At 70.7% G+C, this 114219-nt stretch carries 115 protein-coding genes (2 of these 115 only partly in view); 23 read left to right on the top strand and 92 right to left on the bottom strand.

Translation table 11 applies throughout. From position 1 onward, the window contains the following. The 3 genes from AB0N84_RS02730 to sucC form a co-directional block, all read right to left on the bottom strand. Positions 1–613, bottom strand: the beginning of a protein-coding gene (locus tag AB0N84_RS02730; RefSeq protein WP_363543590.1) for a DUF6350 family protein. It extends 1406 nt beyond the left edge of the window; 613 of the gene's 2019 nt are visible here — the first part of the coding sequence; it begins with the start codon at positions 611–613; the stop codon falls past the left edge of the window. A gap of 148 nt (positions 614–761) precedes the next feature. Beyond that, positions 762–1649, bottom strand: coding sequence for a succinate--CoA ligase subunit alpha (gene sucD / locus AB0N84_RS02725; RefSeq protein WP_182045426.1), 888 nt, complete (start codon positions 1647–1649; stop codon positions 762–764). Between the two features lie 11 nt (positions 1650–1660). After that, positions 1661–2830 carry an ADP-forming succinate--CoA ligase subunit beta gene (gene sucC, locus AB0N84_RS02720; RefSeq protein ID WP_363543588.1) on the bottom strand — a complete coding sequence of 390 codons (1170 nt, stop codon included), beginning with the start codon at positions 2828–2830 and terminating at the stop codon, positions 1661–1663. A 225-nt stretch (positions 2831–3055) separates the two neighbouring features. On the opposite strand from sucC, the gene AB0N84_RS02715 reads away from it, so the two are divergent. The 6 genes from AB0N84_RS02715 to AB0N84_RS02690 all read left to right on the top strand — a co-directional run bounded on the left by AB0N84_RS02715 (position 3056) and on the right by AB0N84_RS02690 (position 7894). Continuing rightward, positions 3056–4687 (top strand): RecQ family ATP-dependent DNA helicase, encoded by a 1632-nt coding sequence (locus AB0N84_RS02715; protein ID WP_363543586.1) that lies wholly within the window; start codon positions 3056–3058, stop codon positions 4685–4687. 268 nt (positions 4688–4955) lie between these two features. Then, a complete protein-coding gene (locus tag AB0N84_RS02710; RefSeq protein WP_069712858.1) occupies positions 4956–5249 on the top strand; it encodes a hypothetical protein in 294 nt (97 codons plus the stop codon). 46 nt (positions 5250–5295) lie between these two features. After that, positions 5296–5658, top strand: a complete 363-nt coding sequence (locus AB0N84_RS02705) for a hypothetical protein (protein ID WP_182045423.1) — start codon at positions 5296–5298, stop codon at positions 5656–5658. Between the two features lie 71 nt (positions 5659–5729). Continuing rightward, on the top strand, positions 5730–6575 hold the full coding sequence (locus tag AB0N84_RS02700) for an oxygenase MpaB family protein (protein ID WP_363543584.1): 846 nt from the start codon (positions 5730–5732) through the stop codon (positions 6573–6575). A 33-nt stretch (positions 6576–6608) separates the two neighbouring features. Further along, positions 6609–7244, top strand: coding sequence for a pyridoxal 5'-phosphate synthase (locus AB0N84_RS02695; protein ID WP_289457944.1), 636 nt, complete (start codon positions 6609–6611; stop codon positions 7242–7244). A 233-nt stretch (positions 7245–7477) separates the two neighbouring features. Continuing rightward, complete coding sequence (locus AB0N84_RS02690; protein WP_363543581.1) at positions 7478–7894, top strand: GNAT family N-acetyltransferase; 417 nt, start codon at positions 7478–7480, stop codon at positions 7892–7894. Here the strand turns inward: AB0N84_RS02690 and AB0N84_RS02685 are convergent. After that, a complete protein-coding gene (locus AB0N84_RS02685) occupies positions 7891–10359 on the bottom strand; it encodes a UvrD-helicase domain-containing protein (RefSeq protein WP_363543579.1) in 2469 nt (822 codons plus the stop codon). The genes AB0N84_RS02690 and AB0N84_RS02685 overlap by 4 nt on opposite strands. A gap of 111 nt (positions 10360–10470) precedes the next feature. Between AB0N84_RS02685 and AB0N84_RS02680 the strand changes: the two genes are divergently transcribed. Further along, positions 10471–10992 (top strand): hypothetical protein, encoded by a 522-nt coding sequence (locus tag AB0N84_RS02680; RefSeq protein WP_363543577.1) that lies wholly within the window; start codon positions 10471–10473, stop codon positions 10990–10992. Here AB0N84_RS02680 and AB0N84_RS02675 read toward each other — a convergent pair. Further along, a complete protein-coding gene (locus AB0N84_RS02675; RefSeq protein ID WP_363543575.1) occupies positions 10966–11979 on the bottom strand; it encodes a glycerophosphodiester phosphodiesterase family protein in 1014 nt (337 codons plus the stop codon). The two genes, AB0N84_RS02680 and AB0N84_RS02675, sit on opposite strands and share 27 nt — an antisense overlap. 113 nt (positions 11980–12092) lie before the next feature. Between AB0N84_RS02675 and AB0N84_RS02670 the strand changes: the two genes are divergently transcribed. Then, on the top strand, positions 12093–13145 hold the full coding sequence (locus AB0N84_RS02670; RefSeq protein ID WP_363543573.1) for a DUF817 domain-containing protein: 1053 nt from the start codon (positions 12093–12095) through the stop codon (positions 13143–13145). 36 nt (positions 13146–13181) lie between these two features. Continuing rightward, positions 13182–14057 carry a Bax inhibitor-1/YccA family protein gene (locus AB0N84_RS02665; protein WP_182045415.1) on the top strand — a complete coding sequence of 292 codons (876 nt, stop codon included), beginning with the start codon at positions 13182–13184 and terminating at the stop codon, positions 14055–14057. Between the two features lie 410 nt (positions 14058–14467). Here AB0N84_RS02665 and guaA read toward each other — a convergent pair whose 3' ends face one another. Genes guaA through AB0N84_RS02640 form a run of 5 tightly spaced genes read right to left on the bottom strand, consistent with a single transcriptional unit; the run spans position 14468 to position 19317 of the window. Next, a complete protein-coding gene (gene guaA, locus AB0N84_RS02660) occupies positions 14468–16048 on the bottom strand; it encodes a glutamine-hydrolyzing GMP synthase (RefSeq protein ID WP_182045414.1) in 1581 nt (526 codons plus the stop codon). After that, on the bottom strand, positions 16045–16491 hold the full coding sequence (locus AB0N84_RS02655) for a DUF3817 domain-containing protein (RefSeq protein ID WP_069712890.1): 447 nt from the start codon (positions 16489–16491) through the stop codon (positions 16045–16047). The genes guaA and AB0N84_RS02655 overlap by 4 nt, the downstream gene beginning before the upstream one ends. Before the next feature lie 10 nt (positions 16492–16501). Next, the gene (locus AB0N84_RS02650) at positions 16502–17281 is read right to left on the bottom strand and encodes an SURF1 family cytochrome oxidase biogenesis protein (protein ID WP_363543570.1); all 780 of its coding nucleotides are present in this window, start codon (positions 17279–17281) and stop codon (positions 16502–16504) included. Between the two features lie 5 nt (positions 17282–17286). Further along, the gene (locus AB0N84_RS02645) at positions 17287–18783 is read right to left on the bottom strand and encodes a cation:proton antiporter (RefSeq protein WP_363543568.1); all 1497 of its coding nucleotides are present in this window, start codon (positions 18781–18783) and stop codon (positions 17287–17289) included. 3 nt (positions 18784–18786) lie between these two features. Then, positions 18787–19317 carry a TrkA C-terminal domain-containing protein gene (locus AB0N84_RS02640; protein ID WP_069712847.1) on the bottom strand — a complete coding sequence of 177 codons (531 nt, stop codon included), beginning with the start codon at positions 19315–19317 and terminating at the stop codon, positions 18787–18789. 74 nt (positions 19318–19391) lie between these two features. Between AB0N84_RS02640 and AB0N84_RS02635 the strand changes: the two genes are divergently transcribed. Continuing rightward, complete coding sequence (locus tag AB0N84_RS02635) at positions 19392–19907, top strand: hypothetical protein (RefSeq protein WP_363543566.1); 516 nt, start codon at positions 19392–19394, stop codon at positions 19905–19907. 104 nt (positions 19908–20011) lie between these two features. Here the strand turns inward: AB0N84_RS02635 and AB0N84_RS02630 are convergent, their stop codons facing one another. The 7 genes from AB0N84_RS02630 to AB0N84_RS02600 form a co-directional block, all read right to left on the bottom strand. Further along, on the bottom strand, positions 20012–21943 hold the full coding sequence (locus AB0N84_RS02630; RefSeq protein WP_363543564.1) for a glycerol-3-phosphate dehydrogenase/oxidase: 1932 nt from the start codon (positions 21941–21943) through the stop codon (positions 20012–20014). 92 nt (positions 21944–22035) lie between these two features. Next, positions 22036–23157 (bottom strand): GuaB3 family IMP dehydrogenase-related protein, encoded by a 1122-nt coding sequence (locus AB0N84_RS02625; protein WP_363543562.1) that lies wholly within the window; start codon positions 23155–23157, stop codon positions 22036–22038. Positions 23158–23217: 60 nt separating this feature from the next. Next, the gene (locus AB0N84_RS02620) at positions 23218–23403 is read right to left on the bottom strand and encodes a hypothetical protein (protein WP_182045409.1); all 186 of its coding nucleotides are present in this window, start codon (positions 23401–23403) and stop codon (positions 23218–23220) included. A 273-nt stretch (positions 23404–23676) separates the two neighbouring features. Beyond that, entirely contained in the window at positions 23677–24522 is an 846-nt protein-coding gene (locus tag AB0N84_RS02615; protein WP_363543560.1) for an ABC transporter ATP-binding protein, read from the bottom strand. After that, complete coding sequence (locus AB0N84_RS02610) at positions 24519–25406, bottom strand: ABC transporter ATP-binding protein (RefSeq protein WP_182045407.1); 888 nt, start codon at positions 25404–25406, stop codon at positions 24519–24521. Before AB0N84_RS02610 ends, AB0N84_RS02615 begins: the two co-directional genes overlap by 4 nt. Further along, positions 25399–26385 carry a branched-chain amino acid ABC transporter permease gene (locus AB0N84_RS02605; RefSeq protein WP_069712841.1) on the bottom strand — a complete coding sequence of 329 codons (987 nt, stop codon included), beginning with the start codon at positions 26383–26385 and terminating at the stop codon, positions 25399–25401. Before AB0N84_RS02605 ends, AB0N84_RS02610 begins: the two co-directional genes overlap by 8 nt. A 12-nt stretch (positions 26386–26397) precedes the next feature. After that, positions 26398–27840 carry a branched-chain amino acid ABC transporter permease gene (locus tag AB0N84_RS02600; protein WP_223246603.1) on the bottom strand — a complete coding sequence of 481 codons (1443 nt, stop codon included), beginning with the start codon at positions 27838–27840 and terminating at the stop codon, positions 26398–26400. A 308-nt stretch (positions 27841–28148) separates the two neighbouring features. Between AB0N84_RS02600 and guaB the strand changes: the two genes are divergently transcribed. Next, entirely contained in the window at positions 28149–29651 is a 1503-nt protein-coding gene (guaB, locus tag AB0N84_RS02595) for an IMP dehydrogenase (RefSeq protein WP_069712839.1), read from the top strand. A gap of 190 nt (positions 29652–29841) precedes the next feature. After that, positions 29842–30723, top strand: a complete 882-nt coding sequence (locus tag AB0N84_RS02590; RefSeq protein WP_363543556.1) for a hypothetical protein — start codon at positions 29842–29844, stop codon at positions 30721–30723. Between the two features lie 157 nt (positions 30724–30880). Here the strand turns inward: AB0N84_RS02590 and AB0N84_RS02585 are convergent, their stop codons facing one another. Next, complete coding sequence (locus AB0N84_RS02585) at positions 30881–31699, bottom strand: SDR family oxidoreductase (protein ID WP_069712837.1); 819 nt, start codon at positions 31697–31699, stop codon at positions 30881–30883. Between the two features lie 291 nt (positions 31700–31990). On the opposite strand from AB0N84_RS02585, the gene AB0N84_RS02580 reads away from it, so the two are divergent. Further along, entirely contained in the window at positions 31991–33325 is a 1335-nt protein-coding gene (locus AB0N84_RS02580; protein WP_069712836.1) for an ABC transporter substrate-binding protein, read from the top strand. A 184-nt stretch (positions 33326–33509) separates the two neighbouring features. Here AB0N84_RS02580 and rarD read toward each other — a convergent pair whose 3' ends face one another. Together rarD and groES are read right to left on the bottom strand one after the other, a co-directional pair. After that, the gene (gene rarD / locus AB0N84_RS02575) at positions 33510–34472 is read right to left on the bottom strand and encodes an EamA family transporter RarD (protein ID WP_363543553.1); all 963 of its coding nucleotides are present in this window, start codon (positions 34470–34472) and stop codon (positions 33510–33512) included. 119 nt (positions 34473–34591) lie between these two features. Further along, positions 34592–34888, bottom strand: a complete 297-nt coding sequence (groES, locus tag AB0N84_RS02570) for a co-chaperone GroES (protein WP_056121496.1) — start codon at positions 34886–34888, stop codon at positions 34592–34594. A 158-nt stretch (positions 34889–35046) separates the two neighbouring features. Between groES and AB0N84_RS02565 the strand changes: the two genes are divergently transcribed. After that, positions 35047–36249 (top strand): class I SAM-dependent methyltransferase, encoded by a 1203-nt coding sequence (locus AB0N84_RS02565; RefSeq protein WP_363543550.1) that lies wholly within the window; start codon positions 35047–35049, stop codon positions 36247–36249. Positions 36250–36387: 138 nt separating this feature from the next. On the opposite strand, the gene AB0N84_RS02560 is transcribed toward AB0N84_RS02565, so the two are convergent. The 4 genes from AB0N84_RS02560 to tsaB all read right to left on the bottom strand — a co-directional run bounded on the left by AB0N84_RS02560 (position 36388) and on the right by tsaB (position 39455). Further along, positions 36388–37161, bottom strand: coding sequence for a DUF4190 domain-containing protein (locus tag AB0N84_RS02560; RefSeq protein ID WP_363543548.1), 774 nt, complete (start codon positions 37159–37161; stop codon positions 36388–36390). Between the two features lie 92 nt (positions 37162–37253). Then, positions 37254–38309 (bottom strand): tRNA (adenosine(37)-N6)-threonylcarbamoyltransferase complex transferase subunit TsaD, encoded by a 1056-nt coding sequence (gene tsaD / locus AB0N84_RS02555; RefSeq protein WP_182045403.1) that lies wholly within the window; start codon positions 38307–38309, stop codon positions 37254–37256. Then, positions 38296–38832, bottom strand: coding sequence for a ribosomal protein S18-alanine N-acetyltransferase (gene rimI / locus AB0N84_RS02550; RefSeq protein WP_289457956.1), 537 nt, complete (start codon positions 38830–38832; stop codon positions 38296–38298). Before rimI ends, tsaD begins: the two co-directional genes overlap by 14 nt. Beyond that, positions 38829–39455, bottom strand: coding sequence for a tRNA (adenosine(37)-N6)-threonylcarbamoyltransferase complex dimerization subunit type 1 TsaB (tsaB, locus tag AB0N84_RS02545; protein ID WP_182045402.1), 627 nt, complete (start codon positions 39453–39455; stop codon positions 38829–38831). The genes rimI and tsaB overlap by 4 nt, the downstream gene beginning before the upstream one ends. A gap of 166 nt (positions 39456–39621) precedes the next feature. Between tsaB and AB0N84_RS02540 the strand changes: the two genes are divergently transcribed. Continuing rightward, the gene (locus AB0N84_RS02540; protein ID WP_363543545.1) at positions 39622–39777 is read left to right on the top strand and encodes a hypothetical protein; all 156 of its coding nucleotides are present in this window, start codon (positions 39622–39624) and stop codon (positions 39775–39777) included. Between the two features lie 15 nt (positions 39778–39792). Here AB0N84_RS02540 and tsaE read toward each other — a convergent pair whose 3' ends face one another. Genes tsaE through glmS form a run of 5 tightly spaced genes read right to left on the bottom strand, consistent with a single transcriptional unit; the run spans position 39793 to position 44782 of the window. Next, positions 39793–40299 carry a tRNA (adenosine(37)-N6)-threonylcarbamoyltransferase complex ATPase subunit type 1 TsaE gene (gene tsaE / locus AB0N84_RS02535; RefSeq protein WP_182045401.1) on the bottom strand — a complete coding sequence of 169 codons (507 nt, stop codon included), beginning with the start codon at positions 40297–40299 and terminating at the stop codon, positions 39793–39795. Next, complete coding sequence (gene alr / locus AB0N84_RS02530) at positions 40296–41456, bottom strand: alanine racemase (RefSeq protein WP_363543542.1); 1161 nt, start codon at positions 41454–41456, stop codon at positions 40296–40298. The genes tsaE and alr (AB0N84_RS02530) overlap by 4 nt, the downstream gene beginning before the upstream one ends. Continuing rightward, positions 41453–42556 carry an alanine racemase gene (gene alr / locus AB0N84_RS02525; protein WP_069712828.1) on the bottom strand — a complete coding sequence of 368 codons (1104 nt, stop codon included), beginning with the start codon at positions 42554–42556 and terminating at the stop codon, positions 41453–41455. Before alr (AB0N84_RS02525) ends, alr (AB0N84_RS02530) begins: the two co-directional genes overlap by 4 nt. Continuing rightward, on the bottom strand, positions 42553–42927 hold the full coding sequence (locus AB0N84_RS02520) for a holo-ACP synthase (RefSeq protein WP_363543540.1): 375 nt from the start codon (positions 42925–42927) through the stop codon (positions 42553–42555). The genes alr (AB0N84_RS02525) and AB0N84_RS02520 overlap by 4 nt, the downstream gene beginning before the upstream one ends. 7 nt (positions 42928–42934) lie before the next feature. Further along, positions 42935–44782 (bottom strand): glutamine--fructose-6-phosphate transaminase (isomerizing), encoded by a 1848-nt coding sequence (glmS, locus tag AB0N84_RS02515; RefSeq protein WP_363543538.1) that lies wholly within the window; start codon positions 44780–44782, stop codon positions 42935–42937. 71 nt (positions 44783–44853) lie between these two features. On the opposite strand from glmS, the gene AB0N84_RS02510 reads away from it, so the two are divergent. Then, the gene (locus tag AB0N84_RS02510) at positions 44854–45339 is read left to right on the top strand and encodes a glutathione peroxidase (RefSeq protein ID WP_363543536.1); all 486 of its coding nucleotides are present in this window, start codon (positions 44854–44856) and stop codon (positions 45337–45339) included. Positions 45340–45460: 121 nt separating this feature from the next. After that, complete coding sequence (gene coaA / locus AB0N84_RS02505) at positions 45461–46405, top strand: type I pantothenate kinase (RefSeq protein WP_069712824.1); 945 nt, start codon at positions 45461–45463, stop codon at positions 46403–46405. Between the two features lie 150 nt (positions 46406–46555). Here the strand turns inward: coaA and glmM are convergent, their stop codons facing one another. From glmM to AB0N84_RS02475, 6 genes are all read right to left on the bottom strand, one after another. Continuing rightward, entirely contained in the window at positions 46556–47926 is a 1371-nt protein-coding gene (gene glmM, locus AB0N84_RS02500) for a phosphoglucosamine mutase (protein ID WP_182045397.1), read from the bottom strand. A 22-nt stretch (positions 47927–47948) separates the two neighbouring features. Continuing rightward, positions 47949–48434: a 30S ribosomal protein S9 gene (gene rpsI, locus AB0N84_RS02495; protein ID WP_069712822.1), complete on the bottom strand. Its 486-nt coding sequence runs from the start codon at positions 48432–48434 to the stop codon at positions 47949–47951. Positions 48435–48470: 36 nt separating this feature from the next. Continuing rightward, positions 48471–48917 carry a 50S ribosomal protein L13 gene (gene rplM / locus AB0N84_RS02490; RefSeq protein WP_069712821.1) on the bottom strand — a complete coding sequence of 149 codons (447 nt, stop codon included), beginning with the start codon at positions 48915–48917 and terminating at the stop codon, positions 48471–48473. Positions 48918–49226: 309 nt separating this feature from the next. Further along, a complete protein-coding gene (locus AB0N84_RS02485) occupies positions 49227–52364 on the bottom strand; it encodes an ExeM/NucH family extracellular endonuclease (RefSeq protein WP_363543533.1) in 3138 nt (1045 codons plus the stop codon). A 106-nt stretch (positions 52365–52470) separates the two neighbouring features. Further along, positions 52471–53217 (bottom strand): MBL fold metallo-hydrolase, encoded by a 747-nt coding sequence (locus AB0N84_RS02480; protein WP_363543531.1) that lies wholly within the window; start codon positions 53215–53217, stop codon positions 52471–52473. Beyond that, positions 53214–54104, bottom strand: a complete 891-nt coding sequence (locus AB0N84_RS02475; RefSeq protein WP_182045450.1) for a tRNA pseudouridine synthase A — start codon at positions 54102–54104, stop codon at positions 53214–53216. Before AB0N84_RS02475 ends, AB0N84_RS02480 begins: the two co-directional genes overlap by 4 nt. 217 nt (positions 54105–54321) lie before the next feature. Here AB0N84_RS02475 and AB0N84_RS02470 point away from each other — a divergent pair, with 217 nt between their 5' ends. Together AB0N84_RS02470 and AB0N84_RS02465 are read left to right on the top strand one after the other, a co-directional pair. Next, positions 54322–55323: an ATP-binding cassette domain-containing protein gene (locus tag AB0N84_RS02470; RefSeq protein WP_363543529.1), complete on the top strand. Its 1002-nt coding sequence runs from the start codon at positions 54322–54324 to the stop codon at positions 55321–55323. Next, the gene (locus AB0N84_RS02465; RefSeq protein ID WP_363543527.1) at positions 55320–56156 is read left to right on the top strand and encodes an ABC transporter permease; all 837 of its coding nucleotides are present in this window, start codon (positions 55320–55322) and stop codon (positions 56154–56156) included. The genes AB0N84_RS02470 and AB0N84_RS02465 overlap by 4 nt, the downstream gene beginning before the upstream one ends. A 16-nt stretch (positions 56157–56172) precedes the next feature. On the opposite strand, the gene AB0N84_RS02460 is transcribed toward AB0N84_RS02465, so the two are convergent. The 8 genes from AB0N84_RS02460 to infA all read right to left on the bottom strand — a co-directional run bounded on the left by AB0N84_RS02460 (position 56173) and on the right by infA (position 63836). Continuing rightward, positions 56173–59379, bottom strand: coding sequence for a BTAD domain-containing putative transcriptional regulator (locus tag AB0N84_RS02460; protein ID WP_363543525.1), 3207 nt, complete (start codon positions 59377–59379; stop codon positions 56173–56175). A 9-nt stretch (positions 59380–59388) separates the two neighbouring features. Further along, positions 59389–60516, bottom strand: a complete 1128-nt coding sequence (locus tag AB0N84_RS02455; protein ID WP_363543523.1) for a hypothetical protein — start codon at positions 60514–60516, stop codon at positions 59389–59391. 155 nt (positions 60517–60671) lie between these two features. Continuing rightward, positions 60672–61238 (bottom strand): 50S ribosomal protein L17, encoded by a 567-nt coding sequence (gene rplQ, locus AB0N84_RS02450; protein WP_289457972.1) that lies wholly within the window; start codon positions 61236–61238, stop codon positions 60672–60674. 66 nt (positions 61239–61304) lie between these two features. Continuing rightward, entirely contained in the window at positions 61305–62300 is a 996-nt protein-coding gene (locus AB0N84_RS02445; RefSeq protein WP_069712814.1) for a DNA-directed RNA polymerase subunit alpha, read from the bottom strand. A gap of 205 nt (positions 62301–62505) precedes the next feature. After that, entirely contained in the window at positions 62506–62904 is a 399-nt protein-coding gene (gene rpsK / locus AB0N84_RS02440; protein ID WP_017885507.1) for a 30S ribosomal protein S11, read from the bottom strand. A 9-nt stretch (positions 62905–62913) separates the two neighbouring features. Continuing rightward, on the bottom strand, positions 62914–63288 hold the full coding sequence (gene rpsM, locus AB0N84_RS02435; RefSeq protein WP_058728274.1) for a 30S ribosomal protein S13: 375 nt from the start codon (positions 63286–63288) through the stop codon (positions 62914–62916). A 139-nt stretch (positions 63289–63427) separates the two neighbouring features. Continuing rightward, positions 63428–63544 (bottom strand): 50S ribosomal protein L36, encoded by a 117-nt coding sequence (rpmJ, locus tag AB0N84_RS02430; protein WP_022903266.1) that lies wholly within the window; start codon positions 63542–63544, stop codon positions 63428–63430. A 70-nt stretch (positions 63545–63614) separates the two neighbouring features. Then, entirely contained in the window at positions 63615–63836 is a 222-nt protein-coding gene (infA, locus tag AB0N84_RS02425; RefSeq protein WP_017885509.1) for a translation initiation factor IF-1, read from the bottom strand. A 267-nt stretch (positions 63837–64103) separates the two neighbouring features. Here infA and AB0N84_RS02420 point away from each other — a divergent pair, with 267 nt between their 5' ends. After that, entirely contained in the window at positions 64104–65399 is a 1296-nt protein-coding gene (locus AB0N84_RS02420; RefSeq protein ID WP_363543520.1) for an LCP family protein, read from the top strand. A gap of 72 nt (positions 65400–65471) precedes the next feature. On the opposite strand, the gene map is transcribed toward AB0N84_RS02420, so the two are convergent. The 43 genes from map to AB0N84_RS02205 form a co-directional block, all read right to left on the bottom strand. Then, positions 65472–66302 (bottom strand): type I methionyl aminopeptidase, encoded by an 831-nt coding sequence (map, locus tag AB0N84_RS02415; protein ID WP_363543518.1) that lies wholly within the window; start codon positions 66300–66302, stop codon positions 65472–65474. A gap of 9 nt (positions 66303–66311) precedes the next feature. Then, positions 66312–66902: an adenylate kinase gene (locus AB0N84_RS02410; RefSeq protein ID WP_069712813.1), complete on the bottom strand. Its 591-nt coding sequence runs from the start codon at positions 66900–66902 to the stop codon at positions 66312–66314. Further along, complete coding sequence (secY, locus tag AB0N84_RS02405) at positions 66899–68221, bottom strand: preprotein translocase subunit SecY (RefSeq protein WP_058728271.1); 1323 nt, start codon at positions 68219–68221, stop codon at positions 66899–66901. The genes AB0N84_RS02410 and secY overlap by 4 nt, the downstream gene beginning before the upstream one ends. 144 nt (positions 68222–68365) lie before the next feature. After that, a complete protein-coding gene (gene rplO / locus AB0N84_RS02400; protein ID WP_220456166.1) occupies positions 68366–68830 on the bottom strand; it encodes a 50S ribosomal protein L15 in 465 nt (154 codons plus the stop codon). Beyond that, positions 68827–69012, bottom strand: coding sequence for a 50S ribosomal protein L30 (gene rpmD / locus AB0N84_RS02395; protein ID WP_022906355.1), 186 nt, complete (start codon positions 69010–69012; stop codon positions 68827–68829). Before rpmD ends, rplO begins: the two co-directional genes overlap by 4 nt. Then, entirely contained in the window at positions 69012–69791 is a 780-nt protein-coding gene (gene rpsE / locus AB0N84_RS02390; protein ID WP_259346016.1) for a 30S ribosomal protein S5, read from the bottom strand. The genes rpmD and rpsE overlap by 1 nt, the downstream gene beginning before the upstream one ends. Then, complete coding sequence (rplR, locus tag AB0N84_RS02385) at positions 69788–70159, bottom strand: 50S ribosomal protein L18 (RefSeq protein ID WP_066657014.1); 372 nt, start codon at positions 70157–70159, stop codon at positions 69788–69790. The genes rpsE and rplR overlap by 4 nt, the downstream gene beginning before the upstream one ends. Positions 70160–70161: 2 nt before the next feature. Continuing rightward, a complete protein-coding gene (rplF, locus tag AB0N84_RS02380; RefSeq protein ID WP_069712810.1) occupies positions 70162–70698 on the bottom strand; it encodes a 50S ribosomal protein L6 in 537 nt (178 codons plus the stop codon). Positions 70699–70704: 6 nt separating this feature from the next. Next, the gene (gene rpsH, locus AB0N84_RS02375) at positions 70705–71103 is read right to left on the bottom strand and encodes a 30S ribosomal protein S8 (RefSeq protein ID WP_069712809.1); all 399 of its coding nucleotides are present in this window, start codon (positions 71101–71103) and stop codon (positions 70705–70707) included. Between the two features lie 179 nt (positions 71104–71282). After that, positions 71283–71873, bottom strand: coding sequence for a 50S ribosomal protein L5 (gene rplE / locus AB0N84_RS02370; RefSeq protein ID WP_069712808.1), 591 nt, complete (start codon positions 71871–71873; stop codon positions 71283–71285). Then, complete coding sequence (rplX, locus tag AB0N84_RS02365) at positions 71873–72232, bottom strand: 50S ribosomal protein L24 (protein WP_069712807.1); 360 nt, start codon at positions 72230–72232, stop codon at positions 71873–71875. The genes rplE and rplX overlap by 1 nt, the downstream gene beginning before the upstream one ends. A 3-nt stretch (positions 72233–72235) precedes the next feature. After that, a complete protein-coding gene (gene rplN, locus AB0N84_RS02360) occupies positions 72236–72604 on the bottom strand; it encodes a 50S ribosomal protein L14 (protein WP_017885523.1) in 369 nt (122 codons plus the stop codon). 31 nt (positions 72605–72635) lie between these two features. Then, entirely contained in the window at positions 72636–72920 is a 285-nt protein-coding gene (rpsQ, locus tag AB0N84_RS02355) for a 30S ribosomal protein S17 (protein WP_066657023.1), read from the bottom strand. Continuing rightward, positions 72920–73240 carry a 50S ribosomal protein L29 gene (gene rpmC / locus AB0N84_RS02350; protein ID WP_363543512.1) on the bottom strand — a complete coding sequence of 107 codons (321 nt, stop codon included), beginning with the start codon at positions 73238–73240 and terminating at the stop codon, positions 72920–72922. The genes rpsQ and rpmC overlap by 1 nt, the downstream gene beginning before the upstream one ends. Beyond that, entirely contained in the window at positions 73240–73659 is a 420-nt protein-coding gene (rplP, locus tag AB0N84_RS02345; RefSeq protein WP_065960031.1) for a 50S ribosomal protein L16, read from the bottom strand. The genes rpmC and rplP overlap by 1 nt, the downstream gene beginning before the upstream one ends. Before the next feature lie 2 nt (positions 73660–73661). Then, a complete protein-coding gene (gene rpsC / locus AB0N84_RS02340) occupies positions 73662–74468 on the bottom strand; it encodes a 30S ribosomal protein S3 (RefSeq protein ID WP_069712806.1) in 807 nt (268 codons plus the stop codon). Next, positions 74468–74860: a 50S ribosomal protein L22 gene (rplV, locus tag AB0N84_RS02335; RefSeq protein WP_069712805.1), complete on the bottom strand. Its 393-nt coding sequence runs from the start codon at positions 74858–74860 to the stop codon at positions 74468–74470. The genes rpsC and rplV overlap by 1 nt, the downstream gene beginning before the upstream one ends. A gap of 25 nt (positions 74861–74885) precedes the next feature. Beyond that, positions 74886–75167 carry a 30S ribosomal protein S19 gene (gene rpsS, locus AB0N84_RS02330; RefSeq protein ID WP_017885529.1) on the bottom strand — a complete coding sequence of 94 codons (282 nt, stop codon included), beginning with the start codon at positions 75165–75167 and terminating at the stop codon, positions 74886–74888. Positions 75168–75178: 11 nt separating this feature from the next. Then, on the bottom strand, positions 75179–76018 hold the full coding sequence (gene rplB / locus AB0N84_RS02325; RefSeq protein WP_065960035.1) for a 50S ribosomal protein L2: 840 nt from the start codon (positions 76016–76018) through the stop codon (positions 75179–75181). Positions 76019–76037: 19 nt separating this feature from the next. After that, complete coding sequence (gene rplW, locus AB0N84_RS02320) at positions 76038–76337, bottom strand: 50S ribosomal protein L23 (protein WP_065960036.1); 300 nt, start codon at positions 76335–76337, stop codon at positions 76038–76040. Beyond that, entirely contained in the window at positions 76334–76993 is a 660-nt protein-coding gene (rplD, locus tag AB0N84_RS02315; protein ID WP_182045389.1) for a 50S ribosomal protein L4, read from the bottom strand. The genes rplW and rplD overlap by 4 nt, the downstream gene beginning before the upstream one ends. Before the next feature lie 2 nt (positions 76994–76995). Beyond that, positions 76996–77649: a 50S ribosomal protein L3 gene (gene rplC, locus AB0N84_RS02310; protein ID WP_022906340.1), complete on the bottom strand. Its 654-nt coding sequence runs from the start codon at positions 77647–77649 to the stop codon at positions 76996–76998. Positions 77650–77662: 13 nt separating this feature from the next. Further along, positions 77663–77971, bottom strand: a complete 309-nt coding sequence (gene rpsJ / locus AB0N84_RS02305; protein ID WP_022903286.1) for a 30S ribosomal protein S10 — start codon at positions 77969–77971, stop codon at positions 77663–77665. A 591-nt stretch (positions 77972–78562) separates the two neighbouring features. After that, the gene (locus AB0N84_RS02300) at positions 78563–79375 is read right to left on the bottom strand and encodes a DarT ssDNA thymidine ADP-ribosyltransferase family protein (RefSeq protein ID WP_182045388.1); all 813 of its coding nucleotides are present in this window, start codon (positions 79373–79375) and stop codon (positions 78563–78565) included. A gap of 82 nt (positions 79376–79457) precedes the next feature. Further along, on the bottom strand, positions 79458–80438 hold the full coding sequence (locus tag AB0N84_RS02295) for a DNA topoisomerase IB (protein WP_220456165.1): 981 nt from the start codon (positions 80436–80438) through the stop codon (positions 79458–79460). A gap of 107 nt (positions 80439–80545) precedes the next feature. Continuing rightward, the gene (tuf, locus tag AB0N84_RS02290) at positions 80546–81733 is read right to left on the bottom strand and encodes an elongation factor Tu (protein WP_069712802.1); all 1188 of its coding nucleotides are present in this window, start codon (positions 81731–81733) and stop codon (positions 80546–80548) included. A gap of 135 nt (positions 81734–81868) precedes the next feature. Next, the gene (fusA, locus tag AB0N84_RS02285; protein ID WP_069712801.1) at positions 81869–83983 is read right to left on the bottom strand and encodes an elongation factor G; all 2115 of its coding nucleotides are present in this window, start codon (positions 83981–83983) and stop codon (positions 81869–81871) included. 102 nt (positions 83984–84085) lie between these two features. Continuing rightward, complete coding sequence (gene rpsG / locus AB0N84_RS02280) at positions 84086–84556, bottom strand: 30S ribosomal protein S7 (protein WP_058742332.1); 471 nt, start codon at positions 84554–84556, stop codon at positions 84086–84088. A 5-nt stretch (positions 84557–84561) separates the two neighbouring features. Further along, entirely contained in the window at positions 84562–84930 is a 369-nt protein-coding gene (gene rpsL / locus AB0N84_RS02275) for a 30S ribosomal protein S12 (RefSeq protein ID WP_058728453.1), read from the bottom strand. A 344-nt stretch (positions 84931–85274) separates the two neighbouring features. Further along, positions 85275–86411 (bottom strand): hypothetical protein, encoded by a 1137-nt coding sequence (locus AB0N84_RS02270; protein ID WP_363543505.1) that lies wholly within the window; start codon positions 86409–86411, stop codon positions 85275–85277. 156 nt (positions 86412–86567) lie between these two features. After that, a complete protein-coding gene (locus tag AB0N84_RS02265; RefSeq protein WP_363543503.1) occupies positions 86568–87023 on the bottom strand; it encodes a DUF6121 family protein in 456 nt (151 codons plus the stop codon). Between the two features lie 106 nt (positions 87024–87129). After that, positions 87130–87708, bottom strand: a complete 579-nt coding sequence (locus AB0N84_RS02260; protein WP_363543501.1) for a hypothetical protein — start codon at positions 87706–87708, stop codon at positions 87130–87132. A 175-nt stretch (positions 87709–87883) separates the two neighbouring features. Beyond that, positions 87884–88597: a type 4a pilus biogenesis protein PilO gene (gene pilO, locus AB0N84_RS02255; protein ID WP_363543499.1), complete on the bottom strand. Its 714-nt coding sequence runs from the start codon at positions 88595–88597 to the stop codon at positions 87884–87886. A gap of 22 nt (positions 88598–88619) precedes the next feature. Then, positions 88620–89393: a hypothetical protein gene (locus tag AB0N84_RS02250; protein ID WP_363543497.1), complete on the bottom strand. Its 774-nt coding sequence runs from the start codon at positions 89391–89393 to the stop codon at positions 88620–88622. Continuing rightward, entirely contained in the window at positions 89390–90442 is a 1053-nt protein-coding gene (gene pilM / locus AB0N84_RS02245; protein ID WP_363543495.1) for a type IV pilus assembly protein PilM, read from the bottom strand. The genes AB0N84_RS02250 and pilM overlap by 4 nt, the downstream gene beginning before the upstream one ends. 85 nt (positions 90443–90527) lie before the next feature. Then, the gene (locus tag AB0N84_RS02240) at positions 90528–91370 is read right to left on the bottom strand and encodes a prepilin peptidase (RefSeq protein ID WP_363543493.1); all 843 of its coding nucleotides are present in this window, start codon (positions 91368–91370) and stop codon (positions 90528–90530) included. Further along, positions 91367–93169 carry a hypothetical protein gene (locus AB0N84_RS02235; protein ID WP_363543492.1) on the bottom strand — a complete coding sequence of 601 codons (1803 nt, stop codon included), beginning with the start codon at positions 93167–93169 and terminating at the stop codon, positions 91367–91369. The genes AB0N84_RS02240 and AB0N84_RS02235 overlap by 4 nt, the downstream gene beginning before the upstream one ends. Further along, a complete protein-coding gene (locus AB0N84_RS02230) occupies positions 93166–93858 on the bottom strand; it encodes a prepilin-type N-terminal cleavage/methylation domain-containing protein (protein ID WP_363543490.1) in 693 nt (230 codons plus the stop codon). Before AB0N84_RS02230 ends, AB0N84_RS02235 begins: the two co-directional genes overlap by 4 nt. Next, entirely contained in the window at positions 93855–95258 is a 1404-nt protein-coding gene (locus AB0N84_RS02225) for a type II secretion system protein (RefSeq protein ID WP_363543488.1), read from the bottom strand. The genes AB0N84_RS02230 and AB0N84_RS02225 overlap by 4 nt, the downstream gene beginning before the upstream one ends. 92 nt (positions 95259–95350) lie before the next feature. Beyond that, positions 95351–95815, bottom strand: a complete 465-nt coding sequence (locus AB0N84_RS02220) for a prepilin-type N-terminal cleavage/methylation domain-containing protein (RefSeq protein ID WP_363543486.1) — start codon at positions 95813–95815, stop codon at positions 95351–95353. A 249-nt stretch (positions 95816–96064) separates the two neighbouring features. Beyond that, positions 96065–97288, bottom strand: coding sequence for a type II secretion system F family protein (locus tag AB0N84_RS02215; RefSeq protein ID WP_363543484.1), 1224 nt, complete (start codon positions 97286–97288; stop codon positions 96065–96067). Next, positions 97288–98862, bottom strand: coding sequence for a PilT/PilU family type 4a pilus ATPase (locus AB0N84_RS02210; protein WP_363543482.1), 1575 nt, complete (start codon positions 98860–98862; stop codon positions 97288–97290). The genes AB0N84_RS02215 and AB0N84_RS02210 overlap by 1 nt, the downstream gene beginning before the upstream one ends. Before the next feature lie 16 nt (positions 98863–98878). Beyond that, positions 98879–100546 (bottom strand): ATPase, T2SS/T4P/T4SS family, encoded by a 1668-nt coding sequence (locus AB0N84_RS02205; protein WP_069712791.1) that lies wholly within the window; start codon positions 100544–100546, stop codon positions 98879–98881. A 320-nt stretch (positions 100547–100866) separates the two neighbouring features. Here AB0N84_RS02205 and AB0N84_RS02200 point away from each other — a divergent pair, with 320 nt between their 5' ends. After that, positions 100867–101232 carry a VOC family protein gene (locus tag AB0N84_RS02200; protein ID WP_182045375.1) on the top strand — a complete coding sequence of 122 codons (366 nt, stop codon included), beginning with the start codon at positions 100867–100869 and terminating at the stop codon, positions 101230–101232. 134 nt (positions 101233–101366) lie between these two features. Here AB0N84_RS02200 and AB0N84_RS02195 read toward each other — a convergent pair whose 3' ends face one another. The 6 genes from AB0N84_RS02195 to AB0N84_RS02170 all read right to left on the bottom strand — a co-directional run bounded on the left by AB0N84_RS02195 (position 101367) and on the right by AB0N84_RS02170 (position 112384). Beyond that, on the bottom strand, positions 101367–105248 hold the full coding sequence (locus AB0N84_RS02195; protein WP_069712789.1) for a DNA-directed RNA polymerase subunit beta': 3882 nt from the start codon (positions 105246–105248) through the stop codon (positions 101367–101369). Between the two features lie 47 nt (positions 105249–105295). Continuing rightward, positions 105296–108784, bottom strand: a complete 3489-nt coding sequence (gene rpoB, locus AB0N84_RS02190; protein WP_069712788.1) for a DNA-directed RNA polymerase subunit beta — start codon at positions 108782–108784, stop codon at positions 105296–105298. Between the two features lie 371 nt (positions 108785–109155). Beyond that, positions 109156–109719 carry a hypothetical protein gene (locus AB0N84_RS02185; protein ID WP_289457999.1) on the bottom strand — a complete coding sequence of 188 codons (564 nt, stop codon included), beginning with the start codon at positions 109717–109719 and terminating at the stop codon, positions 109156–109158. A gap of 330 nt (positions 109720–110049) precedes the next feature. Continuing rightward, positions 110050–110709 carry a response regulator transcription factor gene (locus AB0N84_RS02180; protein WP_182045373.1) on the bottom strand — a complete coding sequence of 220 codons (660 nt, stop codon included), beginning with the start codon at positions 110707–110709 and terminating at the stop codon, positions 110050–110052. After that, entirely contained in the window at positions 110706–111887 is a 1182-nt protein-coding gene (locus AB0N84_RS02175; RefSeq protein ID WP_363543478.1) for a histidine kinase, read from the bottom strand. The genes AB0N84_RS02180 and AB0N84_RS02175 overlap by 4 nt, the downstream gene beginning before the upstream one ends. Continuing rightward, positions 111884–112384 (bottom strand): hypothetical protein, encoded by a 501-nt coding sequence (locus AB0N84_RS02170; protein WP_182045371.1) that lies wholly within the window; start codon positions 112382–112384, stop codon positions 111884–111886. Before AB0N84_RS02170 ends, AB0N84_RS02175 begins: the two co-directional genes overlap by 4 nt. A gap of 133 nt (positions 112385–112517) precedes the next feature. Here AB0N84_RS02170 and AB0N84_RS02165 point away from each other — a divergent pair, with 133 nt between their 5' ends. Next, the gene (locus AB0N84_RS02165) at positions 112518–113360 is read left to right on the top strand and encodes a fused MFS/spermidine synthase (protein WP_182045370.1); all 843 of its coding nucleotides are present in this window, start codon (positions 112518–112520) and stop codon (positions 113358–113360) included. Between the two features lie 177 nt (positions 113361–113537). After that, positions 113538–114219, top strand: the 5' portion of a protein-coding gene (locus AB0N84_RS02160; RefSeq protein WP_363543475.1) for a hypothetical protein. Its footprint extends 152 nt past the window's final position; only the first 682 of its 834 coding nucleotides appear in the window; it begins with the start codon at positions 113538–113540; the stop codon falls past the right edge of the window.

Genomic DNA, 114219 nt, shown 5'->3' with positions numbered 1-114219 from the left:
CGGTGCCCGCTCGGAGGGCGAAGCCGGCGGTGGTGCGCCACAGCACGGGAACCCGGCCGACCTGGTCGAGCAACCGGCCGGTCAGCGGGTCCGCCGGCAGCCCGCGGCGCATGCGGCACACCTCGGCGGTCACGAGTGCGGGGACGACGAACCAGAGTGCCGGGAACACGATCGCCTGCCAGACGACCGGCTCGGTCGCCGCGGAGGTGGACGAGAGCGCGATGGCGAGTCCGAGCAGGGCCACGCCCGCGGTCCCGACGAGCAGACCCGTCGTGCGGTGCTCCGTCTCGGCGAACCGTCGACCGGCCCGCCCTCCGAGCCAGGCCGTGACGACCGCGAAGCCGAGGGCCGCGAGGGTCACGTGGATGGGGTCGCCCGCACCCTCGATGCCGGACGCGCCGGCCGTGGCGGCACCGAGGTGGAACGTGACGTCCACGCCGTGTCCGACGAGCCAGACGCTGCCCGCGGCCTTCCAGAAGACGTCCCAGTCGACCTGCAGCCCGTACTCGAAGCCCCAGAGCAGGGTCAGCGGCACGAGCGCGATGCCGATGCCGACACCGACCGTCACGATCGCCTCGACGGCGGCCAGCAGTGCGGTTCCCAGGCGGTTCATCGCAGTCAGGGTACGTGCCGTGCCCTGCTCACCGGGCGAGCCGCGCGGCACCTGTGGAGACTCACGACTCCCCACAGGAAGGACGGGAGGCACGGTGCAGACCCGCACCGTGCCTCCCGTCCGTCTCCTGGTGACGGAACGCCGCGCGCTAGCGCGCGGCGACCACCTCGCGCAGCAGCGCGGCCGTCTCGGACGGCGTCTTGCCGACCTTGACGCCCGCGGCCTCGAGGGCCTGCTTCTTCGCCTCGGCCGTGCCGGCCGACCCGGACACGATGGCGCCCGCGTGGCCCATCGTCTTGCCCTCCGGCGCGGTGAAGCCGGCGACGTAGCCGACGACCGGCTTCGTGACGTGCGCCTTGATGTAGTCGGCCGCGCGCTCCTCGGCGTCGCCGCCGATCTCGCCGATCATGACGATGGCCTCGGTCTCGGGGTCGGCCTCGAACGCGGCGAGCGCGTCGATGTGCGTCGTCCCGATGACCGGGTCGCCGCCGATGCCGATGGCGGTCGAGAAGCCCAGGTCACGCAGCTCGTACATCATCTGGTAGGTCAGGGTGCCGGACTTCGAGACGAGACCGATCGGGCCCTTGCCGGTGATCGTCGCCGGGGTGATGCCGACGAGGGACTCTCCGGGCGTGATGATGCCGGGGCAGTTCGGGCCGATGATGCGGGTCTTCCCGCCGAGGGCCTTGGCGTGCGCCCAGAACGCGGCGGAGTCCTGCACCGGGATACCCTCGGTGATGACGACGACGAGCGGGATCTCGGCGTCGATCGCCTCCATCACGGCGTCCTTCGCGAACGCCGGCGGGACGAAGACGATCGAGACGTCGGCACCGGTGGTGTCGATGGCCTCGCGCACCGAGCCGAACACCGGGAGCTCGACGTCGCCGTGCGTGACGGTCGTGCCGGCCTTGCGGGCGTTGACGCCACCGACGACGTTCGTCCCCGCCTTCAGCATGAGCGCCGTGTGCTTGGTGCCCTCGCCGCCGGTGATGCCCTGGACGATGACCTTGGAGTCCTTGTTGAGGAAGATCGACATGGTCAGTCCCTTCAGGCCGCTGCGGCGGCGAGTTCGGCGGCCTGCTCGGCCGCGTCGTCCATGGTCGCGGCGACGGTGACGAGCGGGTGCGCCGCCTCCGCCAGGATCCGACGACCCTCTTCCACGTTGTTGCCGTCGAGGCGCACGACGAGCGGCTTGGTGGCCGCGTCGCCGAGGATGCCGAGTGCGGCGACGATGCCGTTCGCGACGGCGTCGCAGGCGGTGATGCCGCCGAAGACGTTCACGAAGACGCTCTTGACCTGCGGGTCGCCGAGGATGACGTCGAGGCCGTTCGCCATGACCTCCGCCGATGCGCCGCCGCCGATGTCGAGGAAGTTGGCAGGCTTGACGCCGCCGTGGCGCTCACCGGCGTACGCGACGACGTCGAGCGTCGACATGACGAGCCCCGCGCCGTTGCCGATCACGCCGACCTGGCCGTCGAGCTTCACGTAGTTCAGGCCGTGCTGCTTCGCCTTGGCCTCGAGCGGGTCCTCGCTCGCGGTGTCCTCGAGCTGCGCGTGGCCCTCGTGGCGGAAGTCGGCGTTCTCGTCGAGCGAGACCTTGCCGTCGAGGGCGAGGATCTGGCCGTCGCCGGTGCGGACCAGCGGGTTGACCTCGACGAGCGTGGCGTCCTCGCCCGCGAACACGTCGTAGAGCTTCACGAAGACGTCCGCCACCTGGTCCTGCAGCTCCGCCGGGAAGTTCGCCTGGCGCGCGATGTCGAGCGCGGCCTCCTTGTTGATGCCCGTGAGCGGGTTCACCTCGACGCGTGCGAGCGCCTCGGGCTTCTCGACCGCGAGCTGCTCGATCTCCATGCCGCCCTCGACGCTCACGAGCGACAGGTACGAGCGGTTGGCCCGGTCGAGCAGCACCGAGAAGTAGAACTCCTCGGCGATGTCGGCGCCCTGGGCGACCATCACGCGCTGGACGGTGTGGCCCTTGATGTCGAGGCCGAGGATCGCCTTCGCGTGCTCGTACGCCTCGTCGGGGGTCTTCGCGACCTTGACGCCGCCGGCCTTGCCGCGTCCGCCGACCTTCACCTGCGCCTTGACGACGACCACGCCGCCGATCCGCTCGGCCGCGGCCCTCGCCTCTTCCGGGGTGTCGGCGGTGATGCCCTGCAGCACAGGGACGCCGTAGGACTCGAAGAGGTCCCTGGCCTGGTACTCGAAAAGATCCACGCTGTTCTTCTTCCCGCACGGTTCGTGCGATCGGCATCGGTCATCGGGTCGCACTCACCATCGAGGGTCGCTCGATGTCGAGACAACGGCCGCGCCCACCATACTGCCGCAGCGTGGACGCGGGGTGCGCGGCGGGGAGGCACCGCTCGGGGCCCGGTCCCCGCGGTTGGCCGGGGGACGCAGCGGCCGGGTGATCGGACAGGGAGCACGGGGCACGGTCGACGGGTGCACAAGGAACTCCGTACCCGCGCCGCCGACGTCTTCGGCTGGGACCTCCACCCCGAGCAGGAGCGGGTCGTCGACGCCGTCCTCGACGGCCGCGACGCGCTGGCGCTCATGCCCACCGGGTCCGGGAAGTCCGCCATCTACCAGGTCGCCGCGCTCGCGCTCGACGGGCCGGTCGTCGTCGTCTCCCCGCTCGTCGCGCTGCAGGAGGACCAGGTCGTCGGCATCGAGGACCACCCCGACGCCCCGCGCGCCGTGACCATCAACGCCACCCGGGGCAGCCGGCAGCTCGAGGACGCGTGGGACGCCGTGGCGTCCGGCGAGGCCCGCTACGTGTTCCTGGCCCCCGAGCAGCTGGCGAAGGACGAGGTCGTCGAGAAGCTGCGGGACGCCGGCGTCGCGCTCGTCACCGTCGACGAGGCGCACTGCGTGTCGAGCTGGGGGCACGACTTCCGCCCGGACTACCTCGTGCTCGGCGAGGTCGTCGAGCGGCTCGGGCGCCCGCCGGTGCTCGCGATGACCGCGACCGGGTCGACGCCGGTCCGCACCGAGATCGTCGAGCGGCTCGGCATGCGCGACCCGCTCGTCGTCGCGACCGGCTTCGACCGGCCGAACCTGCGCTTCGAGGTCGTCCGGCACAGCGACGACGAGTCGAAGCACGAGGCCGTCGTCGAGCAGGTCGCCGGGCTCGAGGGCGTCGGCATCGTCTACGTCGCGACCCGCGCCGAGACCCTGGTCTACGCGGACGAGCTCGTCGAGAGCGGCCGCCGGGCCAAGCCGTACCACGCCGGTCTGCGGGTGCGGGACCGCGAGCAGGTCCACCACGAGTTCCTCGACGGCGAGCTCGACGTCGTCGTCGCCACGAGCGCGTTCGGCATGGGGATCGACAAGCCCGACGTCCGCTTCGTCGTGCACGCCGACGTCCCCGAGTCGGTCGACGCCTACTACCAGGAGGTGGGCCGCGCCGGCCGCGACGGCGACGTCGGCCTCGCCACGATGCACTACCGCGCCGAGGACCTCGGCCTCCGACGCTTCTTCGCGTCCGGATCGCCGCGTCCGGCCACCCTCCGCGCCGTGTTCGACGCCGTCCCCACCGAGGGCTCGGTCGCCCGCTCCGAGCTCGCCGAGCGCTCCGGCCTCGCCGCACGCACCGCGGGCCGCGCGGCCAACGCGCTCGTCGACGCGGGTGCGCTCGACGACGGCGAGGACGGTCTCACCCGGCGACCGGACGGTCCCCGCGACGCCGAGGCGGCGGCGGGCCTCGCGAAGGCGCAGGCGAAGGAGCGCGAGGAGATCGAGGAGTCGCGGATCGCGATGATGCGCCGCTTCGCCGAGACCTCGGGCTGCCGTCGGCAGTTCCTGCTCGGGTACTTCGGCGACGAGCTCGCCGAGCCGTGCGGCAACTGCGACACCTGCACGGCCGGGACCGCCCGGGACGTGGACGCCCACGGTGCCGACGGTGCGAACGACGACGCCTGGCCCCCGGAGGCGCCGGTCGAGCACGCCCAGTGGGGTCGCGGCACGGTGATGAGCACGGAGGACGACCGGTTGACGGTGTTCTTCGAGTCGGCCGGCTACAAGACGCTCGGCCTGGCCGACGTCGAGGAGCGGCACCTGCTCGAGCGCGTCTGACGCGCGGCTCCGGCCGCTCCGGCGTCTCGGTCGGGGGAAGGCGCGGTCGCTCGACCACCCGTCGGCGACCGCGCTCCACTCCCCCGAGCACGGCGAGTGTGACCCGCGATCGTGACCCGCAGGTGACGCCGAGGTGAACACGACGCGAAGCCGCCCCGGGAGTGCGCGACCCGGACGATCCGTCAGGCGGACGGCGTACACAGGGAGACCCGACGGCCCGGCGGCCGGACACGACGCCGGAGCCCGACACCCACGGAAGGACTGCACCATGAGCGACCCCGGCATCAGCCCCGTCGACGACTTCGACGCCCAGGAGCGCCGCAACGACGACGTGGACCGCGAACACGTCGGCCCGTACGAGGTCGACGAGTCCGAGGAGTCCCTCGAGACCGTCACGAACGACGCCGTCGCCGGCGAGACCGTGGAGCCCCAGCCGGGCGACGGCTCGGACGACGGCCCCACCGGTGGCGCACCCCGCGAGGGATCCCCCGACCTCTGGGAGCACGACGACGACACCGACCGCCCGGACCTCGGCGGCGACCTCGGCACGAAGCCGCTCTGAGCGTCCCCCGCACCACCTCCGGAGCACGGCCCAGTACGATCGGGCCGTGCTCCGTGGCGTCCGTGACCGTGTCCGGGCCACGCCCGCGCTGACCCGGCTGCTCTCCCTGGCGTCGCTGCTGCTCGTGGCGGCCGCCGCCCACTCGGGTTCGCGCACCGGGACCCTCGCGTGGCTGCCGCTCCTGGTGGCCGGCGTCGCGCTGGCCGTGCTCACGGGGGCGACGAAGCACCTCTGGCCGCTCCCAGCGATCTGGCTCGTCGTGACCCTGCTCGCGGCCGCGAGCGGCACCGTCGCGAGCCCCGGCTGGCTCGTCGCCGCCCTGGTGGGCGGTGTGGTCGCCCTCGCGGCGGCCCTGGTCGCCGACACCGCCTCGGTCCGCCGCACGCGACGGTCGGGACCGCGTCCGTGACGCACCGGCCGGGAGGCGCGCCCCACCCCCGCCCCGTCGGCGGAGGCGTGGAGACGGCCGGTCGGGCATCCGTGGCGGGCCGGACCCGTGCCTCCCGGCCGTCCCGTGGTGACCGTGCCCTGTTCCGTGGTGACCGCGCCCCGTCCCGTGGCGACCGCGCCCTGCGCCGCTGGCTGGCGGACAGCACGCCCGTCGCGGCGGGCGGCCGCGCCATCCTGCTGCAGATCGCCGACCCGGTGGTCGGGGCGGGCGTCCGGCGGCACTCCGACTTCGCGCGCCGACCGCAGCAGCGGCTGGCCCACACCCTGATGTTCGTCTACGCCGTGGTCATCGGGACGGAGCGCGACACCGCCGTCGCCGCCGCGTTCGTGGACCGGGCGCACCGGACGGTCGCCGGGGCCGACGAGGTCGACCGCCAGCGCTGGGTCGCCGCGACGCTCTTCGACTCCGCGCGGGACGCGCACGCGCTCTTCGGCGACCCCCTGTCGGCCGACGACGCCGAGCGGGTGCTCGCGGCCTACGCCCCGATCGCGACGGCGCTGCGCGTACCCCCAGACGGCTGGTTCGCCTCGGTCGCGGCCTTCGACGCGTACTGGGAGCGCACGCTGCCGACCCTGCGCGTGACCGACGACGCCCGCGGGATCGTCCGCGACCTGCTGCACCCGCGGTTCGCGCCGCTGTGGGTGCGTGCGGCGATGCCGCTCGTCCGGGTCGTCACGGTCGGCATGCTGCCGGAGGCCCTGCGTCGGCAGTACGGGTTCCCGTGGGGCCCGCGCGAGCGACGGCGCTTCCGGCGGGTGGTCCGGCTCGTCCGCGGGCTGCGGGCGCTCGTGCCGGGGTGGGTGCTCCGCCTGCCCGGGCCGCTGCTCCTGCGGGCGATGCACCGGACCGCCGCGCGGTACGCGCACCGAACCTGAGCGACGACGCGGACGGGGCGGTTGGGTGGGACCATGTCCAGTTCGCTCTCCGGTGACGACTCCCTGCACCTGCCCGAGTTCGACGCGCCTCCCGCGTCGCCGTTCGACGTCGCGCACGCGTGGCTCGACGGTGCCGCCGACCGTGACGTGTCCGAGCCCATGTCGATGACGCTGGCGACCGCCGGCTCGGACGGCCGGGTCAGCGCCCGGACCGTCGACGTCAAGCGGCTCGACGACCGCGGCCTCGTGTTCGGCACCTCGACGCTCAGCCCGAAGGGGCGCCAGCTCGCCGACAACCCGCACGCGGCGCTCCAGGTCTACTGGCGCGAGAGCATGCAGCAGCTCCGGTTCGAGGGCCGGGCGGTGCAGCTGTCCGACGAGGAGTCCGACGCGCTGTTCGCCGACCGTTCGCCGAAGTCGCGCGCCGCGACCGCGATCGCCGACCAGTCGGACGTGCTCGAACCCCGGACGCTGCAGGACCTGATCGACGACGCGAACGTGCTGCTGTCCGACACGGACGACGACGTGCCGCGACCCGAGGGCTGGGTGGCGTGGCGGCTCGAGCCGGACGTGGTGGAGTTCTGGCAGGGCAGCCGCGACCGGATGCACCGGCGGTTGCAGTACGTCCGCGCGGGCGACGGGTGGGACGTGGCGCGGTTGCAGCCGTAGGTGCTGGCGCTCGGCAGGGTCGCGTGCGCAGCGCTCCCGCACAACGGGAAGCACGTCGAACCAGGGGTTCTCGTGGCGCGACGCGCTCGGAGTTGTGCGAGGCGCCGTCGAACCAGCCGCGGACCGACGTCCGCGGTAGCGTCGACGGATGGGGACCCCGCACGCGCTCACCGTCCGGACCGCCGACGTGCAGGACGCCGACGCGATCGCCGCGGTGCACGTGCAGGCCTGGCGTGAGGCGTACGCGCACCTGCTGCCGGCCGAGTTCCTCGCGGCGCTCGACGTCGGGGGCCCGAGCGGCACGCTGGCGCGGCATCATCGCCGAGCCCGCCGTCGACGTCCTCGTCGCCGTCGTCGAGGGCAGCGTCGTCGGCTGGGCCAGCGCGGGACCAGGACGCAGTGGTCGCGGTGACACCCCGCGTGACCGCGAGCTCGAGGGCATCTACGTCCTTGCCGCACAGCACGGCACCGGCGCTGGGCAGCGTCTGCTCGACGCCGCCGTCGGGTCGGCACCCGCGTACCTGTGGGTCGCCGAGGGCAATCCACGAGCCGAGGCCTTCTACCGCCGGAACGGATTCCGGCGGGACGGCGCCGTGCAGCACGAGCAGATCGGGCCGACCGGCCTCGACGCGGTGCGGATGGTGCGCTAGAGCTTCTCGATCGGGGCGATCTTGATGAGGAGCTTCTTGCGACCCGCGGCGTCGAACGCGATCTCGGCGATGCGCTTCGCGCCCTGACCGGTCACCGCGGACACGGTGCCCTCGCCGAAGTCGACGTGCTTGATCCGATCGCCGGCGACGAGTTCCATGTCGCCGTTGTCGCGGACCTGCCCGGACACCCGGTTCGCCCACTCGGTCTTCGGGCGGGTCTTCGCCGCAGCGGCCGCACGGTCGTACGACCCGCCGCCGAAGCCGCCACCGCCGCGGTACCCGCCACCACCGCCGGAGCCCGCACCGCCGAAGCCGCCAGGGCCCCCGCCGCGACGGGCGTTCAGCGCGCGGGGCTCGGTGCCGCCGCGGCTGTTCGCCATGCCCGGCGACTGCTTCCAGTCGATGAGGCCCTCGGGGATCTCCTGCAGGAAGCGGGAGGGCATCGCGACGTTGACGTCGCCGAACTGCGCGCGGGTCATCGCCAGCGACAGGAAGAGCGACTTCTTCGCACGGGTGATGCCGACGTAGAACAACCGGCGTTCCTCCGCGGGGCCCCCGGGCTCGTTCGCCGACATCCGGTGCGGGAGCAGGTCCTCCTCGACACCGGTGAGGAAGACCGCGTCGTACTCCAGGCCCTTCGCCGTGTGCAGGGTCATGAGCGAGACCGTTCCGGACGAGTCGTCGAGCTCGTCGGCCGCTGCGACCAGGGACACCTCGGTCAGGAAGTCGGACAGCGTGCCCTCGGGGTTGTTCTTCTGGAACTCGCGCGTCACCGCGACGAGCTCGTCGATGTTGTCCGCGCGTGCGGCGTCCTGCGCGTCCGGCGACTTCCGCAGGTTCTCGAGCAGGCCGGAGCCGTCGAGCAGCTGCGTGAGGGTGTCGACGACCGGCTGCGTCGGGGCCTTCTCGGAGACCGAGTCGAGCAACTCGGCGAACGCCGTGATCGCGTTCCGCACCTTCGGGCCGAAGCCGAGCTCGTCGGCGTGCCGCAGGGCGTCGCGCACCGAGGTCTCGTGCTCGTCGGCGTAGCGCTGCAGTGCCGTCTCGGTGACGGCACCGATGCCGCGCTTCGGCACGTTGAGGATGCGGCGGAGCGACAGCGGGTCCGCCGGGTTGGCGACGGTGATCAGGTACGCCATGGCGTCCTTGATCTCGGCGCGCTCGTAGAACTTCGTGCCGCCGAGCACCCGGTACGGGATGGCCGAGCGGATGAAGATCTCCTCGAGCGCACGCGTCTGCGAGTTGGTCCGGTAGAACACGGCGACGTCGCGGTAGGACGTGCCCTCCTCGTGCAGCCGCTGGATCTCGTCCGCCACGAACTGGGCCTCGTCGTGGCCGGTGTACCCGGTGAAGCCGACGATCTTGTCGCCGGCGCCGACGTCGGTGAACAGGTTCTTCGCCTGACGGTCGAAGTTGTTCGCGATGACGGCGTTCGCGGCGTCGAGGATGGTCTGCGTCGACCGGTAGTTCTGCTCGAGCAGGATCACCTTCGAGTTCGGGAAGTCCCGCTCGAACTCGACGATGTTGCGGATGTCGGCACCGCGGAAGGCGTAGATCGACTGGTCCGAGTCACCGACGACGGTGAGCGACGCCGGGGCGATGGACCCGTCGGCCTCGCGCATCCGCTCGACGTGCTGGCCGGCGTCCTCGAGCTTGTCGACCTGCTCGACGGGCACCGGACGGGTGAGCTCCCGGATCAGGGCGTACTGGGCGTGGTTGGTGTCCTGGTACTCGTCGACCAGCACGAACCGGAAGCGGCGCTGGTAGAGCGCGGCGATCTCGGGGAAGGCGCGGAACAGGAAGACCGTCTGCCCGATCAGGTCGTCGAAGTCGAACGCGTTCGCGCGACGCAGCTCGTTCGTGTACCGCCGGAACACCTCGGTGAACATGACCTCCTGCGGGTCGTTCACGTTGATGTTCCGGGCGTAGGTGTCGATGTCCTGCAGCTCGTTCTTGAGCTTCGAGATCTTCGACGCCGCGGCACCCACGGTCAGCCCGAGCGAGTCCGCCTCGAGCTCCTTGATGATCCGCTTGAGCAGCGCCCGCGAGTCCGCCGAGTCGTAGATCGTGAACGACTGCGGGAAGCCGAAGCGCTCGGCCTCGCGCCGGAGGATCCGGACACACGCCGAGTGGAACGTCGAGATCCACATGCCCTCGGCGGCCTGGCCGACCAGGGCCTGCACGCGCTCGCGCATCTCGGCGGCGGCCTTGTTCGTGAAGGTGATCGCCAGGATCTGCGACGGCCAGGCCTCACGGTTGGCGAGCAGCAGGGCGATGCGTCGGGTGAGGACGCTCGTCTTGCCGGAACCCGCACCGGCCACGATGAGCAGCGACTCGCCGCGGTACTCGACGGCCTCCTTCTGCTGGGGGTTGAGACCCGCGGTGAAGGGGTCGTCGTACCCGCCGGCGCGGTTGCCCGCGCCCGGCTCGGGGGACTGGTCGAAGGGGTCGAGCACGATCGTCATGACCGGGTCAGTCTAGGCGCGGCCCCCGACAGCTGCCGAGGTCGTGGGTCCGGGGACACAGCGCCGGGCGCGAGGGCAGGGGCCTGGCACCCACCCGTGCAGGCTGTCGGCATGAGGACGTGGACCGCAGGCGATGCCGTCGAGCTCGTCGAGCGGAGCTGGCGCTGGATGTCGTTCGTCACGACGCCCGTGACCATCACGGTCGGGGCCGGCTGGTCCTTCCTCGCCGACGGGGGCATCGGGGCACCCGACGGCCCGCCCGCGCTCGCCCTCACGATCCTCCTCCTCGCCGTCGTCGCCGGGCTCGTGACCATCGGCGGCGCGATCGTGGCGCTCCCGTGCACGTACGCACTCGGGTGGGCGCTGACTCGTTTCGCAGCTCGCCTCGGCGTGCACGTCGTCGCGCACGCCCTGCTCGCCGGCGCCCTGGCGGCGCTCTGCGTCTGGCTGCTCGAGACGTACTGGTCCCACGCCTGGGCACCCCTCCCGGGCCTCCGCCTGCTCATCGCGCTCTCGGCGGCCGCTGCTGCCGCGATCGCCACGTGGCGGACCGCGGCGGTGCCGCGACGGCGACCCCGCCGCGTGCCGACGTGCGGAGCTGACGGATCAGCCGGTCGCACCCTCGACGAGTGACCGCGCCCGCACCGCCAGGTCCGGGTGGTCCGCGAACACCCCGTCGACGCCGGTGCGCACCACCGACGTGAACCACCGCTCCCAGTCGCCGTGCGCCGCGACGTCGCCCCCGCGCCGCAGCGGAGCCGGCAGGAACCGGTTCTCCGGCCGCAGCGTCCAGGTGTAGACGGCGAGCCCGACCGCGTGCGCCCGGTCGACGACCACGCTCCGCACCGGCCGCGCATCGTCGACGGAGACGGTGTCCGCCCCCGCCATCAGGGTCCGCAGGTCGACGCTGATGCCGTGGAACTCCCCGGCGAACGCGGCGAGCGCCTCGTCGGTCCGTTCCGAGGCCCACGACGGAGCCGCCGACCCGTGGGCGGCGACCTCGTCCGCGGCGCTGCCACGGGCCTCCTGGAGGTACACGAGCCGACCACCCGTGCCGCGCGAGCCGAGCCGCCGGAGCACGGTCTTCTCGAACGACTCGACGGTCAGGCGCTCGTCACCGCGCCAGCCGGCGTCCCCGAGCGCGTCGTCGAGCAGCTGCGCCATCGGGAACCCGGCCCGGTCGAAGAAGGTGGCGTGCTTGACCTCGGCCACCAGCCCGACCGCGCGCGGGGCGGCGTCGAGGATCCCGAGGAGGTCCTCGAGGCGCAGCACCGTCCCCTCACCGTCGTGGGCCGCGGAGGCGGGTCGCAGCTCGGGCAGGCGCTCCCGGACCCGGAGCGTCCGGACCTCGTCCCACGTCATGTCCTCGGTGAACCACCCGGTGACGCTCTGCCCGTCGACGGTCTTCGTCGTCCGCAGGTGCGCGAACTCCGGACGCTCTGCGACGTCGGTCGTCCCGGACACCTCGTTCTCGTGCCGGAGGACCAGGACGCCGTCCTTCGTGGGCACCAGGTCGGGTTCGATCGCGTCGGCACCGAGCTCCACGGCCAGTTCGTAGGCGCCCCGGGAGTGCTCGGGCCGGTGTCCGGAGGCGCCCCGGTGGGCGATCACGCGCGTCATGGGCCGACCGTAGCCGCTCGCTCCTGCCGCCCGGTGACCCGCAGGTGTACCTGTGGACACATCCGCTCAGCCGGACGGCGCCGTTCCCAGCGGGGACACGGATCGTCGGCGGCGTGACCGTCCGACACCTCTCCACCGCCGTCGAGGCCCGCATCGACCGCACCGCACGCCGGCTGCTCGACGCCGGGCACCAGCCGCACCGCCCCGTCCGGCTCGCCGTCACCGAGTTCCTGGTGTTCGGGGCCAAGCAGGCCTGGGCGTGCGCGTTCGGGGCGCTGCTGCTCGCCACGATGGCCGTCGTGCACCTCACCTGGCCGGCCGGGGCGCCGGTCGCCCGCAACGACGTGCTCACGCTGGCCGCGGTCGCACTGCAGGTCGGCATGCTCGTGTTCGGCCTCGAGACCGTCCGGGAGCTCCGCGTCGTCCTCGTCTTCCACGTGGTCGGCACCGTCATGGAGGTCTTCAAGACCCACGTCGGCTCGTGGGAGTACGGCACCGGCGGGTGGCTGGTCGTGGCGGGCGTCCCGCTCTTCTCCGGCTTCATGTACGGCGCGGTCGGCTCGTACATGGTGCGGGTCGTGCGGCTGTTCGACCTGCGGTTCGACCGGTACCCGCGACAGTGGCTGCTCGTGGTGGTCGCGGTGGGCATCTACGCGAACTTCTTCGGTCACCACTTCGTGTGGGACCTCCGCTGGCCGCTGCTCGCGCTCGTCGTGGCGCTGTTCGCCCGGACGACGATGCACGTGCGCGTCCACCGTGCGACGCTGCGGATGCCGGTCCTGCTGGCGATGTCGCTGGTCGCACTGTTCATCTGGCTCGCGGAGGACGTCGCCACCTGGGCGGGTGCGTGGTCCTACCCTGCGCAGGCCGCGGGGTGGCAGCCGGTCGCACCGACGAAGATCGTCGCCTGGCTGCTCCTCATGGTGATCTCGGTCGCCCTGGTCTCGTGGCTGTACCCGCAGGTGCGCTGCGGTCCCGACGGACCCCGAGCCGGCCTGGAGGCACGGCCCGACCCCGCCGCCTCGGCTGCGGCAGACGGTCGGCTGGTTCCCCACCGGCTCGGGGCGCGCACGCAGACCACGCCCGTAGGCTCCGCGGGTCGGGACCGTCAGGACCCGCTTCCGCTCGCCGCGAATCCTCAGCCTTCCGCGGTGCAGCGCCCCTAGGCTGAGAGGACTCGAATCTCCAAGGAAGAGGACACCATGGCCTTCAAGCCCGGTTTCGACCAGTCCCCCGCCTTCAACGACCAGGGCCGTGGCGCCTGGGGCGCCGGCGCTGGTCAGCAGCAGGCGGGCTGGGGACGCACCCCACAGCAGGGGCAGTACCCGCAGCAGGGCGGCATGACGCCCGAGCAGCTGCAGTACATGTACGACCGCCCGACGGCGAACCCGGTCGACACCGACCGGATGTCGTACGAGGACACCATCGTCAAGACGCTCCTGGCGTTCGGCGTGCTCCTCGTCGGCGCCGTCGCCGGCTGGAACCTGCCGCCCATCGTCTGGATCGTCGGCGCGATCGTCGGCTTCGTGCTGGCGCTCGTCAACACGTTCAAGAAGAAGCCGTCGCCGGGCCTGGTCCTGGCGTACGCGTTCTTCGAGGGCCTGTTCGTCGGTGGCATCTCGGCAGCGTTCAACGCGCAGTCGGACGGCATCGTCGCGCAGGCGGTCTTCGGAACGCTCGGCGTCTTCGCCGTGACCCTGCTGCTGTTCTCGTCCGGCAAGGTCCGGGCCACGCCGAAGCTCACCCGCTTCTTCCTCATCGCGATGGTCGGGTACCTGGCGTTCTCGCTCGTCAACCTGGTCCTGATGCTCACGGGCGTGACCACCGGGGCGCAGGGGCTCCGCAGTGAGCCGAGCTTCCTGTTCGGCATCCCGTGGGGTGTCCTGATCGGCGTCTTCGTGGTCCTGATGGCGGCGTACTCGCTGATCCTCGACTTCGACCAGATCAAGACCGGTGTCCAGCGCGGCGCCCCGCGCATCTACGCGTGGACGGCGGCGTTCGGTCTCATCGTCACCCTGGTGTGGCTCTACATCGAGATCCTGCGCATCCTCGCCCTGCTCGCGAGCAACCGCGACTGACCCGCACCCGCTCGTCCGAAGGGCCCCGGCACACGCCGGGGCCCTTCGTCGTTCCCGGGAGACTGCCGCCCCGCTCCCCGTCGCCGAGCGGGCCCGATCCGTCACCCTCGGCGCCGCCGAGCGACGGACTCCGCCCGCTCGGCGGCGACCGCGCGGCGTGTCCTGCCCGCTCGCTGCCGTGCGCACCGCTCGGCGTCCGGCACGTCCTGCCCGCTCACCGGCACGCCCGGGACCGCTCCCCCGGGTTCCAGGACTCGCCGCGCAGGCGTCGTAGCGGTTCCAGGAGTGGGCGGGCGGAGCGCCGAGATGCCGCAGTTGTGGAACCTCGAGCGAGGGGTTCCGGAGCGCCCCCGCACGCACGAGGGCCCGGCACGCCGTGCGTACCGGGCCCTCGGGGCGTCAGGGAGTGATCACTCCCACTCGATCGTCCCCGGCGGCTTGCTCGTGACGTCGAGCACGACGCGGTTCACGTCGGGGACCTCGTTCGTGATGCGGTTCGAGATCTTCGCCAGGGTGTCGTACGGCAGGCGCGTCCAGTCGGCGGTCATGGCGTCCTCCGACGAGACCGGACGGAGCACGATCGGGTGCCCGTACGTGCGGCCGTCGCCCTGGACGCCCACGGAGCGGACGTCGGCGAGCAGGACGACCGGGCACTGCCAGATCTCCTCGTCGAGGCCGGCCGCGGTGAGTTCCTCGCGCGCGATCTTGTCGGCCGCGCGGAGCAGCTCGAGACGGTCCTTGGTGACCTCGCCGACGATGCGGATGCCGAGCCCCGGTCCGGGGAACGGCTGGCGGCCGACGATGACCTCGGGCAGCCCGAGCTCGCGACCGACCGCACGGACCTCGTCCTTGAACAGGGTGCGCAGCGGCTCGACCAGCTCGAAGGTCATGTCCTCGGGCAGGCCGCCGACGTTGTGGTGCGACTTGATGTTCGCAGTGCCCGAACCACCGCCGGACTCGACGACGTCGGGGTAGAGCGTGCCCTGCACGAGGAACTTGACCTCGCCGGCGTCGTCGTCACCGCGTGCCTCGAGCACCAGGGCCTCGGCCGCCGCCTCGAACGTGCGGATGAACTCGCGCCCGATGATCTTGCGCTTCTGCTCGGGGTCACTCACGCCGGCCAGGGCGTCGAGGAACTGCTGCTCCGCGTCGACCGTGACCAAGCGGACACCGGTGGAGGCGACGTAGTCCTCCTCGACCTGCTTGCGCTCGTCGGCGCGGAGGAGCCCGTGGTCGACGAACACGCAGGTGAGCTGGTCACCGACGGCCTTGTGCACGATCGCCGCGGCCACGGCGGAGTCGACGCCGCCGGAGAGTCCGGCGATGACGCGTGCCGAACCGACCTGCGCGCGGATCCGTTCGACCTGCTCCTCGATGACGTTCGCGGAGTTCCAGTCGCCGGGGAGCCCGGCGGCGCGGTGCAGGAAGTTCTCGAGCACGGCCTGGCCGTACGCGGAGTGCTTGACCTCCGGGTGCCACTGCACGCCGTAGAGCTTGCGCTCGTCCGAGGCGAAGGCGGCGACGGGGGTCGAGGCGCTCGACGCGAGGACGTCGAAGCCCTCCGGCGCCTTGGCCACCGAGTCGCCGTGCGACATCCAGGTGACCTGGGAGGCCGGCTGGTCGCCGAGCAGCACGCTGTCGGTGCCCGAGACGGTCACGTCGGTCGCGCCGTACTCGCGCTGACCGGTGTGCGCGACCTCGCCACCGAGCGACTTCGCCATCGCCTGGAAGCCGTAGCAGATGCCGAGCACGGGGACGCCGAGGTCGAGGATCTCGCCGTCGAGCGACGGGGCGCCGTCCTCGTAGACCGACGAGGGACCACCGGACAGCACGATGGCCGCCGGGTCCTTCTCGCGGATCTCCTCCGCCGTGATCGAGTGCGGGACGATCTCGCTGTAGACGTTCGCCTCACGCACACGACGTGCGATCAGCTGCGCGTACTGGGCGCCGAAGTCGACGACGAGGACGGGTCGCTGTTCGGTCTCGCTCACCGAGCGGCCTCCTTCTCACGCTGCTGCGCAGCGGTCAGCTCGTGGTAGGTGTCCATGGCCCGCTTCTGCATGCGGTGCTCGACCACGAAGGACATGAACGGGATGATGCCGCCGAGGGCGATGAGCAGGAAGCGGGTCGGCCTCCAGCGCATGATGCTCCACAGGCGGAAGTCGGTGAAGAGGTAGAGCACGTAGAGCCACCCGTGGGCGATGAGGATCGCGATCGACAGGTTGAACGTGCCGGGGGCCTCGCCCGCCGTGCCGTTGGGCACGAAGAACGGTCCGTTGCCGAGCTGCATCTCGAGCTGCAGCGGCGTGTACTTGATGATGACCTCGATGACGAGGGCGAGCAGCAGCACACCGGTGATGTACGCCGAGACCCGGTACCACTTGACGGCTCCCGGGATCTTGGGGATGTCACGGGTGCGGACGGTCAAGGCCATGCGGTCCATCCTACCGTCGGTCGACCAGGGCCCCGTCGACGCTGAGTGCGGCCTCACGACGCTCTTCTTCCTCGCGCTCGAAGGCGTCCTTCACGAAGCGGTACCAGAGGAACACGGCGAAGCCGGCGAAGACGACCCACTCGATCGCGTAGAAGAGGTTGAGCCAGTCGAACTGGATCTCGCGCGTCGGGGCACGGTCGGCGATGGTGCCGAGGTCGGCCGCCTGCGCCGTGGTGCCGTCGGCGACGACGTACCCGATGTACATCCGGTCGTCGAATGCCTTCCAGGTGTTCACGAAGCGCGCGGGCGCGACCGCCGAGAACTCGCCCTTCGTGTAGGCGTCCTGGTCGGGTGACTCCGCCGGGTAGTACCGTCCCTCGACCGTCACCTCGTCGCCGTCGGCCAGGCGGTCGCCGCCCGCGACGGCCGCGTCACGTCGATCGGACCAGCCGATCACGACGGGCAGGCTCGCGCCGCTCTGCGCGTCGACCAGGTGACCGATGGTCTGGTAGGTCCCGCCACCGGAGCGACCGGTCAGGATCGTGGTGTCCCCCGCGACGAAGGTCCCGGTGACGGTGACCTTCTGGCCCGCGATGGTCTCGGGTGCGCCCGCCCCGGGCTGCGTCACGGCGTCGAGGTCGCGGCGCGTCTCGGTCGTCTCCGGCAGCGGCTTGCCGTTCGCGATGCTCCGCTCGAGCTGCCACTTGCCGAGCCCCGCGAACACCCCCGCGAGCACGAGCGCCAGCAGGAGCAGCGCGATCCACCTCGGTCGTCGGGCTACGGCCCACATCTGTATCAGTACTCCGGATCGCGCTGGCGGGCCGGGCGCTTCGGACGCTCGGCGGGGATCTCGACCGGCGACGTCACGGGTTCGCCCGTCGTCGGCCCCGGTGACCCATTGTCGCGCTCTTCCCTGCCCGCTGCCTCCACGAGGGCGAACTCCTCCGCGAACTGCCGGTCACGCTCGGCCTTGCGCGCAGCAGCGGCGGCGTCCTGGTCGGCGACGCCGGCCACGGCGGCGGTCTCGATCGCCTCGTCGAGCGCCGGCCCGGCGGGGACGGCACCGGGCCGGCTCGCGCCACCACGGCCGAGCCGTGCGCGCAGGCGCGTGCGCAGCCGCGCCACGCGTGCCGGACGCACCACGAGGCGGCCGATCCGGTCCGAGTTCACGGCGAGCAGCGGACCGAGCACGGCCATCACGAGGACGTAGAGGCCCGCGAAGGCGGTGATCCGCGCCTCCAGGCCGGCGGCAGCCGACAGCGTCGCGAGGATGAGCGCGAACTCGCCGCGGTTCACCAGGATCACCGCGGTGTTGATGCCCTGCTGGACGTCGAAGCCGTTCATTCGTGCGACGAGCTGCCCGGCGACCGCGTTGAGCACGACGGTCATGCCGATCGCGCCGAGGACGGGCCAGAGCACCTCGCCGAACGTCGACAGGTCGAGCCCGAGGCCGAAGTTCACGAAGAAGAAGGCCGCGAACACGTCGCGCATCGGCAGGGCGAGCTGCTCGATGCGGTCCCGGTAGCGGGTCGCGCCGCAGAGCAGGCCGATCACGAACGCACCGATGGCGTCCGTGACCCCGAGCAGGTCGCCGATGCCGCCGAACATGACCGCGAGGCCGAAGAACAGCACCGTGAAGAGCTCGTCGTCGCGGGTCGCGAAGATCTTCGACACCCACTTGCCGGCGAACCGGGCGAGCGTGAACATCACGATGAGGAAGCCGAACGCCAGCCCGAGCTTGCCGACGACCGCCCAGAGGTTCGTGTCACCGGAGAGCACCACGGACACGATCGCCAGGTAGACGGCGATGAACACGTCCTCGATGACGGTGACCCCGAGGATCATCGGCGTCTCGTCGTTCGCGAGCCGTCGCAGCTCGATGAGGAGCTTCGTCACGATCGCGCTCGACGACGTCGCGGTCATGCCCGCGATGATCAGGGCCTCGCGCGTGCCCCAGCCGAGCGAGAACCCGAAGGCGAAGCCGACGCCCATGTTGATCGCGACGTACGTGCCACCGGAGACCAGGAGCTTGCCGGCGTTGCCGTAGAACTCCTCCTGGTCGAACTCCAACCCCAGGTTGAAGAGCAGGAGGATGAGTCCGAACGTCGCGATGAGCTCGATCGTGTGGGACTCGACGTTGAGGCCGATCCAGGGGGTGTGCGGGCTCGCGATGAGCCCGACCACCATGTAGATCGGGATGGCGGGCAGACCGATGGTCTTGCCCAGGCGTCCGAGGACGTAGGCGATGATGAACAGGCCGCCGATGGTCAGCAGCTCACCACCCAGGTGCACCGGCTAGCTCCCGGGCGGCGCCTCGGCGGCCGCGGCCGCCAGCTGTCCGCTGCGGTAGAAGGAGAACGCCTTGGCGACCTTCTCGGGCGAACCGGCGACGACGATGGTGTCACCGGGGAACACGACGAAGTCCGGCGAGGGGGCGGGGTTGGCGCTGTCGCCGCGCACGACGGCGACGACGGTCAGACCGATGAAGCCCGAGTGGTGCAGGTCACCGAGGGGCTTGCCCGCGATGGCGTCCTCGTAGTCGACGCTGAACCAGTCGATCGACAGGCCGGGGATCTCGTCGAGCTTGTCGAGGCCCTCGGTGATCCGGGTGCCGCCGAGCAGTTCGGCGAGGGTGTGCGCCTCGTCCTCGCTCAGGCGCAGCGAGACCTTCTCGGACTTGTCCGCGCCGTCGGAGACGTCGGCGAACGAGATGAGGTCGGAGTGCCCCGACCGGTGCGTGATGACACCGCACTTGCCACCGTCGTCGGTGTAGAAGCTGTGCAGCACGCCGACTCCGGGGAGTTTGACGCGATGGACGTCGACCATGATGGCTCCCTTGGTGAGTACCCCGATGATAACCACGGGGTGGTCCGGCGCATTCCGCGCGCTACGGTCGTCCCATGGGGAACACTCGGGGGTCCGTCCGCATCGTCGTCGCCGTCGTCGGGGTGGTGGTCGTCGCGGCGTACGCGGCGCTGCTGGCCGTGAACGCGCTCGTGCTCGATCCGCTCGCGGCGGTACCCGGGCGGTCGCTGGCGCAGATCTACGCCCGGGTCGACGTCAGCAACGACGTGACGCAGGACGTCGTCGGGGTGATCGTGGTGGCGGGCATCGGGATCGGGTTGGCCGTGACCGCGGCGGCCGTCGGGCTCGCATCGCGGTTGCCGGCGACGGTCATCGCGGTGCTCCACCTCGGCGTCCTCGCCGCCGGAGGGCTCGCGACGTTCCAGTCGGGCTTCTTCCTCGGCATGGACGTGGCCGACTCGTGGCCGACCGACGGCGCCGCCCACACGATCTGGGCCGGCGTGCTGTACCTGACCAGCCTCGCCGCGCTCGTCGCGATCCCGGGTGTGCTGTTCGCGACGATGATCCGGACCCGCAACACGCAACGTCGGCAGCAGCTCGCCGCGGGGTAGCGCTGCGAGGAACCGCCGAGGTCGCGCCCCGCGAACGGAGCGGGACCGAGTGACGGACGGGAGGCGCGTGGCGGGGTCGCCACGCGCCTCCCGTCCGTCCGTCCCTACTTCGGTTCGCTCGTCTTCTCGCCGACGACCTGCTCGTCGGACGCCTTCGCGCCCTCCGCGCCGCTGGAGCGGCCGCCGCCGACCACGACGTCGTCCTCGTCGAAGCCGAACGCGATGTCCGGCGCCTCCAGCCGCACCCGGTCGGCGGACTGGTCGTCGGGCTGCAGCTGCGACTCGCGCTCCGCGGCGACGCGCTTCAGGTAGTTCGCGACCTCGTTCTCGGTGGTCTCCTGGTCCCAGCCGAGCACACCGGCCATGAGCTTCGCCGCGACCGGGGCTGCCTCCTCACCGCGGTCCCACGCCTCGATCGAGATGCGGGTGCGGCGGGCGAGGACGTCCTCCAGGTGCAGGGCACCCTCGTGCGAGGCCGCGTACACGACCTCGGCGCCGATGTAGTCGTCCGCCTGGGGCAGCGGCTCGGCGAGCGACGGGTCGTCCTTGACGAGCTGCAGGACCTCGGTCGCGAGCGTGCCGTACCGGTTCAGCAGGTGCTCGATCCGGACCTTGTGCACGCCGAACGTCCGCGCGGTGCGGCTGCGGCGGTTCCACGCGGCCGGGTACCCCTCGGCGCCGAGCAGCGGGATGTCCTCGGTCGTCGACCCGGGGATCTTGCCGTCCATCGCGGCCACCGCCTCGTCGATGGCGTCCTTGCCCATCACGCGGTAGGTCGTCCACTTGCCGCCGGCGACGACCACCAGGCCGGGCACGGTGTGCGCGACGACGTGCTCGCGGCTCAGCTGCGAGGTCTGGTCGGACTCCCCGGCGAGGAGCGGTCGGAGGCCCGCGTAGACGCCCTCGACGTCCTCCCGGGTCAGCGGGACCGCGAGGACCTTGTTGACGTGCTCGAGGATGTAGTCGATGTCCGCCGCGGTCGCCGCCGGGTGCGCCTTGTCGAGGTTCCAGTCGGTGTCCGTCGTGCCGACCAGCCAGTGGCGGCCCCACGGGATCACGAAGAGCACGCTCTTCTCGGTGCGGAGGATCATGCCCGTGTTCGACTGGAAGCGGTCGCGCGGGATGACGAGGTGCACGCCCTTCGACGCCCGCACCTTGAACTGACCGCGGGTGCCGACCATCGCCTGGGTGTCGTCCGTCCAGACGCCGGTCGCGTTGACGACCTGCTTCGCCCGGATGTCGAACTTCTCGCCGGTCTGGATGTCGTGCGCGTGCGCGCCGACGACCCGCTCCCCGACCTTGATGAAGCCCTCGATGCGGACCCGGCTCGCGGCGAGCGCACCGTACGACGCCGCGGTCCGGACGAGCGACGCGACGTAGCGGGCGTCGTCGACCTGGGCGTCGTAGTAGGTCATGCCACCGACGAAGGCGTCCTTCTTCAGACCCGGCATGTTCCGGAGGACCTGCTTGCGGCTGAGGTGCCGGTGGTGCGGGACGCCGGGCGGACGGCCGCCGGACCAGCTGAACACGTCGTACATCGCCATGCCGATGCCGATGTAGAAGCGCTCCCACACGCGGTGGTTGAGCGGGTAGAGGAAGCGCACGGGCTTCACGAGGTGGGGGGCGATCCGCTGCAGGAGCAGACCGCGTTCGATCAGGGCCTCGCGGACGAGGGCGAAGTTGAGCTGCTCGAGGTAGCGGATGCCGCCGTGCACGAGCTTCGACGAACGGCTCGACGTGCCCGAGCCCCAGTCGCGGGCCTCGACGATGCCGACGCTCAGGCCGCGGGTGACCGCGTCGAGCGCACTGCCGCCGCCGACGATCCCGCCGCCGACCACCAGGACGTCGAGCTCGCGGGTCTTCAGCGCCTCGATCGTCGCGGCGCGCTCGTCCGGGCCGAGCTTGGCGGACGGGTCGAAGCCGACCCCGCTGCCCTGGGCCGCGTGGTCCTCCTGCGGGTCCTGGACGGTGCTCGCGGCACCCGCGGTCGTCGCGTCCGTACTGGTCTGCGTGCTGCTGCTGGCTGGCTTGGCCATCGTCGCCTCCGTGCGGGTTGCGCGCACGGAGCCGGCCTCCGCGCACGGTCGGCACCGAAGGCGTCACCCGCGCGGGAGCACGGGTGCCACCGTCACTGCTGGTGGTACGGCGCCACGACCACTTCTACTCGCTGGAACTCCTTGACGTCGGAGTATCCGGTGGTGGCCATCGAGCGACGCAGGGCACCGACGATGTTCGCCCGGCCGTCCCAGGTCGGGGTCGGGCCGTTCAGCACGTTCTCGAGCGGGGCGATCGTGCCCACCTCGACCCGGCGGCCGCGGGGCAGCTCCGGGTGGTGCGCCTCGGCACCCCAGTGGAAGCCACCGCCGGGCGCCTCGGTGGCGCGGGCCAGGGCGGTGCCGAGCATGACGGCGTCCGCGCCCATCGCGATCGCCTTGACGACGTCGCCGGCGGTGTCGAGGCCGCCGTCCGCGATGACGTGCACGTACCGGCCGCCGGACTCGTCCATGTAGTCGCGGCGGGCGCCGGCGATGTCCGCCACCGCGGTCGCCATCGGCGCGTGGATGCCGAGGGCGGCACGGGTCGTGGACGCCGCACCACCGCCGAAGCCGACGAGCACGCCGGCGGCACCGGTGCGCATGAGGTGCAGGGCCGCGGTGTAGGTCGAGGCACCACCGACGATCACGGGGACGTCGAGCTCGTAGATGAACTTCTTGAGGTTGAGGGGCTCGGTCTCCTGCGACACGTGCTCCGCCGACACCGTGGTGCCGCGGATGACGAACAGGTCGACACCGGCGTCGACGACGGTCTGCGAGAACTCCTGCGTGCGCTGGGGGCTGAGCGACCCGGCGACAGGGACCCCGGCGACGCGGATCTCGGCCAGGCGCGCGGTGATCAGCTCCGCCTTGACCGGCTCGGCGTAGATCTCCTGCATGCGCTTCGTGACGTTGCCGTCGGTCAGCGTCCTGATCTCGTCGTAGAAGGGCGTCGGGTCCTCGTACCGGGTCCACAGCCCCTCGAGGTCGAGCACGCCGAGGATGCCGAGCCGGCCCATCTGGATGACCGTGGCGGGCGAGGAAACCGAGTCCATCGGTGCCGCGAGGATCGGGGCCTCGAACGTGAAGGCGTCGATCGACCACTGGACGCTGACGTCCTGCGGGTCGCGGGTGCGCCGCGAGGGGACCACCGCGATGTCGTCGAACGCGTACGCCCGACGTCCGCGCTTGCCTGCACCGATCTCGACTTCAGTCACCGGGCAAGCCTAGCGGGCGGCCCCCAGGAGTGGGACGGGTGGACGGTGCAGCAGCGCCGGTCACCGAGGGGGTCGGACGCGCCGCTTCCGGATCGCCCGCAGGACCAGGCCGAGCAGGAGCGCGAGCACGACGAGCGCGGCGAGCAGGGCGGCCGCGACCTTCACCAGGAGTGCGGCGCCGACGAAGAGCACGGCGAAGACGACCCAGACGAGGGCGTCGAGCACGAGGGGGCCGGGGGTGCGCACGGCGTCACGCTAGCCGACGGGCGGAGGCGGGCCGTGCCTCCAGGCCGGGGCGCGCGCAGGTGGCGGCAGTGGGACGCCGGCGTCGACGCGAGACGCACCGGACGGCGCGAGACGCACCCAGATCCGGCGACGTCTCGGCCCGATCGAGGCGTCTCGCGGACACTCCGGCGTCGCCGTCACGTGAGGACGGAGCCGCGCGGCGCATCAGCAGCCAGCGCGGCTCCGTCGGGTGCGGGTACCACCCCCACAGCAGTACCCGCGGGCCGACCCCGCTCAGCGAGCGGAGTCGACGTCCTTGGCGAGCGTCCCCAGGTAGAGCTCGATGACCTTGGGGTCGTCGGCGAGCTCACGCCCGGTGCCCGAGTACGCGTTCCTCCCCTGGTCGAGCACGTACCCACGATCGCAGATCTGCAGACAGCGTCGCGCGTTCTGCTCGACCATGATGATCGACACCCCGGCCTTGTTGATCCGACGCGTCCGGATGAAGGTCTCGTCCTGCCGCACCGGCGACAGCCCCGCGGAGGGTTCGTCGAGCAGCAGCACCTTCGGGTCCATCATGAGCGCGCGCGCCATCGCGACCGACTGCCGCTCACCACCGGACAGGGAGCCCGCCCGCTGGGTGCGCCGCTGCCCGAGCACCGGGAACAGGTCGTAGATGACCTCGAGCCGCTCGGCGAACTTCTTCGGGCGGAGGTACAGGCCCATCTGCAGGTTCTCCTCGATCGAGAGCGAGGGGAACACGTTGTTCGTCTGCGGCACGAAGCCGACACCGGCCTGCACGAGCTTGTTCGCCTTGAGGTTGGTGATGTCCTCGCCCTGCAGGCTCACGGAGCCCTCGCGGATGGAGACCAGGCCGAACAGGGCCTTGAGCAGCGTCGACTTGCCGGCGCCGTTCGGGCCGATGATGCCGATGAGCTCGCCCGGGTAGCAGTCGAGGTCGCAGCCGTTCAGGATGTTGACGCCGGGCAGGTAGCCGGCGACGAGGTTCTTCGCGGTGAGGACGGGTTCGACGGTTGCGGTGGCGGTGGCGGTCGCGCCCGTCGCGCCCGTCGCGTCCGTCGCGTCCGTCGTCGGACGGGAGGCGCGGCTCGCGTCCGCTGCGTTCGTTGCGTCGGTCATCGGGTCGCCTCCTGCTCGTCTTCTTCCTTGACCTCTTCGGCCAGCTCCTCGTAGGTCTCCTCGTTGAGGAGCGAGTCGTCGCCCAGGTCGGTGTCGTGGTGCGCGCCGAGGTACGCGTCGATGACGGCACGGTCGTCCATCACCGTGTCGGCCGGCCCCTCGGCGACGACCTTGCCCTCGGCCATCACGACGACCCAGTCCGAGATGTGCCGGACCATGTGCATGTCGTGCTCGACGAACAGCACGGTCATGCCGTCGTCGCGCAGGGACTGGATGTGCCCGAGGAGCGACTGGGTCAGCGCGGGGTTCACGCCCGCCATCGGCTCGTCGAGCATGATCATCGTCGGGTCGGACATGAGCGCCCGCGCCATCTCGAGGAGCTTCCGCTGGCCGCCCGAGAGCGATCCGGCGTAGTCGTCCTGCTTCTCGAGGAGCTTGAAGCGGGCGAGCAGGTCCTCGGCCTTCGCGGTGATCTCCCGCTCGCGCTTCCGCCACAGTCCGGGGACCAGGCCGACGAAGAAGTTCTCCCCCGGCTGGTCGCGGGCGCCGAGCAGCATGTTCTGCATCACCGTCAGGCGGCTCAGCGCCTTCGTGAGCTGGAACGTGCGGACCATGCCCTTGTTCGCGATGTGGGTCGCGCTCGTCTTCTGGAGCGTGTCGCCGTTGAAGCGGGTCGTCGCGCCGGGGCTCGGCTTGTCGAAGCCGGTCAGCAGGTTGAAGAACGTCGTCTTGCCGGCGCCGTTCGGACCGATGAGGGCGGTGATGGTGCCGCGCTGCACCTCGAGGTGGTCGACGTCGACGGCGGTCATGCCGCCGAAGTGCCGGGTGACGCCGTCGACCGTGAGGATCGGGTCGGACTTCGTGTGGGTGTACGTCTCAGACACTGAACGACAGCTCCTTCTTGTTGCCCAGGAGTCCCTGTGGCCGGAACACGATGAGGAGCATGAGCGCGATGCCGACGAGCACGTAGGAGAACTGCTCCGCCTGCTGCGCGTTCATGATCGAGTCGGGGATGAAGTCCCCGGCCAGGGTGCGGACGAAGAGCCGCACGACGAAGAACAGGATCGCCCCGAGCACCGGACCGAAGACGGTCGCGGCACCACCGAGGATGAGTGCCGTCCAGATGAAGAAGGTCATCGAGCGGCCCATGGCATCCGGTTGCACGGAGCTCGGCAGGACGTAGATGACCCCGGCGAGCGCACCGAGCGCACCACCGAACACGAGCGCCTGCATCTTGTACGAGTAGACGTTCTTGCCGAGGGACCGCACGGCGTCCTCGTCCTCGCGGATGGCCTTCACGACACGACCCCACGGGCTGCGCATGAGCAGGAAGAGCACGAGGGTGAAGAGCGCGACGAGGCCCCAGGCGGCGATGCGGATCCACCAACCGTTGACGCCGTTGTTCGAGTAGGTGAACCACAGGATGCTCGTGGTGCCGTCCGGCAGCGGGCTGAGGGCGTTGAACGGGTCGCGGTAGGCCGAACCAGCGATGCCGTTCGAACCGCCGGTGGTGTCCGTCAAGAGGCTGGAGCGACCGACCATGCGGATGATCTCGGCGCCGGAGATCGTCACGATCGCCAGGTAGTCGCCGCGCAGCCGCAGGGTCGGGATGCCGAGGATGACCGCGAAGACGATCGCCACCGCCAGCGCGACGAGCACCGCCATGACGAAGGGCAGGCCGTTCGTGATCGAGATCGCGAAGCCGTAGGCGCCGAGCAGCAGGAACGCCGCCTGGCCCATGTTGATCAGGCCGGTGAGGCCGAAGTGCACGTTGAGGCCGATGGCGGCCAGGGCGAACGCCGCCGTGGTGGGGGCGAGGGCCTCCTGCGTCAGTGACGACAGCAGGCTGAGGATGTAGTCCATGTCGGTGCTCCCTTAGCCGATGCGCTCGGCGCGACCGAAGATGCCCTGCGGCCGGAACAGCAGGATGAGGATGAGGATCACGAGGGCCGTGGCGTACTTGAAGTCACCCGGCAGCACGAGGTTCGTGAGCTCGACGACGATGCCGATGATCATCGAACCGACGAGGGCGCCGTAGGCCGTGCCGAGACCGCCGAGGGTGACGGACGCGAACATGAGCAGCAGCAGCTGGAGGCCGGTCTGCCAGTTCACGCCGTTGAGGACCAGGCCGAGCATCACGCCCGAGAGCCCCGCGAGGCCGGCCGCGAGCGTCCACACGAACCGGATGACCCGGTCGACGTCGATGCCGGACGCCGCGGCGAGCGCCGGGTTGTCCGAGACGGCGCGGGTGGCCCGGCCGAAGCGGGTCTTCGCGAGGAAGAGCCCGGTGCCGACGAGCACGACGAGCGCGATCGCCATGGCGACGTAGGACTGCACGGTCAGCGTCAGCCCCGCGAAGGTCACCGTCTCCGGGTTGCCCTGCTGGATGCGGACGGTCGAGGCGCCGAAGAAGTACTGGAACGCGTACTGCGCGGCGATCGAGAGCCCGATCGTCACGATCATGAGCTGCGTCAGGCTGATCCGCCGACGCCGCAGCGGTCGCCAGATCGCGGCGTCCTGCAGGTACCCGGTGGCCGCGCAGAGCAGCGTGACCACGATCCCGGTCACCCAGATGTTCCACCCGAGCTGGTTCGCGAACACGTAGGCGAGGAGACCGCCGAGCGTGACCTGCTCGCCGTGCGAGAAGCTCGACAGGCCGGTCGTGCCGTAGATGAGCGACAGGCCGACCGAGGCCAGGGCGATGAGGAGCCCGAGTCGGATGCCCGACGCGAGCTGCTGCCAGGCGCGGGCGGCGCTGACGCTGCTCGTGTCCGCGGTGGTGGTCGCGCCCTGCTGGTCGGAGAGCTGGAAGATCTGCCCGACGTTGGCGTTGAGCGTCGCGTTCACCTTGCGCTCGGCATCGGCTGCGTTCGTCAGGTACTGCCCCCGCGGCAGCGACGACTGGTCGACGCTGACCGTGTACTGCCCGGCGGTCGTGACCGAGACGGACCAGCGGCCGGAGTCGTCGGTGGTCGCGGTCTGGGCGAAGCCGCCCGCACCCGCCACGTCGACGTCGATGCCGGCGGCCGGCTTCCGGTCGGAGTCGAGGATGGTGCCCCGGATGCAGCCGTTCGTCGGACTGACCGTGCAGGGCCCGGTCGCGGCCCCGCTGCCCGCGGGGCTGCTGCTCGCGGGGGTGCTGCTGGCGGACGGGGCGCTCGTCGCCGCCTCGGCCGAGGGCGACACTGCCCAGTCGACCGCGAAGGTTGCGAGGAAGGCGAGGAAGAGTACTGCGGCGAGGACCAGGCGGTTGCGACCTGGTGCCCCACGGCGGAGTCGGCGCATGAGCGCTGACCCCGGCGGAGTGATGGAACCCACGGATGAGCCTCTCGTTCGGATAGTCGAGGACCCTAGGGATTTTTTGTGTCCCCCGTGTTTCCAGCACGTCTCCTGCACAAATCGTGCTGCTTTCGTGACCGACCCCGCGCAGATCCGCACGAAACCGCCCGTCCAGCCGGTACACGGACTCTCAGGGACCGGATCTCGCCCCGACCGCGGCTCCGCGTGCCGCGACGGCTCGGGGGACAGCGGAATGGCCGGCGGGTCGCGCGCGTTACCATGGCCCATCGGGAACCCGACGTTGCGCCCCGGTGCCGACCACTTCACCTCGCCCACGAAGGGGACCCATGGACCAGCCGGATCCGTTCGGATTCATCGGACTCACCTACGACGACGTCATGCTCCTGCCGGGGCACACCGACGTCATCCCGAGCGAGGCGTCCACGACGTCCCGGCTCACCAAGCGCATCGACGTGCACGTCCCGCTGCTCTCCGCGGCGATGGACACCGTCACCGAGGCCCGGATGGCGATCGCCATGGCGCGCCAGGGCGGCATCGGCATCCTGCACCGCAACATGTCCATCGAGGACCAGGCCGCCTACGTCGACAAGGTCAAGCGCTCCGAGTCCGGCATGATCACGAACCCGGTCACGACCACCCCCGACGCCACCGTCGCCGACGTCGACGCCGTGTGCGGTCAGTTCCGCGTCTCCGGCCTGCCGGTCGTCGAGTCGGACGGCACGCTCGTCGGCATCATCACGAACCGGGACATGCGCTTCGTCGCCCCGTTCGAGATGGCGACCACGCTCGTCCGCGACGTCATGACCAAGGCGCCGCTCATCACCGCGGCCGAGGGCATCGACCCCGAGGAAGCGGTCGCGATCTTCGCGCAGCACAAGATCGAGAAGCTGCCGCTCGTCGACGCCGACGGCAAGCTCCGCGGGCTCATCACCGTGAAGGACTTCGACAAGAGCGAGAAGTACCCGGACGCCACGAAGGACGACGAGGGCCGGCTGCGCGTCGGCGCCGCGATCGGGTTCTTCGGCGACGCCTGGCAGCGTGCCGAGGCCCTGCGTGACGCGGGCGTCGACGTGCTCGTCGTCGACACCGCCAACGGCGAGAGCGAGGGCGTGCTCGACATGGTCCGTCGCCTGAAGGCCGACCCGTCGTTCGCCGGCATCGACGTCATCGGCGGCAACGTCGCGACCCGTCAGGGCGCCCAGGCGCTCATCGACGCGGGCGTCGACGCGGTCAAGGTCGGCGTCGGCCCGGGCTCCATCTGCACCACCCGCGTCGTCGCCGGCGTCGGCGTGCCGCAGGTCACCGCCGTGTACGAGGCGTCGCTCGCCGCGCGCGAGGCCGGCGTGCCGGTCATCGCCGACGGCGGCTTGCAGTACTCCGGCGACATCGCCAAGGCCCTGGTCGCGGGTGCGGACACCGTCATGCTCGGGTCGCTCCTCGCGGGCACCGACGAGTCCCCGGGCGAGCTCGTGTTCGTCGGCGGCAAGCAGTACAAGGCCTACCGCGGGATGGGCTCCCTCGGCGCCCTGCAGACCCGCGGCGAGAAGACCTCGTACTCGAAGGACCGCTACTTCCAGGCCGACGTCCCCTCGGACGAGAAGCTCATCCCCGAGGGCATCGAGGGGCAGGTGCCCTACCGCGGCTCGGTGGCGAACGCCGTCTACCAGCTCGTCGGCGGGCTGCGGCAGTCGATGTTCTACGTCGGCGGCCGGACCGTCCCGGAGCTCAAGGCCCGCGGCAAGTTCGTCCGCATCACCGCGGCCGGACTGAAGGAGTCGCACCCGCACGACATCAAGATGGTCGTCGAGGCCCCGAACTACCGAGGCTGACCCGCTCGCTGAGACGCCCCCGACGCGTCGAGACGCCACCGAATCCGGCACCGTCTCGACGCGGCGGGGGCGTCTGGCGTTCACAGGTGCGTCTCGCGGCGTCCTGCACACGAAGCGCTGGCCGGGAGGCACTCCACAGCTGCGAACATCGGCCTCCGTCCGGCGCAGCGGTGTCGCCAAGCTGCTCACCATGACCTCCTCGCTCCCGCCGGTGATCGCTCGGCGGCCCGCCGACCTCGATGATCCGGTCCGTCTCTTCCCCGGGAGCGCCGTCGAGCGCAGCGAGTGGGTCGCCCTCGACGCGCCCGACCGACGTCGCCTGGTCGTGCGGGCGCGCGCCACCGCGCTCCGGCGCCCGGCCGTCGTCTCGCACCGGTCCGCCGGCGCCCTCTGGGGCCTCCCCGAACTCGGGACCTGGGACTGGCGGTTGCACGTCGTCGACCCCGGACTCACGAAGACCCACGTCGGTCGCGGAGTCGTGCGGCACGCCGGGATGCTCGCGACGACGGACGTGGCGGACACGGGCGGGATCGCGGCGACGTCCCTCCTGCGGACGGTCGCCGACATCGTCCACGGGGTGTCCCTGACCCACGCTGTCCTCGTGCTCGACCACGTGCTCCGCCGGGGCGAGGTCGGAGCCGACGAACTCGAGCGCGCGTTCACTGTCCGTGCCGGCAGCCGGGGGTCCCGCGTCGCCAGGACGGCACTCGACCTCGCCGATGCGGCGTCCGAATCCGCAGGCGAATCGATCAGCCGCGTGACGATGCGCGACCTCGGCGTCGCCGCCCCGGTGCTGCAACACGGGTTCGTCACCGATGCGGGCCGCTTCCGCGTCGACTTCTGGTGGCCCGGTGCCGGGGTGGTCGGCGAGTTCGACGGTCGAGTGAAGTACGACGATCCCGGAGCCCTCTGGGCGGAGAAGCGCCGCGAGGACGCGATCCGACGCCTCCCGCAGGTCGTCGGCTTCGCCCGGTGGGGGATGCGGGAGGCCGTCTCACCGCGGCTCCTCGCACCGGTCCTGCTCGCGGCCGGGCTGCCGCTCGGGCGCGGCTGGGCCGAACGCGTCCGTTGAGCACGTGCACGCGCGGTCCGTGTACCGAGACGCCGGCGTCACCGCCGGACGCCGCCCGAGAGGCGAGACGCCGCCGGAACCGACGGCGTCTCGCCGAACAGACGGCGTCTCGCTGAACGGACGGCGTCCCGGCCGCCCTCCCGCCCGCCGCCGGCCCCTACGCGCTCCGCCAGTCGTCGCTCGTGATGTGGCTGCCGCCGTGCGGGCCCATCTGCAGCATGCCACCGTCGACCGGCAGGGACACCCCGGTGATGTACGACGACGCCGGCGAGGCCAGGAACGCCACCGCGGCCGCGATCTCCCACGCGTTGCCCGGACGACCGAGCGGCACCCCCGGGCGGTCGATGGTGTGCGGGTCCTCGTCCTCGGCACCGGTCATCCGGGTCGCGATCTCCCCCGGTGCGACCGCGTTGGCGGTGATCCCGTGCTGCGCGAGCTCGATCGCGATCGTCTTGAGCAGCCCGCCCAGCCCGTGCTTCGCGGCGTCGTACGCGCTCGACCCGTACCGCGGCTGGTGCTCGTGCACGCTCGTGATGCCGATGATCCGCCCGCCGGTGCCCTGGTCGACCATGCGTCGTGCAGCCGCCTGGATCGTGACGAACGCGCCGTCGAGGTCCGTCGCGACCGTGTGCCGCCACTGCTCGAGGGTGATGTCGAGGAAGGGGGCGTTGTCGCCGGTCCCGGCGTCCGCCACGATGACGTCGACGCCGCCGAGCTGCGCCGCGAGGTCGTCGATGACCGCACCGGCCCGGTCCAGCTGGGTCACGTCGATCTGCGCGACGAACGCCCTTCGTCCGGCCTGCCGGATCTCCGCGGCGGTCTCCTCGGCGCGCTCGGGTTCGGACAGGTAGGTGATGCCGACGTCCATGCCGGCGGCGGCGAGGGCCACGGCGGTGGCCTTGCCGATGCCGGACTCGGCGCCGGTGACGATGGCTCGGGTCGGACGGAACGTGGTCTCGGAAGCTGCGTCGCTCATGCCCGGGACCGTACGCGCGGCCGGCGGGGTGCCCGCACGGGTCCGTCGGACGTCGGATCCGGCGCCGTCCAGGGAGCGCTCCAGACCTCGGAGACCGTCCGGACGGACTCCTCATCAGGCCTTCCCGTGCGCCTGCTCAGTTTCGTCACGGGTGTGTAACGAAACGTCCAGGTGTCGATCCTGGACACACACGCGAAACACTTCGGCCCTAGTTTTCTCGGCAACCCACGCGGAGGTGACCGCGCTCGACCCGATGCGGTTGGGCCTCCGCGCAGAGAAAGGGCTCCACGGATGACCAGAACCACCCGTGCCACCACGGCACTGGCAGTGGCGGGAGCGGCAGCGCTCCTCCTCGCCGCGTGTTCCACCGGCGGCAGCGCCGAGTCGACCTCCTCCGCGTCGGCAGGCGGTGCGAAGAAGGACCCGGCAGCCAGCTGCAAGGCACCCGACACCCCCGGTACCGACGCGCTGAAGATCGGCACGATCCTGCCGCTCACCGGCACGCTGTCGTACCTCAACCCGCCGGCCGAGTCCGGTGTCGGCCTCGCGGTCGAGGACATCAACGCCGCGGGCGGCGTGCTGGACAAGGACGTCAGCATCGACCCCGCCACCGACTCCGGTGACAGCAACGACATGACCGTGTCGAGCTCCGCGGCGACGAAGCTCGTCAACGCCAAGGTCCCCGTCGTCATCGGCGCCGAGTCGTCCAGCGTCACGCTGAACGTCATCGACCAGCTGACGAGCAACTGCATGGTGCAGATCTCGCCGGCGAACACCGCGACCGACCTGTCGGGCTACTCGTCGCACTACTACCGCACCGCTCCGCCGGACTCGGTCCAGGGCTCGGCGCTCGGTCAGCTCATCACCGGTGACGGCAACGCCACGGTCGCGTTCCTGGTCTTCAACGACACCTACGGCACGGGTCTCCGCGACACCGTCCAGAAGGCGGTCGAGGACTCGGGCGGTCAGGTCGTCTACGGCGGCAAGGGCAAGGGTCAGGAGTTCCCGCCCGGACAGACGACGTTCTCGTCCGAGGTGACGGCGGCCCTCGCGGCCAAGCCGGACGCCATCGTGGTGCTCGCCTTCGACGAGACGAAGTCGATCATCCCCGAGCTGAAGTCGCAGAACGCCGACATGGCGAAGATCTACATGTCCGACGGCAACACGGCGGACTACTCGAAGGACTTCGACCCGGGCACCCTCGAGGGCGCCCAGGGCACCATCCCCGGTGCGAGCCCGAAGGACGAGCTGAAGCAGCGCCTGGCGGACTTCTACAAGAAGTCGTCCGGCAAGGAGCTCGCCGACTACTCGTACGCGGCCGAGTCCTACGACGCCACCACCCTGGCCGCGCTGGCCGCGGTCAAGGGCAAGGGCACCGACTCCGGGACGATCCAGGCCAACATGGCCGCGGTCTCCGGTGCGGACGGCGGCACCGAGTGCTCGACCTTCGCCGACTGCAAGAAGCTGCTCGACTCCGGTGAGGACATCCACTACACCGGCCCGTCCGGCATCGGTCCGTTCGACAGCAAGAACGACCCGTCGAGCGCCTACATCGGCATCTACAAGTTCGACGGCGACAACAAGCCCGTCTACCAGACCGCGATCCAGGGTTCGGTCTCGAAGTAACACCGCTCGACGTCGGCCCCGGACCTCTCGCAGGTCCGGGGCCGACGTCGTTCCCGCGAGACTCGCGTCCGCGGACAGTTTCGCGGGCGCGGTACCGCGAAACTGCCCGCATGGCCGAGTCTCGGCACAGCGCTCCGGACCGCGCGCGGGCACCGAGGCGGACGGGAGGCGCGCCCCGCCTCCGTCAGGCCGGCTCGACCGCCGCAGGTGCGGACGTCCGGCGCCGCGCTGCCCGGGCGGCCGCGAAGCTGTCGACCGTGAGCACCACGAGCGCCACCCAGACGATGCCGAAGCCGATCCACCGGGCGGGCGGCATCGCCTCGTGCTGCACGACGACGCCGACGAGCAGCTGCAGGACCGGCGCGAGGTACTGCGTCAGCCCGAGCGTCGACAGGCTGACCCGCCGCGCGGACGACGCGAACAGCAGGAGCGGCACCGCCGTCGCCGGGCCGGTCAGCACCGTGACGACGGCGTGCGGCCACCCCTCGCTCGTGAACGTCAGGCCTCCCCCGAGTCCCGTGACCCCGAGCACGACGAGCGCACCGACCGCGATCGGCAGCAGCCACGCGGTCTCGAGCGTCAGCCCGCTCAACGCGTCGACCGTCCCGCCGACGCGCTTCTTGACGAGGCCGTACAGCCCGAACGAGAACGCCAGCACGAGCGAGATCCACGGCACCTGCCCGTAGCCGATCGCGATCACGACGACGGCCGCGACGCTGATGCCGACCGCCGCCCACTGTGCCGGCCGCAAGCGCTCGCGGAGGACCACCACACCGAGCGCGATCGTCACGAGCGGGTTGATGAAGTAGCCGAGCGCCGCCTCGACCGTGTGGCCCGTCGTCGTCGCGGCGACGTACACGGTCCAGTTCACCAGGATGAGCACCGCGGCGAGGCCCATGACGAGCACCACCCGACGCTGGGCGAGCAGGGAGCGCGTTCGGAGCCAGGAGCGGGTGACGGCGATCGCGACCGCGCAGAACACCAGTCCGAAGACGATGCGCCAGGCGACGATCTCGAACGCGCCGGCGGGGCTCATCGCCGCGAAGAGCAGGGGCATGAGGCCCCAGAGGCCGTACGCCACGATCGCCTGGACCACGCCGACGGACGCCTCGCTGCGGACCGGTCGGGCCGGCGTCGGTTCACTCACGGAACCATCCTAGGAAGGCGGTCGGACGCTGCGGAGCGGCACCGCGCCTCCCGGCCGTCACCGGACGCAGGAACGCCCCGCCGGCTGGGAGCCGGACGGGGCGTTCGTGGGGCGTGAGCTCAGTGCTCGATGACCGCGAGGACGTCGCGCGCCGAGAGGACGAGCAGGTCCTCGCCGGAGTACTTGACCTCGGTGCCGCCGTACTTCGAGTAGATGACCTTGTCGCCGACGGCGACGTCGAGCGGGACGCGGTTGCCGTTGTCGTCGATGCGACCCGGACCCACGGCGACGACCTCGCCCTCCTGGGGCTTCTCCTTCGCGGTGTCCGGGATGACGAGACCGGAAGCGGTGGTCTGCTCCGCCTCGACCTGGCGGATGACGATGCGATCCTCGAGCGGCTTGATGGTGACGGCCACGGTGACCTCTTCTTTCTCGGTACTGACTCGGTACAGATGGGAACCGGTTGGCACTACGCACAGGAGAGTGCCAACGCGAGTCTAGGGACAGTCTGGCACTCGGTCAATCCGAGTGCCAGCACTCGGCCGGGCTCCCGGCGACCTGCGAGGATCGTAGGGTGGAAGCCGCCGATCTCGCCCAGTTGCTGACCCCCGAGGGGATGGCCCTGCTCGACCGTACCCCCGGTGTCTCGGACGGGGGCGAGATCGTCCGCGTGGTCTCGCGGCTGCGCGCCGAAGGGCACGACCCCGGTCTCGTGGCCGCCGTCCTCACGCAGGCGAAGCTGCGACAGAAGGCCCGCGGGAAGTTCGGCGACTTCGCCGGGCGCATGCTCTTCACCGAGGCCGGACTCGAGCAGGCGACGCGGCTGCAGGTCGCCGCACAGCACGCCGGACGCTTCGCCGCCGCCGGCCTGACGCGGGTGGCCGACCTCGGCTGCGGCATCGGCGGAGACGCGATGGCGATGGCCGCGCTCGACCTCGACGTCACGGCGGTCGACCGCGACGAGGTGACCGCGGCCGTGGCGACGCACAACCTGGCGCTCTGGCCGAACGCGCGCGTCGAGCTCGGTGACGCCGCCGAGTTCGACCTGTCCCGCGTCGACGGCGTGTGGATGGACCCCGCGCGTCGGACGGCCGGGCACGCGAACACGAAGCGCCTCGCCGACCCGGACGACTGGTCGCCCTCGCTCGACACCGTCTTCGCTGCGGCCACGACGACCCCGACGGGCGTGAAGCTCGGCCCGGGCATCGACCGCGACCTGATCCCCGACACCCTCGAGGCGCAGTGGGTCTCCGTCGACCGCGAGGTCGTCGAGCTCGTCCTCTGGTCGGGCCCGCTCGCCCGCGCCGGCGTCCGGCGCGCGGCGACCGTCATCGGTGCCCACGGGATCGCCGAGCTCACCGGTCCCGCCGACGCGGAGGACGTCGAGGTCGGCCCGGTCGGCACCTACCTGTACGAGCCCGACGGCGCCGTCATCCGCGCCCGGCTCATCGGCGACCTCGCCCGGTCCCTGGACGGCCGGATGCTCTCGGACGGGATCGCCTACGTCACCTCGGACCGGGCCGTCACGACACCCTTCGCACAGGGGTTCCGGGTGCTCGACACGATGCCGCTCGACGTGAAGCAGCTCGCCGCCCGCCTGGCCGCCGAGGACGTCGGCACCGTGGAGATCAAGAAGCGCGGGGTCGACGTCGATCCCGCGCAGTTCCGGAAGCGGTTGCGGCTGCGGGGGCGCCGGTCGGTCACGCTGGTGCTCACCCGCCTGGAGGGACGGCACACCGCGGTCCTGTGCGAGCGGCTCGCCGGGGTGGCCGGGTAGGGCGCGGGAGCGAGACAGCGCGGGTTTCGAGACGGTGCGGGTCCGGCGTCGGTTGCCGGGTCGGTCGCCGTGTCTCCTCCGCAGGAACGACAGGACCCCGCGAACCGTTCGCGGGGTCCTGTCGTTCTCGCGGAGTGGTCAGCCGATGAAGGCGCCCGAGTCGTAGTCGTACGAGTCGGAGTAGCCGTGCGACGAGGCGATCGCGATGATGAAGACGACCGCGAACAGCACGTACAGCCCGGTCAGGACCCACCCGCCGATGATCCCGGCGAGCGCCAGGCCGCGGCCGGCCTCACCGGACTGCTTGATCTTGCCGAGGGCGATGTGGCCCATGATCGCGCCGGCCGGGCTCGACAGGATGACGAGCGGCCAGATGATGATGCCCGCGTAGGCGAACACGATGGACAGGATCGCCAGCGTGTTCGTCCGCGGACGCTGCGCGTAGGGCTGGTACCCGCCGGTGGCGTAGGGGTTGCCGCCCTGCTGCTGCGCGTACGGGTTGCCCTGGGGCTGCGCGTACGGGTTGCCCTGGGACTGCTGCGCGTACGGGTTCGCGCCCGCCTGACCGTAGGGCGCGCCCGTCGGCTGCTGCCCGTACGGCGTCTGCTGGCCCTGCGGCGCCTGCCCGTACGGGGCCTGCTGCCCCGGCTGGGGCTGCTGCCCGTACGACGACGGGCCCTGCTGCCCCTGGGGCGCGGTGGAGCCGCCGGTGACGCCCTGGGCCGCGGTGCCCTGACCGGACCGCGACCACGGGTCCTGCGCGCTGCTCGACGGCGCCGACATCGGGGGCTGGTACGCACCCGACTGCTGCCCGTCCTGGTGCCGGGCGTCGGGCTGCTGGCCGTCGCGCTGTTGGCCGTCGGGCGACCCGTTCGACTCGCCCGGCTTCGGCCACTGGTTCTGATCGGACACCGTCCACCCCTCCTCGGCGCCCGGTCGGCGCCCGAGAGGATCCTCCCACAAGCGCCTCCGCCCGGTCTCGGCAGCCCGGCCGGGCCCGCCGGTCAGACCTGGACGGTCGTCACCGGCAGGGTCGAGTCGGCGGCGATCCCGAGGTCGCTCGGCGCGTGCCCCTCGGCCACCAGACGCGCACCGATCGCGGCGATCATCGCGCCGTTGTCCGTGCAGAGGTCGAACGGCGGGATCCGCAGCGCGACGCCGGCGGCAGCGCACCGCTCCTCGGCGACGGCGCGGAGCCGGGCGTTCGCGACGACCCCGCCGCCGAGCAGCAGCCGGTCGACGCCGGTGTCCCGGCACGCGGCGAGCGCCTTCGTGAGGAGGACGTCCACGACGGCCTCGCGGAACGACGCCGCGACGTCCGCGACCGGCACCTCGCGGCCCTCGTCGCGGCACTTCTCGACCCAGCGCGCGACGGCCGTCTTGAGTCCCGAGAACGAGAAGTCGTACCGGTGCGCCGCCATGTCCTTCGGCAGCGTGAGGCCGCGGGGGAAGCGGATCGCGGTCGGGTCGCCGTCGGCAGCCGCCCGGTCGATCTGCGGGCCGCCGGGGTAGGGCAGGCCGAGCAGCCGCGCGACCTTGTCGAACGCCTCGCCCGCGGCGTCGTCGATGGTCTCGCCGAGCAGTTCGACGTCGCCGACCAGGTCGCGCACGAGCAGCAGCGAGGTGTGCCCGCCGGAGACCAGCAGCGCCACGGTCGGCAGCTCGATCGCGGTGTCGTCCGCGCGCAGCACGTCCGCGCCGACGTGCCCGACGAGGTGGTTCACCCCGTACAGCGGCTTGCCGGTCGCGACCGCGAGCGCCTTGGCCGCGCCGACCCCGACCATGAGCGCACCGGCGAGCCCCGGTCCCGCGGTCACCGCGACCGCGTCGAGCTCGTCGAGCGTCACGCCCGCGCGCTCGAGGGCCTCGTGCAGGGTCGGGGTCATCGCCTCCAGGTGGGCCCGCGCCGCGACCTCGGGCACGACCCCGCCGTAGCGCGCGTGCTCCTCCATGCTCGACGCGATCACGTTGGCCAGCAGGGTGGTGCCGCGGACGATGCCGATCCCGGTCTCGTCACAGCTCGTCTCGATGCCGAGCACCAGGGGTTCAGTCGCGCTCACCGAGGGTCTCCTGTCCGATGGGTCCGGGGCCGGTCGGCGCGGGTGCGAGCGTCGCCCGCATCACCCACGCGTCGACACCGTCCGGCTGGTAGTAGCGGGGGCGGACGGCGATCTGCTCGAAGCCGGCCGCCGTGTACATCGCCTGCGCGACGGGGTTGTCGGCACGCACCTCGAGGAACACCTCGTGCACCCCGCGCCGACGGGCCTCGTCGAGCAGTTCCGTGAAGAGCGCCCTGCCGATCCCCCGCCCCCGCTGCTCGGCAGCGACGGCGATGGTCTGCACGTCGGCGACGGGGTTGCCGGCGAGCGAGGACAGCCCGGCGTAGCCGACGACCGTCGGGGCGCCGTCCTCCGTGGTCTCGACCACGACGTAGTACCCGTGCGGCGACCACAACTCGCCCGCCATCTGCGACGCCGACCAGGCGTCCGTAGGGAACGAGGCGTGCTCGAGCCACATGATGTCGTCGAGGTCCTGCGGGACCGCCCGGCGCATCCGCAGTCCGTCCGCCGACGGTCCGGTCACCGGACGACCCGCTTCGGGGCTCCCGGCACCGTCACGTCGGGGTCGCGCAGGTACAGCGGGGTGTCGTCCGCGAAGGGCGCGCCGGAGGCGAGCCGGTCTGCGGCGATCGCCCCGAGCCTCCCGGCCGGCACCGTCGCGACCGTCACCCGGTCCCAGCCCACCGCGTCCGGACGGGAGGCACGGATCGCCTCGTCCAGGTCCGCCGGCCTGGCGAGTCCCGGACCCGCCACCCGTGTGCCGGTCCGGTCGTACGCGCTCCAGTAGACCTCGCGCCGACGCGCGTCCGTCAGGACGACGAACGGGCCGTCCTGGGCCTGGTCGGCCGCGATCGCGTCGTGGCTGACGAGGGGCAGGACGGGGACGCCGAGGGCGGCGGCGAAGGTCCGCGCGGCGGCGATGCCGACGCGCAGCCCGGTGAAGGGACCGGGGCCCGTGCCGGCGACGACGCCGGTGACGTCGGCACCGGTGATCCCGGCCTCGGCGAGGACCTCGGCGAGGAACGGCCCGACGACCTCGGCGTGACGGCGGGAGTCGTCGGTGCTGCGCTCGGCGACGGTCCGGCCGGTCGTCGGGTCGACGACCGCGACGGAGGTACCGGCGGACGTGTCGATGGCGAGGAGCACCCGTCCATCGTAGGTGGGACCGCGCCGCCAGGTTTGTGAGCAAGCGTTTGCAGAATCACCGTCGGTCGAGTAGGAATACTCTCCGGTGATGTTCTGCCGGACACATGCAGAGCACACGCGACACGAACAGGAAGGACACCCGATGCCCTGGACCCCTCGTACCGCCGTGCACCGAGACCCCGACCAGTGGCGCCGTCGCGGGCTGACCCCGCCCGCCGAACTCGAGGCGCTCGTGCACGCCCGGGTGGGGTGGCTCCCCGTCGCCGAGCCGAGCTACGCCGACTTCTTCATCGATCCGACCGCTCGCCTTCCCGGCGAGTGACCACCGCGGGACCCGTCAGAGTGCGGTGTCGGCCCACCGCGCGCCGGTGGCGGTGACGACGACCCGCCGGGGCTCGTCCGGCACGTCGTCCGGGTCGAGGTCGTCCGTCGACGCGTCCGCCCCGGTCGCGCGGACGATCTCCACGTCGAGCACGGCGTCGGAGATGCCGTCGACGAACCCGCGGCCCCACTCGACGACCACGATCGCGGCGTCCCAGTCGAGGTCGAGGTCGTCGAGCTCGACCGGGTCGCTCAGGCGGTAGGCGTCGACGTGCACCAGGTCCGGCCCCGCCGAGGTGGGGTGGGTCCGGGCGAGCACGAAGGTCGGGCTGGAGACCTGTCCGCGTGCGCCGAGCGCCGCGCCGAGGCCGCGGGTCAGCGTCGTCTTGCCGGCTCCGAGCGGCCCGGTGAGGACGACGAGGTCCCCGGCACGCAGGACCGCGGCGAGCCGGGCGCCGAGCGCGCCCATCTCGTCGGTCGTCGACACCGTGGTGTCGAGCAGCACGCGGGGGGCGTCCGTCACGGCTGCTCCCGCAGGTAGTCGCCGACGCGCCCGCCGACCTCGTGTCCGACGACCTCGCGCGGGACGCGGGCGCCGATGCGGCACGTCACCTCCTCGCCGATCGTGCCGAGCGCCTCGCCCCACTCGAGGACGGTCATCTCGCCGTGCTCCCCCGTGCCGAAGAGCACGACGGGGTCACCGACCCGGACCTCGTCGTCGCCGACGTCGACCAGGAACTGGTCCATGGCGACCCGACCGGCGATCGGGTACCGCTTGCCGGCGATCGTGACCTCGATCCGCCCCTGCGCCAGGCGCGGGACACCGTCCGCGTAGCCGACCGGCACGAGGGCGAGCGTCGTCTCCGCGCTGGTGCGGTACGTGTAGTCGTACGAGACGCCGGTGTCGACGGGCACGCGCTTCGTCTTCGCGACCGAGGCCGTCAGCGTCATCACCGGCTCGAGCCCGAGGTCCGCGGCGGAGACACCGTCGGCACCGGGGATGCCGAACAGGTTGGCGCCCATCCGGACCATGTCCTTCCGGAACTCCTTGCGCTCGAGCCCGGCGAGCGACGCCGCGACGTGCTCCATCGGCAGGTCGAGCCCGAGGTCCTCCGCCGCCTCGACGGCCCGGTCGAACACCGCCACCGCGGCGCTGTCGTCGTCGTCGGAGGACTCGGCGAGGTGCGTGTACGCGGCGACGACCTCGATCCGACCGGCACGCTGCGCCTGCACGGCCAGGGACACCAGGTCGGGCCAGACGTCGGCCGTCGCGCCGTCGCGGTGCAGACCGGAGTCGACGCCGAGGTGCACGCGCGCGGGACGCTGGTCGACGGCGTCGACGACCCGCTGCAGCTCGGCGACGTTCGAGACGCCGAGGTCGATCGCCGAGTCGATCGCGTCCCGGAAGTCGAGCCCGGGGTCGTGCTGCCAGGTGAAGAGATGGACGTCCTCGCCGATGCCGATCGACCGCAGTCGCAGCGCCGCGGGCACCGTCAGCACCCCGATCCACCGGACCCCGGCATCGACGGCGGCGAGGGCGATCGGCTCGAGGCCGTGCCCGTAGGCGTCGGCCTTCATGATCGCCATGACCTCGACCGGTGCCATCCACCCGCGGACCAGGTCGAGGTTCGACCGGTACGCGTCGAGGTCGATCCGGGCCCGGCGCAGCGGCGCGTTCACGTCGTCCTCCGTTCCACGCTGCGGCCGACCCTCGCGACCACCTCGTAGTTGATCGTGCCGATCGCGGCCGCCCACTCCTCGACGGCCGGGTCGCCGTCGGCGGGGTCACCCCAGAGCACGGCCTCGTCGCCGACCCGGACGTCCGCGTCACCGATGTCGATGTGCATGGCGTTCATCGCGACGCGTCCGACGACGGGGAAGCGACGGTCGCCGATGCGGACGGACACCCGGTTGCCGAGGTCACGGTCGAAGCCGTCGGCGTAGCCGAGCCCGATCACCGCCAGGCGCGTGTCCGTCTCCGCCCGCCAGGTGTAGCCGTAGCTCACGCCCTCGCCCGCGGCGACCGGGACGGTCCGGAGCACGGCGGCGGTCACGCGCATCGCCGGGCGCAGCCCGAGGTCGGCGGACGAGCGGTCGGCGAACGGGCTCAGGCCGTACAGCGCGAGCCCGACCCGGGCGGCGTCGTGCCGCGTCTCGGGCACCGCGATGCTCGCCGCGCTCGCGGCGAGGTGCACCACGTCCGGCACGATGCCGTTCGCCGCGAGCCCGTCGAGGGCCCGCTGCAGCGCGGCGTCCTGGTCGAGGTCGTCCGCGCGCGAGGCGTTCGACAGGTGCGACATGAGCCCCTCGACGCGCGTACGCCCACCGGACCGGGCGATGCGTCCGGCGGTCGCGAACAGCTCGGCCCACTCGGACTCCACGGCGCCGTTGCGGCTCAGGCCGGTGTCGACGCAGACGTGCACGGCCGGCACCTCCGAGTCGGCTGCCGCAGCGAGCTGGGACACGCTCGAGACCGCCGGGGTGACGTCGTACTGCGCAGCCCGGCGGAAGTCCTCGTCCGGGGCGTGCAGCCACGAGAGGATCCGCACGCCCTCGTCGATCCCGGCGCGGCGGAGCGCGATGCCCTCGTCGACGTCCGCGACCCCGAGCCACTCGGCGCCCGCGTCGACGAAGGCCCGTGCGGCGTGGAGCGCACCATGGCCGTACGCGTTCGCCTTCACGACCGCGATCACCCCGGCGGGCGCAACGCGCTCGGACACGGTCACGTAGTTGGCGATCAACGCTTCGCGGTCGACCGTGATGCCGGTGAACGCGGTCATGCGCTCCCCCCTTCGATGACGACGAACGCCGTCGCGATGCCGCCGTCGTGCGACAGCGACAGGTGGACGTCCGTGACGCCGCGGCCCGCCGCCACCCGACGGGCCCCCTCGTGCAGGGTGAGCGACGGGTTCCGCTGGTCGTCGGCGACGACCTCGAGCTCCTGCCAGCTCAGTCCCGCGCTCGACCCGAAGGCCTTGATGAGCGCCTCCTTCGCCGCGAACCGCGCGGCGAGCGACGACACCGGACGCGGTTCGCCGTCACGCAGCAGCTCGGCGGGGGTGAACAGCCGGGTGCGCAGTGCCGGGGTGCGTTCGAGCACACCCCGGAACCGCTCCGTGTCGACGACGTCGACCCCGATGCCGATGATCACGTCCGACCTACTCGACGGTGACCGACTTCGCCAGGTTGCGTGGCTGGTCGACGTCGAGGCCCTTGGCGGCGGCGAGCTCCATGCCGAACATGTGCAGCGGCGCGACGGCGAGCAGCGGCTCGAACAGCGGCGTGGCGAGCGGGATGCGCAGGACCTCGTCGGCGAAGGGCAGCACGGCGGCGTCTCCTTCTTCGGCGATGGCGATCACCCGGGCGCCGCGGGCGCGGATCTCCTGGATGTTCGAGACGACCTTCGGGTGCAGCGAGCGCGGGTCGCGCGGCGACGGCACGATGACGAAGACGATCTGCCCGGGCTCGATCAGGGCGATCGGACCGTGCTTGAGCTCACCGGCGGCGAAGCCCTCGGCGTGGATGTAGGCGAGCTCCTTGAGCTTGAGCGCACCCTCGAGCGCGATCGGGTAGCCCACGTGGCGACCGAGGAACAGCACGCTCCGGGTGTCCGCCATCCACTTCGCCAGCTCGGCGATGCCGGATGCGTCGTCGATGGTCTGCTGCAGCTTCGGCGCGAGTCCCTCGAGCTCGGCGACCTGCTCGGCGACCTGCTCGGCCGTCAGCGTCCCGCGCAGCGTGGCGAGGTGCAGCCCGAGCAGGTACAGCGCCACGCCCTGGGCGATGAACGCCTTCGTGGACGCGACGGCGACCTCCGGCCCGGCGTGCGTGTAGATCACGGCGTCGGACTCGCGCGGGATCGTCGCGCCCTGCGTGTTGCAGATCGAGAGCACCTGCGCGCCCTGCTCGCGGGCGTACTTCACGGCCATGAGCGTGTCCATGGTCTCGCCCGACTGGCTGATCGAGACCACGAGGGTGCGCTCGTCGAGCACCGGGTCGCGGTAGCGGAACTCGTGCGCGAGCTCGACCTCGACCGGCACGCGGGCCCACTGCTCGATGGCGTACTTGCCCAGGGTCCCGGCGTAGGCCGCGGTGCCGCAGGCGATCACGATCACGCGGTCCACCTGCTGCAGGCGCTCGGCGATCGGGTCGAGGTCGGTCAGCGTGACGGCACCGTCGTGCACACGGCCGAGGATCGTCTTCGCGACGGCCTCGGGCTCCTCGCTGATCTCCTTCGCCATGAAGGAGCTCCAGCCGCCCTTGTCGGCGGCCGACGCGTCCCAGCTGACCTCGAACTCGTCCGGGGTCGCGGGGCTGCCGTCGAAGTGCACGACCTCGACCCCCTCGGGACGGATCGTGGCGATCTCGTCCTGCCCGATCGCGAGCGCGCGCTGCGTGTAGGCGACGAACGCGGCGACGTCCGAGCCCATGAAGTTCTCGCCGTCGCCGAGGCCGACCACGAGCGGGGAGTTGCGGCGGGCACCGACGACGACGCCCGGCTGGTCGGCGTGCACGACGAGGAGCGTGAAGGCACCCTCGAGCCGCTGCACGGCCTGCTGCATGGCGGCCGTCAGGTCGCCGGTCTCGCGGAAGGACCGCGCGACGAGGTGCGCCGCGACCTCGGAGTCCGTCTCGCTGGCGAACGTCACACCCTCGGCGAGGAGCTCCTCCTTCAGCGGGGCGAAGTTCTCGATGATGCCGTTGTGGATGAGGGCGAGCTTGCCGCCGTCCGCCAGGTGCGGGTGCGCGTTGCCGTCGGTCGGACCGCCGTGCGTCGCCCAGCGGGTGTGCCCGATGCCCGTGGCACCGTCGGCGACGGGGTGCGCCTCGAGCTCGTCGACGAGGGCCTGGAGCTTGCCCGCCTTCTTCGCCGAGACCAGGTCGCCGGTTCGGTCGACGACGGCGATGCCGGCAGAGTCGTAACCGCGGTACTCGAGCCGACGGAGGCCCCCGAGGAGGACCTCCTGGCTGCTCCCGGTGCCGACGTAGCCCACGATTCCACACATGCGGACGATCCTACGGTCTGGCTGACCGCCGACCCTGCGAAGCCGCGGGTGGCGGGGATAACGTTCCGATCATGGGACGCTTCGACGACATCGCGATCACGACGCTGCACGGCGAGCAGACGACGTTCGGGCAGTACGCCGACAAGGCGGTGCTCGTCGTGAACGTCGCCTCGCGGTGCGGGCTCGCACCCCAGTACGAGCAGCTCGAGGCCCTGCAGAAGGCCTACGCCGAGCGCGGCTTCACCGTCCTCGGCTTCCCGAGCAACCAGTTCCTGCAGGAGCTCGGTTCGTCCGAGGCGATCGACGAGTACTGCTCGACCACGTGGGGCGTGACGTTCCCGATGTCCGAGAAGGTCAAGGTGAACGGCAAGGGGGCCCACCCGCTCTACCAGGCGCTCAAGGAGACCCCCGACGCCTCCGGCAAGGCCGGCCGGGTGAGCTGGAACTTCGAGAAGTTCCTCGTCGCCCCCGACGGCTCCGTCACGCGCTTCCGTCCCACCACGAAGCCGGACGCCCCCGAGGTCGTCGCCGCCATCGAGGCGGCCCTGCCCGCCTGACCTCCGGTCCACGTGCCGGGTCGCGTCCTGCGGACAGGCACCGTGCCCCGGACGGGAGGCGCGCACCACCGCGGCCCGTCCGCTCACCTGCTCCGCGCCTCCCGTCGGTACGCTCGTGCCCATGCCGATCACGGAGACCGCCGTCGCGCACCCGACCCCGTTCGTGGAGATCCCGCGCGACGAGTGGTCCCAGCTGGCGCCGAGGGAGCACCTGTCGCTCACGGAGACCGAGGTCGTGCAGCTGCGCGGCCTGGGCGACCGGCTCGACATGCAGGAGGTCCAGGAGGTCTACCTGCCCCTCTCGCGGCTGCTGACGCTGTACGCGGCGGGGGCGCGGGACCTGCACGCGGAGACGAGCCGCTTCCTCGGCGAGCGGGCCGGTCGGACACCGTTCGTCATCGGTGTCGCCGGATCGGTGGCCGTCGGCAAGTCGACCGTCGCCCGACTGCTCCGCGAGCTGACGAAGCGCTGGCCCGACACCCCGCGCGTGGAGCTCGTCACGACCGACGGCTTCCTGTACCCGAACGCCGAGCTCGAGCGCCGCGGGATCATGGACCGCAAGGGCTTCCCGGAGTCGTACGACCGCCGGGCCCTGCTGCGGTTCGTCAGCCAGGTGAAGAGCGGCGCGACCGAGGTCCGTGCGCCGTTCTACTCGCACCTGGTCTACGACATCGTGCCCGACGCGGAGATCGTCGTGCGGCAGCCGGACGTCCTCATCGTCGAGGGGCTCAACGTGCTCGCGCCGCCGGTGCACGGGCGGCTCGCGCTCTCCGACCTCTTCGACTTCACCATCTACGTCGACGCGAAGACGAAGGACATCGAGTCCTGGTACGTCGACCGGTTCCTGGCCCTGCAGGAGGAGGCGTTCTCGAGCCCCGACTCGTTCTTCCACCGGTTCGCCTCGTTGTCGCGCGAGGACGCGGTGCGGACGGCGACCGAGGTGTGGCGGGCGATCAACGAGCCGAACCTGCTCGAGAACGTGCTGCCGACGCGCTCCCGGGCGACCCTCGTGCTCAAGAAGGGCGCGAACCACAAGGTGTCGTCGGTGCTGCTCCGCAAGATCTGACGCGGGGGCGTCGGCGCGACGCCGTGGTCCTCCGCGCAACCGAAAGCACCCCGCGCCACGCGATCACGTGGTTCGGGGTGCGTTCGGTTGTGCGGAAGCAGCCCGCGCCGCCATCCGTCGATGCCGCGGCAGCGCGCCGGAGCGCGGCGCTCATGCCGCGATCGCCAGCCGGTCACGCACGACGTCCGCGAGCTCCTCGGCGACGCGCTCGGCGTCCTCCTGCGAGGCGGCTTCGACCATCACGCGGACGACCGGCTCGGTGCCGGACGGACGCAGCAGCACCCGCCCGGAGTCCCCGAGCGCCGCCGTGGCCGCGGCGACCGCGTCCTGCACGCCCTGGTCCTCGAGCCCGTGGCGGTCGACGCCCCGGACGTTCAGGAGCACCTGCGGGAAGACGGTCATGCACGACGCGAGCTCCTGCAGGCTCTTGCCCGTGCGCGCCATCTCGGCAACCAGGTGCAGCCCGGTCAGGACCCCGTCGCCGGTGGTCGCGTAGTCGTTGAAGATGATGTGGCCGGACTGCTCGCCGCCGAGCGAGAACCCGCCCTCGTTCATCTTCTCGAGCACGTAGCGGTCACCGACGCCGGTCTCGAGCACCGTGATGCCCGCGTCCGCCATGGCGCGCTTGAGGCCCAGGTTCGACATCACCGTCGCGACCAGCGTGTCGTCCTTCAGGTGGCCGCGCTCCTGCAGCGACAGCGCGAGGATCGCCATGATCTGGTCGCCGTCGACCGCGTTGCCCGCGGCGTCCACCGCGAGGCACCGGTCGGCGTCGCCGTCGTGCGCGATGCCCACGTCGGCGCCGTGCTCGAGCACCGCCCGGGCGAGGTTGTCGATGTGCGTCGACCCCACGCCGTCGTTGATGTTCATGCCGTCCGGCTCGGCGCCGATCAGGGTCACGCGGGCACCCGCGTTCACGAACACCTCGGGCGAGACGCCGGCGGCCGCACCGTTCGCGCAGTCGAGCACGACGTGGAGACCGTCGAGCCGGTGCGGCAGCGTGCCGAGCAGGTGCACGACGTAGCGGTCCTCGGCGTCGGCGAACCGGGTGATCCGGCCGACCTCGCCGCCCGTGGGGGTGGGCGCGGACTGGTCGTGCATGGCCGCCTCGATGCGGTCCTCGACCTCGTCGGGCAGCTTGCGGCCGCCCGTCGCGAAGAACTTGATGCCGTTGTCGGGCGCCGGGTTGTGCGACGCGGAGATCATGACGCCGAAGTCGGCGTCGATGTCCGCCACCAGGTACGCGGCGGCGGGCGTGGGGATGACCCCGGCGTCGAGCACGTCGACGCCGGCGGAGGCGAGCCCGGCCGCGACCGCGGCACCGAGGAACTCGCCGGAGACGCGCGGGTCGCGCGCCAGGACCGCACGGGGGCGCGGTCGACCGGACGCCCGGCGGGCGTCCGCATGGTGTCCGTGCGTGAGCACGGCCGCGCTGGCCTGGGCGAGACCCAGAGCCAGCGCGGCCGTCAGCTCGCCGTTGGCGAGTCCACGAACACCGTCGGTACCGAACAGACGCGGCATTGCGATCGGGTTCGTCGCGCGACTAGCGCTTCGAGAACTGCGACGCCTTGCGGGCCTTCTTGAGACCGGCCTTCTTGCGCTCGATGACGCGGGCGTCACGGGTGAGGAAGCCGGCCTTCTTGAGGGTGGCGCGGTTGTTCTCGCGGTCGATCTCGTTCAGCGCACGCGCGATCGCGAGGCGGAGCGCACCGGCCTGACCCGAGGGGCCACCACCGGTGATGCGGGCGACGACGTCGTAGGCGCCGAGGAGCTCGAGCACCTTGAACGGGTCGTTGATGAGCTGCTGGTGCAGCTTGTTCGGGAAGTAGTCCTCGAGCGTGCGGCCGTTCACCGTGAAGGAGCCGCCACCGGGGACGAGGCGGACGCGCGCGATGGCCTCCTTGCGGCGCCCGACGGCACCGCCCGAGACGTTGAGGATCTGGCGGGGAGCGGCCTCGGACGCGACGGGCGCGCTCTCGGTGGTGAAGCTCTCCGGGGTCTGGTCGAGGGAGTCAGCGATCTGAGCCATGAGTTTTATCAGTCCTTGAAGTCGTCGTGGCCGGAACTACTGTGCGACCTGGTCGAAGGTGTACGCCTTGGGCTGCTGCGCGGCGTGCGGGTGCTCCGGGCCGGCGTAGACCTTGAGCTTGCCGAGCTGCTCACGGCCGAGCGTGTTCTTCGGCAGCATGCCGCGGATCGCCTTCTCGACGGCGCGGGTCGGGTGCTTCTCGAGCATCTCCGGGTAGGAGGTCGCCGTGAGGCCGCCCGGGTAGCCCGAGTGACGGTAGTAGACCTTCTTCGCGAGCTTGGAGCCGGTGAGGGCGACCTTGTCCGCGTTGATGATGATGACGTAGTCACCCATGTCCATGTGCTGGGCGAAGGTGGCCTTGTGCTTGCCGCGCAGGAGCGCCGCGGCGTGGGTGGCGAGACGGCCGAGGACGACGTCGGTCGCGTCGATGACGATCCAGTCGTGCTGGACGTCTGCCGGCTTCGGGGAGAACGTACGAGTCACAGGAGTGCTGCTTTCGTGTCGAGGTGAGGAGTCCGTGAATCCCGCTCCGGTGGGTGTTCCGCGGGCGATGCTCGTGGAACTGCCCGGTGGAGGGCTCATCTGACTGTCCGGCGCACGGGGCGCACAGACCAAGGTGAGAGCCTACCCGACGCGGCTCGCCTTGTCGAACGCCCCTGACCGACGGACGGGAGGCACGGTGCGGGGCCGCCACGCGCCTCCCGTCCGTCCGGTGGTCACCACCCCGGGGAACGCGACACCGCACCCGTCGATCGACGGGTGCGGTGTCGCGTTCGACGTGCGTTCAGCGCGTCAGGCGGCGCGGGCCGCCCGACGACGACGGGTCACGATCAGCCCGGTGCCGGCAGCGAGCAGGAGCAGCGCGGTGGCGAGGCCACCGGTGAGCTCCGCGCCGGTGAACGCCAGCTCGCCCGTCGCCGGGTCGATCCGGATGTCGGTCCAGCCGACGAGCGACCCGTCGGCGGCGGTGACGGCGAGGCGGTGCGACCCGGTCGTCGTGCCGACCGGGATCGTCACGCGGACGGTGCCGTCGGCGGCGACCACCTCGGTGCCGAGGAGCACCGCGTCGGAGTACAGCCACACCGAGATCCGCTGCCCGGCGAGCGCCGAGCCGACACCGACCGTGATGGTCTCGCCGGCACGGGCCGAGGCCGGCGCGGTGATGCTGCCACGGTTCGCCTCGGTCAGCGACGACCCGGCGGGAGCGACGGGCGTCTGGCCGGCGCCGGGGGTGGTGCCGGTGCCGTTGCCGTTGCCGTTGCCCGGAGCGGGCGTCTCGCCGTCACCCGGAGCGGGCGTCTCGCCGTCACCCGGAGCGGGCGTCTCGCCGTCACCCGGAGTCGGGGTCTCGCCGTCACCCGGGGTCGGGGTCTCGCCGTCACCCGGGGTCGGGGTCTCGTCCGCTGCCAGGTCGAAGCCGACCAGGATCGGGTCGTGGTCGCTCGCGCGGTACACGTCGTCGCGGTACAGGTCCGTGACGTTGTAGTCGTAGCGGCTGTACTCGAGGCCCACCGACTCGGTCGAGTTGATGTTCCAGATGTCCACGCCCGTGACGGCTGCGAGTGCGGCCGGGGAGGCGAGCACGTGGTCGAGCGAACCGCTCAGGCCGCTGAAGACGTACGAGTACTCGGTCGAGTCCTTCGCCGGACCGAGGTCCGTGTAGCCGGCGTCACGCAGGACGACCATCGGGTCCTCCTCGCTGTACGCGTTGAAGTCGCCGAGCATGAACACGCGGTCCGTGCCGTACTTCTCCTGCTCGGTGGTCGAGAAGGCGGCGAGCGCCTGGGCCTGCCGGACGCGGTCGGCGTTCGAGGCGCCCTGGCCGTCGCCCTGGTCGGCGTTCTCGCCCGTGCCCGACCCCTTCGACTTGAAGTGGTTCGCGATCACGAGGAAGTCGTCGGCGGCCGTCCCGCCGAGCGGGCGGAAGGCGTCGGCGACGGGCTGCCGGGCGTTCACGAACGCCGGGTCGTCGAGGATGGTCGACTCGCCGACCGGTGCGACCCGGTCCTTCTTGTAGATGAGCGCGAGACGGATGACGTCCTCGCTCGCCGGGACCTTCGCCGGGGAGGGGACGTACGCCCAGGTGTCCTGGCCGGTCGCGGCGTTCAGCGCGGCCACCAGGGTCGCCACAGCGGCGTCGCGGTCCTGACCGAAGCGCTTCGAGTTCTCGATCTCCTCGAGCGAGACGACGTCGGCGCCCAGGGCGTTGATCGCCTTCACGATCTTCACCTGCTGGCGCGCGAGGTCGTCGGCGTTCGCCGCACCGCGGGCGTCGCAGCCGCCGCGGACGGTCACGGGGTCGCCGTCACGGTCGGTGTAGTACGTGCAGCCGGTGAGCTGGTCGCCCGTGGTCGGGAAGTAGTTCAGCACGTTGAACCCGGCGAGCTTGAGGTCCCCGCCGACGTTCTCCGGCGCCGCGGTGCGGACGTTCGAGAACGCTGCGGGCAGGTCCGCCGCCGGGGTCGCGCCGGTGATCGGCGTCGTCGGCTGGAACTTCCACGCGTCGTTGCGGTAGTCGAGGACGACCGGCTCCGAGAACGTGGCGGCGGCACCGACGGTGACCGGGCCCTGGGTGAGCCAGGACACCGGCACCGACTGGTTCGCGGCGCTGAGGAAGTTCGTGCTCGCGCCGTCGTCGAGGACGACCTTGCGCGCGGCGTTGTCGGCGACGACCGCGGCGTACTCGGCGCTGCCCGGGCGGGCGACCTCGGTCGGCTGGATCAGGCGCTTCGCCCCCGCGGCGAGCGCGATCTCGCCGTACTGGTTCGTCGTGTAGTTGTCGGCGACCGTGTAGTCACCCTGCGGTGCGACGAGCATGCTCTCGAGCGACTCGCGCTGGGCGTCCGTGCGCGGCAGGGTCAGCGTCGCCGGGACCGGCTGCACGACGCCCGCGGCGGGGAGCTCCTCGACGTCGGCGGTCGAGGCGACCTCGAGCTCGGTGAGGCCGTTGTACTCGGCGACCGTGCCCGTGAGGCGCACGGCGTCACCGATGGCCACGCTGCCCGCGGTCGCGGCGGAGAACACGAACACGGCGTCCGACGCGGTGTGCGTGGCGAGGTCGACCGCACCGCCGGTGCCGGCGGTCTGGATCGTGTAGCCGTTCAGGCCGCCCGTGGCGTAGACCGCGGTCACGACACCGTCGGTGACGACCCGCTTGCCGACGTACGGCGAGGCGGTGCCGGTGCCCTGCAGCTGCGCGATGGTGACGGCCTCGGCGGGGCCGGCCGGCGTGCCGGGGTCGGTCGGCTCGGGGTCGGTCGGCGTGGTGCTGCCCGTCTCGCCCGCGGCGTTCGTCGGGGTCAACGACTCGGTGACCGTGAAGTCGGTGCCGTTGACGTCGGTGTCCGTCGCCCCGGCCCGGGTCAGGCCGTTCGGCACGTTGTTGGCACCGGTCACGGACCGGACTGCACCCTCGTACGTGTTCGACGCACCGTAGCCGAGCAGGTCCACGACACCGGGCGTACCCGTCGCGACGGGGCCGGCGGGGAGCGCGAGCGCAGCCGTGGTGTTCGACAGCGCGAGGGTCCCGGTGGTGCCCGAGGGGTTGATCGAGGCGGTGTCGTCCGCGGTCGGCAGGTCGGCGCCCACCGCGGTCGCGCCACCGTTGCCGGTCATCGACACCAGGAACGTGCCGTTCGCGGGCACGGTGCCCTCGAGCGCGCTCGTCGAGAAGTTCCCGGTGCTGGTCGCCGCGCGGTACTGGAGCGACCAGCCGGCGAGCGACACCGGCGACGCGGTGGGGTTCGTGATCTCGACGAACTTCTCCTTGTAGAAGGCGTTCGCGCTGCCGCCCTTGAGGTACGCCTCGCTGATGACGAGGCCGGTACCGGCGGGGTCCGCGAGGGCGGTGGAGACGGAGACGAGTGGGGCGGCGACGAGCGTCGCAGCGACCGTGGCGCACAGCACGGTGCGCCGCAGGAGATTGGGCATGCTGACCTTCGGCAGGAGGAGGGGGACTGCACCACGCTAGACACCTGATCGGTCGCTCAGGTTTCCGGCAGGTGAACGATCCGGTCCACCCCCGTCGTGGGCACGGTCAGCCGCCGACCGGCACCCACTCGCGCCCGACCCGGTGCACCGCGGGACCGTGCCCCGGCAGCACGACCTCCGGGTACGGCAACGCCCGCGCCGACGCGAGCGCCGCGTCCTGGTCCGCCGTGAAGAACGGCGTGATCATCCGCGGCCGGGGCTGCCAGGACCGCGGGAGCGTGTCGTGGTGCGTGACGACCGCGTCGCCCGTCACGATCGCCCCCGCGGCGGGGAGCAGGTACGCCGTGGAGCCGGCGGTGTGCCCGACGGCGGGGAACGGGGTCACGGCACGCTCGGCGAAGTCGGCGCCCGTGAACGCCCGCGCGGTCGGCACGGTGACCGGTCGCAGCGCGTCCGAGCCGATCGCCCGCGCGAGCCACCGGAGCGTCCGGGGTGCCGCCAGCCGCCCGCCGATCTCCGCGGGCGTGACCTGCTGCCGCCCGGGCCCGCGGACGTTGTCGAGCTCGTCCGCGTGGGCGAGGACCTCGACGTGCGGGAACCGCTCGAGGATCCCGGGGAGGCCGCCGACGTGGTCGACGTGCCCGTGCGTGACGTAGACGCGTCGCAGGTCCCCGAGGTCGTGTCCCGCCCACCGCACGGTGTCGAGCACGAGGTCGGTGTCGGCCGGGTAGCCGGCGTCGATCAGCGCGACGCCGTCCTCCTCGGCGAGGACGACCCAGTTCGACACCGGTCCCTCGACGAAGACGACCCCGGGGCCGACGGAGACGACGGAACGCGGCCTGCGGGAACTCATCCCCCGACGGTACCGGCGCCCGGCTCGTCGTCCGACCGGCGCGCACGGGTCTGCGTCGCACGTGCCGCGAGCTCGTCGTCCGCCGGGTAGCCGACCTCGGTGAGCGTGAGCCCGAGGGCCGGCGCGACCGCGAACGCGCTGGTGCGCTGTTCGGCGACCCGGAGTTCCTCGAGCCGGTCCGGGCCGAAGCGGCCCTCCCCCACGGCGATGGTCGCGCCGACCATCGCACGCACCATGGAGTGGCAGAAGGCGTCGGCCTGGAGGCGCGCCACCAGTACGCCGTCCGGCTCGCGGTCCCAGCGGAACTCCTGCAGCGTCCGGATGGTCGTGGCACCCTCGCGCGGCTTGCAGAAGGTCGCGAAGTCGTGCAGCCCGAGCAGCCGGAGCGCACCGCGCTCCATCGCCGCCGGGTCCAGACGCGTCGGGTGCCAGAGCGTGTGCCCACGACGACGGGGATCGCGCGGGGCGTCGGCGTCCGCGACCCGGTACTCGTAGCGCCGCCAGAGCGGGGAGAACCGCGCGTCGAACCCGTCCGGCGCGACCGAGGCCCGCCGCACGACGACGTCGCCCGTCGGCGCCGCGATGCCGTTGATCCTCCGGACCAGACCGTCGAGCGACGTGCGCGGCGGCCCGTCGGGCGAGGACCGCCGCGGGCGGGTCAGGGCGCCCCACTGCTCGGCGGTCAGGTCGAGGTGGGCGACCTGCCCGGTGGCGTGCACGCCCGCGTCCGTGCGTCCCGCGACCGTGAGCAGCGGCGGCGCACCCCAGCGGGTGAACACGGTCGCGAGGGCCGACTCCAGCGCACCCTGCACGGTCCGCAGCCCGGGCTGCCGGGCCCAGCCCGAGAACGCCGCACCGTCGTACGCGACGTCGAGGCGCAGCCGCACCCCGTCCGTGCCCGTGCCCGTGCCCGCAGCACCCGATCCGTCCGTCGCGTCCGTCCCGTCCACGGGAGCGAGCGTACCGGGGGCGACCAGGGCCTCCCGGCCGCCCCGCGCCCCGACCGGGGCCGACCGCCGGTGTCAGCGCGTGTCAGTGCCGCGTCAGTGGCGCGTGAGCGCCCGGCGGCACCATCGACACCGACATCGACGAAAGGACCTCCCGATGACCACCACACCCCTCGCGGTCGAGGCCACCGGCCTCGTGAAGACCTTCGGGTCGAACCGTGCCGTGGACGGCGTCGACCTCCGGGTCGAGGCCGGGACCGTCTACGGCGTGCTCGGCCCGAACGGCGCCGGCAAGACCACCACCATCTCGATGCTCGCCACGCTGCTCGTGCCGGACGGCGGCGAGGCCCGCGTCTTCGGCCACGACGTCCGGCGCGACCCGCAGACCGTCCGCTCCCTGATCGGCGTGACCGGCCAGTACGCCAGCGTCGACGAGACGCTGAGCGCCACCGAGAACCTCGTCATCTTCGCGCGACTGCTCGGGCTCTCCCGCACCGACGCGAAGCGCAAGGCGGTCGAGCTGCTCGAGCGCTTCGGGCTGTCCGAGGCGGCGTCGCGTCCGCTCAAGAAGTTCTCCGGGGGCATGCGCCGCCGGCTCGACCTGGCCGCGAGCCTCATCGCGCAGCCGCCGCTCATCTTCCTCGACGAGCCGACGACCGGCCTCGACCCGCGGACCCGCGCGCAGATGTGGGACACGATCCGCGAGCTCGTCGCGACGGGGTCCACCGTCGTGCTCACCACGCAGTACCTCGACGAGGCCGACCAGCTCGCCGACCGCATCGCGGTGATCGACCACGGCCGCGTGGTCGCCGAGGGCACCGCCGACGAACTGAAGTCGTCGGTCGGCACGGCCTCGTTGCAGCTGCGGCTCGCGGATGCCGACCCGATCGCGATGGCGACCGCCGCCGCGCTCGTCGAGCGGGTGCTCGGCACCCCCGCGGTCGTCAGCCCCGAGGGCGCGCGTCTCACGGCCCCGATGACCGCACCCGACCGCGTCACCGACCTGCTCGTGTCGTTCCGCGACGCGGGCGTCTCCCTCGCCGAGATCAGCGTCCAGAAGCCGACGCTCGACGAGGTCTTCCTCACCATCACCGGCTCGCCGGCGTCCGCGGACGCCGAGACCGAGTCCGAGCGCGCGCTCGAAGGGAGCCTCGCATGACCACCCTCGCCCCGACACCCACCACCACGTCGTCGCCCCGCGTGACCCCCCGTCCCGGCATCGGCGGCACCGGCCTCGCCGCGACCGTCCGGCAGTCGTTCACGATGGCCTACCGCGGGCTCGTGAAGATCCGGCGCACGCCCGAGCAGCTGTTCGACGTCACGCTCATGCCGATCGTCTTCACCGTGATGTTCACGTACATCTTCGGTGGCGCGATCTCCGGTGACGTCGGCAGCTACCTGCCCGTCATCATCCCCGGCATCCTCGTCCAGACGGCGATCACGTCGTCGATCGTCACGGGCGTCCAGCTCCGCGAGGACATGGACAAGGGCGTGTTCGACCGCTTCCGGTCGCTGCCCATCGCCCGCATCGCTCCGCTCGCCGGTGCCCTGCTCGCCGACACCGTGCGGTACGCCATCGCGACGACGATCACCTTCGTGGTCGGGATCGTGATGGGGCTGCGTCCCGCCGGCGGTCTCGGTGCGGTCCTGCTCGCGGCGCTGCTCGTCATCGTGGTCGCCTGGGCGATCAGCTGGGTCTTCGCCTACTTCGGTGTCATCGCCCGCACCGCCTCGAGCGTCTCGGGCATCGCCAACCTCGTGCTCTTCCCGCTGACCTTCCTGTCGAACGCGTTCGTCCCGACGGACACGCTGCCGGCCTGGCTGCGCTGGTTCACCGAGGTCAACCCGGTCTCGCACCTCATCACCGCGGTGCGCGACCTCGTCAACCACGGCACGATCGGCGGGGACCTGTGGCTCAGCCTGCTGGGCGCCGCGGTGATCGTCGCGGTGTTCGCGCCGCTGACCGTCCGGGCCTACATGCGGAAGGCCTGACGGACCGCTCGGGTGGTCATGGGGCGCAGGCGGGCAACCGCGCGTCCTCGAGCAGCGTCCGTACCCGCGAGGCGGCCTCGGTACGGTCCCAGCCGGCCGCGGCCGCCTCGGCGTCGGTCATCGCGGCCTCGCCGACGACCTCGACGAGCAGCCGCCGCAACCGGTCGTGGGAGAGGACCGCGAAGTCCTGCCGCGACCCGATCCTCCTGATCGCGCCCCAGCACGCCGCCGCCGTCGCCGGGCGACCCGTCCGCGCGTATGCGACGGCCAGCCCGGCGAGCGCCGTCCCGATCACCGGCATGTCCCGGCGGGCGTCCCGCAGGCGCAGCTGGACGAGGGCCCCGACCCGGATGCGGCGGGCGACCGCTGCCTCGGCAGCCGGGAGGCCCGTGGCGGCACCGCCGGACCGGGCCGCCGCCTCGTCCACCGCCGCGATCCGCGCGGCCCCCGCCATGAGCGCCCAGTGCGCGGCGCTCCCCCGGCCGGGCTGCACGACGTCCCACGCCTCGGTGTACCCGGCGGCGGCCGTCGCGAAGTCCCCCTCGTGGCGGGCGCACTCGGCGGTGATCGCGACCGCCAGGACCGCGATGAGGCCCCGGTCGTCGAAGCCACCCCGACCGCCGGTCGGTCGGTGCCGCAGGTCCGCGGCGATCGACCGGGCACGCTCGACGTCGCCGACCGCGGCCGATGCGAGCCCGACGCTCCAGCCGATCTCGTACAGGTCGTCCTCGGCCCCGAACAGCTCGAGGTGCTCACGTGCGGTGACGGCCGCGGCGAGCGACTCACGGTAGCGGCCGGACTGTGCGAGCAGCTGCGTCAGGGTGGTCGAACCGGTCCCGGTGGTCCAGACGTCGCCGGTGCCCAGCGACAGCTCCTGGGCCCGGCGGGCGAAGCGGAGCGCCTCGGCGGGCTCGCCGGCGTTCTCGGCGAGTGGCGCGCTGAGCAGGTTCCCGAGGCAGGCGAGCGCCGGGGCCGGGTCGTCTCGGAGCCGGGCGAGCAACGCGGTGGCCGGCCCGGGGCGTCCGACGGTGAGCAGGAGCTCGGCGAGCGCGTCGACCACGGGGTGGTCGGCACGGCCGACCCGGTGCAGGCGCCGGAGCCCGGAGACGGCCCGTGCGGTCGTCCGCAGGTCGGAGAACGCCGAGGTGGCGCCGCACAGCACGAGTCCGGTGACGGCGGCCGTGCGGTCTGCCGGGTCCGGCTCGCGGGACCGCAGCGCCGCGACGACGTCGGGTGCGACGGCGACGACCTCGCGGTGCAGCCCGCGCAGGGTCCAGTAGCCGCCGAGTGCGGCGAACACCTGCGTGACCGTCGGGACGTCGTCCGCCCGGAGGGCCCAGCGCAGCAGCGTCACGAGGTTGTCGGCCTCGCGCCGGACCTCGGTGAAGGCGACGAGCTGCTGCGGACCACCCAGGGCGAACACGTTCCGCGTCGACGAGAGCGCACGGCCCCAGGCGGTCATCGCCGTCCGGACCGTCCCGGTCGTGCCGCGATCGGCCAGGCGCGCGGCCCCGAACTCGCGGACGGTCTCGAGCAGCCGGTAGCGCACGGGCTCCCCCTCGACCTCGACGAGCTGCACGAGCGACTGCTCCACGAGCTCGGCGAGGTCGTCGAGCGCGTCCGGCCGCCGGTCGGGAGCCGCCACGGCCTCGACCGCGTCGACCGCCACGCCGTCGGGGAAGAGCGCGAGCCGCGTGAGCAGGTCCTGCGCCCCCGGGTCGAGGAGCCGCCAGCTCCACTCGATCACCGCGAGCAGGGTGCGGTGCCGCTCCGGCGCGCTGCGGTCGCCACCGCGGAGCAGCGCGAAGCGGTCGTCGAGCCGGCGTTCGACCTCGTCGACGGACATGCCGCGGATCCGGGCCGCGGCGAGCTCGATCGCGAGCGGGCTGCCGTCGAGCCGGGTGCAGATCCGGCGCACCGCGTCGACGGGCAGCACGGCACCGGGGCGGGCGGCACGGGCGCGCTCGGTGAAGAGCCGGACGGCCGCACCGTCGGCCTCGACCGGCAGCGGTCCGAGCGGCGCGACGACCTCGCCCGCGATCGCGAGCGGTGCCCGCGAGGTCGTGAGGACCCGGAGGCCCGGCACGGCGGCGAGCAGGTCGGCGGTGCAGCGGGCCACGTCGTGCAGCAGGTGCTCGCAGTTGTCGAGGACGAGCGCCGTCGGCCCGTCGTCGAGGGCCCGGACCACGCGGCCCCACAGGTCGGTGACGACGGCGTCCTGGAGCATCCGCGCCGACCGGACCTCCGCGATCCCGAGCAGCGCACCGAGCGCGGGCAGCAGGTCCTGCCCGTCGCCGATCGGCGCGAGCTCGCACACGACCACACCCGTGGTGGCCGGCAGCGCTCCGGCGACGGCCTGCGCCAGCCGGGTCTTCCCGAGTCCGCCCGGGCCGAGCACGGTGACCAGGCGGTGCTCGTCGAGGAGCCCCGAGACCGCGGCGAGGTCGTCCTGCCGGCCGACCAGCTCGTTCGGCGCGACGCGGAGGCCGACCCGTCGGACCGGGTCGTCGGCGGCCACGGACCGCCGGAGCAGTTCGGCGTTGAGCCGCACCAGTTCGCCGGACGGGTCTGCGCCGAGCCCGTCCGCCAGGCGTTCCCGGTGCGCGGCGAACACCGCGAGCGCCTCGGCCGTGCGGCCGTCCGCGTCGAGCGCCCGCATCGCCCCCGCCGCCGCGGTGTCGTCGTAGGGCGACGCCTCGGCCTCGGCGACCCAGATCGTGGCCGCCGCACCGGTGTCCCCGTCCGCGAGCAGCAGCGCGCCGAGCCGCCGACGCAGGGCGTGCTCGGTCGTCGCGGCCCGGTCGGTCAGCGCGGTGCCGAGGTCGCCGTCGACGTCGGCGCCCGGGCTGCCGCGCCAGCGGTCCAGGGCGTCGCGCACGGTCGTCGGGTCGGCGTCGTGCACGGCCTGTTCCGCGGCCACGAGGTCGATGCCGTCCGGGTCGCCGCCGAGTGCGTACCCCGTGCTCGTCGAGACGACCAGGCCGTCCGCGGTCGTGCGGCGCAGGCGCGAGACGAGGGTCTGCAGCGCGGCCCGGGCGCCCTTCGGCCGGTCCTCGCCCCAGAGCTCGTCGATGAGCGCATCGGTGCCGAGGGCGTGCCCGGGGGCGAGCACGAGCGCCGTCAGGAACGACCGGGCGAGCGCTCCCGGTACCGGGAGCGCGGTGCCGTCCGGACCCGCGACCGTGACCGGTCCGAGGACGGCGACACGGGAGGCGACGGGCACGGCCCGATCCTAGTGAGCGTGGCCGCCGGTCGAGCGGCCGAACGGCCCGGTCTTCGTGTCGACGTCCTCCGTCGCCCGCTTCTCCGACTCGAGGATCCCGCGCAGCGCCACGATCGCACTCGCCGTCACGGTGACGTGCGACGGGTTCGAGCGGCTGGCGTCGAGCGCCTCCTCGAGCCGTGCGATCGCCTCGTCGCCCTCGTCCTCCGGGCAGTCCCCGCGCACCACGCAGGCGACCTGACGCAGCGCCCCGGCCATCGGCTCCGCGAACGCCGGGTCCGGCCGGCCGATGTTGTCGGCCACCGGACCGGACCGTGCCACGAGCTCGGTGAGGTCCGTCGTGTACCAGGCCGCCCGTTCGAGCGCGCGGAAGCGTGCCCCGTCCGTCGCCAGCCGGGCGCGGGAACCACGGAGGGCGCTGCGCGGGTTCATCCGACGACTCTCCTGCGCCACCGAGACCCGGTCCCGGACGTCGGCGATCGCCTTGTCGAGGCGCCCCTGCTGCCGGTCCCAGGCCGCGGTGTCCGGCTCCCCCTTGTCGAGCACGTCCGCGAGGTCGTCGAGGTGCTGCGCGAGCACCGCGTTCACCTGGTCGATGCGACGTTCGGCGTCCCAGAAGTGCAGCGGCGGCACGATCGCGAAGTTCACCGCGAGGCCGATGGCGATCCCGATGGCCATCTGCACGACGTACGCGAACGAGTAGCCCTCGGCGTTGCCGCCTCCGATGAGGAGCACGAACAGCGCCGCCATCGGCACCCAGGAGTACCCCTCGCCGAGGATCCGGAAGCCGCTGACGAGGACACCGAGGCCCACGACCAGCGCCACGGCGACGACCCCGGGGGCGTCCACGAGCATCGTGAAGCCGGCGATCAGGATGCCGAGCGTGATGCCGACCAGCGTCTGCACGCCCGCGCGGATGCCGGCGAACACCGTCGTCCGCATGGCGACGATGGCCCCGAGCGGTGCGTAGTACGGGTACTCGGCGGCGACGCCGGGCGCGTACTTCGCGAGGGTCCACGCGATCACGGCGGCGACCGCGGCCTTGGCCGCGAGGAGCAGGCGCGGTTGCGTCCCCGAGTCGCGGCTCCACTGCCACAGTCGGCGCCCCGCGCCGGTGATCCGTTCTGCTCGTGCCATGACGGGATCACCGTAGGCGCGGTCGGCTGTGAGGGCGGACGGGAGGCGCTGCGCACGACCGGCGCGCGCCTCCCGTCCGCCCGTGGTCGCCTCCGGACGCGACGGAACCCCCGCGACGTGCGTCGCGGGGGTTCCGTCGTGTGGTGGTGCTGGACCTACTTGGCTGCGTCGTCCGACTTGGCAGCGGCGTCGGCCTCGACCTCGGCGGCAGCCGGGGTCTCGGTCTCGGCCTCGACGGGAGCGGACTCCTCGGTCGTCTCGGTCTCGTCGACCGGGGTCTCCTCGGCGGGCGTCTCGTCCGCGACCGGCGCAGCGGCAGCGGCCGGGGCGGCGTCGCGCTTGACCGGGGCGGGCCCGCCCGAGACCGGCTCGAGCACGAGCTCGATCGAGGCGAGCGGCGCGTTGTCACCCTTGCGGAAGCCGAGCTTCGTGATGCGGGTGTAACCGCCCTGGCGGTCCTCGACCTGCGGCGCGATCTCCGTGAACAGCGTGTGCACGACGGACTTGTCACGCAGCTGTGCGATGACGCGACGGCGCGCGTGCAGGTCGCCACGCTTCGCGAACGTGATGAGACGCTCGGCGACGGGACGGAGGCGCTTGGCCTTCGTCTCGGTGGTGGTGATGCGGCCGTGCGTGAACAGGGCGTTGGCGAGGTTGCTCAGGAGCAGGCGCTCGTGGGCGGGGCCGCCACCGAGGCGGGGGCCCTTGGTGGGCTTCGGCATGTCAGTTCTCCAGTGGTGATGGTGGTGCGCACCGACTCATCGGTGCGCGTGCGCGTGAGCGCGAGGTCAGTTGTTGGACTCGTCCTCGTCGTACCCGCTGTAGAAGTGGGCGCCGTCGAATCCGGGGACGGTGTCCTTGAGGGACAGGCCGAGCTCGGTGAGCTTGTCCTTGACCTCGTCCACCGACTTCTGACCGAAGTTGCGGATGTTCATGAGCTGCGTCTCCGACAGGGCGACGAGCTCGGACACCGTGTTGATGCCCTCCCGCTTGAGGCAGTTGTAGCTGCGGACCGACAGGTCGAGGTCCTCGATCGGGGTCTGCAGCTCGTTCGAGAGCACCGCGTCGACCGGCGCGGGGCCGATCTCGATGCCCTCGGCCGCCGTGTTCAGCTCGCGGGCGAGACCGAACAGCTCGACCAGCGTGCGGCCTGCCGACGCGATGGCGTCGCGCGGCGTGATCGCCGGCTTCGACTCGACGTCGACGACCAGGCGGTCGAAGTCCGTGCGCTCACCGGCACGCGTCGCCTCGACGCGGTAGGTGACCTTGAGGACCGGCGAGTAGATCGAGTCGATCGGGATCTGACCGGCTTCGCTGAACTCGGAACGGTTCTGCGTCGCCGACACGTAGCCGCGGCCACGCTCGATCGTCAGCTCGAGCTCGAACCGCGCGGTGTCGTTCAGGGTCGCGATGACGAGGTCCGGGTTGTGGATCTCGACGCCGGCCGGGGCGGAGATGTCCGCCGCGGTGACCTGACCGGCACCCTGCTTGCGCAGGTACGCGGTGATCGGCTCGTCGTGCTCGCTGGAGACGACGAGGCTCTTGATGTTGAGGATGATCTCGGTGACGTCTTCCTTGACACCGGGGACGGTGCTGAACTCGTGGAGGACGCCGTCGATGCGGATGCTGGTGACAGCCGCGCCGGGGATCGAGGAGAGGAGCGTGCGGCGCAGCGAGTTGCCGAGGGTGTAACCGAAGCCCGGCTCGAGCGGCTCGATGACGAAGCGCGAGCGGTACTCGGAGATCGACTCCTCGGTCAGGGTGGGGCGCTGTGCAATGAGCACTGTGGGATTCCTTTCGGCGGAGTGTCCGCTATATGACACTCGGCGGTACGACGGGGCCGACCGGGCCCCGACGGGTCTGTTGAGTTGTGATCACGCGGACGGGCGGACCGGAACGGCCCACCGCCCGCGATCGAACGACCAGGAATGGCCGGCCCCGCTCGCCCCGGTCAGGGGACGAGCGGGGAACGGCCGGTTGCTCCTCGCGTCAGACGCGGCGACGCTTCGGCGGGCGGCAGCCGTTGTGCGCCTGCGGGGTGACGTCGTTGATCGAACCGACCTCGAGGCCGGCGGCCTGCAGGGAACGGATCGCGGTCTCGCGACCCGAGCCCGGGCCCTTGACGAAGACGTCGACCTTCTTGACGCCGTGCTCCTGCGCCTGACGCGCAGCGGACTCGGCGGCGAGCTGCGCCGCGAACGGCGTCGACTTGCGCGAACCCTTGAAGCCCACGGCACCCGAGGACGCCCAGCTGAGGACGGCACCCGACGGGTCGGTGATGCTGACGATGGTGTTGTTGAACGTGCTCTTGATGTGGGCCTGGCCCACGGCGACGTTCTTCTTCTCCTTGCGACGCGGCTTGCGCGCGGCAGTCTTGGGGGTAGCCATGATGATCTCCTATCGGGCCTTCTTCTTGCCTGCCACGGTGCGCTTCGGTCCCTTGCGGGTACGCGCGTTGGTCTTGGTGCGCTGACCACGCACCGGGAGACCACGACGGTGGCGGAGACCCTCGTAGCTACCGATCTCGACCTTGCGGCGGATGTCGGCGGCGACCTCGCGGCGGAGGTCACCCTCCACCTTGAAGTTGCCCTCGATGAAGTCACGGAGGGCGACGAGCTGGTCGTCGGTCAGGTCCTTGACGCGGATGTCACCGGAGATACCGGTCTCGGCGAGTGCCTGGACCGCGCGGGTACGGCCGACGCCGTAGATGTACGTGAGTGCGATCTCCACGCGCTTCTCGCGCGGGATGTCGACGCCTGCTAGACGTGCCATGTGCTGGCTGCTCCTGTTGTCGATGGAGGTCTGGCGCAGTACCGGTGCCCGGGCCTCCGCCCCGAGGTGTCCCCCGCGGCCGGAGCCACGGGATCTGGTACTGCGTGTTCAGTGTTGAGTTGTGGGTCCTGCTGGGAGCTCAGCCCTGGCGCTGCTTGTGGCGCGGGTTGCTCTTGCAGATCACCATGACGCGGCCCTTCCGGCGGATCACTCGGCAGTGCTCGCAGATGGGCTTGACGCTGGGGTTGACCTTCATGGTTGTTTCCTCGTGCTCGCTGGCTTCGTGCCCGGCGGGTTCGCCGAGCCGTTCCTTTCCAGCTCGCGGATCACTTGTAGCGGTAGACGATCCGGCCGCGGGTCAGGTCGTACGGGCTCAGCTCCACGATCACGCGGTCCTCGGGGAGGATGCGGATGTAGTGCTGGCGCATCTTCCCGGAGATGTGCGCGAGGACCTTGTGTCCGTTGGTCAGCTCAACGCGGAACATCGCGTTGGGCAGAGCTTCGAGCACCGAGCCCTCGATCTCGATGACGCCGTCTTTCTTGGCCATAGCCTCACTGTCGCTTGGTTGGATTACCGGTGTGATCCCCGAGCCGGTCTGCGGGTCGGGCGCCACGCCGAAGGGCATGGCACACCAAAGGTCGATCCTATGTGATGGCGGCGGTATTGCCAAGTGCCGGCTCCCTCCGGCCGCGCGCCACGAGGCTGAGTGTTCCCCAGTGGACCGTCGGCGACTTCCCGGTTCCCCGCTCCGGGTCCGCCCGTAGCCTGGCGATCGACGTCCGTCCCCCGCGCCGGACCACCGATCGGAGTCCCCGTGCCCCACGCACCACGCCGTCCCCTCGCCCGTCACGGCCGCCTGCGCCGCCACCGCGGCTGGGGCACCGCACTGGGCCTCGTGGCATCGGCCCTGGCGGTCGTCCTGGTCAGCGGGACGAGCGTCGCGGCGATCGCCGGCGCGCAGCTCGCCGCGGCACCGCACACGGTCGAGCTGAGCTCGGACGACCAGGACACGGCGAAGACCGCCGACATCACCGCGATCAAGGGCGGCGCGAACATCCTGATCGTCGGGAGCGACACCCGGATCGGGCAGTTCGACTCCGACGAGAAGGTCGAGGGTGCCCGGAACGACGTCACGATCCTCGTCCACATCTCCCAGGACCACCAGCAGCTCACGGCCGTGAGCTTCCCGCGCGACCTCGAGGTGCCGATCCCGGCCTGCACGAACCCCGAGACCGGGACGACCTACCCGGCCTCCGACGGCGAACTGCTCAACGAGTCCCTCGGCCACGGCGGGCTCTCCTGCGTCGTCGACACCGTCGAGAACCTGACCGGCCTCACGATCCCCTACGCCGGGCTGATCACCTTCGACGGCGTCGTCTCGATGTCGAACGCCGTCGGCGGCGTGGACGTCTGCGTGGCCAAGCCCATCGACGACACGTACACCGGCCTCCAGCTCTCGGCCGGGCAGCACACCCTCGCCGGGCAGGACGCCCTCGCCTTCCTGCGCAGCCGTCACGGTGTGGGCGACTCGAGCGACCTCGCCCGCATCAGCTCGCAGCAGGTGTTCCTCTCCGCCCTGCTGCGCAAGGTGACCTCGGACGGCACCCTGTCGAACCCGGTCACGCTCTACAAGCTCGCCGGCGCCGCCCTCGGCAACATGACGCTCTCCGACGGGCTCGCGCAGACCCGGACCCTCGTCGGCCTCGCCTCCACCCTCCGCGGGATGAGCACGGCGAACATGCTGTTCGTGCAGTACCCGGTGGTCGACGACCCGCAGGACAGCGCGCACGTGCTCGTCTCCACGGACCCCGCGCACGCGCTCAACGTGGCGCTGCAGGAGGACCGGAGGACGTCGTTGTCCGACTCGACGACCGGGCGGGCCTCGGAGGAGTCCCCGACGGCCGGCAGCACGCCGACGCCGAGCACCGGCACCGCTCCGTCCACCGGCACGGCACCGTCGAGCCAGTCGCCGGCGACCGGCACCGCGCCGTCGAGCAGCACGGGGTCGGGCGGCAGCGGGACGACGACGACCGCTCCGAGCGCGACGCCGCTGCCGTCGAGCATCTCCGGACAGGCCGCGTCCGAGCAGACCTGCACGGTCGGGAACTGACACCTTGCGGAGGGTCCCCGCCGTTCCACGGCGGGGCGCGCCTCCAGGCCGGTGCGACCGGGGGGACTCGCGCTACGTGATCGGGACGGGCGTGACGCCGAGCGGCACGAGGCCGGAGGCCCCGCCGTCGGTGGCGGTCAGGACCCAGATGCCGTCCGCGTGCACGGCGACCGAGTGCTCCCAGTGCGCCGCGTCCGAACCGTCGAGCGTGCGGATCGTCCAGTCGTCGTCGTCCGTCGAGCTGTCGATCGTGCCGGCGGTGATCATCGGTTCGATCGCCACCACCAGACCGGGCTTCACCGCCGGACCCGCACCGCGGACCCGGTAGTTGAAGACCGGCGGCTCCTCGTGCATCGAACGGCCGATACCGTGCCCCGTGAAGTCCTCGACGATGCCCCACGCACCGGTCTCGTCGACGGCGTCCTCGACGACCGCGCCGACCTCGTTCAGGGAGCGCGCGTGGGCGAGGGCCGCGATGCCGTGCCACAGCGCTCGCTCGGTCGTGTCGGAGAGCGTCTGGCGCGCCGCGGCCAGCGGGGCGTCACCACCGGGCAGCACCGTCGTGAACGCGCTGTCGCCGTTCCACCCGTCGACCTCGGCACCGGCGTCGACCGACACGATGTCTCCCGGCTGGAGCACGCGGTCGCCGGGGATCCCGTGCACGATCTCGTCGTTCACCGAGACGCACAGCGTGTGCCGGTAGCCCGGCACGAGCTGGAAGTTCGGGATGCCGCCGCCGTCGCGGATCGTCCGCTCGGCGATCGCGTCGAGCTCACCCGTGGTGACCCCCGGCCGGAGCGCCTCCCGGACCGCGGTGAGGGCGGCCTCGGTCAGCAGCCCTGGACGGACCATCGCCCGGAGTTCCTCGGGGGACTTGTAGATCGACGGCTTCCGACGGCGCACGACGAGGACTCAGACGCCCGCGGTGAGCCCGCGGGACGTCAGGGCCGCCTGGATGCGGTCGCCGACCTCGTCGATGCCGCCGAGGCCGTCGACGTCCACGACGAGCCCGCGCTCCGCGTAGGCCGCGACGATCGGCGCCGTCTGCTCCGTGTACACCTGCTGACGACGACGGATGGTGTCCTCGTTGTCGTCGGTGCGACCCTGGTCCTGGGCGCGCTTGAGCAGGCGCTCGACCAGGGCGTCCTGGTCGGCGACGAGCTGCACGACGGCGTCGATCCCGGTGCCCTGCTCGGCGAGGAGCGCGTCGAGGTACGCCACTTGGCCGACGGTGCGGGGGTAGCCGTCGAGCAGGAAGCCCTGCTCGGCGTCCGCCTCCGCCAGACGGGACTTGACGAGCTCGTTGGTCAGCTCGTCCGGCACGTAGTCGCCGGCGTCCATGATCGCCTTCGCCTGCACCCCGAGCGGCGTGCCCTCGGAGACGTTCTTGCGGAAGATGTCACCCGTGGAGATCGCGGGGACGCCGAAGCCCTCCGCGATGCGACCGGCCTGGGTGCCCTTCCCGGCTCCGGGAGGTCCGACGATGATGAGACGTGCGCTCAACGGAGAAGCCCTTCGTAGTGACGTTGCTGCAGCTGCGAGTCGATCTGCTTCACGGTCTCGAGACCGACACCCACGATGATGAGGATGCTCGCGCCACCGAACGGGAAGTTCTGGTTCGCGCCGAACAGCGCCAGTGCTGCCAGCGGGATGAGCGCGATGAGACCGAGGTAGAGCGAGCCGGGCAACGTCACCCGGGTCAGGACGTAGTCGAGGTACTCGGCCGTCGGACGACCGGCCCGGATGCCCGGGATGAAGCCGCCGTACTTCTTCATGTTGTCGGCGACCTCTTCGGGGTTGAAGGTGATCGCGACGTAGAAGTACGTGAACCCGACGATGAGCAGGAAGTACAGGACCATGTAGAACCAGTTGTCACCCGAGGTCAGGTTGTTCTGGATCCAGGTCACCCACGCGGCCGGCTCGGTGCCGTCGGAGGGCTGGTTGAACTGCGCGACCAGGGCCGGCAGGTAGAGCAGCGACGAGGCGAAGATGACGGGCACGACGCCGGCCATGTTCACCTTGATCGGGATGTACGTGTTGTTGCCGCCGTAGGTGCGACGACCGACCATGCGCTTGGCGTACTGCACGGGGATGCGCCGCTGCGACTGCTCGACGAACACGACGGCCATCATGATCACCAGGCCGACGAGGATCACGAACAGGAAGAGCTCGAAGGACTGCGACTGCTCGATGGCCCAGAGCGCCGACGGGAACTGCGCCGCGATCGACGTGAAGATGAGGAGCGACATGCCGTTGCCGATACCGCGCTCGGTGACGAGCTCGCCCATCCACATGATGAGGCCGGTGCCGGCGGTCAGCGTGACGACCATGAGCATGATCGCGTACCAGCTGTCGTTCGAGATGATCGACGAGCAGGACGCCGAGGCGTTCGTGCCGAACAGGGCGCCGGAGCGGGCGACCGTGATGAGCGTGGTCGACTGCAGCACACCGAGCGCGATCGTGAGGTAGCGCGTGTACTGCGTCAGCTTCGCCTGGCCCGACTGCCCCTCCTTGTAGAGGGCGTCGAAGTGCGGGATCACGACGCGCAGGAGCTGCACGATGATCGACGACGTGATGTACGGCATGATGCCGAGCGCGAAGACCGAGAGCTTCAGCAGCGCGCCGCCGGAGAACAGGTTGATCAGGTCGTAGAGGCCGCCGGAGGACGACGCGCTGGCGAGGCAGCTCTGCACGGCGGCGTAGTCGACGAACGGTGCGGGGATGTACGACCCCAGGCGGAACAGCGCGATGATCGCGAGGGTGAAGCCGATCTTCTTCCGAAGATCTGGGGTGCGCATGATGCGCGCGACCGCTCTGAACACGAGGACTCCGAACTTCTGGGACCGCGCGACCCGACCGGGCGTCACGGTTCGGTCAGCAGCGCCGACCAGGCCGTCGGACGACGGCCACTGTCAAGGAAACCGTAACGGCGGCCCGTGCGCAAACGCACGGGCCGCCGACGGGGGTTACTGGGAGACGGTGCCGCCAGCAGCCGCGATCTTCTCGGCGGCGGACGCCGAGACCTTGTCGACCGAGACCGTGAGCTTCACGCTGATGTCACCCTGACCGAGAACCTTGACCTTCTCGTTCTTGCGGACGGCGCCCTTGGCGACCAGGTCCGCGACGGTGACGTCGCCACCGTTGGGGTAGAGCTCCGCGATCTTGTCCAGGTTCACGACCTGGTACTCGACACGGAACGGGTTCTTGAACCCGCGGAGCTTCGGGGTGCGCATGTGCAGCGGCATCTGCCCACCCTCGAAGCCGACCTTGACCTGGTAACGAGCCTTCTGGCCCTTGGTACCACGGCCGGCGGTCTTGCCCTTGGAGCCCTCACCACGGCCGACACGGGTGCGGTCCTTCTTGGAACCGGCAGCCGGGCGGAGGTGGTGCAGCTTCAGCACCTGGACCCGCTCGTTCTTCTCGTCGCTCATGCGTCGACCTCCTCGACCTTCACGAGGTGCGCGACCGTCGCGACGTACCCGCGGTTCTGGGCGTTGTCCTCACGCAGGACCGTACGGCCGATGCGCTTGAGGCCCAGGCTGCGCAGGGTGTCGCGCTGGTACTGCTTCTCGCTGATAACGGACTTCGTCTGCGTGATCTTCAGCATCGCCATCACGCACCTGCCTTCTCGGTCGCGGCACGCAGTGCTGCGGCCTCGGCCTGGAGCAGACGCGCCGGGACGACCCGGTCGACGTCGAGGCCACGACGGCTGGCGACGGCGCGGGGCTCCTCGAGCTGCTGCAGCGCCGTGACCGTCGCGTGCACGATGTTGATGGTGTTCGACGAGCCGAGCGACTTGCTCAGGACGTCGTGGATGCCCGCGCACTCGAGCACGGCGCGGACCGGACCACCGGCGATGACACCGGTACCGGCAGCGGCCGGACGCAGGAGCACGACACCGGCAGCGGCCTCACCCTGGGTGGGGTGCGGGATCGTGTTGCCGACGCGGGGGACGCGGAAGAAGTTCTTCTTCGCCTCCTCGACGCCCTTCGAGATCGCGGTGGGGACTTCCTTCGCCTTGCCGTAGCCGACACCGACGAGGCCGTTGCCGTCACCGACGACGACGAGCGCCGTGAAGCTGAAGCGACGACCACCCTTGACGACCTTCGAGACGCGGTTGATGGTCACCACGCGCTCGAGGAACTGGCTGTCGCCACCGCGGTTGTTGCGGTCGCGGCCCTGCTGACGGTCACGCCCGCCGCCACGACGGCCGCGCTGGTCGGCGTTGTCGCGGTTGTTCGACGCGGAACCCGCGGCGGTCTCGACCGGACGCTCGGCGACGGCGGCGGTGTCCGCCTCCTTGCCGGTCGTGGCCTTGGCCTCGGTCGTCGCCTCGGCCGCAGGAGCGGTCTCGGTCTCGGCCGCTTCGTTGTTGTTCGCGATGTCGCTCACAGGTTCAGCCCTCCTTCACGGGCACCATCGGCGATCGCGGCGACGCGACCGGCGTACTTGCTCCCACCGCGGTCGAAGACCACGGCCTCGACGCCGGCAGCCTTCGCACGCTCGGCGACGAGCTCGCCGATGCGACGGGCCTTGGCCGTCTTGTCGCCGTCGAACGAACGGAGGTCGGCCTCCATCGTCGACGCACTGGCCAGGGTGTGGCCCTTCGCGTCGTCGATGACCTGGACGAACACGTGACGCGACGACCGGGTGACGGCGAGACGCGGACGCGCCTCGGTGCCGGTGATCTTCTTGCGGAGACGGTTGTGACGGCGCGCCTTGGCGGCCGACTTGCTCTTTCCTCGGATACCGAGAGCCATGATCACTTACCTGACTTTCCGGCCTTGCGGCGCACGATCTCGCCCGCGTAGCGGACACCCTTGCCCTTGTAGGGCTCGGGCTTGCGCAGCTTGCGGATGTTGGCAGCCACCTCGCCGACGGCCTGCTTGTCGATGCCCGACACGGTGAGCTTGTTGTTGCCCTCGACGGCGAAGCTGATGCCCGCCGGCGGCTCGACCGTGATGGGGTGGGAGTAGCCGAGCGCGAACTCGACGTTCGAGCCCTTCGCCGCCACGCGGTAACCGGTGCCGACGACCTCGAGGCCCTTGGAGTAGCCCTGGGTGACGCCGACGATGTTGTTCGCGATGAGGGTGCGGGTCAGGCCGTGCAGGGCACGGGACTCGCGCTCGTCGTCCGGGCGCGTGACGAGGACCTGGTTCTCCTCGACCTTGGCCTGGATGGGCTCAGCGATGACGAGCGAGAGCTCGCCCTTCGGGCCCTTGACCGCAACGGTCGAACCGTCGACGGAGACGGTCACGCCGGCGGGGATGTCGATGGGAAGACGTCCGATACGAGACATTGTCGGTCACCACACGTAGGCGAGGACTTCCCCACCCACGCCCTTCTGCTCGGCTTCACGGTCGGTGAGCAGTCCCGACGAGGTCGAGAGGATCGCCACGCCGAGGCCACCGAGGACCTGGGGGATCTCCGTCGACTTCGCGTACACCCGGAGACCGGGCTTCGAGACGCGCTTGATGCCGGCGATCGAACGCTCGCGCTCGGGGCCGTACTTCAGGTCGATCGTGAGGGTCTGCCCGACGCGGGCGTCCTCGATCTTCCACTCGCTGATGTAACCCTCGCGCTTGAGGATGTCGGCGATGTTCTTCTTCAGCTTGGAGCTGGGCAGCGAGACGGCGTCGTGGTGCGCCGAGTTCGCGTTCCGCAATCTGGTCAGCATGTCTGCGACCGGATCGGTCATCGTCATGATGGTCGTCCATTCTTCGCCTGGTTTCGACACCCGTTCCACGAATGCCGACCTGAGCGATCGGGTGGTCTCCGAGCGGTTCCCGGAGACCTGGAGGCCGGCGGCTCACGCCGACGGCCGGTGTTCGTGCGTGCGGGCCGGAGGACGTGAATCCTCCGGCCCGCAACGCCCGGACTATCTTAGACCGTCTGGTCGGCCGAACGGAACGGGAAGCCGAGCTGGCGGAGCAGCGCGCGGCCCTCGTCGTCCGTCTTCGCGGTGGTCACGACGGTGATGTCGAAGCCACGCACGCGGTCGATGCGGTCCTGGTCGATCTCGTGGAACATCGACTGCTCCGTGAGACCGAACGTGTAGTTGCCGTTGCCGTCGAACTGCTTGTCGCTCAGGCCGCGGAAGTCGCGGATGCGGGGCAGTGCGAGGGTGACGAGGCGGTCGATGAACTCCCACGCACGGTCACCACGGAGGGTGACGTGCGCGCCGATGGCCTGGCCCTCACGCAGCTTGAACTGCGCGATGGACTTGCGGGCCTTCGTCACGACCGGCTTCTGACCCGTGATCGCCGTGAGGTCCTTGACGGCCCCCTCGATGATCTTCGAGTCACGAGCCGCCTCGCCGACGCCGGTGTTCACGACGACCTTGACCAGGCCGGGGACCTGGTTGACGTTCGCGTACCCGAACTGCTCGGTGAGAGCGGTCTTGATCTCGTTCTTGTACTTCTGCTTGAGGCGCGGCTCGACCTTGGTCGCCGGCGCGGCAGTCGTGTCGGTCATCAGAGCTTCTCACCCGACTTCTTGGCGTAGCGGACGCGGACGGTCTTCTTGACGCCGTCCTTCTCCACCTCTTCGATGCGGAAACCGACGCGCGTCGGCTTCTTGGTCTTCGGGTCGACGATCGCGACGTTCGAGACGTGGATCGGAGCCTCGTGCTGCTCGATGCCGCCCGTCTTCGAACCACGCTGCGTCTGGCCGACGCGGACGTGCTTCGTGACGAAGTTCACGCCCTCGACGACGACCCGGTTCTTGTCCTTGAGGACCTCGATGACCTTGCCCTGCTTGCCACGGTCGCCGCCGCGCTCCTGCTTGGCGCCCGTGATCACCTGGACGAGGTCGCCCTTCTTGATGTTCGCCATGGCTTACAGCACCTCCGGCGCGAGCGAGATGATCTTCATGAACTTCTTGTCACGGAGCTCGCGACCGACCGGACCGAAGATGCGCGTACCGCGCGGGTCGCCGTCGGCCTTGAGGATCACTGCCGCGTTCTCGTCGAACTTGATGTAGGAGCCGTCCTGACGACGGGTCTCCTTCTTGGTGCGAACGATGACCGCCTTGACGACGTCACCCTTCTTCACGTTGCCGCCGGGGATGGCGTCCTTCACCGTGGCGACGATGACGTCACCGAGACCGGCGTAGCGACGACCCGAGCCACCGAGCACGCGGATGGTCAAGATCTCCTTGGCACCCGTGTTGTCGGCGACCTTCAGGCGGGATTCCTGCTGAATCACTGCTGTCTCCTATTCCGAAGCAGGCCGGGGCCTACTTGGCCTTCTCGAGGATCTCGACCAGGCGCCAGCGCTTGGAGGCGCTGAGGGGACGGGTCTCGCTGATGACGACGAGGTCGCCGACACCGGCGGTGCCGAGCTCGTCGTGCGCCTTCACCTTGGACGTGCGACGGATGATCTTGCCGTAGAGCGCGTGCTTCACGCGGTCCTCGACCTCGACCACGATGGTCTTGTCCATCTTGTCGCTGGTCACGTAGCCGCGACGCGTCTTGCGGTAGCCGCGGGTCGAGGCGGCGGAGTTGTTCTCTTCGTTCGCCATCAGTTCTCCTCGGCGGTGACGGCCTCGGTCGACTCGGCGGGCTTGTCAGCCTTCTTCGTCGTCTTCTTGGCCTTGGTGGCGGTCTCGACGGGCGCGGGGGTGGCACGGATGCCGAGCTCGCGCTCGCGGAGGACGGTGTAGATGCGTGCGATGTCGCGCTTGACGGCACGGAGACGGCCGTGGCTCTCCAGCTGGCCGGTGGCCGACTGGAAGCGGAGGTTGAAGAGTTCCTCCTTGGCCTTCTTCAGCTCGTCAGCGAGACGCTCGTTCTCGAAGGTGTCGAGCTCCGTCGGACGGAGCTCCTTGGAACCGATCGCCATTATGCGTCGCCCTCCTCGCGCTTGATGATGCGTGCCTTGAGGGGCAGCTTGTGGATTGCACGGGTCAGCGCCTCGCGAGCGATGTCCTCGCTGACGCCGGAGAGCTCGAAGAGCACACGACCCGGCTTGACGTTGGCGACCCACCACTCGGGCGAGCCCTTACCGGAACCCATGCGGGTCTCAGCCGGCTTCTTGGTGAGCGGGCGGTCCGGGTAGATGTTGATCCAGACCTTGCCGCCACGCTTGATGTGACGCGTCATGGCGATACGAGCGGACTCGATCTGACGGTTGGTCACGTAAGCGGGGGTCAGCGCCTGGATGCCGTAGTCACCGAACGACACCTTGGTGCCACCGGTCGCCTGGCCCGAGCGCTTCGGGTGGTGCTGCTTGCGGTGCTTGACTCGACGGGGAATAAGCATGGTTACGCCTCAACTCCTGCGCCGGCCGGCGCGTCCTGCGGGGCCTGCTGCTGACGGCCGCCGCGGTCGCCGCCACGGCGGTCCCCACGGTCGCCGCGCTCGCCACGCGGGCCGCCACGACGCTCGGGGCGCGACGAACGCTGGTTCGCCTGCTCGCGAGCGAGCTCCTTGTTCGTGATGTCGCCCTTGTAGATCCAGACCTTCACGCCGATGCGGCCGAAGGTGGTCCGAGCCTCGTAGAAGCCGTAGTCGATGTTCGCGCGGAGCGTGTGCAGGGGCACGCGGCCCTCGCGGTAGAACTCCGAGCGCGACATCTCGGCGCCGCCGAGACGACCCGACACCTGGATGCGGACACCCTTGGCGCCGGCGCGCTGTGCACCCTGCAGGCCCTTGCGCATGGCGCGACGGAACGCGACACGAGCGGAGAGCTGCTCGGCGATGCCCTGCGCGACGAGCTGGGCCTCGGTCTCGGGGTTCTTGACCTCGAGGATGTTGAGCTGGATCTGCTTCTTGGTGAGCTTCTCCAGCTCGCTGCGGACGCGCTCCGCCTCGGCGCCGCGGCGACCGATGACGATGCCCGGACGCGCCGTGTGGATGTCCACGCGGACGCGGTCGCGGGTGCGCTCGAGCTCGATGCGGGCGACACCGGCGCGGTCGAGGGTCTTCTTCAGGTACTCGCGCACCTTGATGTCCTCGGCCACGTAGTCGGCGTAGCGCTGACCGGCCTTCGTGCTGTCGGTGAACCAGTGCGAGACGTGGTCCGTCGTGATCCCGAGACGGAAGCCGTACGGGTTGACCTTCTGGCCCATTACTTGCTCGCCTTCTTGCTCGTCGCGGCGACCTCGGCCTCTTCCGGCGTCGCGAGGACGACCGTGATGTGGCTGGTGCGCTTGTTGATGCGGAAGGCGCGGCCCTGTGCACGCGGCTGGAACCGCTTCAGGGTCGTGCCCTCGTCGACGAAGACGCGGCTCACGTAGAGGTCGCGCTCGTCGAGGAAGCTGTTCGTGCCGTCCGCCTTGACGCGTGCGTTCGCGATCGCCGAGGCGACCAGCTTGTACACGGGCTCCGAAGCGGCCTGGGGGGCGAACTTCAGGATGGCGAGGGCCTCGTGGGCCTGCTTGCCGCGGATCAGCTCGATGACGCGACGGGCCTTCTGAGGCGTGACGCGGATGTGTCGCACGCGTGCGATCGACTCCACCATTTCGTTCCTCCTCTTCGTCCCCGCGTTAGCGGCGACGGCCCTTCTTGTCGTCCTTCACGTGACCACGGAAGGTGCGGGTCGGCGCGAACTCGCCGAGCTTGTGACCGACCATCGACTCGGTGACGAACACCGGGATGTGCTTGCGGCCGTCGTGCACGGCGATCGTGTGTCCGAGCATGTTCGGGACGATCATCGAGCGACGCGACCAGGTGCGGATCACGTTCTTGGTGTTGGCCTCGTTCTGCGTGACGACCTTGCGGAGCAGGTGCTCGTCGACGAAGGGGCCCTTCTTCAGACTGCGTGGCATCTTCTGAACTCCTACTTGCGCTTCTTGCCGGCGTTACGGCGACGGACGATGAGCTTGTCGCTCGGCTTGTTCGACTTGCGCGTGCGACCCTCGGCCTGGCCCCAGGGGCTGACCGGGTGACGACCACCGGACGTCTTGCCCTCACCACCACCGTGCGGGTGGTCGACCGGGTTCATCGCGACACCACGCACGGTCGGGCGGACGCCCTTCCAGCGCATGCGGCCGGCCTTGCCCCAGTTGATGTTGGACTGCTCGGCGTTGCCGACCTCGCCGATGGTGGCGCGGCAGCGGGCGTCGACGTTGCGGACCTCGCCCGACGGCAGGCGGAGCTGCGCGTAGGGGCCGTCCTTCGCGACGAGACGCACCGAGGCGCCGGCCGAACGCGCCATCTTCGCGCCGCCACCGGGACGGAGCTCGATGGCGTGGATGACCGTACCCACGGGGATGTTGCGCAGCGGCAGGTTGTTGCCGGGCTTGATGTCGGCGCCGGGGCCCTGCTCGATGACGTCGCCCTGCTTGAGCTTGTTCGGCGCGATGATGTAACGCTTCGTGCCGTCCACGTAGTGCAGGAGGGCGATGCGCGCGGTGCGGTTCGGGTCGTACTCGATGTGTGCGACCTTGGCGTCCACGCCGTCCTTGTCGTGACGACGGAAGTCGATCACGCGGTACTGGCGCTTGTGGCCACCACCGATGTGACGCGTGGTGATGCGGCCCGAGCTGTTGCGGCCACCGGTCTTCGGCAGCGGACGAAGCAGCGACTTCTCCGGCGTCGAACGGGTGATCTCAGCGAAGTCGGCGACCGACGAGCCGCGACGACCAGGGGTCGTCGGCTTGTAGTTACGAATAGCCATGATTAATCCCTTAAGGTCCTCAGCCGACAGCCGTGAAGATGTCGATCGAACCGGACTTGAGCGTCACGATGGCACGCTTGGTGTCCTTGCGCTTGCCCATGCCGAACTTGGTGCGGCGGGTCTTGCCCGGGCGGTTCAGCGTGTTGATGCTCGCGACCTTGACGTCGAAGATCTTCTCGATGGCGAGCTTGATCTCGGTCTTGTTCGAGCGGGGGTCCACGATGAACGTGTACTTGCCCTGGTCGATCAGGCCGTAGCTCTTCTCCGAGACGACCGGCGAGATGATGATGTCGCGCGGGTCCTTGTTGAAGCCGCTCATGCGGAGATCTCCTTCGCGGTCTTCGACGCGATGAAGGCGTCGAGTGCGCTCTTGCTGAAGACGAGGGCGTCGGCCTTGAGCACGTCGTAGGCGTTGAGCTGGCCGTACGACAGCGCGTGGACGTTCGCCAGGTTGCGGACCGACTTGAGCGTCAGCTCGTCGTCCGACTCGAGCACGACGAGCACGTGCTTGACGGGCGCGACCTTCTCGATGAGCGTCCGGGCGGTCTTGGTCGACGGCACCTCGGCCGCGACGAAGGACTCCACCGCGGAGATGCGGCCACCGCGGGCGCGGTCCGAGAGCGAGCCGAGCAGGGCTGCGGCGATCATCTTCTTCGGGGTGCGCTGCGAGTAGTCGCGCGGGGTCGGTCCGTGGACGACGCCACCGCCGGTGTGCTCCGGAGCGCGGACCGAACCCTGACGGGAGCGGCCGGTGCCCTTCTGCTTGAACGGCTTGCGACCGGCACCGCGGACCTCGCCGCGGTTCTTGGTCTTGTGCGTGCCCTGACGCGCGGCGGCGAGCTGCGCGGTGACGACCTGGTGGATCAGCGGGACGTTCGTCTCGACGTCGAAGAGCTCGGCGGGCAGCTCGATGCTGCCGGCGACGGCTCCGGTCGCGTCGAGGACGTCGATCGTGGTTGCGGTCTCGGTGGCCATGATCACTTACCCTTCACGGCGGTGCGGACGAAGACGGAGCGGCCACGAGCACCGGGGACGGCGCCCTTGACGAGCAGCAGACCCTTCTCGGCGTCGACGGCGTGCACCGTGAGGTTGAGGACGGTCACACGCTCGCCACCCATGCGACCGGCCATGCGCATGCCCTTGAAGACACGCGACGGGGTCGACGAAGCACCGATCGAACCGGGCTTGCGGTGGTTGCGGTGGGCACCGTGCGAAGCGGACACACCGGCGAAGCCGTGGCGCTTCATGACACCGGCGAAGCCCTTGCCCTTCGACGTCCCGACGACGTCGACCTTCTGGCCGGCCTCGAAGGTGTCGACGGTGAGCTCCTGGCCGAGGCTGTACTCGGCGGAGTCGTTGGTGCGGATCTCGGTGAGGGTGCGACGCGGGGTCACACCGGCAGCCTCGAAGTGGCCGGCGGCCGGCTTGTTCACCTTGCGCGGGTCGATGGCGCCGGCGGCGATCTGGATCGCCTCGTAGCCGTCGCGCTCGACGTTGCGGATCTGGGTGACCACGTTCGGGCCGACCTCGATCACGGTGACGGGGATGAACTTGTTGTTCTCGTCCCACACCTGGGTCATCCCGAGCTTCTTGCCGAGGAGGCCCTTGACGGTCTTGGTTGAGTTCGCCATTGGTCGGTCCCCCTTACAGCTTGATCTCGATGTTGACGTCGGCCGGGAGGTCGAGTCGCATGAGCGAGTCGACGGCCTTCGGCGTCGGGTCGACGATGTCGATGACCCGCTTGTGCGTGCGCTTCTCGAAGTGCTCGCGCGAGTCCTTGTACTTGTGAGGGGAACGGATCACGGTGACCACGTTCTTCTCGGTGGGGAGCGGCACCGGGCCGACCACGGTCGCACCGGCACGGGTCACCGTGTCGACGATCTTCCGGGCCGACGTGTCGATGACCTCGTGGTCGTACGACTTGAGCCGGATGCGGATCTTCTGTCCCGCCATGTGTCTCTCTGTCCTCTCTGCGCCGCGCACCCTCGGGCCGCCTGACGCCGCCGTCACCGTGCATTCCTGCAGGGCTTGGCTGTTTTCCTGAACCAACCGGCCGCATCCTCGGGGGATGACCGCTGTTCTCCTGTCAACCGCGCAGGGCGACCGTGGCCGTCCAGCGTGGGCATGTCGCTTCCCCCGCACCCGGACACAGCAGTGGCCAGGCGCTCACGAGGGACTCGATCGTGTTCTGCTGCCTGCGGCCCAACCCAGCTCCGCTGGACGGAGGGGTTGTGCACTGCCAGAGCAGTGATCCTGCGCGCGCGAACGCCCGCGGAATTCGGAACCGGACAAGTCTCGCACAGGCACGGCCATCCGTGCAACCCGGGCGTGTCGCGGTCCGGTGGGACCCCGGACCGCCCCGCTTCCCCGGAACCACGCGGTTCCGCCGGCCTGGAGGCCCGGGCCACCCCGGGCGCGTCGGCTGCGGTCGCCGAGGCGGTCGGCTGGGGCGGATCCAGCCCGCTCGGCGGAGCACCGTGGGACGGAACGTGCCCGCTCGGCGAGGCCGGGCGGGCACGGTGTCGGTTCCGGAACGGTCCGGGGTCAGAACTCCTCGGAGAGCGGCGGCACGAACCACGGCGGGAACACGGCGACGCGCGGCGCGTGCCCACGGTGCTCGGCCAGGAGTGCCTTGACCTGCTGCCGGACGCGGTCGTTCGGCACACCGACCACGGCGACCGAGGAGAACGGCACGCTCGGGCCCGCGAGGAGCTCGAGGTCGTGCATCTCCGGGTCGGTGAAGTCGGTCCGGCGGATCAGGTTCGTCGCCGCATCCGGGCCGACGGCGAAGCGCACGTCCTCGGCCTCGGCGTCCTGGTCGGCGACGATGACGGACGCCCCGAACGCCGTCACCGGCACGACGAGCACGACGTACTCGGTCGCGCGGGTGCGGCGGGCGGCGTCCGACCACCGCTCCCCCTCCGCACCGTGGCGGAGCTCGTCCCACCGGGTCGCGTCGGGCGACAGGGTGAACGGGACGTGCCCGGAGACGGGGCCACCGTCGGGAGCGGACGCCTCGGCACGGGCGGTCCGCGTGGCGGTGGAGCTGACGTCGACGACCGGGGTGGCCGTGTCGGCCGCCAGGATCACGCCGTCGGTGACGATGGACGCCAGGTTGTCGACGTGCGTGGCGTGGTGCGCGCGGAGCGACGCCCACACGCGGGGCTCGGGCAGCTCGGGCGCGGCCGGTGACCGCAGGGACGAGGAGCCCCGGGGCGGCGCGGGGGTCGAGCGCAGGTCGGTGGTGATCCGGGTCCGGCGCGGAGCCGGGGTGGAGGTCGCAGGCACCTCGGCCTGACGGGGGGAACAGATGTCGCAGAGCTCGGTGGGGAAACCGTGGATGCACTCGTCGGTCACGACTGGGAGGGGTCCTTCCGTGCCCGTGTGGGGGTGGTCGGGCACGGTGACCAACCGTACGTCATCTCCCGCCTCCCCGCGGTCACTGTCGGTAGAGCAGGGCACGGACCTCGGACTCGGCCGCGTGCAGCCGCTCCGGGTCGATGGTCTCGCCGTGCTCGTAGGCATCGAGCAGGCGCGGGTCGATGTAGCTCTGGCGGCACACCGTCGGCGTGTTCCCGAGCTCCTCGCTCGCGGCCTTGACGGCGTGGGACACCGCCTTCTTGCGCTTGGCCTGGGTCGGCTGCGGCCCGGTCTTCGCCAGGTCGACCGCCGCGGAGACGGTCCCGTGCAGCGTCCGGAAGTCCTTCGCGGTGAACTCGTCACCGGCGCGCTCCTTCACGTACTCGTTGATGTCCTCGGCCGCCAGCGGCTCCCACTCCGCGCCACGCTCGGCCCGGAACGACAGCAGCCGGGCGTTGGGCCCGCGCCGCTTCATGCCGGCGATCACGCGGGCCAGGTCGTGGTCGTGGATCGTCGAGGACCACTCCTGCCCGCTCTTGCCGGGGAAGTCGAGCTCGATGTCGTCGCCGGACACGTGCGCGTGCGCACAGAGCAGCGTGGAGAGTCCGCGGCTGCCGTGCTCGGTGGCGTACCGCTCCGAGCCGACCCGCAGCGACCCCTGGTCGAGCATGCGGAAGGCGGCCGCGAGTGCACGGCGGCGGTCGGGCTCCGGCCGGCGGAGGTCCTGCGTCACCATGCGGCGCGCCGACGGCAGCGACTCCGCGAGGGCGAGCGCTCGGTCGTACTTGATCCGGTCCATGCGCTCGCGCCAGCCCGGGTGGTACATGTACTGCCGCCGACCGGCACCGTCGATGCCCGTCGCCAGGATGTGCCCGTTGTCGTACGGCGAGATCCACACGTCGTCCCACGCGGGAGGGATGACCAGCTCGTCGAGTTTGTGCCGGACCTCCTTGTCGGCGACGGTGGCGCCGTCCGGGTCGCGGTACGAGAACCCCTTGCCGCTGCGGACACGGTGGTACCCACGGCCGTTGGTCGCGGAGCGGCGGAGACGAGTCACCATGACGATGGTGCCCGGTCGCACCTGTGACCGACCCCCGGGAACGACGAAGCGGGGCCGAGCCCGAAGGCCCGACCCCGCTGACGCAGTGTCTTCCGGAGAACCGGGAGTTACTTGACGATCTCCTCGACCGTACCGGCGCCGACCGTACGACCACCCTCACGGATGGCGAAGCGGAGGCCGGCCTCCATGGCGATCGGCTGGATCAGCTCGACCGACATGGCGACGGTGTCGCCGGGCATGACCATCTCGGTGCCCTCGGGCAGCGTGATGACGCCGGTGACGTCCGTGGTGCGGAAGTAGAACTGCGGACGGTAGTTCGCGTAGAACGGGTTGTGACGACCGCCCTCTTCCTTGGTCAGGATGTACGCGTTCGCCTTGAACTCGGTGTGCGGCGTGACCGAACCGGGCTTGACGACGACCTGGCCGCGCTCCACGTCCTCGCGCTTGAGGCCACGGATGAGCAGACCGGTGTTGTCGCCGGCCTCGGCCTTGTCGAGCAGCTTGCGGAACATCTCGATGCCCGTGACCGTGGTCTTCTGCGTCGGGCGGATGCCGACGATCTCGACCTCGGAGTTCAGGTCGAGCGTGCCACGCTCGACACGACCGGTGACGACCGTGCCACGACCGGTGATCGTGAAGACGTCCTCGATCGGCATGAGGAAGGGCTGGTCGGTGGCGCGCACCGGGTCCGGCACGTTCTCGTCGACGGCGGACATCAGGTCCTGGACGGACTTGACCCACTTGTCGTCGCCCTCGAGCGCCTTGAGCGCCGAGACCTGCACGACGGGGGCGTCCTCGTCGAACTCCTGCGAGCCGAGGAGCTCACGGACCTCGAGCTCGACGAGCTCCAGGATCTCCTCGTCGTCCACCATGTCGGACTTGTTCAGCGCGACGACGATGTAGGGGACACCGACCTGGCGGGCGAGCAGGACGTGCTCACGCGTCTGGGGCATCGGGCCGTCGGTGGCGGCGACCACGAGGATCGCGCCGTCCATCTGGGCCGCACCGGTGATCATGTTCTTCACGTAGTCGGCGTGACCAGGAGCGTCGACGTGCGCGTAGTGGCGCTTCTCCGTCTGGTACTCGACGTGCGAGATGTTGATCGTGATGCCGCGGTCGCGCTCCTCGGGAGCGCTGTCGATCTGAGCGAAGTCACGGGCCTCGTTGAGGTCCGGGTACTGGTCGTGCAGAACCTTGGTGATCGCCGCCGTGAGCGTGGTCTTGCCGTGGTCGACGTGACCGATGGTTCCGATGTTGACGTGCGGCTTGGTCCGCTCGAACTTGGCCTTGGCCACTGTGGGTCCTCCTCAGGACTCGGAGAGCATGCCCCCGGTACTCGACCGTTGGCGTGCAGGGTGTGTGTCTAACTGTACTTGGTGGCGAGGGGCCCGTCGCCGGGCACCCTCGCCTGTGGAGAGAACGCCGGAGCGTTACTCTCCGCTGTTCTTCGCGATGATCTCCTCGGCGACCTTGGCCGGGACCTGGCTGTAGGTCTCGAAGGTCATCGAGTAGACCGCACGACCAGAGGTCTTGGACCGGAGGTCCCCGACGTAGCCGAACATCTCGGACAGCGGAACGCTCGCGCGGACCACCTTGACGCCCGAGGCGTCCTCCATCGAGGCGATCTGGCCACGACGGGAGTTGAGGTCACCGATGACGTCGCCCATGTACTCCTCGGGAGTACGCACCTCGACGGCCATGATCGGCTCGAGGATGGCGGGACCGGCCTTGCGGGCGGCCTCCTTGTAGGCGATCGAACCGGCGATCTTGAACGCCATCTCGGACGAGTCGACGTCGTGCGCCGCGCCGTCCTTGAGGATGGCCTTCACGCCGACGGTCGGGTAGCCCGCGAGGATGCCGACCTGCATGGCGTCCTGGATACCGGCGTCGACCGACGGGATGTACTCACGCGGGACGCGACCACCGGTGACGGCGTTCTCGAACTCGTAGACCTTCTCGGCCGTGACTTCCATCGGCTCGAGGGCGATCTGCACCTTCGCGAACTGGCCGGAACCACCGGTCTGCTTCTTGTGCGTGTAGTCGTAGCGCTCGACGACCTTGGTCAGCGTCTCGCGGTAGGCCACCTGCGGCTTGCCGACGCTGGCCTCGACCTTGAACTCGCGCTTCATGCGGTCGACGAGGATGTCGAGGTGGAGCTCGCCCATGCCCTTGATCGTCGTCTGACCGGTCTCGGCGTTGAGCTCGACGCGGAACGTCGGGTCCTCTTCGGCGAGCTTCTGGATGGCCGTGGAGAGCTTCTCCTGGTCGGCCTTCGTGTTCGGCTCGATGGCGACCTCGATGACCGGCTCCGGGAACGTCATCGACTCGAGGACGACCTGGTCCGACGGGTCGCACAGGGTGTCACCGGTGGTGGTGTCCTTGAGACCGATGACCGCGTAGATGTGGCCGGCGGTCACGTTGTCGACCGGGTTCTCCTTGTTGGAGTGCATCTGGAAGATCTTGCCGATGCGCTCCTTCTTGCCCTTGGTCGAGTTGATGACCTGGGCACCGGACTCGATCGAGCCGGAGTACACGCGGACGTAGGTCAGACGACCGAAGAAGGGGTGCACCGCGACCTTGAACGCCAGGGCCGAGAACGGCTCGGTGGCGTCGGGCTTGCGGATGATCTCCTTCTCCTCGTCCTTGACGTCGTGGCCGATCATCGGCGGCACGTCGAGCGGGGACGGGAGGTAGTCGATGACCGCGTCGAGCATCGGCTGGACGCCGCGGTTCTTGAAGGCCGACCCACAGAGGACGGGGTAGACCTCGGAGGCGATCGTGAGCTTGCGGATCGCGCCCTTGATCTCGTCCTTCGAGAGCTCCTCGCCACCGAAGAACTTCTCGAGCAGGGCGTCGTCGGTCTCGGCGACGCGCTCGATCAGCTTCGCGCGGTACTCCTCGGCGCGGTCCTTGAGGTCCGCGGGGATCTCCTGGACCTCGTACTGGGCGCCCATGGTGACGTCACCCTTGGCATCGCCCGGCCAGACCTTGGCGTGCATCTCGATGAGGTCGACGATCCCGACGAAGTCGTTCTCGGCACCGATCGGGAGCTGGAGCACGAGCGGCTCCGCACCCAGGCGGTTCACGATCGTGTCGACGGTGAAGTAGAAGTCGGCACCGAGCTTGTCCATCTTGTTGACGAAGCAGATGCGCGGGACGTCGTACTTGTCCGCCTGACGCCACACGGTCTCGGACTGGGGCTCGACGCCCTCCTTGCCGTCGAACACGGCGACCGCACCGTCGAGGACGCGGAGCGAGCGCTCCACCTCGACCGTGAAGTCCACGTGACCGGGGGTGTCGATGATGTTGATCTGGTTGTTGTCCCAGAAGCAGGTCGTCGCGGCCGACGTGATCGTGATGCCGCGCTCCTGCTCCTGCGCCATCCAGTCCATCGTCGCGGCGCCGTCGTGCACCTCACCGATCTTGTGCGTGATGCCCGTGTAGAACAGGATGCGCTCGGTGGTCGTGGTCTTGCCGGCATCGATGTGCGCCATGATGCCGATGTTGCGGACCTTGTTCAGGTCGGTGAGCACGTCCTGTGCCACAGGTTCCTCCGGAAGAGTTGTAGGAGAGGTTGGCGGCCGGGCGGGCGCCGACGGTTCATGACCGCCGACGCCCGACCGGTGCCGGGACGACCAGCGCCGGACTTACCAGCGGTAGTGCGCGAAGGCCTTGTTCGACTCGGCCATCTTGTGCGTGTCCTCGCGGCGCTTGACCGCGGCACCGAGACCGTTCGACGCGTCGAGGATCTCGTTCATGAGACGCTCGGTCATCGTCTTCTCGCGACGGGCCTTGGCGTAGGAGGTCAGCCAGCGGAGCGCGAGGGTGTTCGCGCGGTGCGGCTTGACCTCGACCGGGACCTGGTAGGTCGAGCCACCGACGCGGCGGCTGCGGACCTCGAGGGTCGGACGGACGTTGTCGAGCGCCTTCTTCAGCGTCGCGACGGCGTCCTGCTGGTTCTTGGCGGTGACACCCTCGAGTGCATCGTAGACGATGCGCTCGGCGAGGCCCTTCTTGCCGTCCAGGAGGATCTTGTTGACGAGCTGCGAGACGATCGGCGCGCCGTACACCGGGTCGGCGACGACGGGACGCTTCGGGGCGGGACCCTTACGAGGCATCTACCTCAACCCTTCTTCGCGCCGTAGCGGCTGCGAGCCTGCTTACGGTTCTTGACGGCCTGGGTGTCCAGGGCACCACGGATGATCTTGTAACGCACACCGGGGAGGTCCTTCACACGACCGCCGCGGACGAGCACCATCGAGTGCTCCTGCAGGTTGTGGCCCTCACCGGGGATGTAGGCCGTGACCTCGGTGCCGTTCGAGAGCTTGACACGAGCGACCTTGCGCAGGGCCGAGTTCGGCTTCTTGGGGGTGGTGGTGTAGACGCGGGTGCAGACACCACGCTGCTGGGGGTTCGCCTTCAGTGCCGGCGCCTTGGTCTTGACGACCTTGGGCGTGCGACCCTTGCGAACGAGCTGCTGGATGGTAGGCAACTGTTCTCCTGGTTCTTCGCTCGTGCTCTGGCCGACGCGGTCCGTCGGCTTCCTCATCCCACGCTGATCACCGCCTGACGGCGGAGGAGAGACGGTGGGATGGATGGACCCCGGTACGGTCTCGTCGAGGTCGACGAGCGTGGGCCGGGATTCCGGGCGCGCCCGAGGGCGCACACCCGGTAGAGACTACCCGCGTCACAGGGCGAAATCAATCCGGGCGCGTCGCCCGTGGAGGCCCGTGGTGACGCCACGGGCGGACACCCACCCGGTGCGGGCGGGCCGACCCCCGACGGGCGACCGGCGACCCCCGACCGGTGAGCGACGTGCGGCGACCACCGACCGGCTCAGGACCCCGAGTCGGACGCGCCGTTGCCGATCGCCGACTGGAACGTGGCGCCGGAGTCGGAGAAGCCCGAGATGTACCCGCTGGCGTTGACGTTCATCGGTCCGGCCGAGGCGGTGCCCACGCCACCCGGTCCCGAGATGTCCGCGGTGTAGGTCGCCCGGCCCGCCTTCGTGGTCGAGACCGCCCAGCCACGTGCCAGCCAGCCGCCGACCGTCACCTCCGGTCGCTGCTCGAGGGACCACTTCTGGTTCGAGTAGGTGTACGCGGGGTCCTCGCCGTAGGCGTAGAAGCTGCACCCCGCGGGCGCCGCATCCGTCGACGCGACGCACCCGTCCACCCAGCGATCGACGGCCTGCTGCGCGGCCTGCTGCCCCGCGTCGGTGAGCGACGTGGTCATCGCCACCGGCGCGGACCCCGCCGCACCGAAGCCGGCCACCCGCGCCGAGCCGTCCTCGGCCGTGAACCACTTCCCGCCGTCGACCGTGACCGGGTAGGTCCCGGGCAGTGCCGCGAGCCGGGCGGTTCCGTCGCGGGAGGTCTCCACGCGCTCCCCCGCGACCTCGACCGCGGTGCTCGCCGGCCCCTCGACCGACACCTCGACCCGACCGAGCTCCGGCGCCTCGAGCTGCCACACCGGGAAGACGCCCCAGTCGGTGTCCGTCCGGTCGAGCGTGAAGGTCGTCGGCACGTCACGCCCGTCCTGCCGCAGCACCGCCTGGACCGTCGCGGTGTCGCCGTCCGTCCGCGTTCCCGCGATGCGGTACCCGGTCACGTGGTCCGAGGCCTTCGCGTACGCCGCGTCGGTGAGCAGGACGTCCTGGTCGTCGTGGTCGATCCCCGCCGCGTCGAGGGCGTCGGTCACCCGACCCGCCGTCAGGTCGTCGAGGAAGGCCCGGACCGGCCGGTCCGCGGCGTGCGACGACGACTGCACGGTCCACCCGACGACACCGGTCACGGCGAGCAGGAGCACGACCGCGCCACCCGCGACGATGCCGACGAGCGTGCGCCGACGCAGTCGCCGGCGGGGCCGACCGGTCGCCGCGGGGGTCGGGACGGGGGCCGCGGGCTCGCGGGTGCCGCGGATGCCGTCGACGTGCGGGACCGCGGCCCACCCGTCCGGATGCTGGTCGGTCATGGGTCCCCCGTCGTGCTGCGTGCCTGCTCCGGGATCCTACCGCCGGCGGGGGTTCCGGTCCGGTGGCGAGGGGTCGCCGGTCGGCGCGGGATCGCCGGTCGGCGCCGGATCGCCGCTCGGGCGCGGAGTTCGCCGGTCAGGCGCGGAGTTCGCCGGTCAGGCGCGGTCGTGGTCCGGAGCCGTCCCCGCGGTCGACGTGTCCCGGGCCTGGTGCCGCGCGGCCGCGATCCCGCCGACGACGCACAGGAGCGCGACCACCACGGAGCCGACCACGAACGGGCTGAGGGCGGAGCCCGCGGGGAAGACGAGCAGCTCCGTGCCGTCGCCCCGGACGATCGCGTACCCGATGGACCCGACGCCGAGCATGACGAGGTACGTGCCGGCGGCGGCGACGAGGCCCGTCACGCCGGGGTTCCCCTCGCGGATGCCGGCGGCCGTGGCCAGGAACACGACCACCCCGGCGCCGACCACCATCGCGGGGCCGAGGTAGGGGCTCGCGTCGGGCTGCGGGATGGCCTCGACGTCGGCGAGCAGGGCCTCGAAGCCCGTCACGGCGATGACGAGCGCGATGAAGAGCACGGACGTCATCGTCGCCACCAGCCATCGGGACATGGCACGAGCGTACTGCCGGCGGGGGCGTGCGGGCCGGACGCCGCGGTCGGTCGCCCGTTCGCTGGCGCTGCTGCCCCGCCAGCGCGCTGGCTTGCTGGCTTGCTGGTCAGCGCTGCGCGGCGTCCTCGCGCTCGGGTGTCGGTTCCGGGTGCTCTTGCGTCCCGTGCTCCGCGTGCTGCTGCGCGGCGGCCACGAGCGCGAGCGCGATCGTCGCCGTGATCACGGGGACGGACTCGGTCATCGGTGCGGCCGGGGCGGCAACGGCGTCGGTGTCGGTGACGGCCTGGAGGCGCGGCGCGGACCCGGCGATGTCGGTCACCTCCGCCTCGTGGTCGCGGAGTGCGGGGCCCACCACCGGCAGGACCGCGGTCGTCGCCGGCGGCTCGGTGTGCAGGACGACGTGCTCGGCAGCCGCGGGCACCTGCGTCGCACCCTCCCTGGTCAAGCGACGGGCTCGCGCCATCTTCACCAGGACGACGACCGCGATCACGGCCCAGACGCCGTTGACGATCGTCGACGGGATCGCGTGGTGCGCCGCGACGTTGATCGCCACGGACAGCCCGCCCACGAGGTTGAGCACCTGGTACAGCGGCCCGTTCGGGATCTTGCCCAGCGAGAAGAGCAGGTAACCTGCGAGAACGGTTACGGCACCGAACCAGCCGAGGAACTCCACGATTCCGACCAACACGCGCGACTCCGGGCACGACGAGGAACGGCCGTCCTGAGGCGACCGTCCGAGAGGGAGGTGAGCAGCCGCGAGTGCGGCGTCGGCAGCATCGTAGGCACACCGACGGGTGTCGCGGAAGTGGGTGCGGCGTGGCGCGGCGCACCCACTTCGCGGGGTGGTGTCCGGGGCGGTGTCAGCCCGCGGTGGGGGCGGCCGTGGCGGTGGCCGACGAGCTGTCCGAGAGCACGTAGACGTAGCCGCCGAAGTTCCAGGTCGTGGACGACGTCTCCGTCGATTCCGTACTCGGCTCCGAGGCCGAGGACGTGATGGAGTTGACGAGGAACAGCCGCTTCATGTCCTGCACCTCCGAGGCGAAGGCGAGCGCCTCGGCGAAGGAACCGTCGACCGAGATCGCCACCGGGATGACCGTGAAGTTCGCGGCGGTGATCTTCGGGTCGGTGGTCACGCCGGGTGCCGCGGGAGTCGCCGAGGCGCTCGGGGACGGGGTGCTGGTCGGCGAGGCCGAGGCTTCCGACGTGGCGGTCGTCGTCGCCGGCACCGCCGCATCGGCCGGGGTCGGTGGCGTGTACGCGACTGCGTCCGAGGTCGTGATCGCCGACACCATGACCCCAGCGGCCGCAGCAGCTGCGTCGACCTGGTCGTAGAACGCAGGCATGCGGCTCGATGCCGGTACCGACTCCTCGAGTTCCCGGAGCTCGGACCGCATCTGCGGCAGGGCCTTCGCCTGCTCGCGCAGCCGCGCCAGCTCGGCCGCTGTCGTGTCGTTGGTGGTCTCGACCGACGCCTGCCGGTCCTTGTCGTCTGCTGCTCGCGCGAGCTGCGGCTGGACGCCGACGAAGAAGCCGACGGCCGCGACGACGACCATCGCCAGGACTGCCAACACCATGTGGAGACGGTTCCGGGTCACGTCACTCACCCTTCTTCTGGACGTACTTGCCGTCGAACGCGTCCTCGTCGACGTGGATGGTCATGTTGACCGTGTACTTCGTGCCGGAGTCGTCGAGGGTGACGGAGTTCACGGTCGCGTCCACGTACCCCGTGAGGGACTTGACGGAGTCGAGCCACGCCGGGACCGACGGGAGCGTCGTGCTGACGGCGTCCAGTGTCAGCGTCCCGACACGCTCGCCCTGCAGCGGCGAGGCCGGCTGTGCGTAGGGCGCGATGGCCGATGCGGAGTCGACCGAGACCCCGTTGATCACGACCCCCTCGGGGAGCGACGTGCGCACAGCCGTGAGGTACGGTCCCCAGGCGATCTCCGTGGCGCCGCCGACCTTCTGCCCGGCCTCGAGCAGGGAGGTGGACGATTCGGCCTTCCGGACGTCCGTGTACTGCGTCTGCTGCTGGAGGAGCGCCGCGGTCTGGCCCTCCGCGTTGGCCAGTTCGGTCGCCGCGCTCGAAGCGGCGATGGATGCACCACCGACCCCGATCGCAACGACCGCAGCGACCGCGCCGACGCCCGCCCACAGGCGCTTGACGATGCGGCGCTCACGACGGTCGACCAGCACCTCGGAGGGCAGCAGGTCCGCGCGCGGCGCGGCGCCGAGGAGCGGGCCCGACGACGCGGCACGACCGGCCTGCCGCCTCGACTGCTCGACAGCTCCCTCCGTGATCTGCTTCCCACGCCCGCTCAGCACGCGGAGGCCCTCGCCGAAGCGCGGCTGTCGGATCTTTGCTTCGCTCATGCTGCTCGTCCTCCAGCGGCGAGACCCCACGCGACCGCGATGGCAGGGCCGTGGACCTCGATGTCCTCGGCACGGACCGACTTGGCGAACGCCGCCCCGGCGAAGGGGTTGCCCATCCGCACGGGGAGCCGCGTCGCATCGGACAGTGCTTCGGCGAACCCGGGGAGGACGGCCGCCCCGCCGAGGAGCACGACCTCGGAGACGGGTTCCGAGGGGTGGGTGTTGACGAAGTAGTTCACGGTGTTGCGGAGACTGGCGAGGAGCTCGCTCACGGTCTCCCGCACGGCGGTCACGGCGAGCGCATCGTCCGGCGTCTTCGCACGCAGTGGGAGCATGCCGAGGTGCCGCTTGACCGACTCCGCCGCGAGTTCCGACACCTCGAGACGAGCAGCCAGCGAGCGCGTGAGATCGCTCCCGCCGGTCGGGACGATCCGGACGAACTTGGGTACACCGTCCGTGACGATGACGACCGTCGTGGTGTTCCCGCCGCACTCCACGATCGCGGTGGTCCCGCTCGAGGTCCCCTTCGCGAGCGTCCGAGCGATCGCGAACGGGATGAGGTCGACCCCCACCGGGTTGAGCCCGGCCATCTGGACGGCCCGGACGTTGGCCAGCACGGCGTCCTTGACGGCTGCGACGAGCAGGCCGCTGACCGTCGGACCGTTGTCGCCCGTCTCCTCCGAGGTGGGGTAGAAGTCGAGGATCGCGTCGCCGACGGGGACGGGGAGCATCTCCTGCACCTGGAAGGGCAGCGACTCGCGGATCTGCGCGATGGGCGCCTTGGGGACCGTCAGGTCCCTCGAGAGGACACGCTGGTTCCCCATGCCGAGCACGACGTCGCGCGATCGGAACTTGCCGATCGACCACAGCTGCTTCAGGGCACCGGCCACGGTGTTGGGTTCGACGACCTCGCCCTGCCGAGTGGCCCCTTCCGGGACCGGGACCTCGGCGAAACGGACGATGACCGGCATCGGTCGGTCGGGGTCCTGGACCTCGACCGCGCGGATCGTCGTCGCACCGATGTCGACGCCGACGGTGCTCTTCGCCATTGGAGGTTCCTTCCGTGTCCGCTGCGAGGGTCGCTTCGGAGTTCGAGTGTTCGCCCGGCGGGGCAGGGACAGGGGCAGACGCGGATCAGGGGAAGCCGAGCAACCCGACGTACCCGTCCCAGAGGGGCGCCCCGAGCGTGATGCCGATCCAGGCACCACCGAGCATCCACGGGCCGAAGGGGATCCCGGTCCGTCGTCCGGTCCGCCGGACGACCATCAGGACGATGGCGAACGTACCGCCCAGCAGGAACGCGGCGAAAGAACCCACTGCGAGGGGTCCCCATCCGAGGTACGCCGTCGCGAGGCCGAGGACGCCCGCGAGCTTGACGTCGCCGAACCCCATGCCACCCGGAACGAGGAGGGCGAGCGTCAGGTACACCGCAGCGAGCAGGACTGCGCCGACGAGACCGCGGAGCAGCGCTCCCCAGTCACCGCTCAGCGCGGACGCGGCGCTGAACAGCACCGCGAGCACGAGGAACGCCGGGAGGACGAGCACGTTCGGGAGACGGTGCGTGTCGATGTCGATGAGCGCGAGGGCCACGCTGGTCGCCATGAAGTAGGAGTAGGCGACGATCAGCACGATCACGGCCCCGGTCGGGCCGGTGACGCCGCTGACCGGAGAGAAGCGGGAATCGCTGAGGAACAGCGCCACCGCGGCGAAGAGAACTGCCGTGCCGGCCTCCACGAGCGGGTACCGTGCGGCGATCGCGGTCCCGCAGTCCCGACAGCGGCCGCCCAGCAGCAGCCACGAGACCACCGGGACGTTGTCGCGGCGTCGGATGGCGTGACCGCACCCCGGACACGCGCTCGCCGGTCGTACGACCGACAGGCCGGCCGGCACGCGGTGGACGACCACGTTGAGGAACGATCCGATCGCCAGGCCGAAGACTCCGGCCGCCGCCGTCAGGACGGGGACCAACGCGGTCACACGCAGTTCCCGTTCACGCGGGCGCAGACGCCGCTCACGACGTACGCGGGACTGACCTCGCCGATGGAGGTGATGCCGTACGTCGTGGTCACGGGATTGAGGAACTTCGGCGGTGCCGTGTGCTTGAGTCGTGCGTCGTACACGTAGTTCTTCACGTACCCGTTTCCACCGGTGTTGACGACACCGCGGAACTTCTGCGCGATCGCACCCACGATCTTCAGCGTGCCCCGCGAGCCGCCGTAGTTGCTGTTCTGCACCTGCACCGTGTGAGCCGCCGAGATCATGGCCGCATCGATCTCCCGTCCGTTGTTCTGCAGCAGCGACGTGTAGCAACGCTGGCTCCCCTGCCAGCCACAGGCGGAGGAGTTCATCGGGTTCCACACCTGGATGGCGTTGGTCGCCGAGAGGCCCAGGACGTCGGAACTGCTGTCGGCGTAGGTGACGTCCCCGGTCACGTAGATGTAGTTCTCGGCAGCGACCGTCACCTTCCCCTGCAACACGCCCTTGACGAACGCGTCCCCGGAGCGGCTTCCGTAGCTGCACGGGCTGGCGCTGACGACGTTCTCGTTCTGGGCCGGGTAGCCGACGCCGTTCTCGGTGTTGCAGGCCGTACGGAGTCGAGACTCGGGGACGCTGTTCTTGTCGGAGGTCGCCGACGGGACGTTCTGCACGTAGATCAGGTTGTTGTCCGGGACGGCGACCGTCGCCCCGGCGGCGGAGCCCAGTTGCCCGTTCGCCGTGCCCGGCAACCCGCAGCCGTTGGTGTTGCTCCCGGATGTGGCGCCGTCACCGGCCGTCTCGGTGAAGCTCGTGTAGGGCGACTTGACCGTCATGGTGCCGTTCGCGTTGAACACGATGTTCGTGGGCCCCGTGTAGAGACAGCCCGCCTGCCGTCCGACGCCCTGGTCCGAACGCGTCGCGGACTTCTGCGCCGCGTTGGTCGCGGGCATGTCGATCGTGGACGTGAAGCCTGGCTGCGTGACCCCCGGAGCGAACTGCTGACCGGTGCAGCTCCCGCCGTACGAGTTCAGCCGGCTGTACCGCAGCCCGGTGGCGCGCGGGTTCGACGTCGTCACCTGGCCCGTGAACGTTGCGTCACAGATGCGCATCGTGTCGTTCGAGTGCGCAGGACCATCGATGGTGTCGTTGCCGCCGAAGGCGATCTCGCCACACAGGTTCGAGCCGTACGCGGCGACCGGTCGCCCCTGCCACGCGTACTTCACGCAGTCTGTCGCGCTCGCGCCCGTCATGACCGGATCCTGGATCTCGTAGTCGGTGAAGTAGAGGAAGTCGACGAACCCCTGCTGACGGACACTCGCCACCACCGACCGAACGGCACTGCCGACCTTCCCGGTCGACCGGATGCGGACGATCCCGCTGCTGTAGTACTTCGACGAGTCCACCTCGTAGCGGTACTGGGCGCGTCCGTCCCCGCCCTGCACGGTCGCCCAGTCTCCGTCCGCTCCCGTCCCGAACGCCTTGTTGGCGGCACCGCCGGCGGGCAGGGTCAGCAGGGCCGCGCTCGAGGCGCTGAAGGGCGCGGCAGGATTGCCGTACTGGGTGTAGCCGGTGTCGTTCGACAGCCTGGCCTCGTAGTCCTGGACACCCGCGTAGGCCGCGCTCAGGGCGCTGTTCCAGTCAGCGTCGGTGACGGACTTGCGGATCCCTGACGTCGCCACGGCGACCGCACTGGCGACCATGAAGACGATGACCGTCCCGAAGACCACCGCGATGGCGAGCGCCATCCCACGGTCGTCGTCGAGACCGTCGAGGCGCAGACGTCGACGCAACCAGATCACGGTGTGTTCCCTTGGGTGAGGTCGAGCAGGTTCGGCAGGCCGATGCTGCTCTGCAGGACGATGCCGTTCTGCAGCGTGCTCCGGCTGTTGGCCACGGAGAGGGTGACGGTCACCGTGCTGATCCGGCCCCGTTGGTCCGCGGTGAGTCCTGCTGGGGTCGGCGGCACGAGCTCGGTACCGGTCGAGTCGAAGTAGGTGAAGAGCGGGGACGAGCCGGACGGCGCGGGATCGACGCCGTCCACCAGGCGGGACGACGACCGAGCACCGTCAAAGACGAAGTAGGTGCCGACCGCACGTCCGGCGGTCACCGTCTCGACCAGGGTCCCGCCGGTGACCGAGAAGGATGCGAGCTGCGGTACGGCATCGCGGCCCGTCGCGACGAGGGTCGAGACGGTCAGGGCATCGGCGGCCGCAGCACTGAAGGCAGGCGTGTCGGCTGCGTTCGCCACAGGGTTGTCGGCAGCGGCGCGGAGCTTCCGGCTGAGTTCGTTCATGCCGTTCTGTGCCGACCGCGTGTTCTGGTCACGCGCCGCGGCGAACGTGGTCGCCCGCGTGATGGAGACGAACGTCCCGCCGACGATGACCAGCAGCACCGTGAACAGACTCATGGCGACGAGGAGCTCCGACATCGTGATGCCGCGGTCGTCACGCTGGACGCGCCGGAGCGCACGCCGCAGCCGGCCGGTCACGGCGCCACCCGGGGATCGAGGGTCACGTAACCGAGGACACCGAGGATGATGCCGCCGCTGTTCCGTACGGTGACGGCCGCTGCACCACTGGTCGAGGAACGCTGACTCGTGATCGTCCACGAGCCGTACGGGAGAGCGACCTGGACGTCGGTGCTCCCGCTCCCGCTCGTCGCGTTCCGACTGAAGGTGAGGGTCTGCGGCACCTTGCACCCGGGATCGCCGCTCGACACCGGAGCGAGACGAGCGGTGATGATCGTGTCGGACTTCGCGATCGAGATCGTCGCGACCCCCATCGGCACGTTCGCGGTGGTGGCGCTGACGCCGATCCCGCCGACGGCGGGCTTCCCGACACGGCCGTCGGAAGCGGTCGGCCATGTGGTGGGGTCCGTCGAGAGGCAGCTCTTCGTGTTGGTCGAGCCGTCCGGCAGCTGGGTGTTCGAGTCGTACGGACCGGCGTAGACCGTGTACCCGCCGGTGATCGGGCTGAGGTATTGCGGAGACGCGGCACCCGTCGTCGTGGACGTTCCGTACGTGCTGACGAACGACGTCGTGAGGTTGGACGGCAGCAGCACCGACCCCGAGCCGTTGCTCGCGTAGTTCATGCGCACGGCGATGGCGGGGTCGTAGGTGAACGAGGCACCGCTCGACTGCCCTTCCTTGACCACGACCGTCTTCGTCGGTGACGCCTGCTGGTCCTGGTCCCGGTACTGCTGACCGTTCGACGGAGCGAGGGTCACCGTGTACGTCCCCGGCTGGACCTTGACCGCCACCGTGCACCCGTCGCCGTTCGTGGTCGTCGGCTGGACCGTCAGTGGCTGCGCGGTGTTGTTCGGCACGTCGGTGGCGGGGCTGACGGTGGCCACGATGCCCGCCGTGCCGCCGGAACCGGTCACGGACTGCACCGAGACGAGCACGGTGCCGAGACTCGGGTCGTTGATCTTGCTCGTCGGGGCGAGCGCGGTGTCCTGGAACACCGGCGCTGCAGAACCCATGCCCGTCCACGTGACCTTGATGTGGACCTGCAGGAAGAGGAGTTGTGCTGCGGTACCCGTCGCTGCGGCGTTGCAACGGTTCGAGGTCCCGTTCGTGTATTGCCAGTCGAGCGTCCGGGTGACCGTGTAAGCACGGCCGTTGACCGCGGGACGCTCGGTCTGCCCGGACATCGTGACGATGTTCTGCTGCGCTTCGACCCGGGCGTCGTCGATCGCGGCGGACGCCAGGTTCGTGGCAGCGCTGCGTGCGGAGTTGTCAGAGCTGATCCGCAGGGTGGTCGCGATGCCCACCAGGGCGCCGCTCACGATGATCGCGAAGACGATCATGGCGGTGATCACCTCGACGAGCGTCATCCCGCGGTCGTCCCGCCGGACCGCGTCGAGGAACCGGGCACTGCTTCGTCGCACGGATCCACTCCTTCCGGGTCGGCGGCACTGAGGGGAGAGACACGGCAAGGGGCCCCGCGCCAGTCGCTGCGAGGCCCCTGCCGTTCGGATCATCAGGCGGGGCAGGTGCCCGACTTGACGCCGTCCGTCTGCGTCGCGAAGAAGGTCTTCGTCGTCGAGCTCGTGCCCTGGATGCAGAACGTCGTTTCAGTGACCTTCACGTACTTCAGGGCGCTCTCCGCGTCGCTCCAGGTCGCACCGGCGTCAGCCCACGACTGGCCACCCGTGACGGCTGCCGTCGCGAGGTCTGCCTTCGTGAGGGTCTTCGACGCCGGCAGCGCGTTGCTGTTCTGCGTCTGGATCGAAACGATCGCCGTCTTGAAGTTCGAGACGTCGTTCTGGACGCCCGAGTCCTTGGCGTTGTTCTGCACGCCGAGGTACACCGGGATGGCGATCGCGGCCAGGATGCCGATGATGATCACGACGACGAGGAGTTCGATCAGGGTGAAGCCCTTCTCGTTGTCTTCGAGAAGACCCTTGCGGCGAGCATTGAGCTTGCCCATGAGCGCTGCGTACATGGTTTTTTCCACTCTTTCGGGAATGTCTTGGGAAGGGAACGGGGCTGTGCTCGGCCGCCGCTACGAGCGTATTCGGGGCGAATTTCGACGGGAATCCCGAGAACGGGGGGTTCCGGCGGAACAAATCACCCCCAGAACCGGGGGCGTCCTCCACAGGAATGCCCCCGAAGACGGCACACGAATGCTGAGCCCATGCGCAGATCGGCACGGCTCGTCGGCGTTCAGCGCCCGCTGATGCCCTTCAACGGGTCAGTGGATCAGCGAGGTGATCTGGAAGATCGGGAGGTAGAGGGCGACGATCATGCCACCGACGACGACACCGAGGAACGCGATCAACAATGGCTCGATCAAGGACGTGAGCGCCTCAGTGGTCGATTCGACCTCCGAATCGTAGAAGACGGCTATCTTCTCGAGCATCGTCTCGAGTGAACCGGCGTCCTCACCGACGGCGACCATCTGCGAGACCATTGCGGGGAAGACGCGTTCCTTCTCGAGTGGTCCGGCGATCGATTCACCTTTCCGTACCGATTCAGCAACGCGCTGGAGCGCCAGTTGCACGACGTGGTTGTTCGCCACCTGACCGACGATGCCGAGGGCCTGGAGGATGGGGACTCCCGCACCGATCATGTTCGACAGGTTGCGGGCGAAGCGCGCGATCACGATCTTCTGGTTCAGCTGCCCGAAGACCGGCAGTCGGAGCTTCCAAGGGTCCACGAACGCGCGGACCCGGTCGGTGTTCTTGTTCGCACGCCACCAGACGAGGAAGACGATCACCGCGGGGATGAGTACCGGCACCACGAACTTCATGGCGTGCGATGCGTAGACGAGCATCAGGGTCGGCACCGGCAGCTTGCCCCCGAGCGACGAGAACATGTCCTGGAAGATCGGGACGATGAACAGGAGCATGATGACCACTGCCGCGAGTGACATGCAGAGCACGACCACGGGGTAGGTCATCGCGGACTTGATCGTCGAGCGGAGCTTGTGCTCCTTCTCGAAGTTCGTGGCGATCGAGTCCATCGCCTGGTCGAGGAAACCGCCCGTCTCGCCAGCGCGGATCATGTTGATCATGATCGGCGGGAAGTCGACGGGGAACTTGGCGATCGCGTCGGAGAACGCAACTCCCCGTTCGACCTCGCTCCGGACCTCGCTGAGGTTGCCCTTCAACTTCTTGTTCTCGGTCTGGTCCGCGAGGATCGTGAGCGCCCGGAGCAGGGACAGCCCGGAGGCGAGCATCGTCGAGGCCTGTCGCGACATGATCGCGAGGTCCTTGAGCCCGACGCCCTTCTCGAAGCCGGGGATCTTGATCTCCGTCTGCAGACCGGTCCCGGCCTTCGCCTCACTGATCGCGATCGGCGAGAGGCCCATGCCGCGGAGTCGCTGGACGACAGCACCCTCCGACGCGGCGTCGACCCGTCCCTTGACGAGCTTGCCGGCACCGTCACGTCCGGTGTAGTCGAAGGCGAGGGACATCAGTAACCTCCGGAGAACTTGTCGCCGAAGTCGATGCCGCTGGCCGCGATCGCATCGGCGGACGCGTCGGACGGCGACTCCACGCGTTGGACGAGGCGGCTGAAGCCCTCCTCGTCGTGCACCTTCTCGAGCGCCGCCTTGCGGGTGATCGTGCCGACGTTGACCAGCTCGGCGAGGTCCTGGTCCATCGTGTGCATGCCCGTGTCGCGCCCGGCCTGCATGGCCGAGGTGATCTGGTACGTCTTGCCCTCGCGGATGAGGTTGCCGATCGCCGGCGTGGTCTTCATGATCTCGGTCGAGACGACACGGCCGACCCCGGTCGCCTTCGGCACGAGCGTCTGGCACACGACACCCTCGAGCGTCGCGGCGAGCTGGGTGCGGATCTGCCCCTGCTGGTGCGGCGGGAACACGTCGATGACGCGGTCGATCGTGCCGGGCGCGCTCTGCGTGTGCAGGGTCGCGAAGACGAGGTGGCCGGTCTCGGCGGCGGTGAGCGCGACGGAGATGGTCTCGAGGTCGCGGAGCTCGCCGATGAGGATGACGTCGGGGTCCTGGCGGAGGACGTGCTTGAGCGCCCGCGCGAACGAGTGCGTGTCCGCACCGACCTCGCGCTGGTTGATGATCGCCTTCTTGTGCTCGTGCATGAACTCGATCGGGTCCTCGACCGTCACGATGTGGTCCGCACGGGTCTCGTTGACGAGGTCGATGAGCGCCGCCAGCGTGGTGGACTTGCCGGAACCGGTCGGACCGGTGACGAGCACGAGACCACGGGGCAGCTTCGCGAAGTCGCCGACCTGCTCGGGGATGCCGAGCTGCTTCAGCGTCTTGATCTTCGTCGGGATGATGCGGAAGGCGGCACCCCAGTTCCCGCGCTGCTGGTAGTAGTTCACGCGGAAGCGGTACTCGGGCGACAGCGAGTACGCGAAGTCGAGCTCCTGCTCGTGGTCGAACTGGCCGGCCTGCTCGGCGCTCAGCAGCGTCTTGAGTGCCGCGACGACCTTGTTCCGCGCCCACGGGCCTCCCGGCACGGCCGGTCGGAGCGAGCCGTCGACGCGCACGGTGGGGGCGGCGTCGGCGGTGACGTGGAGGTCGGACGCACCCTGGTAGACCACCTGGGCGAGCGCGGTCACCAGGTCGGCGTCCGCGACCTCGCGTGCGTGCCGAGTGAAGGCGATCTCGGCCTGCCCCTCGGGGGCACGCCCGCGCAGGGTGGCAGTCGTCGCGACCGGAGCACCGAGTGCCTCGGTCTCCGCCTGCGCGTAGCCGTACGAGGCCGTCGACGGCGGGACGGCGGCGGGGGGCGTTGCGGGGACGGAGTGCGGCTGCGCGACGGGCACGGCGACGGCCTGGCCGGTCGGTGCCGGCCACGAGGCGGCGTCGCTCTGCAGGTCGTAGACCGGGCCGGCCGCGGCCGGGGCGGTCTGGTGGCCGTGCGTGGCGGGCGCCACCGGAGCCGAGCCGGCGGCGAGCCGGGCGGCACGACGGCCGCCGATCTCACCGGCGGGCTGTGCGGGGTGCCAGCCCGCGACGGGCTCGCCCTCGGGCACGGAGATGTCGTAGACAGAATCGGTCATCGTCCCACTCCCACGCCTACGCGACCACGCGCAGGATCTCGTCGATGCTCGTCATCGCGAGCTTCGCCTTCTCGAAACCGTCCTGCCGGAGCGTGAGCATGCCCTGCTCCTGCGCGACCCGGCTGATCTCGGCGCTGGACGCCCGCGCCACTGCGAGCCGCTCGATCTCCTCGGTCACGGTCATCACCTCGTGCAGGGCGATGCGGCCCCGGTAGCCGGTGTTCGAGCAGACGGCGCAGCCGACCGGCCCGAAGAGCGCCGGCGCCTGGTCGCCCGGCGCGATGAAGCCCATCGCGACGAGCTGCTCGGCGCTGTACACCGACGGAGCCTTGCACCGGTCGCAGAGACGGCGTGCGAGACGCTGCGCGACCACCGAGTCGAGCGCGGACCCGACGAGGAACGGCTCGATGTCCATCTCGGTCAGTCGCGTCACGGCCGAGGGCGCGTCGTTCGTGTGCAGGGTCGAGAGCACGAGGTGACCGGTCAGCGAGGCCTCGATCGCGATCTGCGCGGTCTCGTGGTCGCGGATCTCACCGAGGAGCACGACGTCCGGGTCGGAGCGCAGGATCGAGCGCAGCGCGGACGCGAACGTCAGGCCGGCCTTCGGGTTGACCTGCACCTGGTTGATGCCGCCCATCCGGTACTCGACCGGGTCCTCGACGGTGATGACGTTGATCTCGGGCTTCGCGACGGCGTTCAGCGTCGTGTACAGGGTCGTCGACTTGCCCGAGCCGGTGGGGCCCGTCACGAGGATCATGCCGTACGGCTTGGAGTACGAACGTCGGTAGGCCTCGGCGTTCTGCTCGAGCAGGTTGAGGTCCTTGAGCGTCAGCGACGTGTTCGTGTTGTCGAGGATCCGCATGACGACCTTCTCGCCCCACACGGTCGGCAGCGTCGCCACGCGGAGGTCGATCTGCCGGCCGCCGTGCCGCACCGACATGCGGCCGTCCTGCGGCTTGCGTCGCTCGGCGATGTCGATGTCGCTCATGATCTTCAGGCGGCTGATGACGCCGTTCTGGATGTTCTTCGGTGCCGGGGCCATCTCGTGGAGCACGCCGTCGATGCGGTAGCGGACGCGCACCTCGTGCTCGCCGGGCTCGATGTGGATGTCGGACGCGTGGTCCTGGATCGCCTGGGAGACGAGCAGGTTCACGAACCGGACGATCGGGACGTCGTCGAGCGAGCCGTCGGTCAGGTCGGCCTGCTGCTGTGCCTGCGCGCCCGCTTCCTCGCCCATCGACGAGGTCAGGTCGCTGAGCTCGTCGTCGGCGCGCAGGTAGCGGTCGAGAGCGGCCTGCAGGTCACGCTCCTCGACCTGCAGCGGCTTGACGGTCCGGCCGGAGGCGGCACGGGCGTCGTCGATGGCGAGGACGTTCGTGGGGTTCACCATGGCCAGGACGAGCGTCTCGCCCTCGAACCCGATGCCGAGCACCCCGTGCCGACGGCACAGTGCCGCGGGCAGCATCGACACCGCGGTTCCGTCGACCGGGTAGTCGGTCAGCGGGACGGTCCGGGAGTTGTGCGACGCGGCGCGGGCGGTGACGAACTGCGCCTCGCTCACGACCCCTTGGTCGACGAGGGTGCGGATCGCGCGCTCGTCGATCTCCTCGTCCCCGGTCATGGCGTCGAGGTGCTCGATCGGGAGCGCGCCGTTGAGGATGAGGATCTCGGACAGCGTGGCCATGTGCCCCGCACCTCCTTGGACTCGCTGGTGCGAGGGTCTTCGGGTAGTGCGCCGCCAGGGACGCGACGCCCGATCACGGTACTTGCGCGACAGTCGTCGAATGCAGTCCCACAACGAGGGGGCGGGCCCGCGAGGGGTGGCCCCAGTGCGGGGGTACCGACGGGTATCGGGCTGTGCGGAGGTGGTCGTCATGCCGGGATCATCGCGCTCTGCACGCCCCGACGAGCGGCGCGGCGACGGTCCTGTGGAGGCGGGTCCGCAGGGCGAACCTGTGCAGGAAGACCCTCGACGCGCGGGCCACCGGCGGGACATGATGGGGCATGGACATCACGAGCGTGACCGTGGGGTTGCCCGTCTCCGACATCGAGGCGTCCTGCCTCTGGTACGGCGCCGTGTTCCAGCGCTCCGACCCGGACCTCGAGCCTGAGGACGGCGTCGTCGAGTACGAGATCGGCGGCATCTGGCTGCAGCTGTTCCGGGCGACGGACGCCGAGCAGCGTCCCGCGACCGTCCGCTTCGGCGTCGACGACGTCCGCGCGCAGCACGCCCGCATCGGCTCGCTCGGCATCGACGTCGGCCCGGTGGAGTGCGTCGACGGCGCGGTCGACTGGTTCGACGTCCGCGACCCCGACGGCAACGTGCTCAGCCTGTACTCGCTGGTCGACGAGAAGGGCCGCACCGCCTGACGGCGGGACCACCTGACGGACGGGAGGCGCGGGGCGGGCCCGCACCGCGCCTCCCGGCCGCCACCGGTACCGTCCGACAACGAGGAAGGCCCCCGCATCCGAGGATGCGGGGGCCTTCCGAGTTCAGCTCAGGCTCAGTTGTAGGTCCCGGGCGTGAAGTCGTCCGACGAGAAGCTGTCGAAGTCGACGAAGCTCAGGTCGGCGTCCGAGAACGAGGAGTCGTCGGCGAAGATGCGGTTGGGGTACCGCTCCGCCTTGGCTTCCTCGGTCGCGGCGACGTCCACGTCACGGTACCGGCTGAGGCCCGTCCCGGCGGGGATGAGCTTACCGATGATGACGTTCTCCTTGAGGCCGACGAGGTGGTCCTGCTTGCCCTCCATGGCCGCCTGCGTGAGGACGCGGGTGGTCTCCTGGAAGGACGCGGCGGACAGCCACGACTCGGTCGCGAGGGACGCCTTCGTGATGCCCATGACCTCCTGGCGAGCCGAGGCGGTCTTGCGACCCTCCTGCAGCGCCGCACGGTTCAGCGCGTTGTAGCGCGACCGGTCGACGAGCTCACCCGGCAGCAGGTCGGTGTCGCCGTGGTCGACGACGGTGACCTTGCGGAGCATCTGGCGGACGATGACCTCGATGTGCTTGTCGTGGATCGGCACGCCCTGCGAGCCGTACACGTCCTGCACACCGTTGACGAGGTGCTTCTGGACCTCACGCACACCCTTGACCCGGAGGACCTCCTTCGGGTCCACCGTGCCGGCGATGAACTGCTCGCCGAGCTCGACGTGCTGGCCGTCCTCGATGAGGAGGGTCGCACGCTTGAGCACCGGGTAGATGAACGGCTCGTCGCCGTTGTCCGGCGTGAGGATGATCCGACGACCCTTGTCCGTGTCCTCGATCGTGACGCGGCCGGGGGCCTCGGCGATCGGGGACGCGCCCTTCGGGGTGCGGGCCTCGAAGAGCTCCGTCACGCGGGGCAGACCCTGCGTGATGTCGTCGGCCGAGGCCGAACCACCCGTGTGGAAGGTGCGCATCGTCAGCTGGGTACCGGGCTCACCGATGGACTGGGCGGCGATGATGCCGACCGCCTCGCCGATGTCGACGAGGTTGCCCGTGGCGAGCGAACGGCCGTAGCACTTCGCGCAGACACCGACGGCCGACTCGCAGGTCAGGACCGAGCGCACCTTGATGCTCTCGACACCGGCAGCGAGCAGCGTGTCCAGCAGGACGTCACCGACGTCCTCGCCGGCCTCGGCGACCTGGGTGCCCGAGGCGTCGGACGCCGGGGTGGCCAGGGTGCGCGAGTACACGGTGTTCTCGACGCGCGGGTCGCGGACGAGGGCGCCGTCGGCACCCACCGTCGCGATCGGCAGCTCGAGGCCACGGGTCGTGCCGCAGTCGTCCTCACGGATGATGACGTCCTGCGAGACGTCGACGAGACGACGCGTCAGGTAGCCCGAGTCGGCCGTACGGAGAGCCGTGTCGGCCAGACCCTTGCGGGCACCGTGCGTGGCGATGAAGTACTCCGCCACGGTCAGGCCCTCGCGGTACGAGTTGATGATCGGGCGGGCGATGATCTCGCCCTTCGGGTTGTTCACCAGACCACGCATACCGGCGATGTTGCGCACCTGCAGCCAGTTACCACGAGCACCCGACGACACCATGCGGTTGATGGTGTTGTCGACGGGGAAGTTGTCGCGCATCTCCTGCGCGATCTCGTTCGTGGCCTCGGTCCAGATCTTGATCAGGTCGGCGCGGCGCTCCGCGTCGGTGATCAGACCCTTGTCGAACTCGCCCTGGACCTTGGCGGCCTGGACCTCGTAGCCCGCGATGATCTCCTTCTTGCGAGGAGGCGTCACGACGTCCGAGAGCGCCACGGTCACACCGGAGCGCGTGCCCCAGTAGAAGCCCGCGTCCTTGATCCGGTCCAGCGCGGCGGCCGTCTCGGTCTTGGAGTAGCGCTCGGCGAGGTCGTTGACGATCGCGGAGAGGGTGCCCTTGTCGGTGACGCGCTGGACGAACGGGTAGTCCGCCGGCAGCGTCTCGTTGAAGAGCGCGCGGCCCAGGGTGGTCTCGAGGAGGATCGGCTGACCGACCTCGTAGCCCTCCGGCGCCTCGCCCTCGGCGAAGTGGACACCCGACATGCGGATCTTCACCATCGCGTTGAGGTGCAGCGTGTTCTGGTCCTTCGCGAGGATCGCCTCGGCGACGGAGGAGAACGCACGGCCCTCGCCCGTCGCACCCTCGCGCACCGTCGTGAGGTGGTGCAGACCGATGATCATGTCCTGCGCGGGCAGGGTCACCGGACGGCCGTCGGACGGCTTGAGGATGTTGTTCGAGGCGAGCATCAGGATGCGGGCCTCGGCCTGGGCCTCGACCGACAGCGGCAGGTGCACGGCCATCTGGTCACCGTCGAAGTCCGCGTTGAACGCAGCACACACGAGCGGGTGGAGCTGGATGGCCTTGCCCTCGACGAGCTGCGGCTCGAACGCCTGGATGCCCAGACGGTGCAGCGTCGGCGCACGGTTCAGCAGCACGGGGCGCTCGCGGATGATCTCCTCGAGCACGTCCCACACCTGCGGACGCGAACGCTCGACCATGCGCTTGGCCGACTTGATGTTCTGCGCGTGCGACAGGTCGATGAGGCGCTTGATGACGAACGGCTTGAACAGCTCGAGCGCCATCTGCTTCGGCAGACCGCACTGGTGGAGCTTGAGCTGCGGGCCGACGATGATGACCGAACGGCCCGAGTAGTCGACGCGCTTGCCGAGCAGGTTCTGGCGGAAGCGACCCTGCTTGCCCTTGAGCATGTCGCTCAGGGACTTCAGGGCGCGGTTGCCGGTACCCGTGACCGGACGACCACGACGACCGTTGTCGAACAGCGCGTCGACCGCTTCCTGCAGCATGCGCTTCTCGTTGTTCACGATGATCTCGGGGGCACCGAGGTCGAGCAGGCGGCGGAGACGGTTGTTGCGGTTGATCACACGACGGTAGAGGTCGTTGAGGTCCGACGTGGCGAAGCGGCCACCGTCGAGCTGCACCATCGGGCGGAGCTCCGGCGGGATGACCGGCACGACGTCGAGCACCATCGCGGCCGGCGAGTTGCCGGTGGCGAGGAAGGAGCTGACGACGCGCAGACGCTTGATCGCGCGGATCTTCTTCTGGCCCTTGCCCTCGGCGATCTGCAGACGCAGCGCCTCGGCCTCGGCGGCCAGGTCGAAGGCCTCGAGCCGCAGCTTGATCGCCTCGGCGCCCATGTAGGCGTCGAAGTAGATCCCGAAGCGGTCCTGGAGCTCGTGGAACACGGCGTCCTCGGGCTTGAGGTCGCCGACCTTGAGGTTGCGGAAGTCCTCCCACACGCGCTCGAGGCGGGTGATGTCCTCGTCGAAGGACTTGCGGACCTGGGACATCTCCTTCTCGGCGGTGTCCTTGGTCCGGCGCTTCACGTCGGCCTTGGCGCCCTCCTCCTCGAGCGCTGCGAGGTCGTCCTCGAGCTTCTTGAGGCGGTCGGCGATGATCGAGTCGCGCTGACCCTCGAGGTTCTTGATCTCGAGGCGCATCTCGTTCTCGAGACCGGGCATGTCCGCGTGACGGCCCTCTTCATCGATGTCGATGATCATGTACGCCGCGAAGTAGATGACCTTCTCGAGGTCCTTCGGCGCCATGTCGAGGAGGTAGCCGAGGCGCGACGGGACGCCCTTGAAGTACCAGATGTGCGTGACGGGCGCGGCGAGCTCGATGTGGCCCATGCGCTCACGGCGGACCGAGGACTTGGTGACCTCGACGCCGCAGCGCTCGCAGACGATGCCCTTGAAGCGGACCCGCTTGTACTTGCCGCAGGCGCACTCCCAGTCGCGGGACGGACCGAAGATCTGCTCACCGAACAGACCGTCCTTCTCGGGCTTCAGGGTGCGGTAGTTGATGGTCTCCGGCTTCTTGACCTCGCCGTACGACCACTGACGGATGTCCTCGGCGGTCGCGAGGCCGATCCGGATGGCGTCAAATGACGTTGCTTCGAGCAATGTTCTTCTCTCTTGCTGAGTTCGAAACGTGTTCGGTACGGGCCGGCTCAGATGTCGTCGACGGACGACGACTCGAACCGCGAGGAGATGTTGATGCCGAGCTCTTCAGCGGCACGGAAGACCTCGTCGTCCGTGTCGCGGAGGCTGACCGCCTGGCCGTCCGCCGAGAGGACCTCGACGTTCAGGCAGAGCGACTGCATCTCCTTCATGAGGACCTTGAACGACTCGGGGATGCCGGGTTCCTGGATGTTCTCGCCCTTGACGATCGCCTCGTAGACCTTCACGCGGCCGAGGATGTCGTCGGACTTGATCGTCAGGAGCTCCTGGAGGGCGTAGGCGGCGCCGTACGCCTCGAGCGCCCACACCTCCATCTCACCGAATCGCTGGCCACCGAACTGCGCCTTACCACCCAGCGGCTGCTGCGTGATCATCGAGTACGGACCGGTCGAACGGGCGTGGATCTTGTCGTCGACCAGGTGGTGCAGCTTGAGGATGTACATGTAGCCGACCGAAACGGGCTCCGGGAACGGCTCGCCGGAGCGGCCGTCGAAGAGCTGCGCCTTGCCGGAGGAGCCGATCAGGCGCTCCCCGTCGCGGTTCGGGAGGGTGCTGTCGAGGAGGCCCTCGATCTCACGCTCGTACGCACCGTCGAACACCGGGGTGGCGACCTTCGTGCCGGGCTCGGCGCTGTGCGCCGCTTCCGGCAGGGCCGATGCCCACTCCTGGATGCCCTCGACGTTCCAGCCCTGCTTCGCGAGCCACCCGAGGTGGATCTCGAGGACCTGGCCGAAGTTCATGCGGCCGGGGACGCCGAGCGGGTTGAGCACGATGTCGACCGGGGTGCCGTCCGCGAGGAACGGCATGTCCTCGACCGGCAGGATCGTCGAGATGACGCCCTTGTTGCCGTGACGACCGGCGAGCTTGTCACCCGCGGTGATCTTGCGCTTCTGGGCGATGTAGACGACCACGCGCTGGTTGACGCCCGAGCCGAGCTCGTCGTCGCCGTCCTGCGCGTCGAAGACCTTGACGCCGATGATCGTGCCCTCTTCACCGTGGGGCACCTTCAGCGAGGTGTCGCGCACCTCGCGCGACTTCTCGTTGAAGATCGCGCGGAGCAGGCGCTCCTCGGCGGAGAGCTCGGTCTCGCCCTTCGGCGTGACCTTGCCGACCAGGATGTCGCCGGGGCGGACCTCGGCACCGATGCGGATGATGCCGCGCTCGTCGAGGTCGGCCAGGAGGTCCGGGCTGACGTTCGGGAGGTCGCGGGTGATCTCCTCCTTGCCGAGCTTCGTGTCGCGGGCGTCGACCTCGTACTCCTCGATGTGGATCGAGGAGAGCGTGTCGTCCTTCACGAGGTTCTGCGACAGGATCATCGCGTCCTCGTAGTTGTAGCCCTCCCACGGCATGAACGCGACGAGGAGGTTCTTGCCGAGCGCGAGCTCGCCGTTCTCCGTCGCGGGACCGTCGGCGATGACCTCGCCCTGCTCCACGCGCTCGCCTGCGGAGACGATGACGCGGTGGTTGTAGCTCGTGCCCTGGTTCGAGCGGTCGAACTTGCGCAGGTAGTAGGTCTGCGTGCCGCCCTCGTCGAGCTGCAGGGTCACGGCGTCGGCCGAGACCTCGGAGACGACACCGGCCTTGTCGGCGGTGACGACGTCACCGGCGTCGATGGCGGTGTAGCCCTCCATGCCGGTGCCGACGAGCGGCGACTCGGAGCGGAGGAGCGGCACGGCCTGGCGCTGCATGTTCGCACCCATGAGGGCGCGGTTCGCGTCGTCGTGCTCGAGGAACGGGATGAGCGAGGTCGCGACCGACACCATCTGGCGCGGCGAGACGTCCATGTAGTCGACCTCGTCCTTGCCGACGAGCTCGACCTCGCCGCCCTTCTTCCGGACGAGCACCTTGTCGTCCTGGAAGTGGAAGGAGTCGGTGAGCGGCGCGTTGGCCTGGGCGACGACGAAGTCGTCCTCCTCCGACGCGGTCAGGTAGTCGATCTGCGTCGTGACCTGGCCGTCGACGACGCGACGGTACGGGGTCTCGATGAAGCCGAAGGAGTTGATCCGACCGAACGACGCGAGCGAGCCGATCAGGCCGATGTTCGGGCCTTCCGGGGTCTCGATCGGGCACATGCGGCCGTAGTGCGACGGGTGGACGTCGCGGACCTCGACGCCGGCACGCTCACGGGACAGACCACCCGGGCCGAGGGCCGACAGGCGACGCTTGTGCGTCAGACCCGCGAGCGGGTTGTTCTGGTCCATGAACTGCGACAGCTGGGACGTCCCGAAGAACTCCTTGATCGCGGCGACGACCGGACGCACGTTGATGAGCGTCTGCGGCGTGATCGCCTCGATGTCCTGCGTGGTCATGCGCTCGCGGACGACGCGCTCCATGCGGGACAGACCCGTGCGGACCTGGTTCTGGATGAGCTCGCCGACGGCGCGGATGCGACGGTTGCCGAAGTGGTCGATGTCGTCCACGTCGAGGCGGAGCTGGACGGGCTCGCCGTCGCGGACGCCGTCGAGGTTCGTCTTCTCGGCGTGCAGCGAGACGAGGTACTTGATCGTGCGGACGATGTCCTGCACGGAGAGCACCGAGTCCGACAGCGGCGCGTCGATGCCGAGCTTGCGGTCGAGCTTGTAGCGACCGACCTTCGCCAGGTCGTAGCGCTTCGGGTTGAAGTAGAAGTTGTCGAGGAGCGCACGCGCGGCCTCGGCGGCGACCTGCTCGCCCGGACGCAGCTTGCGGTAGATGTCCTTGAGCGCCTCCTCCTTGGTGAGGACGGCGTCCTTCTCGAGCGTCGACTCGATCGAGGCGAAGCCCTGGAACTCCTCCATGATCTCCTCGCTCGTCAGGCCGAGGGCCTTGAGGAAGACGGTCACGGACTGCTTGCGCTTGCGGTCGATGCGCACGCCCACCTGGTCGCGCTTGTCGATCTCGAACTCGAGCCATGCACCGCGCGAGGGGATGATGCGCGCGGAGTAGATGTCCTTGTCGGACGTCTTCTCCTGCTGGCGCTCGAAGTACACGCCCGGCGAGCGGACGAGCTGCGAGACGACGACGCGCTCGGTGCCGTTGATGATGAACGTGCCGCGCTCGGTCATGAGCGGGAAGTCACCCATGAAGACGGTCTGCGTCTTGATCTCACCGGTCATGTGGTTCATGAACTCGGCGTTGACGTAGAGCGGCGCGGCGTAGGTCTTGCCACGCTCCTTGCACTCGTCGATGGAGTACTTCGGGTCCTCGAGCTCCGGGGACGTGAACGAGAGCTGCATGGTCTCGCCGAGGTCCTCGATCGGGGAGATCTCCTCGAAGATCTCCTCGAGGCCGGAGTGCAGCGCGAGGTCGGTGCGACCCTGCTCCTGTCCTTCGGCGAGGCGGGCCTTCCAGACGTCGTTGCCGACGAGCCAGTCGAAGCTCTCCGTCTGGAGGGCGAGCAGATCAGGAACCGTGAGGGTGTCCGTGATCTTGGCGAACGAGAGTCGCGAGTGGTTGCGACCGTTCTTGGGGTTGGTGGATGCGTTGGGCGCAGCAGCCAAGGGTGTGACCTCCGGTAGGCCCCGTCGGGCCGGTACTGACGAGCAGCACGTAGGTGAGTGGATTGATCGCTCGGCGCGACCCCGGGACCGACGCACGTTGTACCCCGCGACCTGCACGCCAGGGGGCGTGCCTGCCGGTGGGCTGTGCGAAGATCAGTGAGCGGGTCCCGCCGCCATATACGGGACCGGCTGACCAGGGCGCGTGTTCGACCGCAATATGACGACACACGAATGCCAGGGAGCGCGAACTGCAAGCATAGGTCGCCCTGCGTGCGCTGTCCAGTCCTGGCTTGACCGGATTCGCCAGTGGCGTGTATAAGCACACCGACCACCCTGCGGAGGGCGACACGGGGTGCCGCGGATGCCGATGCTCAGGCGGCCAGGGCGAGCACCAGACGCTCCGGGTGCTCGGCCCGCACGAAGGTCACGCGCCCGCGGTCGTCCGTGATGCGCACGCCGCGACCGGGCGTCAGGATGAGCGCCCGGACCCCGCGGTGCAGCCGGAGCCCGATACCGCCGTAGGTCCGCGCGTCGGCCTCGACGACGGTCACCTCGGCGATGCGACGGCGGGCGATGCGGCGCGCGGGCAGCGGCCGGAAGCCCAGGACGACGTCGGTCTCGGTCACCGCGATCCGCGACCGGGCGAGCAGCAGCAGCGCCCCGGCGACGAGCGCGACGACGCCCGGCACCAGCAGGGCGACCTCGGGCGCGTCCCCCGGCCAGCCGAGGACGGCCGCCGTGAGCACGAAGCCTGCGAGCAGGAGGGTCGCGCCGAGCAGCCGCATCCACGCGGGCGCCGTCTCGCCGTCGCTGGTCGGCGCGGGATGCCGGGGACGGGACGCGTCGACGGGCAGCGGCCGGGAGGCGCGGGTTGCCCGGTCGGGTCGGGTCGGGTCGACGAGGCGGTGCGTGGGCACGCTGACGGTGTCGGTCACGGGGACTCCAGGGGTGGATCCGGTCCGCGTGCCGCGCAGGGTGGGGTCCGGGCGCACGCGTGGGGGCGGTGCGCCGTCGCACGGGGCGGCGCACCGGGACGCGCGCCGTCGGCGGGGCGGGACCGTGCCGTGCGGCACCCGTGTGGGGAGGGTGCCGATCGGCGGCCGGTCGGGGCCGCGCCGTGGTCACGACGACGGGTGCGGAGCTCCTGCGTCCGGCGCTGCCGGGCGGAGTACTCGACACCTGTCGGGTGACGACCGGGTGAACGGTACGTGACGATCCTCGACGCCGGCTGGGTGGTGTCGCCGGGTGGTGCCACCGGGTGGTGGTCAGCGGAGGACGAGGGCCACGGCCTCGGCACGGGTCCGCACACCGAGCTTCGCGAAGACCTGGTTGACGTACGACTTCACGGTCGGCACCGTCAGGAACAGCTCCGCGGCGATCTCCGGGTTCGTCCGGCCGTCGGCGATGCGCTCGAGGACGTCGGCCTCGCGCGGGGTGAGCGCGGGGAACCGGTCGCGTAGTCCGGTCCGGCGGCCCTCGTCCGACGGTGTCGCCGCGTGCCCTCCCCCGGCCAGCCGCGCGACGAGCCGGGCCCCGACGCCGGCGTCGAAGGTCGCCTGGCCCGTGGCGACCGCACGGACGGCCGTGGCGAGCTCGGCCCGGCCGGCGTCCTTGGTCAGGTACCCGCGGGCGCCCGCCCGGAGCGCCCCGACGATCGACTCGTCGTCGGCGTAGGTGGTGAGGACGAGCACCGCGACCCCGGGGTGCGCGGCCGTGATCGCCGCCGTCGCGGTCGGGCCGTCCGTACCCGGCATGCGCAGGTCCATGAGCACGACGTCCGGCGGGTCGGCCGCGACCATCGCGACCGCCTCGGCGCCGTCGGTCGCCTCGCCGACGACCTCGAGGTCGGGCACGAGCGAGAGCACCGTCACCAGGCCGTCCCGGACGATGGCCTGGTCGTCCACCACGAGCACGCGGATCGTCACCCGGTCACCGCCGGGACCCGCATCGCGACGACGAACGAGCCGTCGACCGGCCCGGCCTCGACCGATGAACCGTCGCCGAGCTCCGCGAACCGCTCCCGCATCCCGGCGAGACCGTGCCCGTCGGCGGCGGCACCGTCCGTCTCGTCGGGAGCCGCGCCGGAGCCGTCGAGGGCGTTCGACACCGTCACCCGCACGGCGGGACCGTCCCGGTCGACGGACAGCACCACGGGACGGCCGGGGGCGTGCCGGCGGGCGTTGCTCAGTGCCTCCCGGGCGGCCGCGACCACGACGTGCCGGTGGGCCGCGTCGACGGCGGTCAGCGCCGTGTCCCCACGCGTCGTGACGGTCCCGCCGAACGAGCGGTGGGCGGCGACCAGGCTGGCGAGGTCCGTCGACTGCTCGGGTGCCGCGGGGACGGTGTCCTCGCGCAGGGCGTGCACGGCCCGCCGTGCCTCGGCGAGACCGCTGGCGGCGAGGGCCCGCGCGTCGCCCGTGCGCCGGGTGGCCTCGTCGACGCGGCCGGCCTCGAGCAGGGCCTCCACGGCGTCGAGCTGGAGCACGAGGCCGCCGAGGGAGTGGGCGAGCACGTCGTGGACCTCGCGGGCGGTGCGCGACCGGTCCGCCAGGAGCTCGGCGCGCTGCCGCTCGGCATCGGCACGGCGCGTGCGCTCCTCGACGATCCGGGCCTGCCGGCGGCTGAACCCGACCACGGCGGCGAGGAGCAACCCGGCGCCGGCGCCGAGCACGGTGCCGACGGGTGCGTCCGCGACGGCGGCGGTGGCCGCGACCACCACGAGCGCGACGGTGGCGGCGACCGGTCCGTCCCACACCGGGCGGGACCGACTCGCACCGAGGGCCACGACGGCCACGATCGGCACGGCGACGACCACCGCGCCCGACGGCACGACGACGGCCGACCCGGCGAGGACCATGCCCCAGGTCGCGACGAGCCGCACGCGCTCGGAGCGGGCGGCGACCCGCAGCGCCCACGCGGCGAGCGCCACGGTCTCCAGGACCCACACCCACGCGGGTGCGTCCCCGGCGAGCGCGGTCCGGACGACCCAGTACGTCACGACGGCGATGCCGAGGAGGTTGAGCACCGGGGCGAGCGCCGAGCCGGAGCGGTCCTGCCCGGGCTCGGCGCGCACGGCGGTGGACTCGTGCGGGCCGGTGGTCACCGGACCATCATGCCGCGCGCGGTGTGCGGGATCCGCTGGTCGACGACGAGGGCGCGGGCGGCCCGGTTCAGCGCCAGGACGAGCAGGACCGCCCCCGTCGACGTGAGCAGGTGCGCGCCGAGGTGCCCGCCGACGACGTCGAGCCCGATGCGGACGACGACGACGAGGACCCAGAGCCCGGCTCCGGCCCAGCCCGTGCGCGCCTGCAGCGTCCGGCCGTGGTCGTCCGGCGTCGGGGCGGTGCGGAAGCGGGTCATCGCGCCCATCGCCAGTCCGGCGGCGGCGGAGACCAGGGCCTCGACGCCGAGCAGGAGGACATCGAGCGTGGTCACCACGGCGACGGACTGCGCGAGCACGACCACCCCGACCACGCCGAGCACGATCGGCGTCCGCCAGACCCGTGCGGGGTCGAGGGAGCGCCAGGTGGCCTGACGGTACGCCAGGAAGCCGACGAGGACGATGCCGACGACGGTGTTCGCGAGCAGCTGGGCGGTCATGGTGTGCCTTCCGGGAGCGGGGTCCGGCGGGGGTCCCCGACCGGTGGAACCAGCCTCGCGAGCGGACCGCGACGGGCACACCACCCACGGGTGGTGGTCCGGGTGGGGATCGACGGTGGTGTTCCATGGGGGCATGGCTGATGCGTTCGACGGGTTCCGGATCGGTGCGGGCTGGGCGTCGGTGGAGCCGGACCGGCACCGACCGGGCTCGTTCACGCTCGTCGTGGACGGGACGCCGCAGTCGCACGTCGACCTCGAGGACCCCACGCACCTGGCCTTCGAGTACATCCGGCGGATCGGGCACGCGATCGACCTGCTGCCGGAGGGGCCGGTCACGGCACTGCACCTCGGCGCCGGTGCCCTGACGCTGCCCCGCTACGTCGCGGTCACCCGCCCGGGCTCGCGGCAGCAGGTGGTCGAGCTCGAACGCGACCTGGTCGAGCACGTCCGCGAGGTCCTGCCGTTCCCCCGCGGCGCGTCGATCCGGGTGCGGTACGGCGACGCCCGCGAGGTGCTCGGCAAGCTGCCCGCCGGCCTCCGCGGGACGGTCGACCTGGCGGTCGTCGACGTCTTCGGCGGCTCGCAGATCCCCGCACACGTGACGAGCGTCGAGTTCTACCGGAGCGTCGCCGAGTTCCTCTCCCCCACCGGGATCGTCGCGGTGAACGTCGCCGACGGTGCGGGCCTCGCCTTCGCGCGGGGACAGGCCGCGACGCTCCAGGCCGTGCTGCCCTCGGTCGCCGCCGTCGCCGACACCGGGATGCTCAAGGGGCGGCGCTTCGGCAACATCGTGCTGCTCGGGTCGAAGGCCGACCTGCCGCTGGCGGACATGCCCCGGCGGTACTCGTCCGACCCGATGCCCGCCAAGGTCGTGCACGGCCAGGAGCTGCGGGCGTTCACGGCCGGGGCGCCGATCGTGACGGACCAGACGGCGGTCGCGTCGCCGGAGCCGAACCGCAGCGTGTTCGGCGGCTGACCGCGCGGTCGCGACGCGACCGCCCACCGGACGGGAGGCACGGGGCGGTCGTGCGCCGCGCCTCCCGTCCGACGGCGGTCACCGCACCCGCCCGCCGCACCTGAACGTTCCCGGCGGTCGGCTGCCAGGATGGGGCGACGACCGCGCAGCAGCGCGACCGAGCAAGGGAGCCCCCTGATGACGAACGACGACCGGAGCAACGACGACCGGACGGGCGGCGGCGACGCGCCGGTCTGGGGCCGTCCCCAGGACCACGACCGGTCGGACGCCGACCGGAGCGGCTCGGACCAGGACCGGCCGCGCTACGGCGAGTACGACCAGCAGCAGCCGCGGTACGGCGAGCGCGACCAGCAGCAGCCGCGGTACGGCGAGCGCGACCAGCAGCAGCCGCGGTACGGCGAGCGCGACCAGCAGCAGCAGCCGCCGCGCTACGGGCAGCAGGACCAGCAGCAGTACGGGCAGCAGCAGTACGGGCAGCAGGACGACCGTCGGGCGGACTCCCCGACCTGGGGTGAGCACCAGGGCTCGCACCAGCCGTACGCGGCGTCGTCCGCCCCCGCCAGCGCCGGGGGCCCGTCGTGGCACCAGGCCGAGGAACCGAAGCGCAAGAAGAAGACCGTCGGCGTCGTGGCCTTCGTCCTCGGGCTCGCCTCGCTCGTCCTCGGCGTCGTCGGCGGGTACCTGATGGGCACCGCCCTCGCCAGCAGCAACGTCCTCGGTGAGATCGCCCGCAACGGCAGCAACGGCTCGGTGGAACAGCAGCAGCAGCTCCAGCAGCAGCTGATGAGCGACCCCGCCGTGATGGGCCAGCTCGGCGGCGGCCTCGTCGTCGTCGGCATCGCCGCGATCCTCGGCCTCT

The sequence above is a fragment of the Curtobacterium sp. NPDC089185 genome, from assembly GCF_040685235.1.
In the GTDB taxonomy this organism is placed as follows: domain Bacteria; phylum Actinomycetota; class Actinomycetes; order Actinomycetales; family Microbacteriaceae; genus Curtobacterium; species Curtobacterium citri.
The sequence above is the reverse complement of the archived record's forward strand: the minus strand, read 5'-3'. Positions and strand labels throughout refer to the sequence as shown.

Bases quoted from the DNA above. Each gene is read 5' to 3' on its own strand.
- rpsJ (WP_022903286.1), bottom strand. From the start codon at position 77,971: ATGGCGGGACAGAAGATCCGCATCCGGCTCAAGTCGTACGACCACGAG.
- AB0N84_RS02510 (WP_363543536.1), top strand. From the start codon at position 44,854: ATGGGACGCTTCGACGACATCGCGATCACGACGCTGCACGGCGAGCAG.
- rplC (WP_022906340.1), bottom strand. From the start codon at position 77,649: ATGGCGAACTCAACCAAGACCGTCAAGGGCCTCCTCGGCAAGAAGCTC.
- rplV (WP_069712805.1), bottom strand. From the start codon at position 74,860: ATGGTGGAGTCGATCGCACGCGTGCGACACATCCGCGTCACGCCTCAG.
- rpmC (WP_363543512.1), bottom strand. From the start codon at position 73,240: ATGGCGATCGGTTCCAAGGAGCTCCGTCCGACGGAGCTCGACACCTTC.
- rplE (WP_069712808.1), bottom strand. From the start codon at position 71,873: ATGACCGACACGACTGCCGCGCCGGCGACCAAGGTCGAGCCGCGCCTC.
- glmS (WP_363543538.1), bottom strand. From the start codon at position 44,782: ATGTGTGGAATCGTGGGCTACGTCGGCACCGGGAGCAGCCAGGAGGTC.
- AB0N84_RS02165 (WP_182045370.1), top strand. From the start codon at position 112,518: ATGGCTGATGCGTTCGACGGGTTCCGGATCGGTGCGGGCTGGGCGTCG.
- rplP (WP_065960031.1), bottom strand. From the start codon at position 73,659: ATGCTTATTCCCCGTCGAGTCAAGCACCGCAAGCAGCACCACCCGAAG.
- AB0N84_RS02695 (WP_289457944.1), top strand. From the start codon at position 6,609: ATGTCCAGTTCGCTCTCCGGTGACGACTCCCTGCACCTGCCCGAGTTC.
- rplF (WP_069712810.1), bottom strand. From the start codon at position 70,698: ATGTCTCGTATCGGACGTCTTCCCATCGACATCCCCGCCGGCGTGACC.
- AB0N84_RS02630 (WP_363543564.1), bottom strand. From the start codon at position 21,943: ATGGCCAAGCCAGCCAGCAGCAGCACGCAGACCAGTACGGACGCGACG.
- rplB (WP_065960035.1), bottom strand. From the start codon at position 76,018: ATGGCTATTCGTAACTACAAGCCGACGACCCCTGGTCGTCGCGGCTCG.
- rplW (WP_065960036.1), bottom strand. From the start codon at position 76,337: ATGAGCGGCTTCAACAAGGACCCGCGCGACATCATCATCTCGCCGGTC.
- AB0N84_RS02220 (WP_363543486.1), bottom strand. From the start codon at position 95,815: ATGTACGCAGCGCTCATGGGCAAGCTCAATGCTCGCCGCAAGGGTCTT.
- pilO (WP_363543499.1), bottom strand. From the start codon at position 88,597: ATGGTGTTGGCAGTCCTGGCGATGGTCGTCGTCGCGGCCGTCGGCTTC.
- rplR (WP_066657014.1), bottom strand. From the start codon at position 70,159: ATGGCTCTCGGTATCCGAGGAAAGAGCAAGTCGGCCGCCAAGGCGCGC.
- AB0N84_RS02680 (WP_363543577.1), top strand. From the start codon at position 10,471: ATGAGGACGTGGACCGCAGGCGATGCCGTCGAGCTCGTCGAGCGGAGC.
- rplQ (WP_289457972.1), bottom strand. From the start codon at position 61,238: ATGCCGAAGCCCACCAAGGGCCCCCGCCTCGGTGGCGGCCCCGCCCAC.
- AB0N84_RS02655 (WP_069712890.1), bottom strand. From the start codon at position 16,491: ATGGCCTTGACCGTCCGCACCCGTGACATCCCCAAGATCCCGGGAGCC.
- rpsK (WP_017885507.1), bottom strand. From the start codon at position 62,904: ATGGCTACCCCCAAGACTGCCGCGCGCAAGCCGCGTCGCAAGGAGAAG.
- rpmJ (WP_022903266.1), bottom strand. From the start codon at position 63,544: ATGAAGGTCAACCCCAGCGTCAAGCCCATCTGCGAGCACTGCCGAGTG.
- AB0N84_RS02295 (WP_220456165.1), bottom strand. From the start codon at position 80,438: ATGGTGACTCGTCTCCGCCGCTCCGCGACCAACGGCCGTGGGTACCAC.
- rpmD (WP_022906355.1), bottom strand. From the start codon at position 69,012: ATGGCGATGCTGAAGATCACGCAGACGAAGTCCGTTATCAGCGAGAAG.
- AB0N84_RS02205 (WP_069712791.1), bottom strand. From the start codon at position 100,546: ATGGCCACGCTGTCCGAGATCCTCATCCTCAACGGCGCGCTCCCGATC.
- AB0N84_RS02265 (WP_363543503.1), bottom strand. From the start codon at position 87,023: ATGTCCCGATGGCTGGTGGCGACGATGACGTCCGTGCTCTTCATCGCG.
- AB0N84_RS02605 (WP_069712841.1), bottom strand. From the start codon at position 26,385: ATGGACTACATCCTCAGCCTGCTGTCGTCACTGACGCAGGAGGCCCTC.
- rplX (WP_069712807.1), bottom strand. From the start codon at position 72,232: ATGGCGAACATCAAGAAGGGCGACCTCGTCCAGGTGATCACGGGCGCC.
- sucD (WP_182045426.1), bottom strand. From the start codon at position 1,649: ATGTCGATCTTCCTCAACAAGGACTCCAAGGTCATCGTCCAGGGCATC.
- rpsG (WP_058742332.1), bottom strand. From the start codon at position 84,556: ATGCCTCGTAAGGGTCCCGCCCCGAAGCGTCCCGTCGTCGCCGACCCG.
- AB0N84_RS02685 (WP_363543579.1), bottom strand. From the start codon at position 10,359: ATGACGATCGTGCTCGACCCCTTCGACCAGTCCCCCGAGCCGGGCGCG.
- rpsH (WP_069712809.1), bottom strand. From the start codon at position 71,103: ATGACGATGACCGATCCGGTCGCAGACATGCTGACCAGATTGCGGAAC.
- AB0N84_RS02250 (WP_363543497.1), bottom strand. From the start codon at position 89,393: ATGAGCGAAGCAAAGATCCGACAGCCGCGCTTCGGCGAGGGCCTCCGC.
- AB0N84_RS02590 (WP_363543556.1), top strand. From the start codon at position 29,842: ATGACCTCCTCGCTCCCGCCGGTGATCGCTCGGCGGCCCGCCGACCTC.
- pilM (WP_363543495.1), bottom strand. From the start codon at position 90,442: ATGGCGAAGAGCACCGTCGGCGTCGACATCGGTGCGACGACGATCCGC.
- rpsI (WP_069712822.1), bottom strand. From the start codon at position 48,434: ATGGCTCAGATCGCTGACTCCCTCGACCAGACCCCGGAGAGCTTCACC.
- rpsQ (WP_066657023.1), bottom strand. From the start codon at position 72,920: ATGGCGAACGAAGAGAACAACTCCGCCGCCTCGACCCGCGGCTACCGC.
- AB0N84_RS02270 (WP_363543505.1), bottom strand. From the start codon at position 86,411: ATGACCGACCAGCATCCGGACGGGTGGGCCGCGGTCCCGCACGTCGAC.
- AB0N84_RS02650 (WP_363543570.1), bottom strand. From the start codon at position 17,281: ATGTGGGCCGTAGCCCGACGACCGAGGTGGATCGCGCTGCTCCTGCTG.
- AB0N84_RS02580 (WP_069712836.1), top strand. From the start codon at position 31,991: ATGACCAGAACCACCCGTGCCACCACGGCACTGGCAGTGGCGGGAGCG.
- AB0N84_RS02465 (WP_363543527.1), top strand. From the start codon at position 55,320: ATGACCACCCTCGCCCCGACACCCACCACCACGTCGTCGCCCCGCGTG.
- AB0N84_RS02200 (WP_182045375.1), top strand. From the start codon at position 100,867: ATGGACATCACGAGCGTGACCGTGGGGTTGCCCGTCTCCGACATCGAG.
- AB0N84_RS02470 (WP_363543529.1), top strand. From the start codon at position 54,322: ATGACCACCACACCCCTCGCGGTCGAGGCCACCGGCCTCGTGAAGACC.
- AB0N84_RS02675 (WP_363543575.1), bottom strand. From the start codon at position 11,979: ATGACGCGCGTGATCGCCCACCGGGGCGCCTCCGGACACCGGCCCGAG.
- guaB (WP_069712839.1), top strand. From the start codon at position 28,149: ATGGACCAGCCGGATCCGTTCGGATTCATCGGACTCACCTACGACGAC.
- AB0N84_RS02215 (WP_363543484.1), bottom strand. From the start codon at position 97,288: ATGTCCCTCGCCTTCGACTACACCGGACGTGACGGTGCCGGCAAGCTC.
- rplO (WP_220456166.1), bottom strand. From the start codon at position 68,830: ATGAGCGACGAGAAGAACGAGCGGGTCCAGGTGCTGAAGCTGCACCAC.
- AB0N84_RS02635 (WP_363543566.1), top strand. From the start codon at position 19,392: ATGGGGAACACTCGGGGGTCCGTCCGCATCGTCGTCGCCGTCGTCGGG.
- AB0N84_RS02585 (WP_069712837.1), bottom strand. From the start codon at position 31,699: ATGAGCGACGCAGCTTCCGAGACCACGTTCCGTCCGACCCGAGCCATC.
- AB0N84_RS02640 (WP_069712847.1), bottom strand. From the start codon at position 19,317: ATGGTCGACGTCCATCGCGTCAAACTCCCCGGAGTCGGCGTGCTGCAC.
- coaA (WP_069712824.1), top strand. From the start codon at position 45,461: ATGCCGATCACGGAGACCGCCGTCGCGCACCCGACCCCGTTCGTGGAG.
- AB0N84_RS02485 (WP_363543533.1), bottom strand. From the start codon at position 52,364: ATGCCCAATCTCCTGCGGCGCACCGTGCTGTGCGCCACGGTCGCTGCG.
- rpsC (WP_069712806.1), bottom strand. From the start codon at position 74,468: ATGGGCCAGAAGGTCAACCCGTACGGCTTCCGTCTCGGGATCACGACG.
- AB0N84_RS02455 (WP_363543523.1), bottom strand. From the start codon at position 60,516: ATGGCACGAGCAGAACGGATCACCGGCGCGGGGCGCCGACTGTGGCAG.
- glmM (WP_182045397.1), bottom strand. From the start codon at position 47,926: ATGCCGCGTCTGTTCGGTACCGACGGTGTTCGTGGACTCGCCAACGGC.
- rpsM (WP_058728274.1), bottom strand. From the start codon at position 63,288: ATGGCACGTCTAGCAGGCGTCGACATCCCGCGCGAGAAGCGCGTGGAG.
- rplD (WP_182045389.1), bottom strand. From the start codon at position 76,993: ATGGCCACCGAGACCGCAACCACGATCGACGTCCTCGACGCGACCGGA.
- AB0N84_RS02170 (WP_182045371.1), bottom strand. From the start codon at position 112,384: ATGACCGCCCAGCTGCTCGCGAACACCGTCGTCGGCATCGTCCTCGTC.
- rpsS (WP_017885529.1), bottom strand. From the start codon at position 75,167: ATGCCACGCAGTCTGAAGAAGGGCCCCTTCGTCGACGAGCACCTGCTC.
- AB0N84_RS02615 (WP_363543560.1), bottom strand. From the start codon at position 24,522: ATGACCGACGCAACGAACGCAGCGGACGCGAGCCGCGCCTCCCGTCCG.
- AB0N84_RS02480 (WP_363543531.1), bottom strand. From the start codon at position 53,217: ATGAGTTCCCGCAGGCCGCGTTCCGTCGTCTCCGTCGGCCCCGGGGTC.
- AB0N84_RS02710 (WP_069712858.1), top strand. From the start codon at position 4,956: ATGAGCGACCCCGGCATCAGCCCCGTCGACGACTTCGACGCCCAGGAG.
- alr (WP_069712828.1), bottom strand. From the start codon at position 42,556: ATGACCGCGTTCACCGGCATCACGGTCGACCGCGAAGCGTTGATCGCC.
- infA (WP_017885509.1), bottom strand. From the start codon at position 63,836: ATGGCCAAGAAAGACGGCGTCATCGAGATCGAGGGCTCGGTGCTCGAA.
- AB0N84_RS02665 (WP_182045415.1), top strand. From the start codon at position 13,182: ATGGCCTTCAAGCCCGGTTTCGACCAGTCCCCCGCCTTCAACGACCAG.
- AB0N84_RS02210 (WP_363543482.1), bottom strand. From the start codon at position 98,862: ATGACCGATTCTGTCTACGACATCTCCGTGCCCGAGGGCGAGCCCGTC.